General features: G+C 63.2%; 102 protein-coding genes, 3 tRNA genes and 3 pseudogenes (2 of these 108 running past the window's edge). 48 read left to right on the top strand and 60 right to left on the bottom strand.

Features of this window, described 5'->3' with window-relative positions; all coding sequences use genetic code 11:
* The 3 genes and pseudogenes from KZZ07_RS13200 to KZZ07_RS13190 form a co-directional block, all read left to right on the top strand.
* On the top strand, nucleotides 1-544 hold the 3' portion of the coding sequence (locus KZZ07_RS13200) for a DUF305 domain-containing protein (protein WP_219514709.1). The gene continues 299 nt to the left of window position 1, outside the view; only the last 544 of its 843 coding nucleotides appear in the window; its start codon lies off the left edge, out of view; its stop codon occupies nucleotides 542-544.
* Nucleotides 545-644: 100 nt separating this feature from the next.
* A pseudogene (locus KZZ07_RS13195) lies at nucleotides 645-1,823 on the top strand (IS3 family transposase).
* A gap of 78 nt (nucleotides 1,824-1,901) precedes the next feature.
* Nucleotides 1,902-2,423 (top strand): hypothetical protein, encoded by a 522-nt coding sequence (locus KZZ07_RS13190; RefSeq protein ID WP_219514708.1) that lies wholly within the window; start codon nucleotides 1,902-1,904, stop codon nucleotides 2,421-2,423.
* Nucleotides 2,424-2,446: 23 nt separating this feature from the next.
* Here KZZ07_RS13190 and KZZ07_RS13185 read toward each other — a convergent pair whose 3' ends face one another.
* The gene (locus KZZ07_RS13185) at nucleotides 2,447-2,710 is read right to left on the bottom strand and encodes a hypothetical protein (protein WP_219514706.1); all 264 of its coding nucleotides are present in this window, start codon (nucleotides 2,708-2,710) and stop codon (nucleotides 2,447-2,449) included.
* A 180-nt stretch (nucleotides 2,711-2,890) separates the two neighbouring features.
* Here KZZ07_RS13185 and KZZ07_RS13180 point away from each other — a divergent pair, with 180 nt between their 5' ends.
* The 6 genes from KZZ07_RS13180 to KZZ07_RS13155 all read left to right on the top strand — a co-directional run bounded on the left by KZZ07_RS13180 (nucleotide 2,891) and on the right by KZZ07_RS13155 (nucleotide 9,064).
* Nucleotides 2,891-3,268: a helix-turn-helix domain-containing protein gene (locus KZZ07_RS13180; RefSeq protein WP_219514704.1), complete on the top strand. Its 378-nt coding sequence runs from the start codon at nucleotides 2,891-2,893 to the stop codon at nucleotides 3,266-3,268.
* Between the two features lie 236 nt (nucleotides 3,269-3,504).
* The gene (locus tag KZZ07_RS13175; protein WP_255564325.1) at nucleotides 3,505-5,448 is read left to right on the top strand and encodes a site-specific integrase; all 1,944 of its coding nucleotides are present in this window, start codon (nucleotides 3,505-3,507) and stop codon (nucleotides 5,446-5,448) included.
* Nucleotides 5,445-6,914 carry a hypothetical protein gene (locus tag KZZ07_RS13170; RefSeq protein WP_219514703.1) on the top strand — a complete coding sequence of 490 codons (1,470 nt, stop codon included), beginning with the start codon at nucleotides 5,445-5,447 and terminating at the stop codon, nucleotides 6,912-6,914. The genes KZZ07_RS13175 and KZZ07_RS13170 overlap by 4 nt, the downstream gene beginning before the upstream one ends.
* Nucleotides 6,915-7,463: 549 nt before the next feature.
* Entirely contained in the window at nucleotides 7,464-7,874 is a 411-nt protein-coding gene (locus tag KZZ07_RS13165; protein ID WP_219514702.1) for a hypothetical protein, read from the top strand.
* A gap of 468 nt (nucleotides 7,875-8,342) precedes the next feature.
* Nucleotides 8,343-8,549, top strand: a complete 207-nt coding sequence (locus KZZ07_RS13160; protein WP_219514701.1) for a hypothetical protein — start codon at nucleotides 8,343-8,345, stop codon at nucleotides 8,547-8,549.
* A gap of 74 nt (nucleotides 8,550-8,623) precedes the next feature.
* A complete protein-coding gene (locus KZZ07_RS13155) occupies nucleotides 8,624-9,064 on the top strand; it encodes a hypothetical protein (RefSeq protein WP_219514700.1) in 441 nt (146 codons plus the stop codon).
* Between the two features lie 98 nt (nucleotides 9,065-9,162).
* Here KZZ07_RS13155 and KZZ07_RS13150 read toward each other — a convergent pair whose 3' ends face one another.
* From KZZ07_RS13150 to KZZ07_RS13140, 3 genes are all read right to left on the bottom strand, one after another.
* Nucleotides 9,163-11,256 carry a tyrosine-type recombinase/integrase gene (locus KZZ07_RS13150; RefSeq protein WP_219514699.1) on the bottom strand — a complete coding sequence of 698 codons (2,094 nt, stop codon included), beginning with the start codon at nucleotides 11,254-11,256 and terminating at the stop codon, nucleotides 9,163-9,165.
* Nucleotides 11,257-11,373: 117 nt separating this feature from the next.
* Nucleotides 11,374-11,448: transfer RNA gene (locus KZZ07_RS13145), tRNA-Asn, on the bottom strand.
* An 80-nt stretch (nucleotides 11,449-11,528) separates the two neighbouring features.
* The gene (locus tag KZZ07_RS13140) at nucleotides 11,529-12,443 is read right to left on the bottom strand and encodes an MBL fold metallo-hydrolase (RefSeq protein WP_219514698.1); all 915 of its coding nucleotides are present in this window, start codon (nucleotides 12,441-12,443) and stop codon (nucleotides 11,529-11,531) included.
* Between the two features lie 55 nt (nucleotides 12,444-12,498).
* On the opposite strand from KZZ07_RS13140, the gene KZZ07_RS13135 reads away from it, so the two are divergent.
* Both KZZ07_RS13135 and KZZ07_RS13130 read left to right on the top strand, forming a co-directional pair.
* Nucleotides 12,499-13,788, top strand: a complete 1,290-nt coding sequence (locus tag KZZ07_RS13135) for an ATP-binding protein (protein WP_219514695.1) — start codon at nucleotides 12,499-12,501, stop codon at nucleotides 13,786-13,788.
* A 128-nt stretch (nucleotides 13,789-13,916) separates the two neighbouring features.
* Entirely contained in the window at nucleotides 13,917-14,195 is a 279-nt protein-coding gene (locus KZZ07_RS13130; protein WP_219514693.1) for a hypothetical protein, read from the top strand.
* Between the two features lie 71 nt (nucleotides 14,196-14,266).
* Here KZZ07_RS13130 and KZZ07_RS13125 read toward each other — a convergent pair whose 3' ends face one another.
* Both KZZ07_RS13125 and KZZ07_RS13120 read right to left on the bottom strand, forming a co-directional pair.
* On the bottom strand, nucleotides 14,267-14,380 hold the full coding sequence (locus tag KZZ07_RS13125; protein WP_219514692.1) for an entericidin EcnA/B family protein: 114 nt from the start codon (nucleotides 14,378-14,380) through the stop codon (nucleotides 14,267-14,269).
* 45 nt (nucleotides 14,381-14,425) lie between these two features.
* A complete protein-coding gene (locus tag KZZ07_RS13120; RefSeq protein WP_219514691.1) occupies nucleotides 14,426-16,249 on the bottom strand; it encodes an extracellular solute-binding protein in 1,824 nt (607 codons plus the stop codon).
* A gap of 395 nt (nucleotides 16,250-16,644) precedes the next feature.
* On the opposite strand from KZZ07_RS13120, the gene KZZ07_RS13115 reads away from it, so the two are divergent.
* Nucleotides 16,645-17,418, top strand: a complete 774-nt coding sequence (locus KZZ07_RS13115) for a 3-hydroxybutyrate dehydrogenase (protein WP_219514690.1) — start codon at nucleotides 16,645-16,647, stop codon at nucleotides 17,416-17,418.
* Nucleotides 17,419-17,513: 95 nt separating this feature from the next.
* Nucleotides 17,514-18,554, top strand: a complete 1,041-nt coding sequence (locus tag KZZ07_RS13110; protein WP_219514689.1) for a patatin-like phospholipase family protein — start codon at nucleotides 17,514-17,516, stop codon at nucleotides 18,552-18,554.
* A gap of 12 nt (nucleotides 18,555-18,566) precedes the next feature.
* Here the strand turns inward: KZZ07_RS13110 and KZZ07_RS13105 are convergent, their stop codons facing one another.
* The 4 genes from KZZ07_RS13105 to KZZ07_RS13090 form a co-directional block, all read right to left on the bottom strand.
* Entirely contained in the window at nucleotides 18,567-19,346 is a 780-nt protein-coding gene (locus KZZ07_RS13105; protein ID WP_219514688.1) for a DUF502 domain-containing protein, read from the bottom strand.
* 77 nt (nucleotides 19,347-19,423) lie between these two features.
* On the bottom strand, nucleotides 19,424-20,338 hold the full coding sequence (locus KZZ07_RS13100; protein WP_219514686.1) for a pseudouridine-5'-phosphate glycosidase: 915 nt from the start codon (nucleotides 20,336-20,338) through the stop codon (nucleotides 19,424-19,426).
* A gap of 2 nt (nucleotides 20,339-20,340) precedes the next feature.
* The gene (locus KZZ07_RS13095) at nucleotides 20,341-21,231 is read right to left on the bottom strand and encodes a PfkB family carbohydrate kinase (protein WP_219514684.1); all 891 of its coding nucleotides are present in this window, start codon (nucleotides 21,229-21,231) and stop codon (nucleotides 20,341-20,343) included.
* Nucleotides 21,232-21,281: 50 nt separating this feature from the next.
* Nucleotides 21,282-22,172, bottom strand: coding sequence for a LysR substrate-binding domain-containing protein (locus tag KZZ07_RS13090; protein ID WP_219514682.1), 891 nt, complete (start codon nucleotides 22,170-22,172; stop codon nucleotides 21,282-21,284).
* Between the two features lie 90 nt (nucleotides 22,173-22,262).
* Between KZZ07_RS13090 and KZZ07_RS13085 the strand changes: the two genes are divergently transcribed.
* Complete coding sequence (locus tag KZZ07_RS13085) at nucleotides 22,263-23,489, top strand: acyl-CoA dehydrogenase (protein ID WP_219514680.1); 1,227 nt, start codon at nucleotides 22,263-22,265, stop codon at nucleotides 23,487-23,489.
* 417 nt (nucleotides 23,490-23,906) lie between these two features.
* Here KZZ07_RS13085 and KZZ07_RS13080 read toward each other — a convergent pair whose 3' ends face one another.
* From KZZ07_RS13080 to KZZ07_RS13050, 7 genes are all read right to left on the bottom strand, one after another.
* Nucleotides 23,907-25,136 (bottom strand): rolling circle replication-associated protein, encoded by a 1,230-nt coding sequence (locus KZZ07_RS13080; RefSeq protein ID WP_219514679.1) that lies wholly within the window; start codon nucleotides 25,134-25,136, stop codon nucleotides 23,907-23,909.
* Between the two features lie 335 nt (nucleotides 25,137-25,471).
* A complete protein-coding gene (locus KZZ07_RS13075) occupies nucleotides 25,472-26,131 on the bottom strand; it encodes a M15 family metallopeptidase (RefSeq protein WP_219514678.1) in 660 nt (219 codons plus the stop codon).
* Nucleotides 26,128-26,601, bottom strand: a complete 474-nt coding sequence (locus KZZ07_RS13070; protein WP_219514677.1) for a hypothetical protein — start codon at nucleotides 26,599-26,601, stop codon at nucleotides 26,128-26,130. Before KZZ07_RS13070 ends, KZZ07_RS13075 begins: the two co-directional genes overlap by 4 nt.
* Nucleotides 26,602-26,644: 43 nt before the next feature.
* Complete coding sequence (locus tag KZZ07_RS13065; protein ID WP_255564322.1) at nucleotides 26,645-28,201, bottom strand: hypothetical protein; 1,557 nt, start codon at nucleotides 28,199-28,201, stop codon at nucleotides 26,645-26,647.
* 60 nt (nucleotides 28,202-28,261) lie between these two features.
* Nucleotides 28,262-29,131: a hypothetical protein gene (locus KZZ07_RS13060; protein ID WP_219514676.1), complete on the bottom strand. Its 870-nt coding sequence runs from the start codon at nucleotides 29,129-29,131 to the stop codon at nucleotides 28,262-28,264.
* Nucleotides 29,131-29,313, bottom strand: a complete 183-nt coding sequence (locus KZZ07_RS13055) for a hypothetical protein (protein WP_219514675.1) — start codon at nucleotides 29,311-29,313, stop codon at nucleotides 29,131-29,133. The genes KZZ07_RS13060 and KZZ07_RS13055 overlap by 1 nt, the downstream gene beginning before the upstream one ends.
* 95 nt (nucleotides 29,314-29,408) lie before the next feature.
* Entirely contained in the window at nucleotides 29,409-30,761 is a 1,353-nt protein-coding gene (locus KZZ07_RS13050; RefSeq protein WP_219514674.1) for a hypothetical protein, read from the bottom strand.
* Nucleotides 30,762-31,009: 248 nt separating this feature from the next.
* Between KZZ07_RS13050 and aroQ the strand changes: the two genes are divergently transcribed.
* A complete protein-coding gene (aroQ, locus tag KZZ07_RS13045; protein ID WP_219514672.1) occupies nucleotides 31,010-31,450 on the top strand; it encodes a type II 3-dehydroquinate dehydratase in 441 nt (146 codons plus the stop codon).
* A complete protein-coding gene (locus KZZ07_RS13040) occupies nucleotides 31,450-32,214 on the top strand; it encodes a helix-turn-helix transcriptional regulator (RefSeq protein ID WP_219514671.1) in 765 nt (254 codons plus the stop codon). The genes aroQ and KZZ07_RS13040 overlap by 1 nt, the downstream gene beginning before the upstream one ends.
* Before the next feature lie 520 nt (nucleotides 32,215-32,734).
* Here KZZ07_RS13040 and tsf read toward each other — a convergent pair.
* The 9 genes and pseudogenes from tsf to KZZ07_RS12995 form a co-directional block, all read right to left on the bottom strand.
* The gene (gene tsf, locus KZZ07_RS13035; RefSeq protein ID WP_219514670.1) at nucleotides 32,735-33,610 is read right to left on the bottom strand and encodes a translation elongation factor Ts; all 876 of its coding nucleotides are present in this window, start codon (nucleotides 33,608-33,610) and stop codon (nucleotides 32,735-32,737) included.
* Between the two features lie 126 nt (nucleotides 33,611-33,736).
* Nucleotides 33,737-34,510 (bottom strand): 30S ribosomal protein S2, encoded by a 774-nt coding sequence (gene rpsB, locus KZZ07_RS13030; RefSeq protein WP_219514669.1) that lies wholly within the window; start codon nucleotides 34,508-34,510, stop codon nucleotides 33,737-33,739.
* A gap of 176 nt (nucleotides 34,511-34,686) precedes the next feature.
* A complete protein-coding gene (locus tag KZZ07_RS13025) occupies nucleotides 34,687-35,268 on the bottom strand; it encodes a hypothetical protein (RefSeq protein ID WP_219514668.1) in 582 nt (193 codons plus the stop codon).
* Between the two features lie 135 nt (nucleotides 35,269-35,403).
* Nucleotides 35,404-36,093, bottom strand: coding sequence for a phosphate regulon transcriptional regulator PhoB (phoB, locus tag KZZ07_RS13020; RefSeq protein ID WP_219514667.1), 690 nt, complete (start codon nucleotides 36,091-36,093; stop codon nucleotides 35,404-35,406).
* Nucleotides 36,094-36,097: 4 nt separating this feature from the next.
* A complete protein-coding gene (gene phoU, locus KZZ07_RS13015; protein ID WP_219514665.1) occupies nucleotides 36,098-36,838 on the bottom strand; it encodes a phosphate signaling complex protein PhoU in 741 nt (246 codons plus the stop codon).
* Nucleotides 36,838-37,635, bottom strand: coding sequence for a phosphate ABC transporter ATP-binding protein PstB (gene pstB / locus KZZ07_RS13010; protein ID WP_219514663.1), 798 nt, complete (start codon nucleotides 37,633-37,635; stop codon nucleotides 36,838-36,840). Before pstB ends, phoU begins: the two co-directional genes overlap by 1 nt.
* 32 nt (nucleotides 37,636-37,667) lie before the next feature.
* Nucleotides 37,668-38,999: a phosphate ABC transporter permease PstA gene (pstA, locus tag KZZ07_RS13005; protein WP_219514661.1), complete on the bottom strand. Its 1,332-nt coding sequence runs from the start codon at nucleotides 38,997-38,999 to the stop codon at nucleotides 37,668-37,670.
* Complete coding sequence (gene pstC, locus KZZ07_RS13000) at nucleotides 38,999-40,462, bottom strand: phosphate ABC transporter permease subunit PstC (RefSeq protein ID WP_219514659.1); 1,464 nt, start codon at nucleotides 40,460-40,462, stop codon at nucleotides 38,999-39,001. The genes pstA and pstC overlap by 1 nt, the downstream gene beginning before the upstream one ends.
* 105 nt (nucleotides 40,463-40,567) lie before the next feature.
* A pseudogene (locus tag KZZ07_RS12995) lies at nucleotides 40,568-41,608 on the bottom strand (substrate-binding domain-containing protein).
* A 193-nt stretch (nucleotides 41,609-41,801) separates the two neighbouring features.
* On the opposite strand from KZZ07_RS12995, the gene KZZ07_RS12990 reads away from it, so the two are divergent.
* A complete protein-coding gene (locus tag KZZ07_RS12990; RefSeq protein WP_219514656.1) occupies nucleotides 41,802-42,731 on the top strand; it encodes a DUF6065 family protein in 930 nt (309 codons plus the stop codon).
* Nucleotides 42,732-42,756: 25 nt separating this feature from the next.
* On the opposite strand, the gene KZZ07_RS12985 is transcribed toward KZZ07_RS12990, so the two are convergent.
* The gene (locus tag KZZ07_RS12985) at nucleotides 42,757-43,797 is read right to left on the bottom strand and encodes an ATP-binding protein (protein WP_219514654.1); all 1,041 of its coding nucleotides are present in this window, start codon (nucleotides 43,795-43,797) and stop codon (nucleotides 42,757-42,759) included.
* Nucleotides 43,797-44,975 (bottom strand): trans-sulfuration enzyme family protein, encoded by a 1,179-nt coding sequence (locus tag KZZ07_RS12980; protein WP_219514652.1) that lies wholly within the window; start codon nucleotides 44,973-44,975, stop codon nucleotides 43,797-43,799. Before KZZ07_RS12980 ends, KZZ07_RS12985 begins: the two co-directional genes overlap by 1 nt.
* Nucleotides 44,976-45,191: 216 nt before the next feature.
* Between KZZ07_RS12980 and KZZ07_RS12975 the strand changes: the two genes are divergently transcribed.
* Entirely contained in the window at nucleotides 45,192-45,683 is a 492-nt protein-coding gene (locus tag KZZ07_RS12975) for a hypothetical protein (RefSeq protein ID WP_219514650.1), read from the top strand.
* A 7-nt stretch (nucleotides 45,684-45,690) separates the two neighbouring features.
* Here the strand turns inward: KZZ07_RS12975 and KZZ07_RS12970 are convergent, their stop codons facing one another.
* From KZZ07_RS12970 to KZZ07_RS12960, 3 genes are read right to left on the bottom strand one after another with little or no spacing between them, the layout of a single operon-like run.
* Nucleotides 45,691-46,212 (bottom strand): gamma carbonic anhydrase family protein, encoded by a 522-nt coding sequence (locus tag KZZ07_RS12970; RefSeq protein WP_219514649.1) that lies wholly within the window; start codon nucleotides 46,210-46,212, stop codon nucleotides 45,691-45,693.
* Nucleotides 46,209-46,859, bottom strand: coding sequence for a guanylate kinase (gmk, locus tag KZZ07_RS12965; protein ID WP_370631152.1), 651 nt, complete (start codon nucleotides 46,857-46,859; stop codon nucleotides 46,209-46,211). The genes KZZ07_RS12970 and gmk overlap by 4 nt, the downstream gene beginning before the upstream one ends.
* A gap of 8 nt (nucleotides 46,860-46,867) precedes the next feature.
* Nucleotides 46,868-47,758: a YicC/YloC family endoribonuclease gene (locus KZZ07_RS12960; RefSeq protein ID WP_255564321.1), complete on the bottom strand. Its 891-nt coding sequence runs from the start codon at nucleotides 47,756-47,758 to the stop codon at nucleotides 46,868-46,870.
* A 214-nt stretch (nucleotides 47,759-47,972) separates the two neighbouring features.
* Here KZZ07_RS12960 and KZZ07_RS12955 point away from each other — a divergent pair, with 214 nt between their 5' ends.
* Entirely contained in the window at nucleotides 47,973-48,680 is a 708-nt protein-coding gene (locus KZZ07_RS12955; RefSeq protein WP_219514648.1) for a PAS domain-containing protein, read from the top strand.
* A gap of 547 nt (nucleotides 48,681-49,227) precedes the next feature.
* On the opposite strand, the gene KZZ07_RS12950 is transcribed toward KZZ07_RS12955, so the two are convergent.
* Entirely contained in the window at nucleotides 49,228-50,598 is a 1,371-nt protein-coding gene (locus tag KZZ07_RS12950) for a class II 3-deoxy-7-phosphoheptulonate synthase (RefSeq protein WP_219514647.1), read from the bottom strand.
* A gap of 178 nt (nucleotides 50,599-50,776) precedes the next feature.
* Between KZZ07_RS12950 and KZZ07_RS12945 the strand changes: the two genes are divergently transcribed.
* Nucleotides 50,777-51,787, top strand: coding sequence for a GlxA family transcriptional regulator (locus KZZ07_RS12945; RefSeq protein ID WP_219514646.1), 1,011 nt, complete (start codon nucleotides 50,777-50,779; stop codon nucleotides 51,785-51,787).
* Nucleotides 51,715-52,278 (top strand): GNAT family N-acetyltransferase, encoded by a 564-nt coding sequence (locus tag KZZ07_RS12940; RefSeq protein ID WP_255564320.1) that lies wholly within the window; start codon nucleotides 51,715-51,717, stop codon nucleotides 52,276-52,278. Before KZZ07_RS12945 ends, KZZ07_RS12940 begins: the two co-directional genes overlap by 73 nt.
* Nucleotides 52,279-52,284: 6 nt before the next feature.
* Here the strand turns inward: KZZ07_RS12940 and KZZ07_RS12935 are convergent, their stop codons facing one another.
* A complete protein-coding gene (locus tag KZZ07_RS12935; RefSeq protein ID WP_219514644.1) occupies nucleotides 52,285-53,160 on the bottom strand; it encodes a bifunctional helix-turn-helix transcriptional regulator/GNAT family N-acetyltransferase in 876 nt (291 codons plus the stop codon).
* Between the two features lie 119 nt (nucleotides 53,161-53,279).
* Nucleotides 53,280-54,392, bottom strand: coding sequence for a PQQ-dependent sugar dehydrogenase (locus KZZ07_RS12930; RefSeq protein WP_219514643.1), 1,113 nt, complete (start codon nucleotides 54,390-54,392; stop codon nucleotides 53,280-53,282).
* Nucleotides 54,393-54,571: 179 nt separating this feature from the next.
* Here KZZ07_RS12930 and KZZ07_RS12925 point away from each other — a divergent pair, with 179 nt between their 5' ends.
* The 8 genes from KZZ07_RS12925 (at nucleotide 54,572) to KZZ07_RS12890 (ending at nucleotide 61,006) form a co-directional block, all read left to right on the top strand.
* Nucleotides 54,572-55,756: an ABC transporter substrate-binding protein gene (locus tag KZZ07_RS12925; RefSeq protein WP_219514641.1), complete on the top strand. Its 1,185-nt coding sequence runs from the start codon at nucleotides 54,572-54,574 to the stop codon at nucleotides 55,754-55,756.
* A 96-nt stretch (nucleotides 55,757-55,852) separates the two neighbouring features.
* Nucleotides 55,853-56,638, top strand: a complete 786-nt coding sequence (locus tag KZZ07_RS12920; RefSeq protein ID WP_219514639.1) for an ABC transporter ATP-binding protein — start codon at nucleotides 55,853-55,855, stop codon at nucleotides 56,636-56,638.
* Nucleotides 56,635-57,462 (top strand): ABC transporter ATP-binding protein, encoded by an 828-nt coding sequence (locus KZZ07_RS12915; protein ID WP_219514636.1) that lies wholly within the window; start codon nucleotides 56,635-56,637, stop codon nucleotides 57,460-57,462. Before KZZ07_RS12920 ends, KZZ07_RS12915 begins: the two co-directional genes overlap by 4 nt.
* A gap of 4 nt (nucleotides 57,463-57,466) precedes the next feature.
* Nucleotides 57,467-57,838, top strand: a complete 372-nt coding sequence (locus tag KZZ07_RS12910; RefSeq protein ID WP_219514634.1) for a hypothetical protein — start codon at nucleotides 57,467-57,469, stop codon at nucleotides 57,836-57,838.
* Nucleotides 57,838-58,221: a hypothetical protein gene (locus KZZ07_RS12905; RefSeq protein ID WP_219514632.1), complete on the top strand. Its 384-nt coding sequence runs from the start codon at nucleotides 57,838-57,840 to the stop codon at nucleotides 58,219-58,221. Before KZZ07_RS12910 ends, KZZ07_RS12905 begins: the two co-directional genes overlap by 1 nt.
* A gap of 76 nt (nucleotides 58,222-58,297) precedes the next feature.
* The gene (locus KZZ07_RS12900) at nucleotides 58,298-59,308 is read left to right on the top strand and encodes a branched-chain amino acid ABC transporter permease (RefSeq protein ID WP_219514631.1); all 1,011 of its coding nucleotides are present in this window, start codon (nucleotides 58,298-58,300) and stop codon (nucleotides 59,306-59,308) included.
* A complete protein-coding gene (locus KZZ07_RS12895; RefSeq protein WP_219514630.1) occupies nucleotides 59,305-60,597 on the top strand; it encodes a branched-chain amino acid ABC transporter permease in 1,293 nt (430 codons plus the stop codon). The genes KZZ07_RS12900 and KZZ07_RS12895 overlap by 4 nt, the downstream gene beginning before the upstream one ends.
* A gap of 175 nt (nucleotides 60,598-60,772) precedes the next feature.
* On the top strand, nucleotides 60,773-61,006 hold the full coding sequence (locus tag KZZ07_RS12890) for a hypothetical protein (protein WP_219514628.1): 234 nt from the start codon (nucleotides 60,773-60,775) through the stop codon (nucleotides 61,004-61,006).
* Nucleotides 61,007-61,012: 6 nt separating this feature from the next.
* Here KZZ07_RS12890 and KZZ07_RS12885 read toward each other — a convergent pair whose 3' ends face one another.
* Complete coding sequence (locus KZZ07_RS12885) at nucleotides 61,013-61,633, bottom strand: helix-turn-helix domain-containing protein (RefSeq protein ID WP_219514627.1); 621 nt, start codon at nucleotides 61,631-61,633, stop codon at nucleotides 61,013-61,015.
* A gap of 82 nt (nucleotides 61,634-61,715) precedes the next feature.
* On the opposite strand from KZZ07_RS12885, the gene KZZ07_RS12880 reads away from it, so the two are divergent.
* From KZZ07_RS12880 to KZZ07_RS12855, 6 genes are all read left to right on the top strand, one after another.
* A complete protein-coding gene (locus KZZ07_RS12880) occupies nucleotides 61,716-63,239 on the top strand; it encodes a class I adenylate-forming enzyme family protein (protein ID WP_219514626.1) in 1,524 nt (507 codons plus the stop codon).
* Between the two features lie 54 nt (nucleotides 63,240-63,293).
* Nucleotides 63,294-63,938, top strand: a complete 645-nt coding sequence (locus KZZ07_RS12875) for a DsbA family oxidoreductase (RefSeq protein ID WP_219514625.1) — start codon at nucleotides 63,294-63,296, stop codon at nucleotides 63,936-63,938.
* Nucleotides 63,935-64,303: a potassium channel family protein gene (locus KZZ07_RS12870; RefSeq protein WP_219514624.1), complete on the top strand. Its 369-nt coding sequence runs from the start codon at nucleotides 63,935-63,937 to the stop codon at nucleotides 64,301-64,303. The genes KZZ07_RS12875 and KZZ07_RS12870 overlap by 4 nt, the downstream gene beginning before the upstream one ends.
* Nucleotides 64,304-64,444: 141 nt before the next feature.
* Nucleotides 64,445-65,659 carry a multidrug effflux MFS transporter gene (locus KZZ07_RS12865; RefSeq protein ID WP_219514623.1) on the top strand — a complete coding sequence of 405 codons (1,215 nt, stop codon included), beginning with the start codon at nucleotides 64,445-64,447 and terminating at the stop codon, nucleotides 65,657-65,659.
* Nucleotides 65,660-65,821: 162 nt separating this feature from the next.
* A complete protein-coding gene (locus KZZ07_RS12860) occupies nucleotides 65,822-67,036 on the top strand; it encodes an NADP-dependent isocitrate dehydrogenase (protein ID WP_219514622.1) in 1,215 nt (404 codons plus the stop codon).
* A 415-nt stretch (nucleotides 67,037-67,451) separates the two neighbouring features.
* Nucleotides 67,452-68,978 carry a peptidoglycan-binding protein gene (locus tag KZZ07_RS12855; RefSeq protein ID WP_255564319.1) on the top strand — a complete coding sequence of 509 codons (1,527 nt, stop codon included), beginning with the start codon at nucleotides 67,452-67,454 and terminating at the stop codon, nucleotides 68,976-68,978.
* Between the two features lie 90 nt (nucleotides 68,979-69,068).
* Here KZZ07_RS12855 and KZZ07_RS12850 read toward each other — a convergent pair whose 3' ends face one another.
* The 8 genes from KZZ07_RS12850 to pdxH form a co-directional block, all read right to left on the bottom strand.
* Nucleotides 69,069-69,323, bottom strand: coding sequence for an EF-hand domain-containing protein (locus tag KZZ07_RS12850; RefSeq protein ID WP_219514621.1), 255 nt, complete (start codon nucleotides 69,321-69,323; stop codon nucleotides 69,069-69,071).
* A gap of 474 nt (nucleotides 69,324-69,797) precedes the next feature.
* A complete protein-coding gene (locus tag KZZ07_RS12845) occupies nucleotides 69,798-70,088 on the bottom strand; it encodes a hypothetical protein (protein WP_219514619.1) in 291 nt (96 codons plus the stop codon).
* A gap of 11 nt (nucleotides 70,089-70,099) precedes the next feature.
* A complete protein-coding gene (locus KZZ07_RS12840; protein WP_219514617.1) occupies nucleotides 70,100-73,759 on the bottom strand; it encodes a vitamin B12-dependent ribonucleotide reductase in 3,660 nt (1,219 codons plus the stop codon).
* A gap of 587 nt (nucleotides 73,760-74,346) precedes the next feature.
* Nucleotides 74,347-76,299: a DUF4214 domain-containing protein gene (locus KZZ07_RS12835; protein ID WP_219514615.1), complete on the bottom strand. Its 1,953-nt coding sequence runs from the start codon at nucleotides 76,297-76,299 to the stop codon at nucleotides 74,347-74,349.
* Between the two features lie 172 nt (nucleotides 76,300-76,471).
* Nucleotides 76,472-76,548: transfer RNA gene (locus KZZ07_RS12830), tRNA-Pro, on the bottom strand.
* 54 nt (nucleotides 76,549-76,602) lie between these two features.
* A complete protein-coding gene (locus KZZ07_RS12825; RefSeq protein WP_219514614.1) occupies nucleotides 76,603-77,427 on the bottom strand; it encodes a DUF192 domain-containing protein in 825 nt (274 codons plus the stop codon).
* Complete coding sequence (locus tag KZZ07_RS12820) at nucleotides 77,403-77,951, bottom strand: cold-shock protein (protein ID WP_219514613.1); 549 nt, start codon at nucleotides 77,949-77,951, stop codon at nucleotides 77,403-77,405. The genes KZZ07_RS12825 and KZZ07_RS12820 overlap by 25 nt, the downstream gene beginning before the upstream one ends.
* Before the next feature lie 142 nt (nucleotides 77,952-78,093).
* Nucleotides 78,094-78,699, bottom strand: a complete 606-nt coding sequence (pdxH, locus tag KZZ07_RS12815; RefSeq protein WP_219514612.1) for a pyridoxamine 5'-phosphate oxidase — start codon at nucleotides 78,697-78,699, stop codon at nucleotides 78,094-78,096.
* A gap of 159 nt (nucleotides 78,700-78,858) precedes the next feature.
* Between pdxH and fabI the strand changes: the two genes are divergently transcribed.
* From fabI to KZZ07_RS28265, 7 genes and pseudogenes are all read left to right on the top strand, one after another.
* Entirely contained in the window at nucleotides 78,859-79,665 is an 807-nt protein-coding gene (gene fabI / locus KZZ07_RS12810) for an enoyl-ACP reductase FabI (RefSeq protein WP_219514611.1), read from the top strand.
* 128 nt (nucleotides 79,666-79,793) lie between these two features.
* Complete coding sequence (locus KZZ07_RS12805) at nucleotides 79,794-80,396, top strand: LysE family translocator (protein ID WP_219514609.1); 603 nt, start codon at nucleotides 79,794-79,796, stop codon at nucleotides 80,394-80,396.
* Nucleotides 80,397-80,464: 68 nt separating this feature from the next.
* Nucleotides 80,465-80,983, top strand: a complete 519-nt coding sequence (gene gpt / locus KZZ07_RS12800) for a xanthine phosphoribosyltransferase (RefSeq protein ID WP_219514607.1) — start codon at nucleotides 80,465-80,467, stop codon at nucleotides 80,981-80,983.
* Between the two features lie 136 nt (nucleotides 80,984-81,119).
* Complete coding sequence (locus KZZ07_RS12795) at nucleotides 81,120-82,316, top strand: aminotransferase (RefSeq protein ID WP_219514605.1); 1,197 nt, start codon at nucleotides 81,120-81,122, stop codon at nucleotides 82,314-82,316.
* A gap of 30 nt (nucleotides 82,317-82,346) precedes the next feature.
* The gene (locus KZZ07_RS12790) at nucleotides 82,347-84,191 is read left to right on the top strand and encodes a peptidyl-prolyl cis-trans isomerase (protein ID WP_219514604.1); all 1,845 of its coding nucleotides are present in this window, start codon (nucleotides 82,347-82,349) and stop codon (nucleotides 84,189-84,191) included.
* 5 nt (nucleotides 84,192-84,196) lie between these two features.
* Nucleotides 84,197-85,711 (top strand): anthranilate synthase component I, encoded by a 1,515-nt coding sequence (trpE, locus tag KZZ07_RS12785; RefSeq protein WP_219514603.1) that lies wholly within the window; start codon nucleotides 84,197-84,199, stop codon nucleotides 85,709-85,711.
* Between the two features lie 116 nt (nucleotides 85,712-85,827).
* Nucleotides 85,828-86,211: pseudogene (locus KZZ07_RS28265) on the top strand (DUF6990 domain-containing protein); the annotation flags it as partial.
* Nucleotides 86,212-86,232: 21 nt separating this feature from the next.
* Here the strand turns inward: KZZ07_RS28265 and KZZ07_RS12780 are convergent.
* Nucleotides 86,233-86,637: a SufE family protein gene (locus KZZ07_RS12780; RefSeq protein ID WP_219514602.1), complete on the bottom strand. Its 405-nt coding sequence runs from the start codon at nucleotides 86,635-86,637 to the stop codon at nucleotides 86,233-86,235.
* Between the two features lie 127 nt (nucleotides 86,638-86,764).
* Between KZZ07_RS12780 and KZZ07_RS12775 the strand changes: the two genes are divergently transcribed.
* A complete protein-coding gene (locus KZZ07_RS12775; protein ID WP_219514601.1) occupies nucleotides 86,765-87,271 on the top strand; it encodes a hypothetical protein in 507 nt (168 codons plus the stop codon).
* Between the two features lie 16 nt (nucleotides 87,272-87,287).
* On the opposite strand, the gene rnd is transcribed toward KZZ07_RS12775, so the two are convergent.
* Nucleotides 87,288-88,445, bottom strand: a complete 1,158-nt coding sequence (gene rnd / locus KZZ07_RS12770; RefSeq protein WP_219514600.1) for a ribonuclease D — start codon at nucleotides 88,443-88,445, stop codon at nucleotides 87,288-87,290.
* 252 nt (nucleotides 88,446-88,697) lie between these two features.
* Here rnd and KZZ07_RS12765 point away from each other — a divergent pair, with 252 nt between their 5' ends.
* Entirely contained in the window at nucleotides 88,698-88,895 is a 198-nt protein-coding gene (locus tag KZZ07_RS12765) for a hypothetical protein (protein WP_219514599.1), read from the top strand.
* A 7-nt stretch (nucleotides 88,896-88,902) separates the two neighbouring features.
* On the opposite strand, the gene purN is transcribed toward KZZ07_RS12765, so the two are convergent.
* Complete coding sequence (purN, locus tag KZZ07_RS12760; RefSeq protein WP_219514596.1) at nucleotides 88,903-89,493, bottom strand: phosphoribosylglycinamide formyltransferase; 591 nt, start codon at nucleotides 89,491-89,493, stop codon at nucleotides 88,903-88,905.
* Nucleotides 89,490-90,536 (bottom strand): phosphoribosylformylglycinamidine cyclo-ligase, encoded by a 1,047-nt coding sequence (gene purM / locus KZZ07_RS12755; RefSeq protein WP_219514594.1) that lies wholly within the window; start codon nucleotides 90,534-90,536, stop codon nucleotides 89,490-89,492. The genes purN and purM overlap by 4 nt, the downstream gene beginning before the upstream one ends.
* Nucleotides 90,537-90,652: 116 nt before the next feature.
* On the opposite strand from purM, the gene KZZ07_RS12750 reads away from it, so the two are divergent.
* Nucleotides 90,653-90,729, top strand: a tRNA-Ile gene (locus KZZ07_RS12750).
* 148 nt (nucleotides 90,730-90,877) lie between these two features.
* Entirely contained in the window at nucleotides 90,878-91,723 is an 846-nt protein-coding gene (locus KZZ07_RS12745) for a hypothetical protein (protein WP_219514592.1), read from the top strand.
* Between the two features lie 112 nt (nucleotides 91,724-91,835).
* Here KZZ07_RS12745 and KZZ07_RS12740 read toward each other — a convergent pair whose 3' ends face one another.
* Nucleotides 91,836-93,371 carry a helicase HerA-like domain-containing protein gene (locus tag KZZ07_RS12740; RefSeq protein ID WP_219514591.1) on the bottom strand — a complete coding sequence of 512 codons (1,536 nt, stop codon included), beginning with the start codon at nucleotides 93,369-93,371 and terminating at the stop codon, nucleotides 91,836-91,838.
* A 485-nt stretch (nucleotides 93,372-93,856) separates the two neighbouring features.
* On the opposite strand from KZZ07_RS12740, the gene KZZ07_RS12735 reads away from it, so the two are divergent.
* On the top strand, nucleotides 93,857-94,423 hold the full coding sequence (locus tag KZZ07_RS12735; protein WP_219514590.1) for an invasion associated locus B family protein: 567 nt from the start codon (nucleotides 93,857-93,859) through the stop codon (nucleotides 94,421-94,423).
* A 65-nt stretch (nucleotides 94,424-94,488) separates the two neighbouring features.
* Here KZZ07_RS12735 and KZZ07_RS12730 read toward each other — a convergent pair whose 3' ends face one another.
* The gene (locus KZZ07_RS12730; RefSeq protein WP_219514589.1) at nucleotides 94,489-95,457 is read right to left on the bottom strand and encodes a DUF808 domain-containing protein; all 969 of its coding nucleotides are present in this window, start codon (nucleotides 95,455-95,457) and stop codon (nucleotides 94,489-94,491) included.
* Nucleotides 95,458-95,497: 40 nt separating this feature from the next.
* Nucleotides 95,498-95,875, bottom strand: coding sequence for a DoxX family protein (locus KZZ07_RS12725; RefSeq protein ID WP_219514588.1), 378 nt, complete (start codon nucleotides 95,873-95,875; stop codon nucleotides 95,498-95,500).
* A 176-nt stretch (nucleotides 95,876-96,051) separates the two neighbouring features.
* Here KZZ07_RS12725 and gap point away from each other — a divergent pair, with 176 nt between their 5' ends.
* Nucleotides 96,052-97,056, top strand: coding sequence for a type I glyceraldehyde-3-phosphate dehydrogenase (gene gap / locus KZZ07_RS12720; protein ID WP_219514587.1), 1,005 nt, complete (start codon nucleotides 96,052-96,054; stop codon nucleotides 97,054-97,056).
* A 107-nt stretch (nucleotides 97,057-97,163) separates the two neighbouring features.
* Here the strand turns inward: gap and KZZ07_RS12715 are convergent, their stop codons facing one another.
* The 10 genes from KZZ07_RS12715 to KZZ07_RS12670 all read right to left on the bottom strand — a co-directional run.
* Nucleotides 97,164-98,117, bottom strand: a complete 954-nt coding sequence (locus tag KZZ07_RS12715) for a leishmanolysin-related zinc metalloendopeptidase (protein ID WP_219514586.1) — start codon at nucleotides 98,115-98,117, stop codon at nucleotides 97,164-97,166.
* 148 nt (nucleotides 98,118-98,265) lie between these two features.
* Nucleotides 98,266-98,847, bottom strand: a complete 582-nt coding sequence (locus KZZ07_RS12710) for a YdeI/OmpD-associated family protein (protein ID WP_219514585.1) — start codon at nucleotides 98,845-98,847, stop codon at nucleotides 98,266-98,268.
* An 8-nt stretch (nucleotides 98,848-98,855) separates the two neighbouring features.
* On the bottom strand, nucleotides 98,856-100,190 hold the full coding sequence (locus KZZ07_RS12705) for a sigma-54-dependent transcriptional regulator (protein WP_219514583.1): 1,335 nt from the start codon (nucleotides 100,188-100,190) through the stop codon (nucleotides 98,856-98,858).
* 7 nt (nucleotides 100,191-100,197) lie between these two features.
* On the bottom strand, nucleotides 100,198-101,958 hold the full coding sequence (locus KZZ07_RS12700; protein WP_219514582.1) for a sensor histidine kinase: 1,761 nt from the start codon (nucleotides 101,956-101,958) through the stop codon (nucleotides 100,198-100,200).
* A gap of 37 nt (nucleotides 101,959-101,995) precedes the next feature.
* Entirely contained in the window at nucleotides 101,996-102,661 is a 666-nt protein-coding gene (gene purQ, locus KZZ07_RS12695; RefSeq protein ID WP_219514581.1) for a phosphoribosylformylglycinamidine synthase subunit PurQ, read from the bottom strand.
* Nucleotides 102,662-102,689: 28 nt separating this feature from the next.
* Nucleotides 102,690-103,727, bottom strand: coding sequence for a zinc-binding dehydrogenase (locus KZZ07_RS12690; protein ID WP_219514580.1), 1,038 nt, complete (start codon nucleotides 103,725-103,727; stop codon nucleotides 102,690-102,692).
* Entirely contained in the window at nucleotides 103,727-103,957 is a 231-nt protein-coding gene (gene purS, locus KZZ07_RS12685; RefSeq protein ID WP_219514579.1) for a phosphoribosylformylglycinamidine synthase subunit PurS, read from the bottom strand. The genes KZZ07_RS12690 and purS overlap by 1 nt, the downstream gene beginning before the upstream one ends.
* A 678-nt stretch (nucleotides 103,958-104,635) precedes the next feature.
* On the bottom strand, nucleotides 104,636-107,917 hold the full coding sequence (locus KZZ07_RS12680; protein ID WP_219514578.1) for a right-handed parallel beta-helix repeat-containing protein: 3,282 nt from the start codon (nucleotides 107,915-107,917) through the stop codon (nucleotides 104,636-104,638).
* A gap of 749 nt (nucleotides 107,918-108,666) precedes the next feature.
* Nucleotides 108,667-111,249, bottom strand: a complete 2,583-nt coding sequence (locus tag KZZ07_RS12675) for a trypsin-like peptidase domain-containing protein (protein ID WP_219514577.1) — start codon at nucleotides 111,247-111,249, stop codon at nucleotides 108,667-108,669.
* A gap of 78 nt (nucleotides 111,250-111,327) precedes the next feature.
* Nucleotides 111,328-112,243, bottom strand: partial view of a trypsin-like serine peptidase gene (locus tag KZZ07_RS12670; protein ID WP_219514575.1) — the 3' end only. The gene runs 1,322 nt beyond the window's last position; only the last 916 of its 2,238 coding nucleotides appear in the window; the start codon falls outside the window, past its right edge — the gene reads right to left on this strand; its stop codon occupies nucleotides 111,328-111,330.

The raw sequence follows: 112,243 nt of genomic DNA, 5'->3' as shown, positions 1-112,243 counted from the left end.
CCCGCACCACTCGATCGCGGTGATGACCTCGGAACGCGCCGGGATCGAGGATGCCCGGGTGCGCAGGCTGGCGGACGAGATCATCGCCGCGCAGCGCAAGGAGATCGCGCAGATGCGGCACCTGATTGCCGACGTGTCGGGCGGCAATGTCGTCACCGAGATCTACGAGGATCCCGCGCCCAGTTCCGGCAGCATCGAGGATGCGCTGAACAACACGTTGATCTCGAAGCTGGACCTCGCGCCGCTTCCGGTAGGCCAGGCCCTGGAGGTCATGGACTCCGTTGACGGGTGCCGGTTCAACCGCAGCCCCGAAACCGATCCGATCCTCTGGGTCGGGGAAGACGGGCAGGCGGCGGCCAAGCTGAACGGCGTGATCCTCGGGCTGGAGCAATCCGGCGGCGGGACGGACTATGCTGCCGACGGGATCGAGGTCTCGGTGCAATCGCTGGGCGAGGAGGCCGACTGGCGCGCCAACGCCGCGCTGAGCTTCGACCTGGATGTGGGCCTTTCCGCCGGATACCGGGGCTTCTGGACATGCAGATGATGGAATAAAATCCTTGAACCGAGGTCGGTGGGCAATCCCCCCCGGTCTTAAGGGGATGCGGGAGTAGAATTTTCTCGGCAGGATGACTGAGGGGATTCCGATGAAGAGAATTCTTTTCACCAATGCCCAGATCATTGGTGTACTGCGCCAGATGAGGGCGGTGTGCCCGCCGCCGAGCTGTGCCGCGAATATGGCATGAGCAGCGCGACGCTGTACAAATGGCGGGCGAAGTACGGCGGGATGGACGCCAGCCTGATCAGTGAAATGAAAGCGATGGCCGAGGAGAACCGACGCCTGAAGCGCATGTATGCCGACTTCAGCATGCAGAACGACCTGCTCAAGGAGGCCTTGGGAAAAAATGATCCGGCCAGCTCAGCGCCGAGAGCTGGCCGTGAAAGCGGTGGCGATGAAGGGTGTCAGCATCGCGCTGGCCTGTCGGTCATTCGAGGTCAGCGAGACCTGCTATCGATACAGTCCCAAACTGGACGATGAGAACGCGCAGATCGCCGACCTGCTCCTCGGGCTGACAACGGTGAAGAAGACTTGGGGCTTTGGCCTGTGCTTCCTGTATCTGCGCAACGTCCAGGGCCATGGATGGAACCACAAGCGCATCTACCGGATATACCGCGAGCTGGAGCTGAACCTGCGCCCCTCTCGTGGCATTGCTTTGCAATGCACTGCCGGTTGATAATCAAGCCGCGCAAGCGTCTGAAGCGGGAAAGGCCGGACGAACTGGCCGGGCCGTCATCGCTACAATCGATCCCCTGGATAGATTGCTTGACGCTCAGACCCCCCAAATGAGGTCTGGTCCATGGAGCCCATGGAGTCCATGGCCGACAGGCTCGGGGACGGTCGCCAATTCCGGCTGCTGAACGTCCTGGATGACTTCAACCGTGAAGGACTGGGCATCGAGATCGACTTCTCGCTGCTCGCCGAACGGGTTGTCCCCGCGTTGAACCAGATCATCGAATGGCGCGGCGCACCTCGAACCATTCAAGTTGTTAACGGCCCGGAATACGTCAGTGGCACGCTGATGGAATGGGCCGAGTACCGGGGTATCGCCCTGACATACATCCAGCCCGTCAAGCCGCAGTAGAACGCCTATGTCGAGCGCTACAACCGGACGGTACGGAACGAGTGGCTGGATTTCCTCATTTTCAAAAGCATCGAGGAGGTTTAGCAGATTGCCACCGAATGGCTCTGGTCTTACAACAACGAGCGCCCCAACATGGGCAATGGCGGCATGACACCCGCCCAGAAACAGAGAATGGCCGCGTAAATTCTACTACCCAGCCCCCGCAAAAATTGGGGGATTACCGAAACGTCTTGGCCTTTCCGTCGGCTGCTTCAGCGGTCGGTGCCGCTGATTAGCTTCACGGTGCCATACGAGGTCATCCTCTATGCGGATGAGGCGCTGCTCTGCTTTATCAGAGTGAGCGGTGGCAGAAATATTCAGCTATCTCGCTTTGTCGACCGCCGACTGATCGAGGTCGAAAAACATTGTCGTGCTGCGCGCCGCACGCCTCCGATTTCCGACCTGATCGACTTCGGCGCCGAAGTCAGGGGACAAGCCCCCAGTGAGTGCGATGCGCCAGTTTGGCGCACCGCGGCTTCATGGGCCACGCAAGGTGACCGAAATGGAACGACCTGGCCAGGACGCTTGGGGCCCATCTCATCTCCGCTGCGCGCCGCGAAAACTCGACCGATCCGTTTGCGTGATTTTCTCTCGCTCAGAAAAGATATGGAGCGTTGTCGATACGCGCAAAACCTCCAGAGCCACTTTCTTTCCGGTAGAACAAATTTTTCTTCATCCCCATCCTCGCATTGCCACCGGCATGCTCTTTCAGGAGGATTCAAGATTCTCTTGATTCAGGGGTGAATTCACCAAGTAAAATCATTGTGTTACATGGTGCTGTGACGCAGAATCCCCGCCAATTGACGCAGAACCCCCGCCACATGACGCAATTTCCCCGACAATTGACGCAAAATCCCCGCCACATGACGCAATTTCCCCGACAATTGACGCAAAATCCCCGCCACATGACGCAATTTCCCCGCGCCGATCCTACAGACCATGGCGAGGTCCGTCGTTGCCGCAACTTTCGCCTTTTGTGCCTTGCCATCCAAGAAGTTTGAGACAAGCGCAACGCGTTGAGCGTGCGCCATCGCAGAAGTTCTCAATGCCTCTCAGAACCCGTGGGGTCGTGTCGAGGACGTGGACTTGCCAGATACACCGCAAGCCCGCCAATTATTTTGCGACGACACCACAAATTCTTTCGTTGTCGTTTTGGAGCGCGGTTTGTCGCGACTAATTGCCTCTCGCCACAATAGAAAAGGAGGCAAGCAATGTTGACAGTCAAACAGGTTGCGGATCACTGGCAACTTCGACCGGAAACCATTCGTCGATACATCAGCGACGGGGAGCTTCCCAGTATCAAACTTAGAGACCGTCATCGTGTCGAATGGCCGGATGTCTGGGCGCTCGAAGACGGAACCTTCCCGCGTGGAGCCCGGCTGGATCGCTATCGGCTGCCACTCATGAGCAAACGTCAGCTGGCGAGGCGACTGAACGTCAGCATCAAGACAGCCGAGCGCTGGATCGATGCTGGTTTGCCGACGCGGTCGGTTTTCGGAAGCGTCAGGATGAACCGCGAGGATGCTCGCGAGTGGCTCATGGCTGAACTCGACGTCGACCTGCCGGAAGATTTCTTCGATCATGTCTGACGCCGTCGCACAGTGCTGCCAGGCGTTTCCGCGACGCGATGGGAGAATCCCGTCGCGTCGCACAGCGGACCCCAAGCATAAATCGGGGTTATGCTTGGGATCCTTCGTGCGGGCCGCAGGAAATTCGCGACAAGCTGTGCGAACCGGGCCCTCAGGCCCGATCTCCTGAGCGCTGCGGCATGGGCGCCCCTCAGAACGAGGGCGCCGCCGCCGCCGCTCAATCTCAGGAGAAACATATGACCTGCCAAGCAAACCAGAATGCAGTGTTCGCCATGAAAGCGAGCGCCTCCATGTCCGACGTTCTTTCATGGGCCGAAGAGGTCGGCGAGGACCGATACGCGATCCTCGAACTGAAGAAGGTGGCCGCACGCATGGATTATGCCGACGAGGAACTCAATCAGATTTCAGCTGACCTGATCTATTTCGAAACGAACGTGGCCCCATCGCCATATGGAATGGTATCGCGAGCGGCGGATCTCGATGCTGCGCGGTCTCGAGGCAATGCCCGCCTCCGCGCCCTGATCAATCGTTTCTGGGCCGCCCGCGGGTATGCTCAGCCCGCGAGGGCGGATCGCGAAACCTATACGAAAGCGATCGACCTGATAGTGGCCCAAGAAGGCTTTGCCGATCGGGGAGATCCGCTGCCGACGTCGTTTCACAAGCCTCTTCTGACTCTGCGCGCGCGATGCCTCGTGCCATTCGATGAACTCGACCAGGCGGAATTCGATCGTGTCTGGAGCGAGGCAACGAGCGAAGTCCGGAAATCCCTGCGCAAGGTTCCGGGCCTAATCGAACGTCTCCGACAGGGGCATAATCTCTGGCCAGAAATCGTCGAGTTGCTGCCGTCTGAGGTCCTCAACATCCCCCCGTCGCCGGGAAAGGATCGGGCGCGCCGGATTCTCTGGACCGATCTGCCGGAAACGTTTCGGATCGATGCCGAGATGGTGTTTGAGCGGGCCATGGCTCTCCCGAGCAGTCTGAGAGCGTGGGCGAAGCAGCAGATCGCCGCGGGCCGCCCGGCGGTCGAGATCGACAGGGTCGTTGCCAAACGGAAGCGCGCGCGGGGCCGTTCACCTTCAAATGCGGAAACGGCGACTGCAGGATATCGGCAAGCGATCACATGGTTGCTGCGCGAACAGGTGTTGCCTTCCATGGACTTCGACGCGCTCACGACGGTCGATGCTCTCTTTACGACAGAAGCCTTGGAGGCCGCGTGTGAGGCGCAGATCGCGCGTTGCGCCGCGTCGGACATACTCAAGGACGCAGACGAGAGCTCGACCCTCTGGTCGCGTTTCACAAACCTCACGACACTTGCACGGCATGGGCTTCAGGATCCGGAAAAGGTTGCTCGCCTCAATGTCATCAAGCTCGTCTACGAGGACTACATCCTGCCGCCGGATGAGATGACGGCCGAGGCGACGGCGATCTGTGACAGGCTCCGCAAGAACCCGCACCTTGCTGCAACCTATGTGCATGCCCCGACTCGCCTCCACGCCATCGCCACGCAGGCACTTGCAGAGGCGGCGACCCGGGACGGTGAGGAACGGGCCCTGCGGCTCTTCGCGGTCGCGGCTGCTTACGCGATCCAAGTGTCGCGGCCTCTGCGGCCGGGAAACCTCTTCACTTCCCGCATATCCGCTGCGGAGAAATGTCCGCGCAATATGCATTGGATGGAGGATCGCGCGTTTGCCGAACTCCGCTTCGTCGCGGGGGAAGTCAAGAACGGTAACGCGCTCACCGTGGAGGTGGTCGGTCAGGATGCGCAGATCCTGTGGGACTGGCAGATGGTCCACAGACCTCGGCTCGTCAAACTCCGAGGCCTGGAGGGGTCACCGTATCTATTTCCCGGGAAGGCAATGCCGCGGCTGCGCAAGGCCGGCTTGTGGCTTCCTAACGGCGCGATGTCGGCCGCCGCCATCGGAGAGCTGTGGGACCTCGGGGATCGCCAACTCGGCCTCGGACTGACCCCGCACCAGTGTCGGCACGCGACCGGCACGCTGATGCTGGCCGTCGATCCCGGAAATTTCGCCAGCGTGGCCTCGGTGCTTGCCAACACCGAGTCTGTCGCCCGCGCACACTACGCGAAGGACTCGGGCGAAGCTGCGGCTGCGGCCGTGCGTGAGGCGCTCCTTGCGCATCACCCGGACATCTTCAAGCGCCTCAAGGGGAGGATCAAATGACACGGAAGACCCCGGAAGAGCACCTCAGCCCTGCGCCCCCGGCGGTCAGGCGCCTCATGCTGGAGAATAGGCACGACCTTGAGCCCGGGGCTGCCGCCGTAGTGGGTAGGTTGTTCGACTCGGTAGCGCGCCATCGGGCGTCGAACTCCATGCCACCAGCCCAGTGTTATCGCGAGGCCGCGCAATCGGAATCCACGTTTCGGACGCTGCTGCGTGCTCTTACACGCCATGCGCCGCATGTCTGCACGGCAGAAGCGGTCGACGTCAGCAACGAGTGGTATGCGCTTCGAATGTCAGCACAGAAGGGGGCCACGTCGCCCGGCCGGGAAGATGGCCAAGAGTGGCCTGACCGGTGGAGAAACCATCTGAAATCGCTCGCAAAAGCGAAGATCAAGGAATCCACCCGCCGGCGCTACATTGCGAGCGTCGATAGATGTGCAGAGCTGGTATCGGAGGGGTGGGGGACCGAGGGTTTCGGCTTTATCACTGCGATGGACCTGGAGGAGGCGTTTCTTAACCATCCCGATGCCGCCAGGCGCGTGAAGACCGTGACGGCCGCGAATTACATCGACGGGTTGATCGCGCTGGGCCGGTTCGGCGGAGAAAACCCCGACAGCCTCGAGGCGATGCGTCTGGTCTCTAAGGATCTGCGCGATCGGGCGGTTCTCGAAGGCAAGAACAAGGAAGAGCGCATTTCCAAGCTGACGGAGCGCGGCGGGTTCGCATACGTCGTGGAGCAGGCCGGCGGCGCGATCGAAAAGAACCGCCAGCTACCATCGCACAGCGCCGCTGGACGACGCAAACTGCAAGCGGCGGTCCTCTCTCTCGTTCTGATGAACAAGCCGCCGCGCAAGGGTGATATCGTTCGATGGCGCTTCGGTCATGAACTCGTGCGGGATCCGGACGGTGCGTGGCGCGCGACCTGGCAGCAGGAGAAGACCGGTCACGAGACCGAGTCTGGCCGATTGTGGCCCGAGGTCTGCGCGCTGCTCGATCTCTGGATCCTCGGCGGGAGACCGGACCGATTGATCATGCACCGCTACCGAGAGCTCACTGGTTGCAACTGGCTGTCGCTCTCCCACGCGACGCCTTACCGCAACCTGCCGTCCGAGCTCACGCACGCGCTGATCGGCGTTCCCTCGCATGACCTGCGCACGCTCGCGGCAGATTACCTGCGTCGACATGATCCGGCTCGTGCGGCCCAGATCATCACAACCCATCTCGGGCATGTCACCGACAGGGCGGGAGACGCCTACGCGACCGAGTGCATTGGCACCTCGGCACAGCGCCTCTGGCAATCGGCGAGAGAGATGATTGCCGCTACAGATGGCAATTCCAGAGAAGCAGCCAAGATCGCCAATAGGAAGAAAACGCCCGCGAGTGCGACTGCGAAGGTCCGTGGCGGGACCGGTCGCACCGGCCGGCCTGTCAGAACCCCTGGTCGAGGCCTGAGGCGGACCGGATAAGAACGGACAGAGAGTGCTGAACTCACGAGTAAATGCGTAGGGCGAGGCCGTTGGAGATCGACGCGCCCCTCACGTTGAGGGCGCGCCGATCTCATCCGGCCAGCGCAGGATGAAACAAACGGTCGGCCATTGGAATTTCTCTGGCTGCTACCGGGAACGCCGACCCGAATCCCGTCCGAGAAAGAAGGCAAGGACGCTTGATGCGGACACGACGGTCCGCGCAAGAAACCAGGAGAAAAAAATGTCCCGATCATCAGATCCTATGCGGGAGGACGGCGGTCTGAGACGAAGTGCGTCCGCGACGCTCACACCGACAACTGCCCTTCTCGAGAATGAGCTGGTCGAGGAAACCAAAGGCCACCGGCATGTCGTCGGAGGGCACATCGACACTGTAAACGGCGCGGTCGGCAACGTTGTCCGAATGTGGGTTCTGACGGAACGCTCGAAACGCATCGAGGCGTGGCAGGGCGGGCTCTATAGGCTCCGGCACATGATGCAAGTGGCAGAGGCCCGTCTGAGCGCGGGACGCGCAACTAACGGGAGGATGTCATGACCGGCAGATCTGCCCCATTCACTGGAGACAAGACCCGCCTTGCCGTTGATCTCGGCAAAGCATGGGCATGGTGCGAATATGTGCACTCCGATCTCAAGCCATTCACACTCGTTTCTGGCGTTCTGGATCTTGGCGACCAGACGTTCGGATTTGATCCCGGGATTGAAGAAGCCGAGTACTATTTCGACTGCGGACTATTGCGCGAAACCGCGTTCGATGCTCTCGCCGCCATGGGTCACCATCCGGCTCCAAACCGATGGTATGCGCACTACCCGACCGCGTTCGTGTTCGCACGGCGTCTCTCGGCGCATGAATGCCTGCAAGCGCTGGCATTCTTCCGGGCAAGGGGCCTGACCTCAACTTCGAACAATCAAGGTCGACATGGGAATGGCCCGGGCGGTTGTTGATGCAATCCGCGTGATGACTGCCCGAGACAGCGTATCACCGCGCGGGAGCGAACAACGGAAGCCTGCAAGATGCTGCCTGCAGAAACCAACGCGCCCTTCAGCTCGAGGGCGCCCTGGTCTCGACCGGCCAGCCTGTCAGGAACTTCGGCACGGCATGTCAGATACCTCTGGCTGCTATCGGGAACGCTGACGCGAAACTCGTCCGAGAAAGGAGGCAAGGACGCTTGAGAGCGGACACGATTGTCCGTGGAATCAGGAGGAAATGAAGTGACCAGTTCATCAGATACCATGCGATGCAAGGCCAACAGCCAGGCGGTCCGGAAACTCTTCGCCGACAGGTGCCAAGACCTCTTGGATGCGGCCGGATTGCTCGGTGGCGCAGCCGCGCAGCGCCGATGTCTGCGATTGTGGTCCCGATTGCGGTCGGCGTCGCGAATGGATTGCCATTGCCGGCAGGAATTGCGTTGGATGCACGCCCTGTTGTGTCTGCAAATTGTGGATCATCCGGATTCCGCAGGAGCGACGCACTTCTGTGACTTATCTCCGGACGATCCTGCGGTGCATGACCTTTGCCTGCTGGCCGAGGCGCTTGGTGACCTGCTCGCAGAGATCGACAGCGAGCAGGCACAAGCTGTTTCGGAGAAAACCCTCGACGCGGGTCTAAACGCCGCCTGACCTCTCCGCCGGCGCGCGCGCCGGCGACTTGAAGCGCGGTCGCATGGTGCGTCGCCAAACCCAATGGAGTGGTCATGTTCAAAACTTATCTTCAGATGCCGCTGGAGGATCTTTTCACAAACATCCTTCTGGAAACCCGGCAGATCAGCGACGGGATCCAGAAAGCCGACGTCTTTGCAAGTGCAATGGAACGAGCCTGCTATCTACGAGACCTGGCTATGCTCTCCGGCAATCGATGGATCGACACCGACTCGCTAAGAAATCTCGATCCGCTCATCGAACTTTTCAGAAAGGAACTCGATGTCGAGACGATTGCGGTTGTTCCGGTGTTCCATGGTCACAATGAACCGGATCTGGGCGCAGTCGGATGGGTCGAGGAGTGCCGGGAGCTGACCGACCGCGGAAAGACGATGTCATCGATGCTGCAAAGCCTCCGTCGACTGCGATGCATGATCGAAGTCGCTGATGCGCGGGTGAAGGCGGAGAATTTCGTGAACCGCCGCCTGCAGGTCTGATCCGTTCGTCGCGGCCAAGCCGATCCACCCCTCTGGCACGGGGTGGGTCGGTCGGTGTCTGTCTGTATTTCGTGGGGCGCGTCCTCTCAGCCATCAACTCATGCGGACACCCGGCGATCCGCCAGGTTGGTGACGTCAGCAAGAGGCATGTCGCCATAGGGCTTGCGGATCATCGAGATGTCGATCTCGATCATGTTGACCCATTTCTGCAAGGTCTTCTTGGCGAAACCATGCGGGTTGTAGTTGGTGATATTCACATCCCGTTCCACGTGCCCCATCAGGTACTTGCGGTGGCTGTCCTGGCACTCGAGCTCGATCAGGAGGTGGTTGAACGTGGTCCGGAAGGAATGGAAATCCCGTTGCGGATCATAGCACTCGTTGTCCTTGCGATAACGGGTAAAGCGCTTCGAGAACGTTTCGGTGAAGGTCTTCTTGTTGGCGCTGCGCTCCAGCCAGGGGAAGAGACGCGGCTCTCCGGCGCGCCGGCGCTCTTCGACGAGCCGCATCAGGCCAAGCTCGAGCAGGTTGCGGTGGATCGGCACGGTCCGACGGGCAGCCATGCTCTTCAGGCTTTGGCCGGGACCTTGCTTGAGGACGATGCAGGGAATCTCGTCGATGACCTGAATATCGCCCGTATGCAGCTGCAGGACTTCCTCGCTGCGGAAACCCATGTGAAGGGCGATCAGAGGTGCCCAGTACATTGGGTCTCCGGCATCCTCGAGCTTGTCCTGAAAGATGGGCGTGCGAAACAGCTTGCCCAGGCGCCCGCACCAGGTCTGCCGCTCCGTATCATCCTCCAGGAGCATTCGGCGTTCGACCTCCGCGGACTCCCAGATATGATCCGCCATCATGTTTTCGCGGGCTTCGTCCTGACGCACGGCGAACTTGAAGACACGCTGGAAATCCTGCATGTGCCGGTAGATCGTCGCCGCCTTGAGCCGCGGCAGCTTCTCGCGCAGGATAGTGATCTCGATCTTGCCTGGGCTCTCGCCTTTCTTGGTCATGCGGGCCCGGGTGATTTCCTCGTTCCGGCGCTCTTGTTCATCGGCCTCATCGGCGGCCACCTGTGGGCACCGCTTGTCGGTCTTGGCCTGGTAGTTTCGCGGGATGCGTTGCATGAGTGTGAAAGCAGCGGTGAGATCCTCATGCGTGATGTCGTCCAGAGACTTCGTCCCGAGAATGCGCTCCATCAACCGTGCCGTTGATCGGACATTCGCCGCCGAGTTCTTGGCCCAGCTCTCACCACCCTTCGGGTTGGGATCTTCATTGAACTTGAAGGTTCTGTAGCCCTGCGAGCGCTTCTCAATATAAACCTCGGCGGTGTCCAGGATCGTCGGGCCGGGGGAGGTGTCGTGTGTTGTGCAGATTTCCTGAACCGGCGCCACTGAGAGCTCAGGAGCGACGTCTTTCGGCATTTCTTTTTCGATCGGCCGTGCTGCAACGGCGCCCCCGGCGGGGTCGGGCGCCGACACGGGATACGATGGAACAGGCGCGACGGGCGCAGTAGGATACACCGGAGCGGGAGGTGCATCGTTCTGCGTGAGGGATGGCGCTGAATTGGGCTGAGAGATGGAGCGCGTGGCGACCTGGCTGGTCAAAGCGCGGGAGAACACGGCCGTCGGCGTCGAGTAGACCCCTTGATCCCGGCGGAAGTTTTCCTCGTTCGCATCAAGGATGATCCGCAAGGCTCGGTAGGCCAGCCTCTGCCAGTCCGGGTCTGTCTCGTCGAGCGGGATTCCGAGGCGGTCGGCCACTTGCCGGAGTGGATCCCGGGCCATGTCCCGATCCCGAAGCCGGATTGCATCACGGACGGTCGCAATCGCGGCGTCGGAACATTGCAGCTCATAGGCGGCCACCTCCGGGGTGCGAACGGGGGCGACCTCGCGCGCGGCCTCGGCCACGTCGATGAGAAACCGGCTGAGCCCGTCCAGGAGCCTCTCCACGATGTCCGGCGATATTGCCATCGTCCTCTCCGTCACGCTGGCGAAGGCGATATCGCTCAGAAGGGTAAGTTTCTGAGCCAGGGCCTTCGCGTCGGGGAGGACATGGGATCGAAGCGAGAGGAGCAGTGACATTTTTTTCGGAGAGACCTCCGGACCCCAGGCCCGTAGGGCCTGGGGCCAGCGACGACGCCAGTGGAAGCCGCTCGGGCGGTATTCGAGGTGCGGTTGCGATGCGGTCGTGAAACGCAAGTCTGCGACTCCTGTGCCAGCGTTTGTGCCACGCGGTGGGACAGGAGATGTGCCACGCCAAGAACTCTCCGAATGTAGACGGAGAAAATCCTTGGAAATCAGTCTCTCAGGATATTTTGGCTCCGGCGGTAGGGATCGAACCTACGACCAATTGATTAACAGTCAACTGCTCTACCGCTGAGCTACGCCGGAACATGGGGCGGTCTATAACAATGTGGAATCCGGGCGTCCAGAGGGTTTCGTCACAAAATTGCGGAATAATTCGCGACGCATCAGATCGCGCGAAAGACGGCCTCGGCGGAAAGCTCTCCGACTGGGGACACACGGGATTTCTGCGTCAGATCAATGAGGTGCGCCAGGACATTCCGGGTGGCAGCAGGCAGGAGGGCTGGCGGAACCTCGGTGTAGATCCGCTCTGCCAGGCTGCGCGCGGTGGCGGGGGCCTGGGCCAGCGACTCGAGGATGGCGGTTTCGCGGCCACGGCGGTGAGTCAGAAGGGTCTCAAGGCGGTCGGCGGGGGCGGTCACGGGGGCGCCGTGACCTGCATGGAACAAGGACCAAGGTCGTTCTTGAAGACGTTCCAGAGAGGCCATGAAGGCGGTCAGATCCCCATCGGGTGGTGACACCAGAGAGGTCGCCCAGCCCATCACGAGGTCCCCGGAAAACAGGACATCGCCCCAGGCAAAGCACAGGTGGTTGGCCATGTGGCCCGGCGTGTGCAGGGCCTCGACGGTCCAGCCATCCCCGGCAACAGTGTCACCATCGGCAAGGGTGACATCCGGTTCAAAGCGCGTATCGACGCCTTCGCCGCCGCCGACCAGCCCCTCGGCAGCCAGTTTCTGCATGACGGCGCTGCGCCCGGCCTCGGCCGGGCCGAATCCCAAGACCGGCGCCCCGGTCCGGCGCGCAAGGTCACGGGCGAGGGGGGAATGATCGAGGTGCGCATGGGTCACGAGGATATGCGTGATCTGCTGCCCCGGCTCCAGCGCATCCAGAATAGCCTGCAGGTGGGCGGGCTCGTCGGGGCCTGGATCGATCACCGCAATGCCCCGCGTGCCCAGCAGGTAGGTGTTGGTGCCGCGAAAGGTCATGGGCGAGGGGTTCGGCGCCAGGACACGGCGCAGCCCCGGGGCAATCTCTTCGGCAAGGCCCGGTCGGGGCTGGAAATCGGGCTGGGGGTCCTGCATCGGATGGGTCCTTTTGGCGATGGCGGGCCGGGGCGGCGCGGGCTAGGCTTAGCGCATGTTCTTCCGCTGGCTCAAACGATATATGCCCCGCAGTCTTTACGGCCGTGCCGCACTGATCCTTGTGCTGCCGGTGGTGACGCTGCAACTGGTGGTGTCCGTCGTCTTCATCCAGCGTCACTTCGAGGGCGTCACAGTCCAGATGACCAGGGAGCTGGCGCGCGAGGTCAACCTTGTGGTGGCGGATCTGCGGGACCTGTCCAATGCGCAGCGGCTCGGCATTCGTCCCAGGGAGGTGGCAGAGGACACGCTGCCCGAGGCCAACCAACGGCGCTGGTACGACTTCACCGGCCTTGTGGTGATCCGCGAGCTGGACATGCGCATCCCGGCCCTGGAGCGCATTTTGCTGCCCAGCGACCGTGAGGTGGTTCTGTTCCTGCGCCGCGACGATCAGCTGTACCGGGCCAGCATCGACCGGTCGCGGGTGTCTGCTTCGAACCCGCATCAGCTGTTTGTGAACATGGTTGTCTTCGGCGCTTTGATGACGCTCATCGCCTTTCTCTACATGCGCAACCAGCTGCGACCGATCACCCGGCTCGCGGCGGCGGCAGAGGCGTTTGGCAAGGGACGCAACCTGCGCTATTCGCCCTCCGGCGCGACAGAAGTGCGGGCCGCCGGTCATGCCTTTCTGGAAATGCGCAACCGTATCGAACGGCACATCGAACAGCGCACCATGATGCTGTCGGGGGTCAGCCATGACCTGCGCACGCCGATGACGCGGCTCAGGCTGGGGCTGTCGTTGCTGGATGACGAGGACCGTGAACCGCTGGAACGCGATGTCGAGGAGATGCAGCAGCTGATCGACGCCTTCTTGGATTTCGCGCGCGGCGATGCCGAAACCGGCGCTTCGGAGCGCGTCGATCCTTTTGCGCTCATCCAGCGGATCGTCGAGGACGCGCAGCGTGGCGGGCAACGGGTCGAGCTTGGCGAGATGCGGGGCGAGGGGACGGCCATGCTGCGCCCGCGCGCCTTGCGCCGCGCGGTCGAGAACCTGCTGGCAAACGCGCGCCGCTATGCCTCGGACTGTCGCGTGTCGGTGCAGTTGACCGATGGTTCCCTGCGTATCCGGGTCGAGGATGACGGCCCCGGCATCCCGGCGGATCAACGCGAGGATGCGCTGCGCCCTTTCGTGCGACTGGATCCGGCGCGCAACCAGGATCGCGGCTCGGGTGTCGGGCTGGGCCTGGCGATTGCGGCGGATATCGCGCGGGCGCATGGCGGCGTTCTGCGGCTGGGCGAAAGCGAGAGCCTGGGCGGCCTGCGCGCCGATATTGTCATCGCGCTGTGAACCGCGATTTGGCCGCGCGGAATTTTCAGAAAATCCGCTGCATGCGCCACGGTTTCGCCGTCTCGCGGTCACCCGGTTGAAAGACCTCTGCGTCAGCTTGCCCGCAGACCAATCACAGGAGTTCCCAGATGGCCATCATGCCGCTTGTCACCGCCGCCACCATCGGACTTGCCGCGTTCAGCAGCACCGATGCCGAAACACCCAAGTCGCATGTCTTTGCCCAGGCGCAGCCGTTTGTCACAACCCAAGGCTACGCGGTGCCGCAGGGCGATTACATGACGACGCCCGATGGCTGCACCTATCGCCGGACGCAGGCGCCGGGCCAGCCTGTGCGCTGGATCATCGTCCTGAACCCGCACCATCTGGGCAAGGGCGGATCGCCCAGCAAGTGCAAAGGCATGCTGTAACCCCCGGGCACACCAACAGGCGCGCCGACAAGATCAGCGCGCCTCTTTCCTGCCAAAGGACAGTGTCTGGATCAGAACCAGCCCTGAACCGTCCGCGACCCGGCGGAAATATCCTGTCCGATGCCATCGACGGTGCCACATCCTGCCAGCCCTGCGGCCAGCGCGATCACGAAAACCACTCTCATATCTGCCTCTTGTCCGGTCTTGTCGCCGTTAAGTAAGGGACGAAATCACTCGCCCTCCCACCACCATACATCAGGCTGAAAGCCCAGCCAATCACCATAGATCGGCAGGCTATCCTTGGGATAGGTCAGTTCCTTCGCGTGGGCGATGCGGCTGACCGCGTATTTGTCCTGCACCGGGATCACGTAGCGCCCGCTGATCAGCACACGGTCCAGCGCGCGGGCGGCGGCCAGAAAATCGTCCCGACTTTTGGCGCCCAGCAGCGCATGGATCATCGCGTCCGCCGCGGGTGATTTCATCCCCATCCAGTTCCGAGAGCCTTCCTGGTCGGCGGCCTCGGCCCCCCAGTAGAGGAATTGCTCGTTCCCGGGGCTGAGCGAGAGACCGCGCCGAAAGCTGGTCATGTCGAAATCGAACTGGTTGGTGCGTTCCTTGTATTGCGCCGGATCTATCATCGTCACCTGCGCCGTGATGCCGATCCGTTCCAGCGCCCGGATAAAGATCTCGGCCATCGCGACGTTTTCACCCTGTCCCTGCTGCAACAGGATCTCGAAGGTGAAAGGCGCACCTGCGGCGTTCTTCATCACGCCGTTCTGAACGGTCCAGCCGGCCTCTGCCATGAGGTCGATGGCCTTGGCCAGGTTTGCGCGGTTGCGGGGGCTGCCGTCAGAGACGGGCAGGCTGTAGCCCTCCAGCGCGCCGGGCAGCAGCTCGTCGGCAAAGGGGGTCAGCAGGTCTTTGACCAGCCCTTCGGCCGGGCCGTCGCGCATCCCCAGCAGGGAGTTGCCGTAATAAGAGGTGATGCGCGGCTGCGCGCCACCGGTCAGCGTGTCGTTGATGTATTCGAAGTTGAAGGCATGGATCATCGCATCCCGTACATGCCAGTCGGCAAACTTGGGGCGCCGCGTGTTCATCACGAAACCGGTGATGCCGGTGGGGCGCTGGTGCGCGATCTCGGACTTGACGATATCGCCCCGGTTGACCGCCGGAAAATCGTACTGGGTCTTCCATTTCTCGGCATTGGTCTCGCGGATCGTGTTGATGATCCCCGCCTTGAAGGCCTCAAACAGCGCGGTGTCGTCCGCGAAGAATTCCAGCCGGATGGTGTCGAGGTTGTTGGTGCCGCGCCGGAAATTCACGTCCTTGCCCCAGTAGTCCGGGTTGCGGTTCAACTCGACATAGCGACCGGCCTCGTAGTCGCCGATGACATAGGGCGCCGAGGTGATCGGAACGAGGTCAAGGCTCGAGTTCTCGAAGTCCAGACCCTCCCACTGGGCCTTCTTCAGGATCGGGCGCATGCCGATGACCAGCGCCAGTTCCGGGTTGTCCTCGTTGAAGGTGAACCGCACGGACCGTTCACCGGTCTGTTCCATGCTCTCGACCTTGCCCCAGAGACCGAGGTAGCGGGGGTGACCCTTGGTGCCCAGCGTTTCGTAGGACCACATGACATCCTCGACCGTCACCGGGCTACCATCCGAGAATTCCGCCTCTGGCCGGAGGGTGAATTCCACCCATTCCCGATTCGGCCCGACCTCTATCGATTCGGCCAGAAGACCGTACAGCGAGAAGGGTTCATCGTAGTTCCGGCCCATCAGGCTTTCGTAGACGAGGAACCGCAACTGCCAGGGCGCAGAGCCTTTCAGGATGAGCGGATTGAGACTGTCGTAGCTGCCAAGCTCTCCGGTGACGATGCGGCCACCGGTCGGCGCGTCCGGGTTGGCGTAGGGGAGCGACACAAAATCGGGTGGAAGTTGCGGGTCGCCATACATAGCTATGCCATGTTGGGGATCGGCCCACAGGCTGCCTGCGGACAGAATCGCTCCGGCCGCGACGATTTTTGCGACCCGATTTCGGAAAAAATTTACGCACATTTCTGCAACGATCCCTGTCTGCCCTTGTTTTCTTGAAGGCGAGCGTATCGCTCCTTTTACGCCTTTTCAAACTTTTAGCTTGGACTCAGAAACCGTAACGCTTATAAAGGGGGCACTGCTCGATAGGTTTCTTGCCTGTATGAAACCTGCCTCAATGACTGAACCCCGGCCTTGTGCCGGGGTTTTTTTTGGTCATCCGTTTGGTCATCCGGCAGGCATCGCTTACCTCCTGTCACGGGTCTTGGCAGCGGCTTCTGCGCGCGACATTTCGGCCTGCGCGGCTTCTCGCCGTTACGGCCACCGCTTTCGCCCGGAAGGCGTCGATTGAGCGGGTGCATACCGCCGCATCCAGGACTATGCTGCATCTGCAAACAGAACCAGCATCGGGGAGCTTCATGTCACTTCAGGGAAAGACCGCCATCATCACCGGATCGAACTCGGGCATCGGCCTTGGCATCGCGCATGAGATGGCAAGGGCAGGGGCCTCGGTGGTGATCAACTCCTTTACCGATTCCGACGAAGATCACGCCCTGGCAAAATCCATCGCCGAAGAGCATGGGACCGAGGTGCGCTATATCAAGGCCGACATGTCCAAGCCGGACGAATGCCGCGCCCTGATCGAAAAGGCCGGTGCCTGCGACATCCTGGTCAACAACGCCGGCATCCAACACGTCGCACCGATCGACGACTTCCCGACAGAAAAGTGGGACGCAATCATCGCGATCAACCTCAGCTCGGCCTTTCACACCACGGCCGCCGCGCTGCCCAAAATGCGTGCCGCCGGCTGGGGCCGGATCGTCAACATCGCCTCGGCGCACGGGCTGACCGCCTCGCCCTACAAAAGCGCCTATATCGCGGCCAAGCACGGCATCGTCGGCCTGACCAAGACCGCCGCGCTGGAAACCGCCGAGGAACCGATCACAGCCAACGCGATCTGCCCGGGCTACGTGCTGACCCCGCTGGTCGAGGCGCAGATCCCCGACACCATGAAGGAATACGACATGGACCGGGAAACGGTGATCAAGGAAGTCATGTTGAAGCGCCAGCCCTCCAAGGAATTCGCCACGGTCGAACAGCTGGGCGGGACGGCGGTTTTCCTGTGCTCGGACGCAGCGGCGCAGATCACCGGCACGACAATCAGCGTCGACGGCGGCTGGACCGCCCTGTGACGTGATGGGGAGGGGGTGCCGAACGCGCCCCCTCTGAACTGTCTGCAGATCTCCAAAGATCTTTTCGCAACCAAAGACGCACGGGAGCGCGGCGCATGGCGGAAGCGGTACGCATCAATCTGGCCCTGCAGGGCGGCGGCGCGCATGGCGCCTTTACCTGGGGCGTGCTGGATCGTCTTCTGGAAGAGCCGGAGATCGAGATTGCGGCCATCACCGGGACCTCGGCGGGGGCACTGAACGGCGCCGCTTTGAAATCAGGGATGCTGGCCGGAGGGAACGAAGGCGCTCGAGAGATGCTTGACTGGCTCTGGCAACAGATCGGCGCGCTGCGGGACGAGGCGCTGCCCGACTGGTTGCAAGGTTGGATGCCGCACCCGGAGGTGGTCAGCAAGAGCCTGGAGTATTCACTGCCCTACAGTTTTGGCGAGGCGGTGGGGCGCATGATGTCGCCTTATGCCTGGGGGCCGCTGTACCGCAACCCGCTGGAAAAGATCGTGGAGCGGTTCGATTTTGACAGGGTCTGTGCCCATGAGGGGCCGGAATTCTATGTCTGCGCCACGCAGGTGCGCGACGGCAAGATCCGGGTGTTCTCCGGCGATCAGCTCAACACGCGGGTCATCATGGCCTCGGCCTGCCTGCCGACGGTCTTCCAGGCCGTCGAACTGGAAGATCCGCAGACCGGGACGATCGAACCTTTTTGGGACGGCGGCTATACCGGCAATCCGGCGCTGTTCCCCTTGTTCGAAAAACACCTGCCTGATGACGTGGTGGTGGTGAACATCAACCCGCTGCTGCGCGACAAGACCCCCGTCAGCCCACCCGAAATCCAGAACCGGATCAACGAGATCAGCTTCAACGCCTCGCTTCTGCGCGAGTTGAGGGCAATCGACTTTGTCCAGCGGCTGCTGCAGACCGGCGCGCTGACGCCGGGAACGATGAAGGACCTGCGCATTCACATGATCGCCGACGATGCGCTGATGAATGCCCTGTCCGTGGCGACCAAGATGGTGCCTGTGCCCACGGTGATCGCCCAGTTGAAAGAGGCCGGGCGCCGCGCGGCGGGCCGTTTCCTCGAGAGCCACAAGAGCGACCTTGGACATCGACAGACGGCGGACCTGCGGGCAATGTTCAGCTGACGCCGCGCCGGTTCAGGACGCCTTGCGGAACTGCGCCTCGAGCGCCTGCTTGGCGTCCTGCCCGTTGGGATAGACAAGCCCGGCCGAAATCACCAGCTTGGCCGCGTCCTCAAGGCTCATGTCCAGCTCGATCACGTCTTCCTTGGGAAAGAACAACAGGAACCCCGAGGTCGGGTTTGGCGTGGTGGGCACAAAGACCGACATCAGTTCACCGCTGGTGACAGCGCGGCGGGCCACCTCGCCCTTGGCGGCGGTCGAGATAAAGCCGATGGCCCAGATCCCCTTGCGCGGGTATTCGATCAGGCAGGCCTTTTCAAAGCTGCGTTCGGTCTGGGCAAAGATCGTCTCGGCCAGTTGCTTGAGGCCGGAATAGATCGAGCGCACCACTGGCGTGCGTTCCACCAGGCTTTCGGCGAAACTGATCATCGACCGGCCGATCAGCCCCTTTGCGATCCAGCCCACGACGATAGTGAAGAACAGGAAGACGAAGACACCCAGCCCACGCACGTTGACCTCGATCCGACCGTCGTCATCCGCGTCCAGCAGGTCAAAGAGCCAGGGAATGCGTGGCCCATCAGGCCCGGTCATCCAGCGGTTAAGCAGCGCATTGGGTTGGTAGGCATCCGGCACGAAGGGCCAGACAAAGCCGTCGACCCAGCCCACCACCGTCCAGATCAGCCAGACGGTCAGGCCCACCGGGGCGATCACGACGATGCCGGTCAGAAAAGAGGTGCGCAGCCGCGTGAACAGCCCCGGCCGCTTGCGGGTAGTAGGCTCGAATGGTGTGGTCATCGCAGGTCCCGGGACGATTAGGACAAAAGTAGGTGCATCGCGCGGGCTCTACAATGGGCTTTGCATCCGAAAGACGCTCAGGCGGGCAGGGCGCTCAATTCCTGCGCAATCCCGGCGGCCAGCCGGGCATTGTTGAGAACCAGCGCGATATTGGCCTCCAGCGACCGTCCCCCGGACAGTTCATAGATCCGCTGCAGCAGGTAGGGCGTCAGGTCCTTGCCCGCGATCCCGTGGGTTTCCGCGTCGCGGGTTGCCTCTGCGATGATCGGGGCAAGGGTCTCACGCGGGATCTCTGCCTCTGCGGGGATCGGGTTGGCGATGAGCTGCCCGCCAGGCAGGCCCAGCCGGGCGCGCATTCGGTGCGCCGCGGCGATCTCTGCCGGGCTGTCCGCGCGCAGTGGCGCCCGCAGACCCGCCTCGCGCGACCAGAAGGCAGGCAGCTGGTCCTGCCCATAGGCCATGACGGGCACGCCAAGGGTTTCCAGCCGTTCCAGCGTCTTGGGCAGGTCCAGAATGGCCTTGGCCCCCGCCGCGACAACCGTCACGCGGGTTTCGGCCAATTCCTGCAGATCGGCGGAGATGTCAAAGGTCGTCTCGGCGCCGCGATGCACGCCGCCGATGCCGCCGGTGGCAAAGACCTCGATCCCCGCCAGTTGCGCGGCGATCATGGTGGCGGCGACGGTGGTCGCCCCGGTGCCGCCGCGCGCCATGCAGACGGCCATATCCGCGCGGGACAGCTTGGCCACCTTTTTCGACTGCGCCAATGACTCGAGCTGGACATCTTCCAGCCCGACGCAAAGTGTCCCCTTGATCACCGCAATGGTGGCCGGGACAGCGCCGTTTTCACGCACCATCGCCTCGACCCGGCGCGCGACCTCCAGGTTCTGGGGCCAGGGCATGCCGTGAGTGACGATGGTGCTTTCCAACGCGACCACGGGGCGGCGTTCGGCCAGGGCCTCGGCCACGGCATGAGAGCATTTGATCGGGCTCATCGTCAGGTTCCTCCGGAAACATGGGTCGCGGCGGCGGCAAGCGCGCGGCGCAGGGCCTCGGGCCGGTCATAGCCGTCGCGTTCGGCGGCGATATGGGCCGCCATGAAGGTGTCGCCCGCGCCGGTGACACGGGTCACTGTGACGGGCGGCGGGGTTTCTGTATGGATGCCATCGGCAGTTGCGTCGCAACAGGGCGCGCCGCCATGCGTGACCAGCGCCCGCGCCGCCCCTCGTTCGACCAGGGCGCGCGCAGCCTCGGCAGCGCTGGTCAGCGGCGCCTCGCAGAGCAGGCAGGCCTCTTCGAGATTGACGTAGAGCGTTCCACGACCGGCGCGCAGGAAGGCGGAGAGCCGCGTCGCCTTGCCGGGGCTGGCCGGGGCGATGCGCAGGTCGGCACTGGCAAAGGCCGGATGCGCCGCGATCTCGGCCAGCAGGGCCTCGGTCAGGTTGCCGTCCAGCGCGATACGGCCCTGATAGGGCGCTTGCGGTGTCCCCAGCGGCCCGTCGATCAGAGGGGACAGGATGCGGGCGCCTGCCGCTTCCAGCGAATGCGCATCGGCGATCGCGGCCAGCAGGCCGTCCGGTGTTTCGATCGCCATGTAGCGATCCGTGGGCAGATCCGGCGCGTGGGTCAGGTGGGTCGTGTCCAGACCCAGCCGCGTACATTCCGCCGCCAGCGCCGTGCCTTCGGCATCCTGCCCGATGACCGACAGCAGCGCCGGGCGCATGCCCAGGCCCGCCAGCGTCATGGCGATGTTCAAGGCTACGCCTCCGGGGATCAGCCGGATGCGGCCCGGCTTGTCATTCCCGGCCTGCATGGTTTGCTCACATCGGCCGATCATGTCCCAGAGGACGGAACCGATGCAGAGGATATCCGGGTCGCGCGTTGTCATTGCCGCGTTTGTGGCGCGAAGGGCAGGGCGGCGCAAGCCGCATCCGTGCCTTATCGCGGCAGCATGTCCTCTTCGTCGGCGCAAAGCGCCAGCCAGTCGCGAAAGGCGACAAGCGCGGGTGGCGCCGGGCGGTCGGCGGGCCAGACCAGGTAGTAGGCACCAAGGCTGACCGGCGCGGCCTCATGCGCCGGTCTCAACGTGCCCGCCGCGCGTTCCGCGACACTGAGGTAGTCGGGCAGCAAGGCCACGCCCAACCCGTGCAGAGCGGCCTGCAGGATGGCGGTGAACTGGTCGAAGGTCGGCCCGGGCAAGGGGCCGGGCGACAGGCCCTGCGTTGTGAACCAGTCCGCCCAGGCATCCGGCCGGGTCTGGATATGCAAGAGCGGCAGGCGCCGCAGGGCCTCCAGCGGCAACGGTCCATCGGGCAATAGCGATGGGGCCGCAAGCGGCTGAACCGTCTCGGTCATCAGCCGCAGGTGGTGCGTATCCGGCCAGTCCGGTGCACCGAAATGCAACGCTGCATCAAGGGGTTCGGCGGCAAAACTGAACGGGCGCAAGCGGGTTGTCAGGTTTACCGTCACCTCGGGATGGCGTCGGGTGAAGTCCGGCAGGCGCGGCACCAGCCAACGCATGCCGAAACTGGGCAGGATCGCCAGGTTCAGCGCGCCGCCCGAGGGATCAAGCCGCAGCGCCATTGCCGCCTCGGTCAGCCGATCCAGCACCTCGCGCACCGTTCCGGCAAAGCTGCGCGCCTGAGGAGTGAGCCGCAACGCTCTGTTTCCACGCAGGAAAAGCGTGACACCCAGCTGATCCTCAAGGGTCTTGAGCTGGCGCGAGACGGCGCTTTGCGTCAGGTTCAATTCCTGCGCCACGGCGGTGGCGCTGCCCAGACGATCCAGCGCTTCGAGCGCGCGCAAGGCGGGCAGGGGTGGCAGATGCATTCCTATTCCTCATGAATACCTGCGATATTGTCGTTTTTCCATACCGCTTTCGCAAGCTATACTGTGCCCAACACGGAACAGGAGCCCGCCATGAACGAAATGAGCAAACCCGCATTGAAACCCAAGGACGCGCCGAACCTGGGTGGGTTCACCTGGGACGACCCGTTCCGCCTGGCCGACCAGTTGAGCGAAGAAGAACGCATGCTGGCAGAGGGTGCGCGCGCCTTTGCGCAAGAAAAGCTGGCGCCGCGCATCGTCCAGGCCTTCGAGGAAGAGACCGTTGAACCCGCGATCTTTGCCGAGATGGGTGAGATGGGCCTTCTGGGCATCACTGTGCCCGAGGAATACGGCGGCCTGGGCAGTTCTTATGTTTCTTACGGCCTCGTCGCGCGCGAGATCGAACGGGTGGACTCGGGCTATCGCTCGATGATGTCGGTGCAATCCAGCCTCGTGATGTACCCGATCTATGCCTATGGCTCTGAAGAGCAGCGCAAGAAATACCTGCCGAAACTGGCCAGCGGCGAATGGATCGGCTGTTTCGGCCTGACGGAACCGGACGCGGGCAGCGATCCGGGCAGCATGAAAACCCGTGCCGAGAAGATCGACGGCGGCTATCGCCTGACCGGATCGAAAATGTGGATTTCCAATGCGCCAGTGGCGGATGTCTTTGTCATCTGGGCCAAATCCGACGCCCATGACGGCAAGATCCGGGGCTTTGTCCTGGACAAGGGCGCCAAGGGCCTGTCAGCGCCCAAGGTGGCCAACAAGCTGAGCCTGCGCGCCAGCGTGACGGGCGAAGTCGTGCTGGAAGGCGTCGAGGTGGGCGAAGAGGCGTTGTTGCCGCATGTTCAGGGACTTAAAGGACCTTTTGGATGTTTGAACCGGGCCCGCTACGGCATTGCCTGGGGCGCGCTTGGCGCGGCGGAGTTCTGCTGGCACGCAGCACGGCAGTACGGGCTGGACCGCAAGCAATTCGGCAAACCCATCGCGCAGACGCAGCTGTTTCAGAAGAAACTAGCCGACATGCAAACCGAAATTGCCCTTGGGCTGCAAGGATGCCTGCGCGTGGGCCGCTTGATGGACGAAGCGCAGGGCGCGCCCGAGATGATCTCGATCCTCAAGCGCAACAACTGCGGCAAGGCGTTGGAGATCGCGCGCATGGCGCGGGATATGCACGGCGGCAACGGGATTTCGGCGGAGTTCCAGGTGATCCGCCACATGCTGAACCTCGAAACGGTGAACACCTACGAGGGGACGCATGATGTCCATGCCTTGATCCTGGGCCGCGCACAGACGGGGTTGCAGGCGTTCTTCTGACCCTTGGCGCGACGAGACGTGGGAAGCCGGGCCAATGGTCCGGCTTTTCAATGGGGTGTGCTCCGGTCTTGAGCATTCTCTTTGCAGAGGGGCAACCGTCTAACCGGACAGACATTAGTCTGATAATCAGTATTAAGTCACTGATTTTACTGGCCTTTTTCTGGTTTAGACCGGGTTACGGCCCCCGGTCAAGCGAAAACTGAAACGCTATATGTAGTACTAGACACACTCGGTAGGGCGGGGCAAGCCCTTACCCTACGTCATGTTGTGATTCAACCCTAGGTTTTCTTGCACCACGGGACGAACGGGCGTGATCCGCCCTTGCCCTTTCGGGCTTGTTTTGAGTCCGGACGGTCTTTGCAAGTGCGTTGCGTGCGCGATGGGTCAGCCAACGAATGAGGCGCCGCTGCGGGCCGCTCATGCAGCGAACGCTTGTTGCCGTCCGTCTTCGTCCCCGAGGACGCAGAAGGGGTTAAGCTGGCGCTTTTCGCGATACCAGTTTTCGAATGTGATTGGTCGCGGGTCGCAAGACGTGACGTATTCTTGCGCCTGATCGGCGTACCAAGTTCTAAACGCCTTTCGAGTTTCCGCCGGTTGGCCTCTGAAGCACTGGCGGCAGACGCGCGCGCCGCCGCAGCGGCTTCGGATTGCCGCGCGTTCTGATCCGATACGGAGTTCCTCCGCCCAGTTGTCGAATTCTTCTTGTCGTCCTTCGGATTCTTCGTCCGGGCCATAGACCAACCTTTCCCAATCTTTTTCATTTTGTTCCACGGACGCGAGTAGGGACGTCCACTGGGGGCAGGGCCGCCCTGTTTCTTCGATCCGCTGTTCATTGATGAGGTACAGCCGGTCGAGGAAGTATTCGCGCAGTTTGCCTTTCGGCCACCAGTAGCCCGAGTAGCCCGGCACGCGAAGTTGCGCTTTGACCGGGACGATCCTTTCCGCCTCAAATTCGTCCAGGCGCTTCTCAAGAAAGCGGAACCCGATAGGCGGTTTCTTGGACATGCGGAAATAGGACGCGGCGTGCTGTTCACTTTGGGTAAAGCGACCAGTCCGCCGGGATTTGACCTCATTGAACTGGTCTTTAAGGGCGTACTTGAGAACGTAGGCCATGCCCGCTTGCGTCGGTTCATGCACATCAACGTGGCCGTGATCCCACATTGACCAGAAGTCGAGTGCTTTCTTTTTGCCGACGCGCGGACCAAGCAGAGCGCGCTTGAAGTAGTCAACCCACTTGCCCAGCGTCGAGATAGGCCGGTCCGCGAATATGACCATGTGCCAATGCACCCGATCTCTTTTCTCGCCTCTTTCGCCCGCGACGATATAACGAATTTCGCCCCGCGCCTGATACTGACGGGCATATTCCTCCCGTAGTCTTTTCAGGAACGTTTGAACGTGCTGATAGCGAAATGCGCGGGCGCCGTCCGGCTTGGAGCCGTCCGGGTTGTTGCGATAGGTGAGGGTGATGAGGAAGGCTTCGGTCGACGTGGCCCTTTCGGCCATCGCCCGAGCCACCCAATCGTTTTTGCGGGTTTTGATGCAGTCATCGCAAACCCGGCAGGCGAACACGTCGCCTTCTGGTGTGGATTGTGGGTCTGTGCACATGGTTTGTTTTGTGTCCGTGTCACTAAATGCATACAGGATCAAGCAGGGGGGGGTTCTGTCCGATTCGTCCCGCCCAGCTACGGGCGGGACTCATCGAGGCCCCATTAAGAAACGGGGCCAAGATATTGTCAGGACGAGCAAATACAGTCGGTGGAATGACCACCAACGGGCGCCTCCGGCGCTGCAAACGGTTGAGTCGTCAACCTTGGCTTAGATTTGCTCTAGGGCGTTCACCCGACAAATCCCGCCTTCGGCGGCCAGCCGAGCTGGTACGATTTGCCGGGACCGCGTGACACCCCCGCAAGCGGGGACCCCCGTCACGCTACGCCTGATAGGTCCGTGCGTCTTGCTGGCCTATTTGCTGAGAAAGGAAGGGATTAGCCTGGATCGTCACCCCCAGCAGCCCCCACGGGGGCGCCATGTCGGCGGGTATAGTCGCGCGCGACGGCGGGCAGCACATCATTGAACCGCGCCCACAACTGCGATGCAGAGGGGACGCGATGTATGCCGCCATTGTCCGCCTTGAGCATGGCGCGATGATCTTCCCAATCCGCCAACTCGATATGGGCGCTATCCACAAAGGCCCAATAGTGCCCATGTTCGAGGGTCACACCGAATTTGTCCGCGACGATGCGAACGCACGCCGCGAGGGTTTCCCAATATTCGGGCGTGACGTCCCAACCCCTTTCCGGGTGGATAATGTCGACCGCCTCGAAAAATTGGTGCGCGGATTGGAAGGGCAAAGCGTTCGTGACCTTGCGGCCACCTGTGACGCGCCCTTTGGCGTAGAGTTCCTGTTGTCGTTCCGGCGAGCGGTAGCATTCGGAAATCTTGGCCGGGTACCCGGCATCTTCCATCGCCTTGACGATTTTTTGTCCGAGGAAAAACATCGGCCCGTTGACGTAGGTGAAGCGGGTTTGCCGCTTATCCACCTGATACCGCTCAAGAACGTGTTGTTGACGGGCGCAGCCCATCAGGTCCGCGATGGTGCGACGGACATAGCCCGCCGCTTCCATTGTTTTCGCCCAAGCACTCATTCCGCCGACACCTCCGGTTCGGCGGTCTCCGGTTCTTCAACAACCGGCGCCGGATCGTCCTGGGGGATTTCGCGCTGAGCGGGCGCCGTGGTCGCGCGTTCGTATTGCGCGAGGCGCTTTGCGAGGCTGTCATTCCGGTCAGCCACCTGCGCGATAAGGCGGCGCATTTGCACCTCGCTTTCCGTCATGCGGGTTGGCGCGAAATCAGGATTTGCGCCGGTTTCGGCGCCGCCTTCTCCGTAGCGCACACGCGCGACGCGCGAGACACCGGGAATAAGCGTGACACCGGGTCCGGCGGCGAGTTGATCGGTCGGGCCGAGCAGGTCGAGGTAATCGCCTGTCGAGTGCTTGCCCGCAGGAATACCCACGGTCCAAAGCACTTCACCGTCAGCGGAGATACCGGAAAGGGAGCCGCCTTCGGGTCCGACCACGGCCCAGCCCCGGATTGCTTCACTGTAATTCATATTCATTTTCCTTGTGAAGGGCAGGGGCTAAGCCCCTGCCGTTGCTTGATTACGCGTCGTTGAACACATCATCGGTTTCGATTGCGGCAAGTTCCTCCACCGGGGTCGGGCCGAAGATCGTCGGGGTATTGATCGTCGCGAGACTGGAGCAGGTGTAGGTACAGACTTCTGCGGCCTGAACCGCGAAGGGATAGTGCCCGAGATCGTTCGGATAGAGGACGCTTTCCGGCGTCACGGACATTGGCACTTCCAGTTGCCAAATGGCCGTTTTGGCCTCGACTGTCGTCGGATCAAGGTGCCGGTTAAACCCGTAGTTCACGTAGGTCCGCCGAAGCCCGTTGTTGCCGACATAGAGCGCAATGGTGTTTTCGTCCGCCGGGTCGCAGTCCGCATCAAGTTCACGGATACGCACCGGCACAGGGTCGATTGCCAATTCATCGGCTGCGAAGTTCTGCGCCTTCCAGCCTTTCGACAAGATCGGATGCGGCTGCGACGCAAGTGTTTCGTCGGGTTTGACGGCGGCGAAAGTGATGAGGATACCGCCAAACTCAGAGGCGGGAATCGGCGCCGTGAAGTCATGGCGCACGACCATATTCGTTTGCGTTTGATCAAGGCTCGCGCCGTCCATTGCGCGGATGGTGGCCGCGTTGAAGGTCTTGCGCTGTTCATAGACGACAAAGGGCTGTCTTCCGGGATCGACGGAAAGCCCGTGCGCGAAACGTGCGACCAGCTCATCACCGAGTTCCGGGTGTTGATCGACCATTTCCCGCATTTGACGGGTAAGTTGATCCATCTTTTCAGCCTGATACATATCAGTGAGGCTGATGGTGCTCGCACCACCCAGGTCAACACGCAAATTCGGGCGGGCATTGTCCTGAGGGTTCGCCTCAAAGATCAATTGCGAACTGGAATTATTGTCAGAAAAACCATTGGCATAGGTTTTGTTCTGGCCGGTTTCGACAACGGTCTGAGCCGTTTCGTTTGTGGTCGCGCCCGCTTTGACGGCGAAGCCCTCGACGTTAAGTACGCCGTCAAACTGGACAGCACCATTGACCCGGTCTTCCGGGTCAAGAACGCCATTCAGGCGGTCCAACACATTTTGACTGATGATAGCGGGCGTGATTGCCGAATTGCCTTTCGGCACCTGCGCCGCATCGACATGTTTGCGGCGCCGAAGATAGTTGACGGCGGCGTTGTGCGCGTGCCGCACAGAGGCGCAGACGTACTTGACGCCCGACACCGGCGAAGGGACGACGCCGAGGCGCTTGGTGATTTCATTTTCCGGTTCCAGCGCATACAGCGCCGTTCCGGCCAGCAGTTTCTGGCGGAGCACCTCGGCATTGCCGGGGTAATCGTTTGTGTCGTCAAATTGAGCGTCGATTGCTTGCAGCGGCACGAACACAGAAATGATTTCGGCTGTAACTTCCGTGATCATGCGGCCCGCGATGGGGTCGAGTTCGTACGTGATCGACTGCGTAACAGAGCCACTTTCGGACCCGACGAAGGGTACGGCCATCACAGGGGCCAGTTTCCCGCCGCGAAAGCGACCCGCGAGCGTGCGGGCTTCACGGCGAATTGCACGCGGCTTCATATATTTATTGAGCATAGCTCATCCTTTCAGATTAGTTTTTGGGTAGGGTAGGGGGGTTAGGTCAGTAGGGCTGACCTAGGGGAGATACCAAGTATTCCCCATTTTCCGCCTCATTTCTTCGGCGTACTTTTCTTTGGCTTTGCGGATTTCCTCGGGACTTTTCCCGCTTTTCCACGCGGGCGGCAGTTCTTCCGTAACAGGAAGCTTGTTCTTTTCCCGGTAAAGCCATTCAGACATAAGACGACTGTCTTTGCGCTTTTCAGCGTCCGTTCCGTAGGTATGACCCACGGAGTCTGAAAAGACGAGCGGCGCCGTTAGCGTGCTGAGAAGCAGATTTTCCCCGATGGCGTCTTCAAAGACTTCCCCAGAGGAAAACGCCCCGGAGCCTCGAAAGTCCTTTCCGAACATCGAGAACCGGGGCGCAATATTCTTGTTGAGTTCTGACGGTCCGTCCGGCCTCAGTTCCCAATCAGGACCAGCAGGTTTAGCAGCGCCAGCAGGAGCAGCACTCCCACCAGACTGCCGACCACCCACGCCAGAACCAGCTTGACGATTTCCATTGTAAATCCCCGGTACGTTCGGGGCCAGTTTAACCTCCTCGCGCAGGGCTTCAAGCCTTTGGCGCTCGACTTCGAGTTCCGCTTTCTGCATGTCGAGTTGGGCTTTTTCCGAAAAGCCGTCCGAGATAGCGGCACCGGCGCGAGCGATAGCATCGCCCATAAGGCCGGGGCCGGTAGGAAGAGTGCCCGCAAGCCCGGTCGGGCCAGCGAACACAAGGGGGTTGAACCCAGCTTTTTCCGCGCCGTACCTGATCCAGCCTGGACGCTGTTTGTCAAGGCTCTTTTGAAGCCCGATTTGCTGGCCGACCGGGTCAGGCCCGCCGAACAGCCCACCAAGCAGGGACGACCCCGCGCTAATGAGGGAACCAGTAACAAACGGATCCATCAGCGACGCGCCGCCCAGCTAACAGCCAGATCACCCATGATAAGGCCAAGCGCGGTCGAGGCTATCACGAATTGGTTGACCAATTCGGCATCCGCCCCGTAGCCGATGAGGAAGGCGCCAATGGCAGTGCCAAGGCGCCGTGCGAGGGGGTAAGCAATCTCTTTGATCAGTGCTTTTTGCACGGCCTCTCTCTCCTTTAGGTTGAAAAAGGCCGATAATCAGTATTATGTAAATAATTGATGCAGGGCGAAACTGCCCCGCATCCGGTTTTCCAGCTTCATTCGTCCGTGTAGCCCGCGATCTTGCGCCAATCTCCGACGATCGGCCCTTCGGTCGATGTCGGGTTCTTGGGATCGAATCCTCCGATCGCCTTCTTCGCCTCTGTCCGACGTTTCTTGACGATCCCGTCCCGCTCCGCCTTGGCCCGGGTCCAGGGATCGCCATTCTTCTTGTCCCAGTAGTCGCCGCTCTTGTAACCCGTCCAGTGATCAAAGACCTCGTACTGCGGGGTCGTGGTGCCCTTGGCCGTGTGACAACCGTTTGGCGTGCAAACGTCAGATCCCTGATTGTAGATCGTGTGATCGAGAACCTCGACCGAGTTCTCGATATCGTTCAGCATGTCGTAGTACGTCTTGGTCACATGATCCGCGAAACGCTCGGCATGGCTTTTGCGGGACATGGTGTAGCTGGACTTCAGGACGTCGCCATCCTCGCCCACGTCGACCTCGGCCTGGATCGTATCGATCAGCAAAACCGTGCTCCCGGCCAGCTGGTAGACCGGCAAACCGGCCTTGCGGAACCGCTTTTCCTCGAGCGGGCCGATGACGTCCGCGGCGAACTTTTCCTGCCAGTCATCGAGAAGTCCAAGCAGAGTGTCACGGTCGCGCCCGCTGGCGCGCATGGGAATGAATTCATCCTCCAGCCAACCCCGGAAACCGTTTACATGGCCGTTGATCTGGCTGATCACCGATCCGTCGATCTCTTGTTTGAACATCTCGTGAAGCTTCTTGTAGACCTCGCTGAAATAGGACGGCACGTCCTCGGGTCCGAAGATCGACTCGTATATCTTGTCGCCGATCTTTTCGCCAATCTTCGCCGCGATCTTGGAGGCGATTGCGCTCGCCGCTTCGAGAGCAAGGTCGTCGATACCGGCGATCATGGGGCTGACGACAGCGCCGGTGTCGGGGCTGTCTGGCTGAAAATACCGCTCATCCCGCACCAGCCTGCCGTCGATAATCCGGACTTCAGGGAACAGAATGGTCAACTCGGCCTGGTTTGTTGTCCGCACCAAAGCCCCGGTGCCGGCGGCGATGTCGCCCAATGGCGCAGTCAGGTAGGTAAACCGTTCGCTCTGGATGGTTTCTCCCGGCAGTCTCGGAATTTCCGCCGAAGCCTCGAAACGCGCGCAGCGCATCGCTGTCTCAAAATCTGCGGCCTGGTCTTCGGGTATATCCGGCAGCCCATCTTCGGGCATCAGCGCCAAGTCCGGATGATCCTGATGAACAAGCGCGGCCTGCGTACTGGGCGCAAGGATGGACTGTTCATCGGCCTCTTTGTGGATTGCCGAAAGCTTGGCCGAAACATAGGTTTCCGGATCGTCTGCAAATACTTTGGTAAACAAGAAACGCATAATAACCCCTTTCCTATAAGTTGAATTTCCAGCCTAGTCTGGTGCTTGAGAGGCTGACAAGCCTTTTCCAAACGCGCATTCGGATACACCAGACCCGAGTTCCTTTTGAAATCGGCTGCAATCAGGGATTGTTTGGCCTGAGGCGGTTTCGCAACTGCGCCCCGACTTTGGTGGGTCGATCCGGTCGGGCGACTGGACAGGTCGACCGGCATGCTTTTACCACCGGGCCAAAGCCCGGAGACCAATCAATGACCTCGATCCTTGTCCTCAACGGACCAAATCTCAACCTGCTGGGCACCCGCCAGCCAGAGATCTACGGCCACACGACGCTGGCCGATGTCGAGGCGATGAGCGTCGAACACGGCAAGGCGCGCGGGGTCGATGTGGTCTGCGCCCAGTCGAACCACGAGGGCGCGCTTGTGACCCACATCCAGGACGCGCGCGGCACCCATGCCGGTATCGTCCTGAACGCGGGTGCCTACACCCACACCTCGATTGCCATGATGGACGCCATCAAAGGGGCCGAAATGCCCACTGTCGAACTGCATCTGTCGAATGTTCACGCGCGCGAGGAATTCCGGCACAGGTCCTTTATCGCGCCTGTCGCAATCGGAGTGATAGCGGGTTTCGGCGCAAACGGGTATAAACTGGCCATAGACGCCCTGCTCGGCTACCTGGAGACCCGGTGATGACACCTGAACTGCGAGACTACCTGATCGAGGTGACAAATGCCGAAGAGGTTCAGGACCTCTGGGAAAAGCACTGCGCCAAGATGGACAGCTACGGCTTTGACAGGTTGCTTTACGGGTTCACGCGTTTTCTGACGGCGACAAGTTTCGGCGACCCGAACGATTTCATCGTGCTGACCAACCATACGCCCGCCTATCGCAAAGGGTTTGTCGAGGACGGGCTGTATCGCCACGCTCCGATGGTTCGCTGGGCGCTGGAGAACGCGGGCCACTGCAGCTGGCGCGTCATGGTCGAACAGATCAACAAGGGTACGCTTGACGACAAGGCCGCCAAGGTCGTGGCCTTCAACCTGCAGCACAAGGTGCACGCAGGCTATACGATCAGCTTCCAGTCGGTCTCGCACCGGGCCAAGGGGGCGATCTCTCTGACCACGCGGGCCGAGATGAACCAGGATGAGGCAGACGCGATCTGGGCAGAGCACGGTCAGGACATCGTCCTGTTGAACAACCTCGTGCATCTCAAGATCCTGACCCTGCCCCTGCCCCTGTCCGGTCAGAACCTGACACCGCGCCAGCGCGAGGCGCTGGAATGGGTTGGCGATGGCAAGACCATGCAGGATATCGCGCAGATCATGGGGCTGACACAGGCCACCATCGAAAAACACCTGCGCCTGGCGCGTGAGACGCTGAACGTGGAAACCACGGCCCAGGCCGTCGCCAAGGCCGCGTTTCACAACCAGATGTACATTCTCGAAGCACAATAAGCGCCAACTCCGGGAAACCACGCAGATGCAAGGCGTTAGCGCGTTGCATCTGCGTGACTCTCGCGTGAATTTTTCCCTTTTACTCTTTGGTCAGGAAATCCGTACTTCCTTAACCTCGGGTAAATTGCGAATGTTCAAGCGTTCCGTGAGTGGTGGCTTTGGCCATGGAACGAAGGGGCCGCAACCCGCGTATTACCGGGCCCTGCGGAACCTCCGGTGCAAGCCGGGCGCTGGTACGACGGGGGCAATTATCGCCTTCCGTCGGCCAGCATCCTTTCGGGGTCCCTGGATCTCATCCCCAATGTCTCAACCGGGGGCCCCGAATTCCTCTTCACATTCAACTTAAGCGTGACATACGCCGCGTACAAGCAACGTGCCCGCGGATACTCCGTACCGGCGAGGCACCGCTCATCAGCGCCGCGTTTCCTGCAACAAGGACATGAAAAAGGCGCCGAACATCTGTCCGGCGCCCCTGTCGATTCGCAAGGACAGGCACGCGCCCTGCCCTTTCTGGACTGATTCAGCCCTGAACGGCTTTCGCGACCTCGGCTGCGAAATCCTCTTCTTTCTTCTCGATGCCTTCGCCGACCTGCAGACGAACAAAGCCGACGATCTCGGCCCCGGCGTCCTTGGCGGCCTGCTCGACGGTCTTGTCGGTGTCCAAGGCAAAAGCCTGGCCCAGCAGGGTCACTTCGGCCATGAATTTCTTCATGCGGCCGATGATCATCTTCTCGATCACGGCGTCGGGCTTGCCCGATTCCTTGGCGATGTCGATCTGGACCTGCTTTTCCTTCTCGACAACAGCCGGATCCAGCGAGGCTTCGTTCAGCGCGGCGGGGTTCATGGCTGCGATGTGCATGCCAACCTGCTTGCCGAACTCTTCCGAGCCGCCTTTCATGGCGACCAGAACACCGATCTGACCCATGCCGTCAGTGGCGGCGTTGTGGACGTAGGCGGCCACAACGTCACCTTCGACAGCGGCCATGCGGCGCAGCGACATGTTCTCGCCGATCTTGGCGACGGCGTCGGTGATGCGCTCGTTCACGGGCTTGCCGCCCATGTCCGCATCTTTCAGCGCCTCGACATCCGCCACGTTCAGCGCGGTTTCGGCGATGCCGGCAACCATTTGCTGGAACTCTGCGTTCTTGGCGACGAAATCGGTTTCCGAGTTGACCTCGACGGCCACGCCCTTGCCACCGTCGACCTTGACGGCCACCAGGCCCTCTGCGGCGGTACGGCCGGATTTCTTGGCCGCCTTGGCCAGGCCCTTGGTGCGCAGCCAGTCGATGGCCGCGTCGAAATCGCCGTCGGTTTCGGTCAGCGCCTTCTTGGCGTCCATCATGCCTGCGCCGGTCATTTCGCGCAGTTCTTTCACCTGTTTTGCAGTGATCGCCATGTCTTGGCTCTCCTCATCATCTTTTTGCAGGAGGTCGGGTGGCCCCGGCCCCCAGGGAATTCCCCGGGCCTTGGCCACCCCTCATGTCACGGGCCTGTATCGTTTTTGCGACACGGGTCCGCGGGATCAGCTCTCGGCGGTCCCGGCGGTTTCGGCCAGTTCTTCGGTCGGCGCTTCCTCGAGCGCGCCCAGGTCGATGCCGGCTGCTTCCATCTGGCCGGTCATGCCGTCCAGCGCGGCGCGGCTGACGAGGTCGCAGTACAGCGCGATGGCGCGGGCCGCGTCGTCGTTGCCGGGGATGATGTAGTCGATGCCATCGGGCGAGCAGTTGGTGTCGACAATGGCCACGACCGGGATGCCCAGCTTGTTGGCTTCGGCGACGGCCAGCGCTTCTTTCTTGACGTCGATGACGAACAGCATGTCCGGAACGCCGCCCATTTCACGGATCCCGCCCAGCGACGCCTGCAGCTTGGCCTGGTCACGCTCCATGTGGAGGCGCTCTTTCTTGGTGAGGCCCTCGGCGCCACCTTCCATCTGCTCATCGATCTCGCGCAGGCGGTTGATCGACTTCGACACGGTCTGCCAGTTGGTCAGCGTGCCGCCCAGCCAGCGGTGGTTCATGTAGTATTGGGCGCATTTCTCGGCGGCTTCAGCGATCGGCTGAGCGGCCTGACGCTTGGTGCCGACGAACAGCACACGGCCGTTCTTGGCCACACATTCGCGGATGGCGTTCAGAGCAGCGTCCAGCATCGGGACGGTCTGCGTCAGGTCCATGATGTGGATGCCGTTGCGCGCACCGTAGATGAACTCGCCCATGCGGGGGTTCCAGCGCTGCGTCTGGTGGCCAAAGTGAACGCCAGCTTCCAGCAGCTGACGCATGTTGAACTCGGGAAGAGCCATGCCTTCTATCCTTTCCGGTTTAAATCCTCGGCGGGGGATCAAGGCAGATGCCTCAACCGGTGGACCTTTGGGGATGTCTGTCCAATAGGCCCGCCCCCGCCTGCGGGGTTCGTGGCGGTGCCATTACAGCGCTTTCACCACGGGCGCAAGGCACAAAGGGCCACCGGGGCTGCGGGTCAGCGAAAGATCCCGTCAAGAAAGCCCCAGCCGCTGTCGTCCTCGATGGCGATAGGGTCGGAATACCCGCCCGTCAGGTAACCGGTGAACCCGTCGTCGACGTCCATCTGACGCAGGATCAGCGTGCCATATTCAGACGGCCAGCCGACACGCAAGGCCTGCGTCCCATCGGGCAAAGCGCCGGTCAGGAACAGCCGGGATTCCCTTGGAAGCGAAATGTCGGGGATCTCGTCGACCTGAACCTCTGTCACGCGCAGCGCGACGGCGGTTCCGTCCACCTGGATCGTCACCTTGTCCAGCACGTCCCCGGTGTCCGCCTCGATGCGCTTTCGGAAGGCCTCGGCCGGCAATGCGCGCAATTGGTCGACGGCGTCCGAACGATCAGTCTCGTTGGTGTCTTCGACACCTTCAAGGTCGATCCCGGCCAGCACCGGCTCCATGCTCATACGCAGGACCAGAGATACGCGACCGTCCTCTGTCGTGAGATCGGCGATTGCCGGACGCACCTCATGGGCCTGAACCGCGCCAAGCGGCGCCATGAAGGCCAATACTGTCAGAAAGCCGCGTATCACCGGATGCATCCTCACCTGCTGCACGGCATCAAGATGACGCGTTCCTGTCTCAGATCAAGCGATCATATGCGGCGGGCGAGCCAGGTCTGCTATACCCGGTGGTGTCGCGGGCGGTGAACAAAACACCGCCCTGCCCCATCATGATCAGCCCAGAGCGTAGCCGGCACCGCGCACCGTGCGCAGCGGGTCGTTGCCGCCATGCTGGCACAGCGCCTTGCGCAGGCGCCCGATATGTACGTCCACGGTGCGGGTGTCGACATAGATGTCACGCCCCCAGACCCGGTCGAGCAACTGTTCGCGTGACCAGACCCTGCCCGGCTTTTCCATGAACGTCGTCAGCAGACGGAACTCCGTCGGCCCCAGTTTCAGCGGCTTGCTGCCGCGCGTCACGCGGTGCGTCTCGCTGTCGAGAACGATATCCTCGTATTCCAGCCGCAGACCGGCGGCGGCGGGACGTGCGCGGCGCAGCTGGGCGCGCACCCGGGCCATGAGCTCGATCACCGAGTAGGGTTTGACCACGTAGTCATCCGCCCCGGTCTCCAGCCCGCGGACCCGGTCCACCTCTTCGGACCGGGCCGAAAGCATGATGATCGGCACGCTGCGCGTCTCGGGGCGCGTCTTGATTTGGCGGCAGACCTCGATCCCCGAGACATTGGGCAGCATCCAGTCCAGGACGATGATGTCCGGGCTTTCCTCGTCGATCAGCACCAGCGCCTCTTCGCCGTTCTCGGCCCGTGTGACGCGGAACCCTTCGGCTTCGAGATTGTAGGTCAGGACCTCACGCTGTGCGGCTTCATCCTCGACCACCAGGACTGTCGGCTGATCTGCGGCCATGTGCTCAATCTCCGTCCACGTCCATATCCGGCGCCAACCCGGCATCCGAGGATGTCCGGTCAGCCTTTACCCTGGGTTCATCCGGCTTGCGGCCGGAGGTCAGGAAGACCACCTGTTCCGCGATCGAGGTCACGTGATCCCCCATGCGCTCGATGTTCTTGGCGATGAAATGCAGGTGCATGCAGGCGGTGATGTTGCGCGGATCTTCCAGCATGAAGGTCAGGAATTCGCGGAACAGCGTGTTGTACATCTGGTCCACATCCAGGTCACGCTCGATCACGTCCTCGGCCAGGGCTTCGTCCCGCTGGATATAGGCGTCCAGCGCGTCCTTGAGCATCAGTTCGACCTCGCGCGCCATGCGGCGCAGAGACGTCGCGGTGCCGCCGATGGGCTGCATCTGGACCAGCACGCCGGTCCGCTTGGCGATGTTCTTGCTGAGATCCCCCATGCGTTCCAGGTTGGCGGACATGCGCATGACCGAAAGGACCACGCGCAGGTCAGAGGCGATCGGCGCGCGCAGCGCGATCACCCGGGCCGCCTCTTCGTTCAGGCTCTCTTCCAGGGCGTCGATGGCGGCATCGTCCCGGCGCACTTTTTCGGCCAGTTCCTCGTCGCGGGTTTCCAGCGACTTGGCGGCTTGCAGAATGGCGACCTCGACAAGGCCCCCCATCTTCATGATCTGCGCCTGCACCCCTTTGAGATCGCGGTCAAAGGCGCTGGCGATATGTTGCTTGAGTTCAGACATTAGCCGATCCGTCCCGTGATGTAGCTTTCCGTCCGGCTGTCCACCGGGTTGGTGAAGATCTTGCCGGTGTCGCCGAATTCCACGAGGTTGCCCAGGTGGAAGAAGGCGGTCTTTTGGCTGACGCGCGCGGCCTGTTGCATCGAGTGGGTCACGATGACGACCGAGTAATCCTGCCGCAGTTCGTCGATCAGTTCCTCGACCTGGCTGGTGGCAATCGGATCAAGCGCCGAACAGGGTTCGTCCATCAGCAGGACCTCGGGTTCGGTGGCAACGGCGCGGGCGATGCACAGACGCTGTTGCTGGCCGCCCGACAGCCCCGTGCCCGGCGCGTCCAGCCGGTCCTTGACCTCGTCCCAGATGGCGCCACGGCGCAGGCTCTTCTCGACGATCTCGTCCAGGTCGGCCTTGTTCTTGGCAAGGCCGTGGATGCGCGGACCGTAGGCGATATTGTCGTAGATCGACTTCGGAAAGGGGTTGGGCTTTTGAAAGACCATGCCGACCTTGGCGCGCAGCTGGACCGGGTCGACCCGCTTGTCGTAGATGTCCTCGCCGTCGATCGAGATGTCGCCCTCGACGCGGCAGACGTCGATGGTGTCGTTCATCCGGTTCAGGCAGCGCAGGAAGGTCGACTTGCCGCAGCCCGACGGGCCGATGAAGGCGGTGACGGTCTTGTCTTCGATGTCACAGTCCACGTCCTTGATAGCGTGGGTGGTGCCGTAATAGACCTGCACCTTGCGGGCGCTGATCTTGATGTCCTGCTGGTCCACGTCTCTCTCCGTATGCGGTGCGTCGTACATAGTTACTCTCTCCTAGATCCGCTGCCCGAACCTTACCAGCGACGCTCGAAGCGGCGGCGCAGAATGATTGCGATGATGTTCATGGTCAGCAGGAAGATCAGCAGGATGATGATACCGCCCCAGGCCTTTTCGTAAAATGCCTGATCGGCGCGCGCGGCCCAGGTGTAGATCTGGGCGGGCATGGCCGAATTCGGGTCGGTGAACCCGCCGATGAGGCCATCGGGATAGCCACGGGCGACAAAGCCGACCATGCCGATCAACAGCAGAGGTGCGGTTTCCCCCAGGGCCTGCGCCAGGCCGATGATGGTCCCGGTCAGGATGCCGGGCATGGCCAGCGGCAGGACGTGGTGGAACACGGACTGCATCTTGGAGGCGCCAACCCCCAGTGCCGCGTCCCGGATCGAGGGCGGCACCGCCTTCAGCGAGGCGCGGGTCGAGATGATGATCGTCGGCAGGGTCATCAACGTCAGGACCAGGCCACCAACCAGCGGCGCGGATTGCGGCAGGTGCATGAACTGGATGAAGACGGCCAGGCCCAGGATGCCGAAGACGATGGAAGGCACGGCGGCAAGGTTCGAGATATTCACCTCGATTATGTCCGTCCAGCGGTTCTGCGGCGCGAATTCCTCAAGATAGATCGAGGCGGCGACACCGATGGGCAGCGACAGGAACAGCACCACCAGCATCATGAAGAACGAGCCCACGACAGAGGCCCCGATCCCGGCGCCGCCGGGGTTGTCCACGCCAGAGTCTGCCCCGGTGATGAAGCCCCAGTTAAAGGTTGTGTGAACAATGCCCGCCTCGGCAAGCGCATCGACAAGGTCCAGATCGGCCAGCGTCAGAAAGCGGCTGTCCTGCAGGGTTTCGCGCTGGACGCGGCCCTTGAAGTACCCGTCGACGCGCGAAGCGGCGTTCAGCTTGAAGGCCACTTCCTCGTCCAGCTGATCGGGGTTGGCGGTGTAGTATTCACGCAGCGTGCCGCCGATCTTGCCCATGATCCGTTCGATGGCCGCCTCGTCAAAGGCCACCTGCACGTTCTCGGCCTCCAGCTTTTGCTGCAGGGCGGTGATGAAGTAGCCCGAATAGGCCTTGGTCTTGAACAGCTGACCCTCGGCCTCGTCGAACTGTGCCTGCGTCAGGGTAAAGTTGACGTCGACCACGGTAGTGGTGAAGGCCGGCAGGCCCGACCGCACGATCGAGAAGGCCAGGACAACAAGGAAGAACAGGCCGGTGGCGATGGCGGCGATCCCGTAGGCCTGGAACCGCTTTTCCGACGCATTGCGCTTTTTGGTGCGCGCATCCTCGGTCATCAACGAAGTCTTGGCCCGGCGCGGTTGGGGCGTATCCATGCTTGCGTCGGTCATTAGTCGTACTGCTCCCGGTATTTGCGCACGATGTAGAGGGCGAAGACGTTCAGCCCCAGCGTCATGATGAAGAGGGTCATGCCCAAGGCGAAGGCCACCAGCGCCTCGGGCGAGGCAAAGTCGCTGTCGCCGGTCAGCTGGCTGACGATCTTGGCGGTCACTGTGGTCATGGCCTCGAAAGGGTTGAGGCTGAGCCGCGCGGCGGCCCCTGCCCCCAGCACCACGATCATGGTTTCTCCGATGGCCCGCGAGGTCGCCAGCAGAACGGCGCCGACGATCCCCGGCAAGGCGGCGGGCAGGATAACCTGCTTGATGGTTTCGGACTTGGTGGCGCCCAGCCCGTAGGACCCGTCACGCATCGCCTGCGGCACCGCGTTGATGATGTCATCGGACAGAGAGCTGACGAAGGGGATCAACATGATGCCCATGGCCAGGCCGGCGGTGACGACGGCGCGCTGCCCGCTCATCCAGCCAGTGCCGTCGGGGCCGAAGGCGCTCAGCAGCATCGGGCCGATGGTCAGCAGCGCGAAGAGGCCGTAGACAATAGTCGGGATACCGGCCAGCACCTCCAGCATCGGCTTGGCAAAGCTGCGCACCGGCTTGGAGGCATATTCGGACAGGTAGACGGCGGCAAACAGCCCGATCGGCACCGCCACGATCAGAGCCACCAGAGAGATGTAGAAGGTGCCCCAGAGCAGCGGCAGAACGCCCAGCTCGGACCCGCCGCCAAAGGAAGGCGACCAGGTCAGCGAGCCAAAGAACTCGGAGGCCGGGTACAGGCGGAAGAACTCGATGGTGTTGAAGATCAGTGAGAGGACGATCCCGACCGTAGTCAGCACCGCGATGGAGGCCGCGGCGATCAGCAGCGCCAACACGCTTTTCTCGACGACGTTGCGGGCGCGAAAGTCCTTGTTGGTCTCACGCAGGCCCCAGAAGATGCCCAGCAGCGCGATCAGGATCACCACACCGGACATGATCATGTTGCCGGTCGCGTTCATCACACGGTATTTCTGCGCCGCGCGCAGCACGGGCTGGGTGATCTGGGTGGTCACGATCTGGCCCGCCTCCTTGAGGCGGGTGGTCACATCGGTGAAATCTGCGCGGGCGTTGCGGGCGAACTCTTCGGAAATCGCCCCCAGGGCGACCGCATTGTCCAGGCCGTCCGCCGCGCGGCGCACTTCGGCCAGTACAAGGCCCCGGCTGGATCCGTCGGCGACCGCGCTGTCCGGGATCATGCCGGAGACGACGCTGTTGACATAGAAGGGCTGGGCCACCAGCCAGACGACCATCAGCAGAATGGCCGGAACGGCGGCCTTCAGCGCCACGTTCGAGCCATAGTAGGTCGGCAGCGAGTGCAGATGCCGACGGTCGCCTCCGGCGCTTTGCATCGCGCGGGTCCGGCCGAGGATGAACCCGGCGACCGCCAGCGCAAGCACGATCACGATGAGCCAGATAACAGGCATGTGCCCCCCGAAGTCAGGAATAGTTGAAAAGGTCCTAAAAGAATGGGGGGCGGCGGAATATGCCGCCCCCGCAGGCGTCAGGTGCAATCAACCCGGAAGGGTGGATTACATGCCTTCGCCCATCACGACTTCGTCGGCGACCATCTGCTGGGTCTTGGCCAGCTCGGGGTCGGACACCAGGCCATAGTTGGCGAGCGGGCCGGAGGGGCCGGCCAGTTCGTCGGCGATGAAGAACTGGGCGTATTCCTTCAGGCCGGGGATCACGCCGATGTGGGCTTTCTTGACGTAGAAGAACAGCGGGCGCGACACCGGGTATTCACCCGAGGCGATGCTTTCGGTCGTGGGCTCGACGCCCGACATGGTGGCGACCTTCAGCTTGTCGGTGTTGTTCTCGTAGAACGCCAGGCCGAACACGCCGATGCCGTGGGCGTTGGCGTCGATCGAGGCGAGGGTCTCGGTATAGTCGCCGTCGATGTCGACCGAACGACCGTCGGTGCGGACCATCAGGCAGGCGTCTTCGGCGTCGTCTTCGGACATGCCGGCCGCGATCATCGCGTCATAGGCGCCCGTAGCTTCACAGCCTGCCGCGATCACTTTTTCCTCGAACACTTCGCGGGTGCCGTGCTTGGTGCCCGGGATAAAGGCGAGGATCTCGGCGTCCGGCAGATCGGCGTTGAACGCGTTCCACGTGGTGTAGGGGTTGTCGACCAGCTCGCCGTCGACCACAACCTTCGGCGCCAGGGCGTTGAAGATGTCGGAGGGGGTGAAGGCGTTGAAGGCCGGGCCGTCTGCCTGCGAGGCGAAGACGATGCCGTCATAGCCGATGCGGACTTCGATGATGTCGGTCACACCGTTTTCGGCGCAGGCCTTGATCTCTTTTTCGCGGATGGCGCGCGACGCGTTGGCGACGTCGATGGTGTTTTCGCCCACGCCTTCGCAGAAGCGCTTGAGGCCAGCCGAGGAGCCGCCCGATTCAACGACCGGCGTCGGGAAGTCGGTGTTGGCACCGAAAGCTTCTGCAACGATCTATGCATAGGGCAGAACGGTCGAGGAACCGGCAACCTGGATGTTGTCACGGGCAACGGCTGCGGTGGCCGAAACGGCTGCGATCGCCAGGGTCGAGGCGGTCAGTTTAGCGAATGTCATGGATAGCTCCCTGAGCTTAGGAATCAGTCATCCCCACGATGACCTTGGTCCGGACGGCTAAAGGCCCCGCGCTATAGTTTTGTGACGCCTGGGTAACAGTTTTATGACATGCCCTGAATCGCCCGCGACATCTCGCTGGTTACGCTAGGGCAACTCGGCACTCACGGGTTTCACGCTCTATCGGCACAACCATGTGGCGTATTCCTGCCCGTGCAATTTCGAACCGCAAGGTGGAGACAAAACGGAAAATGCCGAAAATGCGCCGCTGGACCGCCAGATTTTGCCGCTATCCCGGTTCGCGCGAACAGCGGCAAGCCGAATCATCGAGGGTGAGGCCGAAGCGAGTCGCGGGCCGATGAATTTGGCAGGCACAGGAGAAAAGCCAATGAGTTCAACGATCCGCATCCACAGACTGCCCGGTCATACGATCCGGGTAGAACCGGCACCGGTGGCGCGCCGGTGGATGGACAAGACCGCGAATCGATTTGCCTATCGCTGCCTGCCGCTCAACATCGCCAATTCTCATGGCTGGCAGGTGCTCTGCCCATCGGGATTCCGGGTGCGTATGATCGGGGATGACGACAGGCCGAAACTGGAGTTCGAATACGACGAGCCGGACACTCCCCCGGCGGTTTCCCATTTCGGCCACGGCATCCTGACTTTCCACATCGGCGCGGTGTTCGAAACCGATCCGGGCCATGCGCTGTATCTGACGGGACCGGTCAACTGTCCAAAGCAGGGTATCATGCCCCTCAGCGGCATCGTCGAGACCGACTGGCTCCCCTTCACCTTCACGATGAACTGGCGCCTAATGTTCAGGCAGGCCTGGATCCGTTTCGAGAAGGACGAGCCCTTCTGCATGTTCTTCCCGGTTCGACTGGCCGAGATCGAAGAAACCCGGATCGAAATCGGCGAGTTGGCCGATACGCCCGACCTCGCCTCGCGCGTCTCATCCTTTGCCGAAAGCCGGAAAACCTTCATCGAGGAGCAGAAGACCCGCCTAGATGCTGGCAGCAATTGGCAGAAACACTATTTCCGAGGCCGCGCACCGCAGGGCGCGGCACAGACACATTACACCAGCCTCAAGCTCGCAAGCCCCGTAGAGCGCAAGAAAGCCGACTGACAGGGGCAGCCGGGCCCGTACCGGATCACCCCACGGGCAGGGTGATCGTGAACCGGGTCCCCTGCTCCTTTTCGCTGTCGATCCGCAGCCGCCCGCGGTGGCGGTTCACGATGTGCTTGACGATGGCAAGACCCAATCCCGTGCCGCCCATCTCGCGCGAGCGATGGCTGTCGACACGGTAGAACCGTTCCGTCAGGCGCGGCAGGTGGATTGGATCTATGCCTGCGCCGCTGTCCTCGACCACCAGCGTCACCCCCTGCCCCTGAAGACGCGGGATGTAATCTGGGGCGGTCAGGCGCACCGTGACCGTGCTGCCCTTGCCGCTGTACTTGATGCCGTTCTCGACCAGATTGGTCAGCACCTGCCGCAACTGGTCCTCGTCCGCGGCAACCACGACGCGTTGCCCCTCCGGCAGGTCATGGGCCAGCCTCACGTCATTATTCTCGGCCATCGGGGTCAGGCTCTGGATCGTGGACAAGACCAGCTCTGCCAGATCCAGACGCGAGGTCGGGCGCACGCGCTCTTCGGCTTCGACCCGGCTCAAGGACAGAAGATCGCCGACAAGGCGGTTCATCCTGTGGGCCTCGGCTTCCATGATGTTGAGGAACCGCTGCTGTCCGGCGGGATCGTTCCGGGCCGGGCCTTTCAGGGTTTCGATGAACCCGATCAGCGCGGTCAGCGGCGTGCGCAGTTCGTGGCTGACGTTGGCGACGAAGTCGCGCCGCATCTGCACCAACTGATGCGCGTGGGTCACGTCCTCGAAGCAGACAAGGACGCCGCCGCCAGTGGGCAGGTCCACCGGCCGGACGGAGACGCGAAAGGTGGTGTCCTGACGCCCGTCGTTGCCAAGGTAGTCGGTGGCGCGCGGCGCCCGGTCGCGCAGACAGTTCTCGATCGCGTCCAGAAGTTGCGGCTGGCGCAGGGCGGTCAGGAAATGCCGCCCCCCGATGCCCGCCCCCAGAAGGGCGCGGGCCGGTTCGTTCGCTGCCGCGATCCGTTCGTCGCTGCGGATCACCAGAGCGGGCATTGGCACCGCGTCCACGAAACCGGCGACGAAGTCGGACATCAGGCAGCGCCTCGTGCGGCGGCCAGCCCGTCGCCGAAACAGGCTATCAGCGCTTCAGGATCTTCAAGCCCCACGGAAACCCGGAAGAACCCCTCGGACACGCCCATCTTGGCGCGCGCCTCGGGCGTCAGGGCCCGGTGCGAGGACGAGGCCGGATGCGACAGCGTGGTGCCGACGTCACCCAGGGTGGGCGCAAAGGCGATACCGCTCGCGGCCTCGGCAAAGGCATTGGCCGCCGCGCGCCCGCCCTCGATCTCGAAACTGACCATGTGGCCGCCCTGCCCCTTGAGCAGCGATTGCGCGCGCGCCGCATCGGGATGATCGGGACGGGTGGGATAAAGCACACGTTTCACGCCTTCGGCGCCCGAAAGGTAATCCGCCAGCCGTTGCGACGTGTCCTGCGCCCGCGCGTAGCGCAGCGCAAAAGTGGCCAGGCCACGTTCGGCCAGCCAGCAATCAAAGGGGCTGGGCGTCATGCCCGTCGTGACGGCAAAGATGCGCATCCGCTCGGCCAGCGCCGGGTCCTTGGCGGCCACCCATCCAAGGGTGGCGTCGGAATGGCCGGCCAGCAACTTGGTCACGGAATGCAGCACGATGTCCGCCCCGTGTTCAAAGGGCCGGATGCCCAGCGGCGTGGTAAAGGTGTTGTCCACCACCAGCAGTACCCCACGCTCGGCGCAGACCTCTGCCACCGCGTCCAGGTCGGCAATGCGGATCGTCGGGTTCGAGACCACCTCGATCAGCACCAGCCGGGTTTCCGGGCGGATCGCCTCTGCAACGGCCTTGGCATCCGTGGCATCCACCAGCGAGGTCGCGATTCCCAGCCGCGGCAGATCCTCGGCCATCATGCGCAGCGACCGGCCATAGAGCTGGTCGGCGCCGATCACATGATCGCCGGTCTTGCACAGCCCCAGCAGGACCGCGCTGACCGCCGCCATGCCGGACCCGACCACCAACCCGCCGCTGGCCCCTTCCAGGGCGTCGATGCGTTGTGCCAGGACATCAGCATTGGGGTGCCCCTCACGCGCGTAGGTATAGCCGGTTTCGCGGCCTTCGTACTGCGAGTCCAACTCGTCCGGCGAAGCCGAGGCATAGACCACCGAAGGGGCAATCGGAGAAACCACCGGCGTGGAAAGCGACGCGGGCCAACCGGCTGGACGTTGCAGGGTTTTTTTCATGTCTCACGGTTCCTTCTGTCTGCGCCGGCGATGCTTAGCCCATCGTCCCGGCGCCGTCGATAGCCCCGGAAAGCCATCGCAATCCATCTTCGCAAGACACGCACACACTCCAGAATTCGTTCCCCCTATCCCAATGCAGAATTGACCGCTACGTCCAAGCCTGTATCAGAACCGTCGGCCTCCGGGGTCGGGGGCTCAGTAGTCAGGAAGCAGGTCATGTGGACACCAAAGCCAGAGGTGGACGACATCGTCTCGGAAACGGATCCGCAGGCCGAGGCGATCTACCAGGCCTGCCTGGACCGCATCAACGTGCTCTTCTGGGCGCGCGACTGGGACCAATTGGCCGACTCGATCGCGATTCCCAACCGGATCAGCGCCCCTGACACGGAACGCGTCTTTGCCACGCATGACGAGTGGATTGTCAATGCAAAGGCCGCGCGCGAGACATTTGCCCAGATCGGCGCCACGGAATACCACCGGCTTTGCCGGGCGGCCCGGTTCACCGATGACGCCCGCGCTTTCATCGTCGGCCTGCACGAGACCTATATCCTGCGCGGATCGGCCTTTGCGATCCCCGCGTATCGCGCCTTCATGCACATGCGCCTGTGCGACGACGGCACCTGGCGGTCGCACGGCCTCCATTCCGAACAGCGCGAAACGACCCTGCCGACGATTCACGCCGACCAGATGAAGCCGCTTCCGCGTTGACCGGGCCTCAGACCGGTTTCAGGCCCGCGGCAAAGCGTGCCGCATTGGCCTGGTAGCCAAGGGCGGATTTCTTCAGTCCCTCGATGGCCGCCTCGTCAAGCTGGCGTACCACCTTGCCGGGCATGCCCATCACCAGGCTGCCGTCGGGGATCTCCTTGCCCTCGGTCACAAGCGCGCCCGCGCCGATCAGGCAATTCTTGCCGATCTTCGCGCCGTTGAGGATCGTCGCCCCCATGCCGATCAGCGTGTTGTCCCCGATGGTGCAACCGTGCAGCATGACCTTGTGCCCGATGGTGCAGCCTTTGCCGATCACCAGCGGATAGCCCATGTCGGTATGGCAGACCGTATTCTCCTGCAGGTTCGAGCCCTCGCCCAGGCGGATTTCCTCGTTATCGCCGCGCAGGGTGCAACCGAACCAGACCGAGGATTTCGCCTCCATCACCACCTTCCCGATCAGGTTGGCATCCGGCGCCACCCAGGCGTCTCCGGCAATCTCGGGGGCGATCCCGTCCAATGCGTAAATCGTCATGACAGTTCCTCGAATTCGGTTTGCAGGTGGCGGACGTGCTCGACCAATGCGGGTTGTTGCGACCGCCGCAGGCGGGTTGCTGTGACGATGGTCTTCAACCGGTCAAAGGTCGCGTCCAGGTCATCATTCACCAGCACGAAATCATAGCCGTCCCAATGGCTGATCTCATCCCAGCTTTTCTGCATCCGCTTGGCGATCACATCTGGCGCGTCCTGCCCCCGGGTCACCAACCGGCGATGCAGTTCCTCGATCGACGGCGGCAGAATGAAGACCGACAGCGTATGTTGGCCAAGCGCAGAATTGCGGATCTGCTGCGCGCCCTGCCAGTCGATGTCGAACAGCACGTCACAGCCCTGGCCGATGGCCTCTTCGACGGGCGCACGGGGGCTGCCGTAGAAATTTCCGAACACATGCGCGTGCTCCAGCATCCCCTGTTCGGCGACCGACCGCTTGAAGGCATCTTCGGTCATGAAGTGGTAATGCTCACCGTCCACTTCGCCCGGTCTCGGCGTGCGCGTGGTGGCCGAAACGGAAAACCGCAGGGACGGATCCCAGTCCAATAGCCTGCGCGACAGGGTGGATTTCCCGGCACCCGAAGGCGAAGACAGGATGATGAGCAAGCCGCGGCGGGTCATGTCGGGGGTCATGGTCAGGGTCACTCCACGTTCTGAACCTGCTCGCGCATCTGGTCGATCACCGTCTTCAACGCCAGGCCTGCGCGGGTCAGCCGCGTGTCGCCGGATTTCGAACAGAGCGTGTTGGCCTCGCGGTTGAACTCCTGCATCAGGAAATCGAACTTGCGGCCCACCGCGCCCTTGACCTCCAGCAGCTCACGCGCGGCAGCGATATGGGCGCGCAGCCGGTCGGTCTCTTCGGTGATGTCGGATTTCACCGCGATCAGCGCCAGTTCCTGCGCCAGCCTCGCCTCGTCCACACCATCGGCATTCTCTGTCACGCGGCGCAGCTGATCGCGCAGGCGCTCTGCCTGCTGCGGCTGACGCTCGACCACGGCGGCCTCGGCTTCGTCGACCAGGGTCGTGATTTCGTCCAGTTGCTGGGTCAGAATTCGCGCCAGCGCGGTCCCTTCGGACCGGCGCATGGCGACAAAGCTGTTCAGTGCCATGTCGAAATCCGCCAGCAGAGCGGTGCACAGCGCCCTGGGGTCGGCCTCTGGCACCTCTGCGGTCAGCACGCCGCGCAGGGCCACGATCTCGGCCGCCGTAGAAGGTGCCAGGGACAGGCCCTTGTCCATCGCGTCGCTTTCGATCCGCTGCATGGCCGCCAGAACGGCGGCCAGCTGCGCCTCGTCGATCCGCAGGCCGCCCTCGGTGTCTTCTGCCGCCAGCTTCAGCGAAACCTGGACATTCCCGCGTTTCAGCCGCTCGGCGCAGCGCGACCGAACGCCGGCTTCTAGCCCCTCGATTCCGTCCGGCATACGCAGGCGCAGGTCCAGCCCCTTGCCGTTGACCCCGCGCAATTCCCAGGTCCAGCTGCGGCCAAGTCCCTGGCCGTTCTGGCTGGCGAACCCCGTCATGGATTGCCGCATCTCGCCTCTCCCCTCGTGCTGCCAAAAGGGGTATCGGCAGACGCGCCCGGGCGCAAGCACCCTGCCCGTTCGTTAACCTTCGGTTCAGAATTGGGGCGAATTTGAAGCGAACCTCTGGTAGTAACCTCTGGTAGTAATGAATTCGTAACCTTGATTAAGCAGGCTTGGTGGCAGGGGGCCCCGCCATACTGCACCGAACGACAGGAGCATTGGCATGTTGGGCAAAGGTGGTAGCGGCGAGGACGTCGTTTCGATGACGGATCGGGAAAAGATGCGACGGCTGGCGCCGCTGCGACAGGTCGAGGCGTATTGGCACGGACTATGCGCCCGTGATGCCGTTCCCCTGCGCAGTCAGATCGACCCGCGCGGCATGGAAGACGCGCTGGAAAACGCCTTTCTGATGGAACGGATTGCGCCCACGATGGCCAAGATCCGCGTGGCTGGCACGCATCTCAATGACCTTATGGGTATGCAGATCGCCGGGATGCCGCTGTCCAGCCTCATCGCGCCCACGGACCGCGAGCGGTTCGGCCAGGCAGTGGCGGACCTCTTTGCCGGCCCCTGCATCGTCCGCATCGACCTCACCGCCGAGGGCGGGTTCGGCAAGCCCGACATGGAAGCCAACATGGTGCTTCTGCCGCTGCGCTCGGACTTCGGGGACCAGACCCGTGCGCTGGGCGCACTGGTCACCCACGGACGGATCGGCCGCACCCCGCGCCGTTTCGTATTGCGCCATGTCGAGGTCACGCCGGCCCTGACCGGACAAGATATTGTCCCGGCGGACGACCGCCCCGAGGAACCGGCCCCGGCGCTGCGCGAAGATCCGGCGCGCTTTGAACCGCGCCCGAGCGACCTGCTTGACACCCCTGGCACACCGGTCTCGGAACATGGCCACCTCAAGCTGATCGTCAGCAACGACTGAACACCAACGGAAAAGGTGACGATGGCCCCGACGCCCCCCGGGGTTGCTTTCGTTGCGTTGTCCAGTCCATTGAATTATTTCGCTTTCCTTTAATCCGCTACACCCAGGAAACAGTCTGCACGGCTGTCATTTCAGAACAACCTTGGAGTGAAAATAACTTTAGGAAAATCTCGCATAAACTGTTCATGATGCTCAGAAATCAGGGTTTTGTCCGCGATGACTTACACCAACTCGCGACAGCCTGTTGGAAAAGCGGGGGAAAAGCGCCCTTGCCGAAGACGGTGTTCCCAGCTCCCGGGTGTCCGGCTTGGTGTCGGGAGAGACCAAGACGCAATGTCTGCCCGACCTCTGCGATCACCGGTTCAATTCGGACCCGGGCAAAACCTCGACCGAACAGACCATCCACCTGAGCGCCACAAGAGCGAAACGCCGTCTCAAGATCTGTCAGCAAGACGGTTGTCTTGCCGGATCTCCACAGGCGAGGAAAATGAAAAAGCGCCCCCGCAGGACCCTGCGGGGGCGCTTTTCATTCAGGGGCAAGGCCAGGTCAGGCGCTGGCCGCTTCCTTGGCCTTTTCACGGCGCGCCACCAGTTCCTCGGCCACGAGGAAGGCCAGTTCCAGCGATTGCGAGGCGTTCAGACGCGGGTCGCAGGCGGTGTGGTAGCGATCCGACAGGTCCTCTTCGGTCACTTCGCGCACGCCGCCGGTGCATTCGGTCACGTCGAGGCCGGTCATCTCGAAATGCACGCCGCCCGGGATCGTGCCCTCGGCCTCGTGGACCGAGAAGAACTCGCGCACTTCGCGCAGGATCGAGTCGAAGGGCCGTGTCTTGTAGCCGGTGGCCGACTTGATGACATTGCCGTGCATCGGGTCGCAGACCCATGTCACGTTGGCGCCTTCTTCCTGGACGGCCTTGATGAGACGCGGCAGGTTTTCACCGACCTTGCCGGCGCCGAAACGCGCGATCAGGGTCAGCTTGCCCTCTTCGTTCTTCGGGTTCAGGCGCTGCATCAACACCTTGAGGTCCTCGGCCGTGGTCGTGGGCCCGCATTTCAGCCCGACCGGGTTCAGCACCCCGCGCGCGAATTCCACATGCGCGCCGTCCGGCTGCCGCGTGCGGTCGCCGATCCAGATCATGTGACCCGAGCCCGCCAGCCAGTTGCCGGAGGTCGAGTCCCGGCGGCAGAGCGCCTCTTCGTATTCCAGCAACAGCGCCTCGTGCGAGGTGTAGAATTCCACCGTCGACAGAGTATGCGCCTGGGCGCCGGTCACGCCGGCCGCCTTGATAAAGTCCAGCGTGTCCGAAATCCGTCCCGCCAACTCGCGGTACTTCGACGCCTTCTCACCCTCGGTAAAGCCCAGGGTCCACTGATGCACCTGGTGCACGTCGGCGTAACCGCCGGTCGAAAAGGCCCGCAGCAGGTTCAGCGTCGCCGCAGCCTGCGTGTAGGCGCGCAGCATCTTGGACGGATCGGGAATGCGCGACTCGGGTGTGAAGGCCAGTTCGTTGATGATGTCGCCACGGTAGCTGGGCAGCTCGACCCCATCCTTGACCTCGGTCGGGGCGGAACGCGGCTTGGCGAACTGACCCGCCATGCGGCCCACCTTTACCACCGGCACCTTGGCCCCGTAGGTCAGGACCATTGCCATCTGCAGCATCACCTTGAAGGTGTCCCGGATCGCATCGGCAGAAAACTGGTCAAAGCTCTCGGCGCAATCGCCGCCCTGCAACAGGAAGGCCTCTCCGCGCCCGGCGGCGGCCAGGTGGTTCTTGAGCGTGCGCGCCTCACCGGCAAAGACCAGCGGCGGATACTTGGCCAGCTGCGCCTCGACGGCATGCAGGGCCTCGGCGTCCGTATACTCGGGCATCTGAACCCGCGGTTTCGCACGCCAGTTCGATTTCTGCCACTCGGTCATCTGTTCTCTCCGGTTGATCGTTTTCGAGCGCTAACGGAAAGGCTGTATACTCTGCGCCACTTCGCGTGGCCAGCGGTGTTTTTCGCGACACATCTTGACGCTGACCACCACTTCTGCCCATGTGCTTCGACACAGCTGCGGTCCGGCTGCCGCAGCACGATCAGGAAGGTGGCACCTCATGTTTCCCCCGCCTCAGCGCCAGGTCATCGAACTGGACACGGTTCCGGCCAAGCCCCGCCGTTTCATCTTTGTCCTTCTCGACGATTTCACGCTGCTGTCCTTTGCGGCGGCGCTGGATTGCCTGCGGTTGGCGAACCGGATGTCGCAGAAAAAGCTCTATGAATGGCGCATTGTCGGCGAAGGCGGCGGGACCGCGCGCTGTTCCACCGACACGGTCTTTCAGCTGGACGGCGACCTGGAAGAATTGCACCGCGAAGACGCGATCATGATTTGCGGCGGATCCGACGTGCAAAAGGCGACCTCGAAACGCTTGGTCAGTTGGCTGCGCCGCGAGGCGCGCAAGGGGTTGATGATCGGCGGTCTCTGCACCGCCGCCTACAGCCTGGCCAAGGCCGGGCTGCTGGATGGAAAGCGGGCGACGATCCACTGGGAAAACCAGGACAGTTTCTCGGAGGAGTTCGACGAGGTGGAACTGACCAAGTCGGTCTTTACCATCGACGGCAACCGGCTGACCACGGCCGGCGGCACTTCGTCCATCGACCTCTTCCTGCAGATCATCGCCAATGACCACGGCGAGGAGCTGGCCACGGCGGTGGCCGACCAGCAGATCTATTCCTCGATCCGTACCGACCAGGACACCCAGCGCCTGAGCGTGCCGACCCGTATCGGCGTGCGTCACCCCAAGCTGAGCCAGGTCATCCAGATGATGGAAAGCAACATCGAGGAGCCGATCAGCCCGGCGGTACTGGCCAAGGAGGTCGGCATGTCGACACGCCAACTGGAACGGCTGTTCCGGCGCTACCTCAACCGGTCGCCCAAGCGCTATTACATGGAACTGCGCCTGCAAAAGGCCCGCAACCTGCTGATGCAGACGGAAATGAGCGTGATCAACGTGGCGCTGGCCTGTGGCTTTGCTTCGCCTTCGCATTTTTCCAAATGCTACCGGGCGCATTACAAGACGACACCCTACCGCGAACGCGGGGCCCAGTCCTCGCGCCTGTCAGTGTGATCCGAACCCAGAGACTTCTGCTCCGGCCCGCGCGCCTGACCGATCTGGAGCCATTGCACACGGTGTTTTCGGACCCGCGTGCCATGCGCTACTGGTCGCGCCCTGCACATGAAGACATCACTCAAACCCGGGAAATGCTGCATTTCCTGATGGAGGACAGGCCCGGCCAGGTGGAATTCGCCATCGAATGCGGCGGGCGGTGCATCGGGCGGGCCGGTATTTGGCGGGATGCGGAAATCGGCTATATCCTGCATCCCGGCTACTGGGGGCAAGGGCTGACCTTCGAGGCACTTTCGGCACTGATCCCCGAAATCGCCCGCCGCCGCCCGGACCTCGACCGCCTCACGGCGGAGGTGGACCCGCGCAATACCGGCTCGGTACGGCTGCTGGAGAAACTGGGCTTCACCCTCGTCAGGACAGAAGAAAAGAACTTTCTCTACGGCGGGTGGGAATGGTGCGACAGCGCCTACTACGAACGCACCCTGCCCTGACCCTTTTCACAGGTGTTTCTCAAAGAAAACATCCGGATACGGGTCATCGTTGAAGCGCGGGATCTCCGTCCAGCCGGACCTACGGTAAAAGCCCACCGCCTCTGGCAAGGCACTGTTGGTATCCAACCTCAGCGTCGCGATCCCCAGTGCGCGCGCCTCGTCCTCGATGGCCCGCATCAGAAAGCCCGCCAGCCCCATGCGCCGGGCCGAAGGCGCGACCCAGACCCGTTTGACCTCAGCATACCCTTTGTCGGTGCCTTTCAACCCGGCACAGCCGATGGCCATGCCGTCCAGCACCGCCAGCAGAAAGGCGCCGCGCGGTGGTTCCATGTCGCGTGCTTCGGGATCGGCGGAAAGGCTCACGTCGAACCCAGCGGGAAAGCGGCGGGCCAGTTCGCCGTAATAGGTCGCAAGACAGGCCTGCGCGCGCGGGTCCGACACCGGCACAGGCTGAATCGCGGTGCGGTCGAACCCCAGCGCGGTGGCGACCAGATCCATCGCCTGCAACAGCGCCTCGGGGTGCGGGTGGCGGGACAGGATGGCGCTGGCCTGCTGGTCCGAGAGGGCCTCGTATTCCGCGAATTCCGCCTTGCCAGCCGGGGTCAGGCAGGCGCTTCTGCGGCGCGCATCGCTCTCCGAGGCCGTGACAGTGACCAACCCCTCATCCTCCAGCCCTCGCAAAAGGCGACTCATCAGCCCCGAATCCAGTTTGAGATGCGCCCGGATCTCGGCCACGTCCGACAACCCGTTGCCGATCGCATGCAGGACCCGAGCCGGCCCAAGCGGGCGCCCTCGGCCCAGAAAGGATGAGTCGAGCGCACCAACCTCGGAGGTAACGGCGCGGTGAAAACGGCGGGTGCGGGCAATGGCATTGGTGGTCATGGTGGCCTCGGTCAGAGATATTGCCTGACTTTTGTCAGGCACCCTGCTCGCCGTCCAGACAAAAGACGACGGCCCCGACGTTTGTCCAGGGCCGCCACATCACGAGTCCAGGCAAAACCTCAGCCGCCAGAGGCCGGGACAATCCGGTAAAGCGCACCGTTCCCCACACTCAGGAACCACAGCGCCCCGTCCGGCCCCTGGTCAAGGTCACGCACGCGCAGGGTTTCATCGCTCTCGATCCGCTCGACCTCGGCCAGGGGATCACCCGACAGCCGCGATATATAGTCGAACTTCAACGACCCGATGAAGGCGTTGCCGGACCAGTCGGACACGCTGCCGTCATAAAAGGTCATGCCCGACGGCGCGATGGAGGGATCCCAGAAATAGACAGGTTGGGCCATGCCGTCTTTCTGCGTACCTTCGCCGATCTTGCTGCCATTGTAGTTGACCCCGTAGGAAATCACCGGCCAGCCATAGTTCGTGCCCGCCGTGACCCGGTTCACCTCGTCTCCGCCACGGGCCCCATGTTCCACGGCCCAGAGCTGTCCCGTTCCGTCCAGCGCCGCGCCCTGCGGGTTGCGATGGCCATAGGACCAGATTTCGGGCCGGGCGCCCTCTGTATCTACAAAGGGGTTGCCCGGCGCGGGGGCGCCATCCCGGGTGATGCGCAGAACAGAGCCATTGTGCATCGACAGGTCCTGCGCCTTGGGCCCGTCGCCCCGGTCACCAATGGTGACAAAGAGGTGCCCGTCCTCGGCCTCGACCAGGCGCGACCCGAAATGCCGCCCGCCGCGCGTACCCTCGGCGATTTCAAAGATGGTTTCGCCATCCTCCAACCGGGTGCCATCCTCGGACAGGCGGGCCTTGAACACGGCGGTTCCGGCGCCCCGCCCCTGTTTGCGGGCATAGGTAAAGAACACTTCGCGGCTGGTGTCGAAATCACGCGGCACCATGACGTCCAGCAAGCCACCCTGCCCGCTGTCCACGACCTCCGGTGTGCCTTCGACGACCTGCGACCCGCCATCGCGGATCAGCAGCAGCCGCCCGGCGCGTTCCGTCACAAGAATCCCGCCGTCCGGCAGAAAGTCGAAGGCCCAGGGAATGTCCAACCCCTCGACCACGGGCAGGATCTCCATCGGTCCGGCCTCTGTCTGGATCGGCGAGGCCTGCACGGCGCCGCACAGGCCGATGACACCGCCCGCCAGAACAGCCACCAGTGAATTCCGTTTCATCGCGCTCCTCCTTTTGCCCGGGATCTGACCCCCCGAATGACCATTTGGTTCCACCATGCCGGAAAGCCAGACTGACTTGGCGTCCGGGCCCCCGAGTTCAACGCGAGGGGCCTTTTCTTTTCGGAAAACGATGCTTAGGCTCGCCTCAGGACATCAAGATCCAACATGGGAGTTATCAAATGAAGAAATTGCTGATGGCCACGACGGCTGCCGCTCTGACCGCTTCGGCCGCCTATGCCGAAAGCCACGCGAGCGAAGCCAAGATCGGTATCATCCTCGGTTTCACTGGTCCGATCGAATCCATCACCCCGGCAATGGCGGATGCCGCCGAACTGGCGATTTCCGAGGTCAACGACTCGGGCAAGTTCCTGGACGGCGTGACGCTGGCCCCGTCGCGCGCGGACTCGACCTGCATCGACGCAGCCGCCGCCACCGCCGCAGCGGAACGCCTGGTCTCCGAAGGTGTCGCTGGCATCATGGGCGCTGACTGTTCCGGCGTGACCGGCGCGATCCTGTCGAACGTGGCCGTGCCGAACGGTATCCCGATGGTGTCGCCCTCGGCGACCTCGCCCGCCCTGTCGACCGCCGAAGACAACGGCCTGTTCTTCCGCACTGCGCCTTCGGACGCACGCCAGGGCGCCGTCATCGCGGAAATCCTCGCGGAGAAGGGCATCACCGAGGTTGCGGTGACCTACACCAACAACGACTACGGCAAGGGCCTTGCGGATGCCTTCGCCTCGGCCTTCGACGGCACCGTGACGCTGTCGGCGCCGCATGACGACGGCAAGGCCGACTACTCGGCAGAGATCGGCGCGCTGGCCTCGGCCGGTGGCCAGGCACTCATGGTCTTCGGCTACACCGACCAGGGCGGCAAGGGCATCATCCAGGCCTCCTACGACACCGGTGCATTCGACACCTACGTGATGGCGGACGGCATGTTCGGCTCGAACCTGTTCTCGGAACTCTCCGACGCGCTCGAAGGCTCCTACGGCACCGTGCCCTGGGCGACCGGCGCAGGCGCAGAGGCCTTTGAAACGATCACCGCTGCCGCTGGCGTCGATCCGACCAGCTCGTTCACCCGCGAATCCTATGACGGTGCTGCGCTGATGGCGCTGGCGATGATGAAGGGCGGCGCCGCCACCTCCGAGGCGATCGCTGCCAACCTGCTGGACGTGGCAAACGCCCCGGGCGAGCCGATCCTGCCGGGTGAACTGGCGAAGGCGCTGGAAATCCTCGCCGATGGCGGTGAAATCGACTATGTCGGCGCCTCGGGTGTCGAACTGATCGGCCCGGGTGAAGCCGCCGGGACCTACCGCCACTACACCATCACCGATGGTGCGGCGGAAACCGTCGAGTTCAAGTAACCGACACCATGCAAGAGAGCAGCTGGGCCAGGCCCCGCTGCTCTTCCTGCTTTACGGCGGTGCCGTGCGCGGCGCCGCCTTTCGGGGGCTATCCAATTGATAAAGGTGGACAACCTGCACCGGCATTTCGGTGCCTTCCGGGCCGTCGACGGCGCCTCACTTGAAATTGCCACGGGATCTATCACCGGGCTGGTGGGGCCGAACGGCGCGGGCAAGACGACGCTCTTCAACGTGATCGCAGGCGCCCTGCCGCCGACCAGCGGCACCGTCACCATGGATGGAGAGGACATCACCGGCCTGCCGCCGCACGAGCTGTTCCACAAGGGTCTGCTGCGCACCTTCCAGATCGCGCATGAATTCCACTCGATGACCTGCCGCGAGAACCTGATGATGGTGCCGGGCGAACAATCGGGCGAAACGCTCTGGAACACCTGGTTCGGCCGCAAGCGCATCGCAGACGAGGAACGCGCCCTGCGCGCCAAGGCCGACGAAGTCCTTGATTTCCTGACCATCTCTCATCTGGCCGACCATCCAGCGGGCGCGGTGTCCGGCGGGCAGAAAAAGCTGCTGGAACTGGGCCGGACCATGATGGTCGATGCCAAGATCGTCTTCCTGGACGAGGTCGGAGCGGGTGTGAACCGGACGCTTCTCAACACCATCGCGGACACGATCGTAAGGCTCAACAAGGAGCGCGACTATACCTTCTGCGTGATCGAACACGACATGGATTTCATCGGCCGCATCTGTGACCCGGTCATCGTCATGGCCGAGGGCAAGAAGCTGGCCGAGGGCACACTGGACGAGATCAAGGCCAACGAGCATGTGATCGAGGCCTACCTGGGCACCGGGCTCAAGAACAAAGACCAGGTGGCAACGGTATGAGCGACAATCCCTATCAGAACGACCGCGGCAACCACGACGCCTCGATCACCAAGCAGGGCCCGCGGAGCGAGATCGACCCGACCCGCCGCTCGGGCCCGATGTCGGATGCGCCCGGCGGGCCTTTCCTGATCGGCGACACGATGACCGGCGGTTACGGCAAGGGGCCGGACATCCTGCACGACTGCACCATCGCCGTCGACAAGGGCGAGATCGCCGTCATCGTCGGCCCCAATGGCGCCGGCAAGTCGACCGCGATGAAGGCGGTGTTCGGGATGCTGGACGTCCGCTCGGGCGCGGTGCGGCTGGACGGGCACGACATCACCCAGCTGACCCCGCAGGACCGGGTGGCACAGGGCATGGGGTTCGTCCCCCAGACCTCGAATATCTTCACCTCGATGACCGTCGAGGAAAACTTGGAGATGGGCGCCTTTATCCGGCTGGACGATTTCCGCAGCACGATGGAACAGGTCTATGAGCTGTTCCCGATCCTCAAGGAAAAGCGCCGCCAGCCGGCGGGGGAACTGTCGGGCGGTCAGCGGCAACAGGTGGCCGTGGGCCGCGCGTTGATGACCCAGCCCAAGGTTCTGATGCTGGATGAACCCACCGCCGGCGTCAGCCCCATCGTGATGGACGAACTTTTTGACCGCATCATCGAGGTGGCCCGCACCGGCATTTCCATCCTCATGGTGGAACAGAATGCGCGCCAGGCGCTGGAGATCGCCGACAAGGGCTATGTCCTTGTACAGGGAAGCAACGCCTATACCGGGACGGGCAAGGAACTGTTGGCCGATCCCGAAGTGCGCAAGAGCTTTCTGGGGGGCTGAGGCGATGCGGCCCGTCACCCAGGCGGCCCTGTGGTCACTGGCCTTCCCGGCGGTCCACGGACCGGCTCATGCGGCAGTGGAGACCTACGACTGCGCGCTCAGCCGGGACGGAACGCGCATGGACCTGCGGTTTGACCTCGACCCGGCGAGCTTTGCACCGCCGGTCGATGCTGCCGAACCTCCGCGCCGTCGCGTCAGCCGGGTCCGCATGGAGGGCACCGAGATCGAGGCCGAGGCGATCATGGGTCAGGACGGCGCGCGCGGGTTCTGGGCCTCGGCGCAGGGCCTTTTGATGACGGTGTCGCCGGATGGCACGGCCCGCATGAGCGATCACGGGGAACGCCCTTGGCAGGGCCAATGCAAGGAGATCGGGTGATGCAGAAGCTGGGACTGGCCCTTGGGTTGGCAGGATGCGGGGGCGCGGCCCTGGCCGATATCATCGAGACCCCCGGCGCGTCGCTGATGTCCTGCAGTTACACCGTGGAATGCCTTGACGAAGAGGCCTGCACCTTTGCGCAGTTCGGACATGACGTCGACCTGCCCAAGCAGATGCCCGGCGAGGCCGAACTGGTGCTGGGCACCGGCCCGGCCAAAGGCACCGCCCGGGTGGTGAACGGCGTGCTGGTGATTTTTGCGCATGACGGAAACGGCAGCTACCTGCTCAGCCAGACCCCCGATGGGCTGGCCAAGCTGAGCGTGCAGTTCGCCGATCCGCTGACCGTCGTGACCTATCACGGCGAATGCGTGGTGACCGGGTGACCCCGCAGGGCGCCACAAAGAACATGACAAGAGCCGCCGGGCCAACCGCGCGGCCGACCAACGAGGGCAACGACTGATGGATTTTCTCAACGCCATCGTGGCGCTATCCAATTTCGTGCTCATCCCCGCGATGGCCTATGGCAGCCAACTGGCTCTGGGCGCGCTGGGGGTGACGCTGATCTATGGCATCCTACGGTTTTCGAATTTCGCACATGGCGACACGATGGCCTTTGGCACAATGGTGGTGATCCTGTTCACCTGGCTGTTCCAGTCCTGGGGGATCAACCTCGGGCCACTGCCAACCGCGCTTCTGGCCATACCCTTCGGCATCGCGGGCACCGCGGCGCTGGTTCTGATCACCGACCGGGGCATCTACCGCTTTTACAGGGGGCAAAAGGCCAAACCCGTGGTCTTTGTGATTGTCTCGATCGGGGTGATGTTCATCTACAACGGGCTGACCCGCTTTATCCTGGGCGCCGATGACCAGCGCTTTGCCGATGGCGAGCGGTTCATCATCAACGCGCGTGAGTTCAAGGAGATGACCGGTCTGGACGAAGGGCTGGGCATCAAGACCACGCAGGGGCTGACCGTGGTGACGGCTGTGATCGTCGTGGCGCTGCTGTTCTGGTTCCTGAACCGCACCCGCACCGGCAAGTCCATGCGTGCCTATTCCGACAACGAGGACCTGGCCCTGCTCTCGGGGATCAACCCGGAACGGGTCGTCATGGTGACATGGCTGATCGTGGCCGCGCTGATCACGGTGGCGGGCACGCTTTACGGTCTCGACAAGAGCTACAAACCCTTCACCTATTTCCAGCTTCTGCTGCCGATCTTCGCCTCGGCCATCGTGGGCGGTTTGGGCAGCCCGCTGGGCGCCATCGCGGGCGGTTTCGTCATCGCCTTTTCCGAGGTGGCGATCACCTATGCCTGGAAAAAGGTGCTGGTCTATCTGATGCCCGAGGCGCTTGAGCCTTCCGGCCTCGTTCAACTCATGGCCACGGAATACAAGTTCGCGGTCAGCTTCATGATCCTCGTGGTGGTGCTGCTGTTTAAGCCCACGGGCCTGTTCAAGGGGAAATCGGTATGAGCCCGTCGATCCGTACACTCACGCTTTTTGCGCTTGTCGCGCTGCTGATCATCGGCACCGGGGTCATTCAGGGCTGGGACCTTGCGCTTGTGATCCTGAACATGGGACTGGTCAGCGCGATCATGTCCCTTGGGGTGAACCTGCAATGGGGCATTGCCGGTCTGTTCAACGTCGGTGTCATGGGCTTTGTCGCACTGGGCGGCATGGCGGTGGTCCTGGCCTCCGTCGATCCGGTGGGAGAGGCCTGGGCGGCGGGCGGCGCCCGTGCGATCCTGGCGCTTGTCCTGGGGGCCGCGACCATTGTCGCCACCGTCCTGGCCTGGAAGAAGACCCGGAACCGCTGGCTGACCGCTGCCATCTTGATCGCCGGTTTCGTGATCTACCGCATGGTGCGGGATCCGGGCGTCGACGCCATCGAGGCGGTCAACCCGGCGGGCACCGGCTTTCTCGGCGGGCTTGGCCTGCCGGTGGTGATCGGCTGGATGGTCGGTGGCCTGCTGGCCGCCGGTGCGGCCTGGATCATCGGCAAGACAGCCCTTGGCTTGCGCTCGGACTATCTGGCGATTGCGACACTGGGCATCTCCGAGATCATAATCGCGATCATGAAGAACGAGGAATGGCTGACCCGCGGCGTCAAGAACGTCACCGGCCTGCCCCGCCCGATGCCCGACGCCATTGACCTGCAAAACGATCCGGGATTTGTCGAGCGCGCCGCAAACCTGGGGTTCGATCCCACAGCCGCCTCGACGCTCTATATCAAGATCGGCTACGGGCTGATGTTCGCCGCCGTTCTGATCATCCTGCTTGTGCTGGCGCAGCTGGCGCTGAACTCTCCCTGGGGCCGCATGATGCGCGCCATCCGCGACAATGAGACCTCGGCCCGCGCGATGGGCAAGGACGTCACCTTCCGCCACCTGCAGGTCTTTATCCTCGGCTCGGCCATCTGCGGCATCGCAGGTGCCATGATGACGACGCTGGACGGCCAGTTGATTCCGACGTCCTACCAGCCGCTGCGCTATACCTTCCTGATCTGGGTGATGGTGATCGTCGGCGGATCCGGCAACAACCTGGGCGCGGTGCTGGGCGGCTTCCTGATCTGGTTCCTCTGGGTCCAGGTCGAGGTTCTGGGTCCCGGCTTCATGACCTGGGTCACCGGGGCGTTGCCGGACGACTCGGGCCTCAAGGAGCACCTGCTGGACAGCGTGCAGCACATGCGCCTGCTGACGATGGGGGTAATCCTGCTGCTGGTCCTGCGCTTCTCGCCGCGCGGATTGCTGCCGGAACGCTGAAGCGCCTTATCCGTCGGAAAAAGGGCCCGTGCCAGCCTGGCGCGGGCCTTTCCTTTTGCCGCAACGTCACACGGCCCCAATGCTAAAGTCGTAGGACCTGCGGCAGCCTGCCCCCTTCCACACCGTCACGAAAAAGATACATTTTTAATGCGGTGGACACGAAGGAGTGACCAATATGGACTGGCACGAGCTTTCAGCCAACTGGGACAGCATGTTCGGCCGTCTCAAACGCCGTTTCCCCGGGATCGACCGCGCCCGCCTCTCCGAGGCGCCCCGGGATCGCCGGGTTCTGACCCATCATATCGCGGACATGCATGAATTGACCCTGCACGAGGCGCGGGATGCCTTGGAGGAATTCATGGATCGCGAGGATCTGGCGCGACGGGCCAGCGAACTCGAAAGCCGCTGAGGCGGGTCAGGCCAGCGACGTCACCCAAAGGATCGTGGCATCCTCGGGCGAGACCGAGATCACGTTGTGCCCCATCGTGGCGTCGTAATAGGCGCTGTCGCCACGTTTCATCTCGATGGGTTCGTAGAACTCGGTATAGAGCGTGATGACCCCGGTCAGGACAAAGAGGAACTCCTCGCCGTCGTGACGCACCCAGCCGTCGAACTCTTCCATCCGGCGCGCGCGGACGCGGGCACGGTACGGCAGCATCTTTTTCCGGGTCAGCGTCTCGGCCAGCAGGTCGTGTTCATAGGTGGCTGTCGCATGGCTTTGCCCCTCACCCGATCGGGTCACGACCATGCGGCCATTGACCTTGTCCTGCTGCGGCGGCGTAAACAGCTGCGGCACGGTGATTTCCAGCCCCACGGCCAGTTTCTTGAGCGCGTCGTAGGTGGGCGACATCTGCCCGTTCTCGATCTTCGACAAGGTGGACCGTGCCAGACCGGCCTGCCGCGCCGCCTGCTCCAGCGTCCAGTTGCGCTCTTTGCGCAGGTCGCGCACGCGCCGTCCCAGGTCGAGCGGCTCGGCCTGGGGTGTTTCGCCACTATCACGGGCGATGCTGATGAGGGACTTCGGATCTCGCGACATGGGGTTCTGCTATAGGCTGCGGCCCCTTCTTGTGCAAGCGCCCCTCTTGCAGGTCCCAGCGCTGCGGTCTAGGCGATGACACATGACCCTGGATGCCTCGCTTTTCGACGAGGGGCGCTTTGCCCCCTGCCCCGCCCCCTTCAACCTGGCCGCGCATGTGCTGGCGGCGGGGAACGCCACGCCGGACAAGATCGCCCTCTCGGTGGTCAAGCCTTCGGGCGCACAGCGCTGGTCCTATGGACGGTTGATCGCGGCGGTGCGCGGGACCGCGACCGGCCTCTTGCAGGCCGGAATGGAACCGGGGGACATCCTGCTGATGCGGCTGGGAAACACGGTGGACTTCCCGATTGCCTACCTCGGCGCGATCGCGGCGGGCATCGTCCCGGTGCCCACATCTTCGCAGCTGACTGCGCCGGAAGTGACCAAGATCATTGCCCATCTTGCACCAAAGGCCGTTCTTCGTGCCGAAACCGTCCCCTGTCCTGAAACTGATCTGCCGGTCTTCGGCCCGGAGACCTACGAGAGCTGGCACGATCTGCCCCCCGCGGACTACCAGATGGGCGACCCGGACCGGCTGGCCTATATCATTTACACCTCGGGCACATCCGGCACGCCGCGCGCGGTAGGCCATGCCCATCGCGCGATCTGGGCGCGGCAGATGATGATGGACGGCTGGTACGCTCTGCGCCCCGAGGACAGGCTGCTGCACGCGGGTGCCTTCAACTGGACCTACACGCTGGGCACCGGGCTGATGGACCCCTGGACCAGGGGCGCCACGGCGCTGATCCCGGCGGCGGGCACTGATCCGGCGCAACTGGCGCTGTTGATGAAACGCTTTGAGGCGACGATCTTTGCCGCCGCGCCGGGTGTCTTTCGTCAGGTGCTGAAATTCCCGGTGCCCGAGATGCCGGCCCTGCGCCACACCCTCGCCGCCGGAGAAAAACTCTCCGAGGCGCTGCGCGACCGCTGGCGCGAGGCCACGGGTACCGAGATTTACGAGGCCTACGGCATGTCGGAATGTTCGACCTTCATTTCCTCGGCGCCTGGACGACCGGCCCTGCCCGACACGCTGGGCCGGCCCCAGCCGGGCCGCCGCGTGGCGATCCTGGACGAGGACGGCGCGCCCACGGCGTTGAATACCGAAGGCACCATCGCCATCGACCGTCACGATCCCGGCCTGATGCTGCGCTATGTCGGCGCGCCCGAGGCCACGGAGGCCAAGTTTCAAGGGGACTGGTACTTGACCGGCGACCGGGGGGCGATGGATGCCGAAGGCCACATCACCTACCTGGGCCGCGACGATGACATGATGAACGCCGGCGGCTACCGCGTCTCACCGCTGGAGGTCGAGGCGGCGCTTGCCGGTCTGCCCGGTGTGATCGAACTGGCGGTCACGGATATCGCGGTCAAGGAAGACGTGCGCATCGTCGCCGCCTTCTACACCGCCGAGGCGGAGCTGGACGAAGAGGCGCTGAAGGCCGCAGCCGCCGAACGGCTGGCCCGCTACAAGTGCCCGCGCACCTTCATCCGCATCGACGGGTTGCCGCGCAACCCGAACGGAAAATTGCAACGCAAGGCGCTCAAGGATCACGTCCTGAACGGCTAAGGGCAATCGCCCCGGCCGGACAACCCGTGTATGCAAGAGCCCAGGGAGGCTATCATGATCCAGCTCGACATCTTCTCCGACCCGATCTGCCCCTGGTGCTACATCGGCAAGGCCTACCTTGACCGTGCACTGGAGGCGAACCCGGACCACCCGTTCCAGATCCGCTGGCTGCCTTTCATGCTGAACCCGGACATGCCCGCCGCGGGCATGGACCGTCGCGCCTACCTTGAGGGCAAGTTTGGCGGACAGGACGGCGCGGTGCAGGCCTATCTTCCGGTCGAGGACAATGCCGCCAAGGCCGGTCTGACCCTGCATCTGGACCGGATCGAAAAGACGCCGAACACCATCGACGCGCACCGGCTGATCCACTGGGCCGGGATCGAGGGGTGTCAGACGCCCATCGTCTCGGCGCTGTTCCGCGCCTATTTCGTCGAGGGACGCGACATCGGCGATGCCGAGGTGCTGGCCGACGTGGCTGACAGTTACGGCATGGACGCCAGTCTGGTGCTGCGCCTGCTGGCCTCGGACGAGGACCGGCGCGAGATCGTCGAACGCGACGCGGCGGCGCGCGGCATGGGCGTCAACTCGGTGCCGACCTTCATCGTCGCGGGCCAGCACGCGGTCCCCGGGGCACAGCCGCCAGAACTGTGGAACCGGGTCATCGAAGAACTGCGCACGGGCGCCGATCCAAAAGAATGACCCGGCTACGCTTTCTGACACTGGTGTTGACGCTGGTGGCGATCATCGCCTCCGGTACGGTCTTTTTCCGGCTGGTCGAAGGCTGGTCCTGGCTCGACTCCTATTTCTTTTCGGTCGTCACACTATCAACGGTGGGATATGGCGAGCTGGTGCCTCAGACGCCTGCGGGCAAGATCGGCACGACGGTCTTTATCCTGGTGGGGCTGGGCATTTTTGCCGTGGCGATCCAGCAATTCGGTGTCTTTGCCATGCGCAAGCGCGAGGAGCACACCGAATGGTTGATCGCACGGCTGGGCAGCGAAGCGGGCCCGGCCAACCGCGATGACTCTCCCGATGGCACTGAAAAGGCGCCAAAAGACCGGTAAACTCCCGCTCCGGGTGCATGAACGGCCTCACGGATGTGCGCCAGATCACAGAACTTGCGCTTTAAAACGGGGTCTGTTCGGATATAGATGCGTGTTCGAGAAAGGGTTTTCCGTCCCTTTTTCCCGTGTCCCGAGGTTTCCATGTCAAGTCTTCCAAGTAGAGGCGAATTCATCGCCATCGTTGCGATGCTCTTTGCCAGTATCGCCTTTTCCATCGACGCCATGCTGCCCGCCTTTCCGGAATTGACGGCAGAATTCTCGCCCGACGATCCGAACCGGGTGCCACTGATCGTGACCGTTTTCGTGTTGGGCATGGGCCTGGGCACCTTCTTTACCGGGCCGCTGTCGGATGCTTTCGGGCGCAAGACCGTGGTCCTTGGGACGGCTGCGCTTTACATTCTTTCCGCCCTCGGGGCCCTGTTGGCGCATAGCCTGGAAATGCTGCTGGTCGCGCGCTTTATGCAGGGGGTTGGCGCCGCCGGACCCCGGGTCGTGGCGCTGGCCATCGTGCGTGATCTCTATGCCGGACGGGCGATGGCACGGATCATGTCCTTTGTCATGGTCATCTTCACCATCGTTCCCGCGCTGGCGCCGACTCTGGGCGCCGGCCTCATCTGGATCGGTGGTTGGCACGCGGTGTTCTGGGCTTTTGCGATCTTCGCCACGCTGTCCAGCGGCTGGCTGGCCTTGCGCCTGCCGGAAACGCTTGCCCCAGAGGATCGGCGCCCCTTCCGCTTTACGGCGCTGAGCGACGCACTGCGCGAAATGGTATCTCACCAGGTCGTCCGGCAAGCCATGATCGCCCAGATGCTGTGCTTTGGGGTGCTGGTTGTGATGATCTCGAACATCCAGCCAATCTATGACGTCTTCTTTGACCGGGCGGGGAGTTTTCCCCTGTGGTTCGGCGGAATCGCCATCATCTCTGCCTCGGCCAGCCTGTTGAACGCGGCCCTCGTGATGAAGTTGGGCATGCGCAAGATGGTGACAATCGTCCTGGTGGTCGAGGTCATTCTCAGCGCGGCGATGACGCTGGTCCTGCTTGGCGGCGTCGAGGGCACCGCGCTCTTTGCCTGCTTTGTGCTCTGGCAGACCTCGATCTTTTTCATGGTCGGGCTGACGATGGGCAATCTCAACGCCCTTGGGATGGAGCCGATGGGCCATATCGCCGGGCTGGCCGCCTCGGTCATGGGCTCGCTCGGTACGATCGGAGCCGTCATCCTTGCGGTGCCGGTCGGACTGGCCTTTGACGGAACGCCCTTGCCGGTGGTCGCCGGGACTCTGGTCTTTCTTGTCGGGGCGCTCTGGATCATGTGCCGCATGGCCAGCCGCGAAGAGATGCAACAACCGGCCGAATAGGTCGCCACACGATCTGATCGCCGTCCGATTGGGCGGCGATCCCGCGCCGTCCCGGGCTCTCACGACGATTTCCCCTTTCCCTTCCCACCGGGCATTGGTTCCCTTGCCGTTGATCGGCTAGAGAGGCAGGGAACTGCCGCCAGCCAGCATGGGAATCGTAGGATGACGAAGATCAAGGTCGACAACCCGATCGTCGAGATGGACGGGGACGAGATGACCCGCATCATGTGGGACTTCATCAAGCAAAAGCTGATCCTGCCCTATCTCGACCTCGACCTGCTGTACTACGACCTCGGCATCGAGGAACGCGACCGGACCGATGACCAGATCACCATCGACGCCGCGGAAAAGACCAAGGAAGTCGGCGTGGCCGTCAAATGCGCCACGATCACCCCGGACGAACAGCGCGTCGAGGAATTCGGGCTGAAAAAGATGTGGAAATCGCCCAATGGGACGATCCGCAACATCCTGGGCGGCGTGGTGTTCCGCCAGCCGATCATCTGCCGCAACGTACCGCGCCTTGTGCCCGGCTGGACGTCTCCTATCGTGGTCGGGCGCCATGCCTTCGGCGACCAGTACAAGGCGACCGATTTCCATTTCCCCGGCGCCGGCAAGCTGACCATGAAGTGGGAAGGCGCCGATGGCGAGGTGATCGAACGCGAGGTCTATGACGCGCCGGACGCGGGCGTTTACATGGGCATGTACAACCAGGATGCCTCGATCCGCGACTTTGCCCGCGCCTCGCTGAACTACGGTCTGAACCTTGGCTGGCCGGTCTACCTCTCGACCAAGAACACGATCCTCAAGGCCTATGACGGCCGGTTCAAGGATCTCTTCCAAGAAATCTACGAGGCCGAGTTCGAGGAGAAGTTCAAGGAAAAGGGCATCTGGTACGAACACCGGCTGATCGACGACATGGTGGCCTGTGCCCTGAAATGGAACGGAAAATTCGTCTGGGCCTGCAAGAACTACGACGGAGACGTGCAGTCGGACACCGTCGCGCAAGGCTTTGGCAGCCTCGGCATGATGACCAGTCAGCTGATGACGCCCGATGGCAAGATCGTCGAGGCCGAGGCGGCGCATGGCACCGTCACCCGCCATTACCGCCAGCATCAGGCCGGGCAGTCGACCTCGACCAACTCGATCGCCTCGATCTACGCCTGGACCGGAGGGCTGAAGCATCGCGCCAAGCTGGACCAGAACGTCGCCTTGCGCGCATTTGCCGAAACGCTGGAACGCGTCATCGTCGAGACGGTCGAGGCCGGGCACATGACCAAGGACCTGGCGCTGCTGGTCGGTCCCGATCAGGGCTGGCTGACCACGATGGGCTTCCTTGAAAAGATCGACGAGAACCTGAACAAGGCATTGGCCGGGTGATACCCGATTGATGGCCAAGTCGCGCGGGCGCAGGAGGTTCTGCGCCCGTCGCGTTTGCCACGGGTGGGGCTTGCGGGCTTTGGGCAGTCGTGACCCATCTGCCCCCGCCGACCGTCCGGTCTGTTCGTGGGCACCTGCAGGATGGTCCCGATCAAACACCGACGCGACCGCGACATCGCCTGATCCTGACTTTCAGCAAGACCAAACCCATCAAACTGTTGCGATTTCAATCGGTTAATCGAACACCCTCACTCATTGATCTAACCTAATCCCCTATCCAAAGGCCCATCCAGGTGGCAAAAGGGTTGCACCGCTGCTGCACCCGTCTCCGTCAAACCCATCGTCGGCTTGGAAAAAACCGCCCCAAGGGGCTATGTCTTGGAGTGCTGCCACGCGACAGGTTCCGGAGACCCTTATGAAATCTGCTCTTCTTTCCCGTTCCCTCCTGCCCGCGCTTCTTGCCTGCGCTGCTGTTGTGCCCGACGCCGGGCAAGCGGGTGAGATCACCTCACAGCCTGGCGCCCATTTCAATTGCGCGGCGACCCTCTCGGGAGAGATCCTGCCCGGCGACCTCGCTAAGATCCGGGCGCTGGATCCGCGCAGCTTTGGCAACGGAGAGCGCCCGCTCTGCCTGGACAGTTCCGGCGGATCGTTTGGGGAAAGCCTGAAGATCGCGGATTTCCTGCATGAGCGTGGCATTCCCACCGCCGTCGATGACGGGGCGGAATGCCTGAACGCCTGCGCGCTGGTCCTGCTGGGCGGCAGCCGGCTGACACGCGATGACGGCCCGGTGCCCAACAAGCGGATGCACCTGAACGCGACGCTGGCCTTTGGCAGCCCGGCACAATCGCTGGCGGAACAGGACTACGCCGCCCAGGATGTCTCTGCGGTCTATGGCTCGGCCCTGCAGGCCGCCAGCCAACTGACGGCGCGGCTGGACCGGCTGAACATGCCCGCCGATTTCGCGGCACAGGTTCTGGCGCTGACGGACAGCGACATGCTGGTGGTGGACCGGGTCGATCAGGCGCGGGCCCTGGGCCTGCAACTCGAAGGGTTCGAGGCCCCGAGCAGTCTCAGCGACACGATGGTGACACGGTCCTGCATCCGCACGAACCGGGATTTCGATCCCGATGTGACCAGCCCCGGACGGTCTGTCTATGACCATCGCGTGTTGCGCGAACAGGGCGCGACGGCGCATCGCAAGGCGACCTACGTGGTCGAGGCCATCATCGACGGGGTTCCGTCCTGGCTGGGTTGCCAGGTCGAGCTGAACACCGCCCCGCCCGCCGACGGCACAACCGCCGCCGCCCTGCGCCTGCGCACCAGTGCCGACTGGACCGCCGGCGGCAACCCGACGCTCTTTCAGGTGCAAAAGGCGCTGTTGCCGCGGGACTGGACCGGCGTCCCCTTCCGCGATTTCTGGAAGTTGATCCCGGAAAACCAGACCCTGGCCGAGGCGCGCAAGATGACGGCGCCCGACGCCAGTTCCTCGATTATCGTGGCGCCCGTGCGCAACCTGCCGGCAACCACCCTGGGCACCGAAAACGTCCTTGGCCTGCTCTTCGACGACCGGACGGAAGTCCAGAACCGACTGACGCTGCTGGGGTTCGATACGCGCGGCGCGGACGGAATCTTTGGCCCCGGCACCCGGGACGCGTTGCGCGAGTGGCAGCGGAGCAACGGGCTGCAACCGACAGGTTTCCTGGATGGTGCGCAACTGGACATGCTGAACCGCCAGAGCGACTCGCTCTATGCCGTCTTTGCCGAGGAACAGCGGCGCGAGGAAGAAGAACAGGATCGGCTGCGCAACGCCCCTGCCCCGGTCTTCAACCCGCCGGCCTCGGCCACGGCGCCCGCCCCCGAACCACAGGGCCAGCGCGTGCGCGTCTGCCAGCGCACGGTCTTTGGCGAGCTGGTGAACTGCCGGATCGAATTCCGCTGACCTAATGACCCAAAACGAGAAACGCGCGGCGACCAGAGGTCGCCGCGCGCCGTTGACATGCCCCGGGGACAGGGACATGTCTCACGCCGATCAGGCGTCGTCGGCCGGGATCAGCCCGCCAGCGCGAGCCGTTTCCAGCTCTTCCGCGCTCAGCAGACCATCGCCATCGGCGTCTGCCTGGGTATAGTCGTCCTGCGAGACATCCGGGTACATGACCTGCACCTCTTCCAGCGACACCAGGCCGTCACCGTCTGTGTCGAGCGCCATGTCGCCCTCCATGTCCTGGGCAAAAGCCGGAAGGGTGAACAGGGCCAGAGCGGCGCCGGTCAGGATCTGCGTTTTCATTGTCTTTCCTCCATGAGTGGTTGATTGGAAGTGAGCCGAACATGGGGCGGTTTTTTCCGCGCTGCGAGAGCTTGCGGTCCGGCCCCGAAAACACGCGGCGATCTGCCAGAAAAGGTGCTTCGCACAGGCGGACCTCGGCCAGTGCGAGAGCACGCGCGGGACCCCGCAAACGGCGCATACCCATTCTGGCGTGACACCGCCGAAGAGGCTGGCCCGGGGCCATTGGCGGGAACCTGCCCGCGCCGGAATCATGGAAAAGAAAGGGGGCGTCCCTTTGGGGAAGGGACGCCCCGAGTTTCGCGTACAAGGCTCATCTGATTCACCGCCCGTGTCTTTTCTGCCTGCGGCCTTGTCAGCGTCTGGGACCAGCGCACCGGCCCCGGAACGGATGGTGGGACGGGACTCCCTGACCACCCTAACCACGCGGGATCACTGGCAACGTGGCCCCGCATCACCCCCCCCAGGGGTGTCTCGTCAGGCGCTCCGCCGATCCTCGACCGGCAGGGCGCCAAGCGTCCGGAAATAGGCAATGCCCGTGGTCATGTCGAAGCGGTGGACCGTCAGGTCAAAGCTGCTGCCGTCATGGGCGATGGCCCTCACGGGCGCCTCGCTGCGCATTGCCGTCCCGATGAACCGCGTTGGCATCGCAAAGGACCCGGCGCCGCGGTGATCCGGACCGTCCGGGATCACGTTGACCGTGAGGGTCATGGGATCGCTGAGAATGCCATCCCATTCGAGCACGCAGTCCATCTTGAAGGACGCCATCGTTCTCCTCCTCAGCTGCAACCGCTCGTCGCGCCGCAGGTGTTGCACTTCATGCAGGTGCCGTTGCGCACCAGCGTGTAGTTGCCGCATTCGCCGCAGGCTTCGCCTTCGTAGCCCTGCATCTTGGCCTTGGTGACTGCCGTCATGGCCATCGCCGAGGAGGCCGAGCCGCCGGACTTCGGCCCTGCCGCCGTGGCGGGCACAAGGCTGCGCAGCACCTGGTCGGGGTCGGTGCCCGCTTCCAGCGCCACGGTCGCCTGACCGCCTTGCAGGACAATCAGTTCCTGCGGCAGACGCTTGCGCAGGTAGCCGGTCGAGCTGATCTGCTTCAGCACTTCCAGGCTGCGGCTGGCGGCGGTTTCCGACAGTTCCTTGACGTTGGACACACCCTCTTCCTCGCCCCGGCCAAGGTCGTCAAAGCTGGCGCCCTCGGGTTTGACATGGGCCAGGTCTGTGCGGTCCAGGTAGGACACGGCCAGTTCGCGGAAGATGTAGTCGAGGATCGAAGTCGCGTTCTTGATCGAGTCGTTGCCCTGCACCATGCCCGCCGGTTCGAACTTGGTGAAGGTAAAGGCGTCGACGAATTCCTCCAGCGGCACGCCGTATTGCAGGCCGACGGACACGGCGATGGCGAAGTTGTTCATCATCGCACGGAAGCCGGCGCCTTCCTTGTGCATGTCGATGAAGATCTCGCCCAGGTTGCCGTCCTCGTATTCGCCGGTCCGCAGATAGACCTTGTGACCGCCGACAATCGCCTTTTGCGTATAGCCTTTACGGCGTTCGGGCATCTTGGAGCGGCCCGCGCGGGCCACTTCCTTGATCACGACCTTTTCGACGATCTTCTCGGCCAGGACCTGCGCCTTTTCGTGCTGCGATCCGCTTTCCAGGATCTCGGCAGCCTCGTCGTCGTCCTCGACCAGCGCGGCCGCCAGCGGCTGCGACAGTTTCGAGCCGTCGCGGTAGAGCGCGTTGGCCTTCACACCCAGCGACCAGCTGAGCTCATAGGCCTTCTGGCAGTCCTCGATGGTCGCATCGTTGGGCATGTTGATCGTCTTCGAGATCGCGCCCGAGATGAAGCTTTGCGCCGCGGCCATCATGGTGATGTGGCTGTCGACCGAGAGGAAGCGCTTGCCCTTCTTGCCGCAGGGGTTGGCGCAGTCGAAGACCTTGAGGTGTTCCTCTTTCAGGTGCGGCGCCCCTTCCAGGGTCATGGTGCCGCAGACATGGTCGTTCGCGGCGTCGATGTCGGCCTTGGAAAAGCCCAGGTGCCGCAGCAGGTCAAAGCTGGGGTCGATCAATTTTTCCGCCGGGATGCCCAGAACATCGCGGCAGAATTCTTCGCCCAGCGTCCACTGGTTAAAGACAAAGCGGATGTCGAATGCCGAGGCCAGCGCACCTTCGACCTTCTCGATCTGCGCCGGGCCAAAGCCGTGGCCGATCAGGGCGGTGTGGTTGATGCCCGGCGCGTTGCCCAGCGTCTGGTGGCCGACGGCGTAGGAAATGATCTCTTCGATCTGGCTGGACGTGTAGCCCATGTTTTCCAGCGCACCGGGAACCGAGCGGTTGATGATCTTGAAGTAACCACCGCCGGCAAGCTTCTTGAACTTCACCAGCGCGAAGTCGGGCTCGATGCCGGTGGTGTCGCAATCCATGACCAGGCCGATGGTGCCGGTCGGCGCGATGACAGACACCTGCGCGTTGCGGTAGCCGTTCTTTTCGCCAAGGCTATAGGCCTCGTCCCAGGCCGACATGGCCAGGTGCACCAGTGCCTCGTCGGGGCAGTTGACCAGGTCCAGCGGCACCGGCTTGACCGCCAGCTTGTCATAGCCTTCCGATGCGCCGTAGGCGGCGTTGCGGTGGTTCTTGATGACACGCAGCATGTGGTCGCGGTTGCGGGCATAGCCCGGGAAGGCGCCCAGTTCACCGGCGATTTCCGCCGAGGTGGCGTAGGAGGTCCCGGTCATGATCGCGGTCAGCGCACCACAGAGCGCGCGGCCCTCATCCGAGTCGTAGCCATAGCCCATGTTCATCAGCAACCCGCCGATGTTGGCATAGCCCAGGCCCAGCGTGCGGAAGTCATAGCTGAGCTGCGCGATTTCTTTGGACGGGAACTGCGCCATCAAGACGGAGATTTCCAGCGTCAGCGTCCAGAGGCGCGTGGCGTGGATATAGCCTTCGGCGTCGAAACGACCGTCCTTGAGGAAGGTCAGCAGGTTCATCGAGGCCAGGTTGCAGGCCGTATCGTCGAGGAACATGTACTCGGAACAGGGGTTCGAGCCACGGATCGCCCCGTCCTCGGGGCAGGTGTGCCATGCGTTCACGGTGTCATGGAACTGGATGCCCGGATCGGCGCAGGCCCAGGCCGCGTGGCCAACCTGTTCCCAGAGGTCGCGCGCCTTGATGGTCTTGGCGGTCTTGCCGTCGGTGCGGCGGATCAGCTCCCAATCAGCATCGTCCTTGACCGCCTTCAGGAAAGCATCTGTCACGCGGATCGAGTTGTTGGAGTTCTGGCCCGAGACCGAGGCGTAGGCTTCGGAGTCCCAATCCGTGTCATAGGTCGGGAACTCGATCGAGGCATAGCCCTGGCGTGCATAGTCAAGCACGCGCTTGATGTAGGTCTCGGGGATCATGGTGCCCTTGGCCGCACGGATGGCCGCCTTCAGGGTCTCGTTCTTCTTGGGATCATATGCGTCTTCTTCTGCCCCGTCCCAGGCCGCGATGGCCGCGAAGATCCCGTTCAGCATCTTTTCGTGCATCTTCGAGCCGGCGACGATGGATGCCACCTTCTGCTCTTCGCGCACTTTCCAGTTGATGAACTCTTCGATGTCGGGGTGATCGGCGTCGCAAATCACCATCTTCGCTGCTCGACGGGTCGTTCCGCCGGACTTGATAGACCCCGCGGCACGGTCGCCGATCTTGAGGAACCCCATCAGGCCGGAGGACTTGCCTCCGCCTGACAGCGCCTCGCCCTCGGCACGCAGGGAGGAGAAGTTCGTGCCGGTGCCAGAACCGTATTTGAACAGGCGCGCCTCGCGCACCCACAGATCCATGATACCACCTTCGTTCACCAGGTCATCCTGAACCGACTGGATAAAGCAGGCGTGCGGCTGCGGGTGCTCATAAGCCGACTTCGACTTCACCAGCTTGCCGGTTTTGTAATCGACGTAGAAATGGCCCTGGCTGGGGCCGTCGATGCCATAGGCCCAGTGCAGGCCGGTGTTGAACCACTGCGGGCTGTTCGGCGCGGCCATCTGGGTGGCCAGCATGAAACGCATTTCGTCGAAATAGGCCTGGGCGTCTTCCTCGGTCGAGAAATAGCCGCCCTTCCAGCCCCAGTAGGTCCAGGCGCCGGCCAGACGGTCAAAGACCTGGCGCGCGCTGGTCTCACCGGTGCGCGGCGTGTCCTTGGACGCCGGGACCGAGCGCCACAGGAATTCGGGCACGCCCTTTTCTGCGACGCGCTTCAGCTCGGTCGGCACGCCGGCCTTGCGGAAGTATTTCTGAGCGATGACGTCGCTGGCGACCTGGCTCCAGCCTGCGGGCACTTCCAGCTGGTCGAGCGCAAAGACGGTGGTGCCGTCAGGGTTCCGAATTTCCGACTTGGTGGTGACAAAGTCGATGTCGGCATAAGCGTCCTGTCCGGCCTTGGTGAATTTGCGTTCGATTTTCATCGCAGCTGCCCCTAAAGAGTGTCCCGTTTTTTTCGTGCCGGTCGGTAAGGCAAAGGACAAAAGCACCCTCCCGCGGTTGCCACGCGGGCCGAGGCCGATGCCCCATGTGAGTGAATGCTGTGCTTGTCTGTCCCTTGCCGCCGCCCACTACATTTAGTGGCTGTCCCGACCGGCCTACACAAAATGGCCCTGATACGCCGGAGTCGTCAACGCGTTTTTTTACGATATCTACATATATTTTGTGTTGACCCGACGACACCACACTAGGGGCGGTATGAGGCCTCCGATTCATCCCGGATCTGTTAATAATTTCAGCTTTCGCGCAAACCGTGGAAATACAAAGAGAGACGGCAGTTTATGCACAAATGCTTGTGGATAACTTCAGGTCTCGCGCCCGAACTGGTTAATATTTGTTAAGATCCCCGATGCCCCTCGTTGTTGCAAGCTGAACACGCTCAACCCTCCAATTCGGGCATTTGCACCCCTCCCCCACCACATCTAGTGGGGTGACCGATTCTTTGGCAGAGCTCGCGAATAGGCGCCCGGGCCGTTGACCCGGACGCCTGTGATCGCCTGTTGAGCCGCGGTCAGACCAGGATCATCTCGCCCGAGACCTGCGCCAGTTGCGTGTCTTCCAGCGTGACCGTGACGTCCTGATCCATAAAGACGACATCGTCGCCCTGCTGCATCATCTGGCCAATCGCGGCATCCGCATCGGCATAGCCGAAGGCCGTGAAATCCAGCATGTCCCAGGACTCCAGGTCGGTCACGATATGGCTGCTGCCGGTGTCGGTGCCAAAGACGAAGGTGTCCGACAGGTAGCCGCCCGACAGGGTGTTGGTGCCCCCATTGCCGGCCAGCACGTCATTGGTGCCCTGGGCATCGACCCAATCCTCCATGTCCGAGGCGCTGCGCATCTTCATCTCGGGGCTTTCCGAGAAGCCAAGCAGGACCTCGGCCCGCGATGCTCCCGCGTCCAGCTTGCCGACCCAATGCGCCAGCCCGCCGGGATCGGCGCCACGGTCCAGCGTGTTCTGGTACATCGCGCGCACGAAATCCTCGTTTGTGCCGCCGCCAAAGACCGAATTGAACTCTGGCGAGTTGGCGAAACCGACCGCCACACGGTTCAGGTCAAAGGTGCCCCCAGCCAGACCCGTGACCCAGGATTCGAAACCGGGCGCATCCGGGTCGCGGTCGAAGCTGGTGACATACAGCCGATAAAGCTGACCGGTGATGATGTTGACGTCGCCGGAAAAATCGCCGTCGCCAAAGATCATGTCATCGCCCCCACCGCCGCCGATGTTGTCGCTGCCCATGTTGCCAAAGAGCATGTCGTCGCCCCCGGCCCCGCGCAGGATATCGTCGCCGCCGTCACCATAGGCCACGTCGGCCATGATCCCGGTCTGGGCGTTGGGCAGACCCTGGTCGCTGTCCGACCAGGACCCGGTGTGGATCTCGTCGTTGCCCGCACCGCCGTGGATCGTGTCCATGCCATCGGCCATCGCGTCAAAGGTCGAGCCGGTGGCCGCCGCCGTGCGGCTGTCGTCATCGCCGGTCAGGATCTCGTCGCCTGCGCCGCCCATGATCATGTCGTTCCCGGCGCCACCCGCGATGCCGCCGTCATACTCGGCCAGGGTCAACCCGCCCGAGGCCCCCGAATCGGCGGCGTTTGGACCGTTGACGTCCATCTGGCCCGACTCAAGAATGTCGTTGCCACCGTTGCCCTCAAGGATGTCGGCCCCCATGCCCCCCAGCAGCGTGTCATTGTCCGCGCCCCCGGTGATCGTGTCGTTGCCCGCAAGCCCGTCCACCATGTCATCGCCGGGTCCGGCGTCGAAGATGTCGGGATTCGGGGTCAGCACGACCGTGTCGCTGGCCGTCTCGCGGTGCTCCGCCAGGACGGCAAGCGCCTCTTCCTTCGTGGCCACCTCGATGTCACCGGCGGCAGCGGGCAGGATGCCGATAAAGCCGTTGGCGCCACCGGACACCTCACCGCCGGTGCCCATGCCGATACCATCGGGGATTTCGACCCCGTGCAGAACGATCTCGCGCAGTTCCAGCGGCATCAGGTCGGATGCAAAGTAGTCGGTCATCGTGACCGGGCTGAAAAAGTTGCTGTTGTCGCCCAGGTCGTAGCTCTGGACAAAAGAGATGCGCCCCGAGGCATCCGCCATCGGCATCATCCCGTCCATCGACAGCGGCAAGATCACGTCGCCGTATTGGCTCACCCCTTCCAGCACCTCGACCATCCCGTCGCGGTCCAGGTCATCGGCGATAGTCGGCGCCACGGAATCGATCGGATTGCCACTCTCATCAAAAAGGCCGTGAATATGTTGGGCATGAGTCTGCGAGGGCGTCAGACCGGTCGCCGAAATCGCGACGTTCAGATAGGTCGAGCCGTCGTCGTCGGTGACCATCGCCAGCACTGCCGTACCTTCGACGCCCGAGCTGTTGAGCGCGCCCAGATCAACGGTCCAGTAGGCATCTGCCTGATCCAGAAACGTTTCGAATGAATCGTAGTTAGAGGCCAGATGAGCCATAAAAACTTCCTCCTGTCGCTTGTCGCGTGTCCAAAGCCACGTGTCAGGAATCGGAAAGTTTCAAAGCACCCCGTAAATTTTACGGGTCATAGCCGCCGCGGGCGATGGCCGCAGGCAATCACCTTGCGCAATGCCATCTGGAAAGCGTTTAAATACAGGATCTTGGAGGAAGTGGTCGGGGCGGCGAGATTCGAACTCACGACCTTCTGTACCCAAAACAGACGCGCTACCAGGCTGCGCTACGCCCCGACGGTCCGTGCGGTCTAGCCGCACGGGACGGGCTTGAAAAGCCCCTTTGAACGATCAGCAGGGCCAGGCTGCGCGGCGGATCGCCGGATGACGCATCTGGGCCCCCTCTTCGATCCCCATCATCCTGGCGTAACCGCCGTTGATCTCCAGCACGAACTGGATCTGCTCGCCTCCGGGAATGCTGGTTTCGTCATGCGGCTTGGCATTGTGATGGATATGAACCACGACGCCCCGGCGGTCGGCGAAAATGATGTCCAGCGGGATGAACGTGTTCTTCATCCAGAACGCGACGGGTTGCGGTGCCGGGTAGATGAACAGCATCCCCTTGCTCAGCGGCATGGATTTCACGTTCATCAACCCCTGCGCCCGGCTGTCGGGCGTGTCGGCCACGTCAACCGTGAAGCGCACCGGCGCATGACCGCCGCGCACATATAGCGTGTCCGCGCGGCACTCTCCGACGCGGTTGTCCGGGTCGTTCACATGTTTCGGATCGGGTCCGGCCTCGGCCAGCGGTTCATCGCCGATCGGCAGGATCGGGTCGATCAGCGGTGGTTTTTCGTCAGAGGGTTCCTGCGCCGGTTCAGGGTCGGGCGCCTCGTCGGCGGGGGCCGACGGATCGGGTGTCACCCGCGCCACGGGCTCGCCTTCGTCCGGGGCATCCGGACCGGGATCCGGCACCGGCGCCTCGGCGACCGGCTCTGCCGGGGCCGGGCCGTCCTTGACCGGGGCCGCGTCCGGCGTCTCGTCCACCAGCGGCTGGGCCGCGGGCGGCGGTGGCGCCGTTTCCTGTTCCAGAATGACAGAGCCTTCGTCCTGGCTCCAGACCGGCCACGCAACCAGCGTGGCAACAAAACTCAACGCGACAAGGCGCTTTCCCATGCGTTCACTTCCATCGCCATGCGTCCACGCTTGCCCTCGACCACGCGAATTGCCAGGGCCTCGCCCGGTTGCAGATCCGCGAGGCCCGACCGGCGCAGGACCTCGATATGAATGAACACATCTTCCGGTTTTCCGAAGACATTTGCAAACCCGAAACCCTTGGCCTTGTCGAACCACTTGACGCGGGCCGGTTCCAGCGGTGCCTGGGCCATGACCTCGGGGTCAAGATGTTCGAAATCCGCAAGCGGCGCGCTTTCGGGGGCTTCCGGCGGTTCCACCTTCAGCACCTGGGTCGCCTGTACGCCCCTGTCGGTGCGTTGCACGGTGATGTCTATGCGCGCGCCATCGGCGACGGAACTTTGTCCGAAGTTCCGCAGGACATTCGCGTGCAGCAGAATATCCGGACCACCCGTGTCCGAAATGACAAATCCGAAGCCTTTGACGGGGTCAAACCATTTCACCCGTCCAGAGACTGCCTCGCTTTCCGTATCCTCTCGTGTCAACGTCGTTCCCGATTGTTCCATCTTATCCCCACCCGACCTCTTGAAACAAAGCCCTCGGACAGCGCAAGCCCGTGGAATTGACCTTTTTTGTGTCAGATAGGTTAACGGTGCCCCATGAAAACCGAATGTGCCGGCCTGTTTTTCTGCCTGATTTCAGTATGCTTCACGGGTTGAGACGGTCAACAGTCCAAGCAGCGGACATATCCTTTCGCGCCCAGCGAAACCGGTCGTGAAGGCGAAATGCGCCGTCGGCCCAGAATTCAATCTCGACCGGGCGGATCCGATAACCGCCCCAGAACGGCGGGCGCGGCGGGTTGGTCCCGTGCCGGGCCGTGACGCGCGCAACCTCGGCCATGAGCGAGGCGCGGCTGTCCAGCGGGCGGCTCTGACGGCTGGCCCAGGCACCAAGGCGGCTCTTGATAGACCGCGAGGCATAGTAGTCATCCGCCTGTGGGCCGTCTTCCTTTTCGACCAGCCCCCGCACGCGGAGCTGCCGGCGCAGGGATTTCCAGTGCATGACGAAAGCCGCCTTGCCGGCCTGGTCGATCTCACCGGCCTTGGCGCTTTCGTAGTTGGTATAAAAGACAAAGGCATCCGCCTCGATGTCCTTGAGCAGGACCATGCGTGCGTTGGGCAGACCATCGGCATCCACCGTCGACAGCGCGATGGCGTTGGGATCGTTGATCTCCTTGGCCTCGGCCTCTGCCAGCCAGTTGCGGGCGATCTGAAAGGGGTCGTCGCCTGCGAAAATCCCGCTGCGGTCGCTCATCGTCATGGTCTCCTTCTGTCCGTTTCCTGCCGGACGCGCCGGGACTGTGACCTGTGTCGCGCCGGATGCAAGCCCTGTTTTGCACGCACGGCAGGCTTGATGGTCCCGGACCGATCGCCTAAAAGTCGCTCCATCGACGATCTGGCGGAAAGGGCGCTCATGTCAAACCAGTTGATGGCGGGAAAACGCGGTCTGATCATGGGCCTGGCCAATGACAAATCCATTGCCTGGGGCATTGCCAAGGCCTGCGCCGACGCCGGCGCCGAGCTGGCCTTTTCCTACCAAGGAGAGGCGCTGAAGAAACGTGTCGATCCGCTGGCCGGGCAACTGGGTTCGGACATCGTCCTGCCCTGCGACGTGGGCGACGAGGCCTCGATCGACGGGCTTTTCGGCGCGTTGAAAGACCGTTGGGACAGCCTCGATTTCATCGTTCACGCCATCGGCTTTTCGGACAAATCCGAACTGCGCGGGCGCTACGTGGACACGTCGAAAAACAATTTCGCCATGACCATGGACATCTCGGTCTACAGCTTCACCAGCGTGATGCAGCGGGCCGAAAAAATGATGACCAAGGGCGGCAGCGCGGTGACGCTGACCTACTACGGCGCCGAGCGGATCATGCCGCATTACAATGTCATGGGCGTGGCCAAGGCCGCGCTGGAGGCATCGGTGCGCTACCTGGCCGAGGACCTGGGCAAGGACGGCATCCGTGTGAACGCGATCAGCGCCGGGCCGATCAAGACCCTGGCCGCCAGCGGCATCGGAGATTTCCGCTACATCATGAAGTGGAACGAGTACAACTCGCCCCTGCGCCGCAACGTGACGATTCAGGACGTGGGCAATTCCGCGCTCTACCTTCTGTCCGACCTGGGTTCAGGCGTGACCGGAGAGACGCATCACGTCGACGCCGGCTATCACGTCGTCGGCATGAAGGCGGTCGACGCGCCGGACATCACCAAGGGCTGAGCGCCCTGCCCGCCTGACAGACAGGACAAGCGCAAGACACAGCCCCGGCCCCCGCGCCGGGGCCTCTTCGTTTGACAGGGGCACAGTGTTCTGGCGTTCTGGTCCCAAGCGCCGAAGGAGCCGCCACCATGACCTGGACACATCTGCTTGCCTTCAACCTGACTCTTCTGGCCGCGATGGCGGCTCCGGGGCCTGCCCTGTTGTATGCGCTGCGCCAGTCCATCGCGGGCGGGTTTCGTACCGGGCTTGCCACCGGCGCGGGACTTGGCCTGATCGCGGCCTGCTGGACCGGGGCCGCTCTGCTGGGGCTCGAGGTGATCTTTGCGCTCTTTCCCTTCGCCTATGGCGCCATGAAACTGGCGGGTGCGCTTTACCTGATGTGGATTGCCTGGGGCCTGTGGCGGGATGCACGCAAGCCGGTGTCTGACAGTGCGCGGCCCGGTGCCAATGCCTTTCTGGGTGGTCTTCTGGTGAACCTGCTGAACCCGAAATCGGTGCTTTTTGCCGCCTCGGTTCTTGTGGTGATCTTTCCCGCCGACATGGGCCTTGGGGCCAAGGCGCTGATCGTCGGGAACCATTTCGTCGTCGAAGTGACGGTCTACGGTCTTTTCGCGGCGCTCTTGTCCACCGCGCCCGCCCGCGCCGGCTACCTGCGCGCCAAACCGGTGATCGACCGGGTGGCGGCGGCGCTGCTGGGGGCGCTGGGGCTACGGCTGTTGCTGTCGCGTTGAGGAGGCTTGCCCCGCGCCTTGCCGCTGGCGTATAGGCCTTGTCCACAGCGCTTGCCGAGGAGATTGCAATGACCGACCGCCTGCCCCACGAGAAAGGCTTTCACGTCAGCTGGGACCAGCTGCACCGGGATGCGCGGGCGCTGGCCTGGCGGCTACAGGGACAGGGGCCGGACAACGGCTACTGGAAAGCGGTGGTGGCCATCACCCGTGGCGGCATGGCGCCCGCGATGATCGTCGCGCGCGAGTTGGACATCCGCACCGTCGATACGGTCAGCGTCAAGAGCTATCATTCCGGCGGCGGCAAGGCCGATCAGCGGCGCGAGGCGCAGGTGCTGAAATCCCCGGACGCGGATCTGGTGGGCGACGGGACCGGGGTCCTGATCATCGACGACCTCGTCGACAGCGGCAAGACGCTGGAACTGGTGCGCAGCCTGTATCCCAAGGCACATGTGGCAACGGTCTATGCCAAGCCGCAGGGACGCCCGCAGGTCGACACCTTCATCACCGAGGTCAGCCAGGACACCTGGATCTTCTTCCCTTGGGACATGGCGCTGCAATACGTCAAACCCTACCGCGGCGACGACTGAGCCCGTGATCCATCGGGGCGCCTGACGGCGCGCTCTCACTCTTGGGGGCAAGGCCCCCAAACCCCCGGCGAGGGCGCTGCCCTCGCGCTCCCGAGAGTATTTTTGGCCCAAAGAAACAGCAGGACGGAGCAAGCGGATGGCGACACGCACCGAGGCAACCTTTTTTCCGCCCATCCCGGAAGCACAGCGCTGGCTGAAAGGGGTCGATTTTCCGGCCGACCGCCCGCTGATCAACCTCAGCCAGGCGGCGCCGGCCGATCCGCCGCCCGCGCCCATGCGCGCGGCGATGGCCGAGATGTTGGAGGACCCTGCAAGTCACCTATACGGGCCGGTGCTGGGCCTGCCCGCGCTGCGTAAGGCCTTGGCCGCGGACTGGGCGCGGCAATACGGCGGCACGGTCGAGGCCGCGCAGGTCGGCATTACGGCGGGCTGCAACCAGGCCTTCGCGGCGACCATCGCGGCCACCTGTGGCGAGGATGACGAGGTGATCCTGCCCGTGCCCTGGTATTTCAACCACAAGATGTGGCTCGACATGAGCGGCCTGCGCGCGGTGCCCCTGACCTGCGCTCCCGGCCTCGTCCCCGACCCGGAGGCCGCGCGCGCGCTGATCACGCCGCGCACGCGGGCCATCGTGCTTGTCACCCCCAACAATCCCTGCGGCGTGGAATACCCGGCAGACGTGCTGGACGGGTTCTTTGACCTGTGTGCCGAAACCGGCATCCCCCTGATCGTGGACGAGACCTATCGCGATTTCGACTCGCGCAGCAGAGCACCGCATAGCTTGTTGATGCGGGACGGCTGGGACCAGGTGCTGGTACAGCTCTACAGTTTTTCCAAGGCCTACCGGCTGACCGGCCATCGGGTCGGCGCAGTGATCGGCCAGCCCGAGTTGCTGCACCAGATCGAGAAGTTCCAGGACACGGTGGCGATTTGCGCGCCTTCGCTGGGCCAACGCGCCGCGCTCTGGGGGTTGGAAAACCTAGGTCAGTGGAAGGCCGAGCAGCGCGAGGAAATCTTGGATCGCCGCGCCGCCATCGAAGAACATTTTGCGCCACTGGCCGAAAAAGGCTGGCGTCTTCTGGGCTGCGGCGCCTATTTCGCCTACATCGAACATCCCTTTGCCGAGGGCTCTGCCACGCTTGCGCCCCGGCTGGTGCGCGAGGCAGGCGTGCTGATCCTGCCGGCGACGATGTTCACCCCCGACGGCGACCCCAGCGGCGACCGGCAGTTCCGTGTCGCCTTTGCCAATACCGACCGCGCCGGGATCGCCGAGTTCACGCGCAGGCTGGCGCAGGTCGACGGGCCTCTTGCAGCCCCCGGGGGAGCCGCATAGACAGGGGCAAACCGACAGCGGGAGGTCGAGATGGCGGACAAGAAGAGCGGCGTGGGAAAGTACCTGGTCTGGGGTCTGCTGGGGCTTTTGCTGCTGGGTCTGGGCGGTTTCGGCGCCACCAATTTCTCGGGCACGGTACGGTCGATCGGTAAGGTCGGCGAGGCCGAGATCTCGACCAATGACTATTTCCGGGCGCTGCAGAACGAGATCCGCAACATCCAGCAGCAGAGCGGACAGGCGCTGTCGTTCCAGCAGGCGCAAAGCCTGGGCTTGACGCAACAGGTGCTGAGCCAGCTGGTCGTCACCGCCGCGCTGGAGAACGAGGCCGACACGCTGGGCCTGTCGATCGGCGACACGCGGCTGGCCGAGGACCTGCGCCAGATCCGGGCCTTTCAGGCGGTGGATGGCAGTTTCAACCGCGAGGCTTACAAGCTGACGCTGGAAAACGCCGGCCTCAAGGAACGCGAGTTCGAGGAAAAGCTGCGCAACGAAAGCGCCAGCTCGCTGTTGCAGAGCGCGGTGCTGGCCGGCATCCGTCTGCCTGACGCCTATGTCGACACGCTGATCGGCTACACCGGCGAACGCCGCAGCATCACCTGGGCCGTGGTCGGCGAAGACCAGTTGGACGGAAGCGTGACCGCCCCGACCGAGGACGTCCTGCGGGCCCATTATGATGACAACATCGCCAAATTCACCCGTCCCGAGACCAAGCGCCTCACCTACGCCTGGGTGACGCCCGAAATGCTGGTCGACAGTGTCGAAGTGGACGAGGAAAGCCTGCGTGCGGCCTATGACGACCGCAAGGACCAGTTCGACCTGCCCGAGCGGCGCCTTGTCGAACGGCTGGTTTTCAACGACACCGCCGCTGCAGAGGCCGCGCTGGCGCGCATAACCTCGGGCGACATCAGCTTTGGCGACCTCGTGGATGAGCGGGGACTGAGTCTGGAAGACACCGACATGGGCGACGTCACCCGCGACGACCTGCGCGATGCGGCAGATGTGGTCTTTGACGGCGCTGTGGGCCAGGTGGTCGGCCCGGCTCCGACGCCGCTGGGTCCGGCGCTGTTCCGGATCAACGCCGTCCTGCCCGCACAGCTGACCTCTTTCGAGGACGCGGTGCCCGGTCTGCGTGGCGAGCTGGCGCTGGACCGCGCGCGCCGCGTGATCGACGCCCAGGCACAGGGCTATGACGATGAACTGGCGGCGGGCCTCACGCTCGAGGAACTGGCGAAGACGACCGACCTTGACCTGGGGACAATCGGCTGGACAGGCGATAATGACGAGGGCATCGCGGGCTACCCTGCCTTCCGCGACGCCGCAGAGGCGGTGAAGGACGGGGATTACCCGGCCGTTACGGCACTGGGCGACGGCGGCATCTTTGCCCTGCGGCTGGATGCGATCGAGCCTCCCGCCCCCTACCCCTTCGACGAGGTGCGCGTGCGGGTCGAGGCCGACTGGCGCGAGGCGCAAAAGGCGGATGCGCTGCTGAAACAAGCCGAGACGCTGGCCGGGCAACTGGGCGAAGGTGTCACCTTCGAAGGCCTGGGCCTGACCGCCCAGACCGAGGAAGCCCTGACGAGGACCTCTTCCGGCGCGGTGCCGCGGGCGGTGCTTGACGCGGTCTTTGACATGGAGCCCAACCAGGTCCGGGCGGTCAGTACCGGAGACACGGCGGTCGTGGTCCGTCTGGATGACATCCTGGCCGTCGATCCGGATGACGAACAGGCCAAGCAGCTTGCAACGCTGTTCCGCGATCAGGCCGCCCAGTCGGTCGCGCAGGACCTGTTCCGCGCCCTGGCCTCGGACATCCAGGATCGTGCGGGCGTGGATCTGGATCAGCCGGCGATCAACGCCGTTCACGCGAATTTCCAGTAGAGACGATGGTACAGCTTATCCCTTCCTTCGACGGCTTCGCCGCTGCCTACGAGGCGGGCCGCAACCAGGTGGTTTATGCCCGCCTGGCCGCCGACCTCGACACGCCGGTTTCGCTGATGCTGAAACTGACCGGCGCGGCGCGCGATGCCTTCATGCTCGAATCCGTGACCGGCGGTGAGGTGCGCGGGCGTTATTCGATCATCGGGATGAAGCCGGATCTGATCTGGCAGTGCCACGGAGATCAAAGCCGGCTGAACCGCATGGCACGCTTTGATCCCGACGCCTTTGAACCGCAAGAGGACGACCCTCTGACAGCCCTGCGCGCCCTTCTGGCCGAAAGCCGGATCGACCTGCCCGATGACCTGCCACAAGCGGCGGCGGGTCTGTTTGGTTACCTGGGCTATGACATGATCCGGCTGGTCGAACACCTGCCCAACGTGAACCCCGATCCGCTGGGCCTGCCCGACGCGCTGCTGATGCGGCCCTCGGTCGTGGCGGTTCTGGACGGGGTCAAGGGCGAGGTGACGGTGGTCTCTCCAGCCTGGGTGCAGGATGGGCTTTCGGCGCGCGCGGCCTATGCGCAGGCCGCCGAACGGGTGATGGACGCGGTCCGCGACCTGGAACGCGCGCTGCCGCAGGCCAGCCGCGATCTGGGCGATGCGGCGGAACTGGGTGAACCGGTCTCAAACTTTGCCCATGACGCCTATCTCTCGGCGGTCGAAAAGGCCAAGGACTACATCCGCGCCGGCGATATCTTTCAGGTGGTGCCCTCGCAACGCTGGACGCAGGATTTCCCCCTGCCGCCCTTCGCGCTTTACCGGTCGCTGCGTCGGACGAACCCGTCGCCCTTCATGTTCTATTTCAACTTTGGCGGTTTCCAGGTGATCGGCGCCTCTCCCGAGATCCTCGTGAGGGTTTTCGGGAACGAGGTCACGATCCGTCCCATCGCGGGCACACGCCCCCGTGGCGCAACCCCGGCCGAGGACAAGGCGCTGGAAGAGGACCTGCTGGCCGACCAGAAGGAACTGGCGGAACACCTGATGCTGCTGGACCTGGGTCGGAACGACACTGGCAAGGTTTCGAAGATCGGCACCGTCCGCCCGACAGAGAAATTCATCATCGAACGCTACAGCCACGTCATGCACATCGTGTCGAACGTGGTCGGCGAACTGTCCGCGGATCAGGACGCGCTGTCGGCCCTGTTGGCCGGATTGCCAGCAGGCACCGTCAGCGGGGCCCCCAAGGTCCGGGCGATGGAAATCATCGACGAGCTGGAACCGGAAAAACGCGGCGTCTACGGCGGCGGCGTGGGTTACTTCAGTGCCGGGGGTGACATGGACATGTGCATCGCCCTGCGTACCGCGCTGGTGAAGGACCGCAAGCTTTATATCCAGGCCGGCGGCGGCGTGGTCTATGACAGCGATCCCGAGGCCGAGTACCAGGAAACGGTGCACAAATCGAACGCCATCCGGCGGGCGGCGGCAGATGCGGCGCGCTTTACGGGCGACGGGAACGGGTGAAGTGGTCCTTTCGGCGGCGGCAGAGCAATGAGCCTCCTCCGACGCTGACCACCCGTGACGAAATCGTCGCGGCCCTGCAAGCCCACGGCTGACAAAAACGCGGACGGGGTGTCCGGTTGACACTCTACAGGGACCTGCCCGACAGATTTGTCACGCTCATCCCCTCGATGATCCAATTGCCGGACGGTCCGTTGTTCAAAGGCGTGCCCAGCGTCGCGACGCGCCTTTTCGACCGGACCAAAGCGCGGATCATGGCTGCCGGCGACTCCCGCGACCCCAAGCTTGCCGACCCCCGGAAACTGCCGCTGATCCCTTTGATCACCGGTTGCCAACCGGCGCGGTCGGACAGCCCCAAGGCAAATGATCCTCGCCTGGCAGCGCTGTCGCGGGAACTGGTGACTTGGGGAGGAGCGGTGGATATCGCGGGTCTCTACGCAGACTTTCGCGACTGGCCAACCGACAGTCCGGGCTCTCGACCGGTCTTTCACCTTGCGGCGCTGGCGATTGGCGGGGCCGCCCGCCTAGGCCGCCGCCTCCAGCCGAATCCGTTCGATCATGGCCCGCAGCCCGTTCGACCGCTGCGCGGACAGGTGGTCATGCAGCCCCAGCCGCCCCAGTTCCGCGCGTGCATCCACGCCCGGCACCTCGGAAACCGGAAGACCATCATAGAGCCTGTGCAGAAGCGCGATGAGCCCCTTGACGATCAGCGCGTCGCTGTCGCCCTGAAAACGGAACACCCCGTCTTCGGGCGTCATGTGCAGCCAGACCTGGCTGGCGCAGCCTTCGACCTTGGTGGCGGGCACTTTCAGGGCCTCGGGCATCGGGTCCATGTCCTTGCCCATCTCGATCACCATGCGGTAGCGGTCTTCCCAGTCTTCCAGGAATTCGAAATCCTCGACCACGTCTTCGAATGCTGCCTGTGCCATTCTGCCCTCCATTTGCCGCAGACCTAGGCAGAGCTGCGGCAAAGGTCCAGCCCCCAACCGGCGCGAGGTTCTTTTCAACGGCGCCGTTCTGCGCTAACCCTCCGTGAAATCTGCTTGGGGGCGTAAAATGTTCAAACCGGTATCCAGCCTCGTGCTTGCCGCGATCCTGCTGACCAGCTGCGGCGCGGTGCGCGACAGCCGCCTGAACCCGGTGAACTGGTTCGGGCGCAGCGAGTCGCGGCCCGTGGCCGCCGTCAACGGCGAGGTGAACACACTGATCCCGCGCGGTCGCGAGTCCATCTTCCGCCAGGAAAAGGACACCAGCTATCGCGGGACCGAGATGGGCGAGATCACCGAACTGGTGATCGAACGCCGCCCCGGCGGCGCCATCGTCCGGGCCACCACGGTCGCCGACTACCAGGGCGCCTTCGACGTCAAGCTGGTCAAGATCGAGGAAGAGAGCGGCCAGGGCACGCTGACCTACGCCTTTCGCGGGCTGCAGCCGCGGGGCGCCAAGGGACCGGCCCAGTCGCGCACCCATACGGCGGCCATCTGGCTGACCGACAACCAGCTGCTGGATGTGCGCCTGATCCAGGTCAAGGGCCGCCACAACGTGCGCAGCGTGCGCCGCTGAGGGGCACCGGAGGCGGTCAGAGGTCGATGACCGTGACCGCCTTGCCCTTGGCGCCCAGGGCAATCTGCCCCTCGCACAGCCGCAGCGCATCCTCACCGAAGACTTCGTGCCGCCAGCCGGTCAGCGCGGCCACGTCGCGCTGACCGGCCGCGATTGCATCAAGGTCGGACGCCGGTGCGATCAGCTTGGACGCAACGCCGTAGCTTTCGGTCTTGGCCTTCAGGAGCACGCGCAGCAGGTCGGACAGCGCCGGGTTCACCTGCAGTTTCTCGCGGTCGTTTTCGACCGTGGGCAGAGTCTCCTTTGGGCAGTTCAGCCCGGCGGCCACCGCCGCAAGGATGCCCTCGGCAATGGCGCCCTTGCGCGCCTCGCGCAGCAACAGGCGGGAGCGGCTGAGGTCGTTCATGTTCTGCGGCTTGGTCGACGCAAGTTCGACCAGCGCATCGTCCTTGTACACCCGATTGCGCGGGATGTTGCGCTCCTGTGCATAGGATTCGCGGAAGGCGGCCAGTTCACGCACGATGGCCAGGAAACGCGGAGAGTTCGAGCGTGTCTTGACCCGTTTCCAGGCATCCTCGGGATGAGTGACATAGGTCTGCGGATCGGTCAGCACCGCCAGTTCCTCGGCCACCCAGCGGGCGCGGCCGGTCTCTTCCAGCTTGGCGTTCAGGAATTCGTAGATCTGGCGCAGGTGCGTCACATCTGCCAGCGCATAGGTTTTCTGCGCATCGGTCAGCGGGCGGCGCGACCAGTCGGTAAAGCGTGAACTCTTGTCGAGTTGCTGCTTGGCGATGCGCTTGACCAGCGTTTCATAGCCAACCTGTTCACCGAAACCGCAGACCATCGCCGCGACCTGCGTATCGAACAGCGGTTCCGGAATCACGCCGTGATCGACGTGAAAGATCTCCAGATCCTGGCGCGCCGCGTGGAAGACCTTGACGACATCCTTGTTCCGAAACAGCGTCATCAGCGGTTCCAGAGACAGATCTCCTTCAAGTGGGTCGACCAGGACGGCGTCCGCATCGTCGCGACCGGGCAAGGCCAGCTGGATGAGGCAGAGTTTCGAATAATAGGTCCGCTCCCGCAGGAATTCCGTATCCACGGTCACGTAGGGAACAGAGGCGGCGGCCTCGCAGAAGGCCGCCAGCTCTTCCGTCGTCGTCAAGGTTTTCATGCGGGCTCCGGCTGGATGCACGGGCCAGGAAAGGCCCGCTCCGTGAAAGGTCAGGCAAGGTCGTGGCGCCGTTGGCCCCCTTGCGTCCAGCCACCATAGAACAATCCCCGGGGACATTCAAAGCCCCTCTGGAGGCCGGGATACCCGACGGCAAGCCATAAGGATACGTGATCCCACCCGCTCCAAACATTCATTTCAAGAATGAATGGCGAGCACCTATCTGCAAGTCATCGCAAACAGGAGCCCGCCGACATGACAACCTTCGACCAGCACATCCACCAGACCGCCCCCCGGTCGGACAATGCCGAAACTTCGCGCCTGATCGCCATGATCGTCACCCTCGCCGCGCTGGCCTTCATGGGGCTGGCGGCGTTGACCGCCCCTGCCTCGGCCCCGGATCCGCAGGGCTGGCACGGCAATTCCGCCTCGATGCAGCGCCTCGACGGCTGAGCCACCCTCAGGGCAGTTGTACGGGCGTCCGGTCCCCGGCGGCAAAGCGGCGCAAGACCGCCGGGTACAACTGATGTTCCATCGTCAACACCCGCGCCGCCAGCGCCTCGGCGCTGTCGTCCGGAAGGATCGGCACCCGCGCCTGCCCAAGGATCGGACCGTCGTCCAGTTCCGGCGTCACTTCATGCACGGTGCAGCCTGCCTCGCTATCGCCCGCCGCGATGGCGCGGGCATGGGTGTTCAAACCCCGGTACTTTGGCAAGAGCGAAGGGTGGATGTTCAGCATCCGCCCTTCCCAAGGCGTGACGAATCCGGCTGTCAGGACTCGCATGAACCCCGCAAGGCACAGGATGTCCGGCTCATGCGGGGCCAGCGCCTCTTGCAGCGCCTCCTCGAACGCTGTCCGGTCGCCGCCAAAGGGGCGGTGGTCGACGACAGCCGTCGGCACGCCCCGATCCGCCGCTTTCCGCAGCCCGCCTGCATCGGCATTGTTCGACAGCACGAGAACCGGGCGCGCCGGATGGTCGCCGGTCATGCTGTCGACCAGCGTGACCATGTTGGACCCGCCGCCGGAAACGAAGATGGCGACCCGTTTCACCCCAGCGACCCGCTGTAGGACACGCCTGCCCCGGCGGTGACCTGGCCCAGCCGGTGCACCCGCTCGCCGTGTTCGCTCAGCAGCGCGTCGATGGCATGTTCGCTTTCGGGATCGACGACCAGGATCATGCCGATGCCGCAGTTGAAGGTCTTGAGCATTTCGCCCTCTTCGATACCGCCGACACCGCGCATCCACTTGAAGAGGTCGGGAAGGTCCCAGGCGTCCAGACCTATATCGGCGCCCATCCCCTCGGGCAGGACACGCGGCAGGTTCTCGGTCAAGCCGCCGCCGGTGATATGGGCCAGCGCGTGCACACCGCCGACCCCGATGGCCGCCAAGGCCGGCTTGACGTAGAGCCGCGTCGGCGCCAGCAGTGCCTCGCCCAGCGTCACGTCCCCCCAGGGACAGGCATCATCCCAGCCCAGCCCCGACATCTCGACCAGCTTGCGCACCAGGCTGTAGCCGTTCGAATGCACCCCGTCCGAGGCCAGGCCCAAGAGGACATCGCCTTCCTTGACCCCCTCGGGCAGCGCCGCGCCCCGCTCCATCGCACCGACAGCAAAGCCCGCGAGGTCGAAATCGCCTGCCGGATACATACCCGGCATCTCGGCCGTCTCGCCCCCGATCAGCGCGCAGCCGGAGCGCACGCAACCCTCCGCGATGCCTTCGACCACCCGCGCCGCTGTTTCCGTCTCCAGCTTGCCGGTGGCAAAATAGTCTAGGAACAGGAGCGGCTCTGCCCCCTGACAGACAAGGTCGTTGACGCACATGGCAACGAGGTCGATCCCGACGCCGTCCACATGGCCGGTGTCGATGGCAATGCGCAGCTTGGTGCCCACGCCATCGGTGGCCGCCACCAGAACCGGGTCGTCATAGCCCGCCGCCTTGAGGTCGAAAAGCGCGCCGAAACCACCCAGCCCGCTCATCACGCCTGGGCGGGTTGTCCGCTTCGCGGCCGGCTTGATCCGCTCGACCAGGGCGTTGCCCGCGTCGATATCCACACCCGCCTGGGCATAGGTCAGCCCGTTCTTGCCGTCGCTCATTGGGATCTCCTTCGGGCCCGCGCCCCCGTTCGCGCCCGCGATTAGCGCATCCCGCGCGTCCCTGCAACGTGTGCGCTTGACGCGGAAAGCGAAGCTGGTACCAAGAGCGCCACGGTGGGCCTGTAGCTCAATTGGTTAGAGCAGGGCGCTCATAACGCCTTGGTTGCGGGTTCAAGTCCTGCCGGGCCTACCAGAAAACGCTTGATAGACGCGCCGGAAGCGGCGACCCTTGCCTTGACCGGCCTGCCCCTCGGGGACGGCCGGGCCCGGGAAGCCTGAGGGGAGGCGCGGTGGCAATGGCTATATCTGGCGGAAGACGACCTGAAGCTCCGAGCAATATCGTGGTGGTGAAACCGACCAAGCCGGAAGACTTGGCGAGGCAGCTTCACTCTTTCGAGGTCACCCATGAAAGCGTCGTCGCGACGGCCATCATGCGCGTTGACGAAAGCCACGACATTTTGCGGATCTGGTGGGGGGACGAGGCCCAGGGCGAACCGCCGGAGACCATCGACCTTCGCAAGGAACGCCTTTACGCGGGAAATGAAGCTGCGGCGGACGTCCTGCGGCTGCAACACGCCTATGATGCCACCACCAAGCGGCGCATCATCATTGTCCAATCCCAGGATCGGCAAGGCAATGTCTCGTTCGATTCAAAGGTGATCGACCTGGAGCCTGCGTATACATTCACGCTTTATCCAGTCCGGCTGGAATTCAACGAACATCTCGACACGGCGGTCGAACGGGACTCGGAACTCGATGTTTGGATGAAGGTACATCACATTGATCGCTACCTGTTGAGCAAGCGCTGGCCCAATGAAATCGTGCGAACCAACGTGGAAATCGGCCCGTTCTTTCCGATCTTCCATACGCTGGACGGCAGCGCGATCTCCTTTGAGATGAAGCACAGCGATCCCCCGGTGGGCATTCGCTTCTGGCTTCACGAAAAAGACAATTTGGTCAAGGACGTGTTGCAGTCAATCTGGGAGCTGGTCACGGTCGAGTTCGACACGTCGACGCCCGCCATCGAATCCGAAAGCCCGTTCCATCCCAGGAATTACGTCGGGCCGAAAGAGTTCCGCTTGTTGAGATCTCTGCAGGACACCATCGTCACGATCCTCGTATCGACCGACATTTCCCTGATCGTCCCATTGGATCCGCCGCAGAAATTCCTGCTGTCAACGGAATAGCCTTCGGATCCGACACCCGGCGACCGGATGGTTTCTGACAGGGCGTGAACCTGATCCTGCTGGCAGTCCGCCCGCCGTTGGTCTGCGCAGCCAACACCGCATGGGCCAAGGCTCACCGTCCCTTGAACAATCCGCCAAGGACGCCGCGCACGATGCGGCGGCCCGTGGTCCCGGTCAGTTCCTTCATCACCATGTCGCCCATCGCCTGGCCAAAGCTCTTGCTGCGCCGGACCGGGCGCGAGGTCGACCGGCTGACGCGCGCGCCCGAGTATCGCCGGGCGGCACGGTATTCGCGCGCCTCGGCCTCTTCCTCCTCGCGCTCTGCCGTCTCGGCGGCCCTGGCCGCTGTTTCGGCCCGGGCGCGCAGGATCTCATGGGCCGACTCTCGATCGACCGCGCTGTCGTATTTCCCGGCCATCTCCGACGCAGCCAAAAGCGCGCGACGCTCGGTCTTGGTGATCGGGCCCAATTGCGAGGACGGCGGGCGGATCAGCGTGCGCTGCGCAATTCCCGGAGCCCCCTTCGTCTCCAGAAAAGAGGTCACGGCCTCGCCCACGCCTACGGTGCGGATCGCCTCCTCGATGTCGAAATCAGGGTTCTCCCGGTAGGTCTCCGCCGCCAGCCGCAGCGCCCGCTTGTCCCGCGCGGTAAAGGCCCGCAGCGCGTGCTGGACCCGGTTGCCAAGCTGGCCCAGCACATCCTCGGGGATATCATCCGGCGACTGGGTGACAAAGTAGACGCCCACCCCCTTGGACCGGATCAGCCGCGCCACCTGTTCGACCTTGTCCACCAGCGCCTTGGGCGCATCGTCGAACAGCAGGTGCGCCTCGTCGAAGAAAAAGACCAGGCGCGGCTTCTCGGGGTCGCCCACCTCGGGCAGTTCCTCGAACAGTTCTGACAAGAGCCACAGCAGGAAGGTCGCGTAGAGACGTGGCCGCGCCATCAGCTGGTCGGCGGCCAGCACGTTGACCGTGCCGCGCCCGTCAGGGGCCGTCTGCATCAGGTCGGACAGCTCCAGCGCAGGCTCACCGAAGAACCCGGCGCCCCCCTCGTTTTCCAGCACCAGAAGCCGCCGCTGGATCGCCCCGATGGAAGCGATCGAGATATTGCCATAGCGCAGCGACAGGTCCTTGCGGTTCTCCCCCAGCCAGACCAGCATCGACCGCAGGTCATCGAGATCCAGCAGCGCCAACCCTTCCTCGTCGCTGAGGCGGAAGGCTATGTTCAGGATGCCTTCCTGCGCCTCGCTGAGATCCAGCAGGCGCGACAGCATCAGCGGCCCCATCTCTGTCACGGTTGTGCGCACCGGGTGGCCCTGCGCGCCGAAGAGATCCCAGAACCGCACCGGGAAGGCGTCATAGGCGAAATCATCGAAACCGATGGTCGCGCAACGTTCCATGAAAGCGCCGTGCAGCTTGTGCGTCTCGCTGCCCGCAACCGCCAGGCCCGACAGGTCGCCCTTCACGTCCGCAAGGAAGACCGGCACACCGGCGGCGGAAAACCCCTCGGCCAGGATCTGCAGGGTGACGGTCTTGCCCGTGCCCGTGGCCCCCGCAACCAGCCCGTGCCGATTGGCATAGCCCAGGTCCAGGAACTGCTGGACGCCATAGCCTTCGCCCGCGCCCCCCACGAAAACCGCCTTGTTCATACTTTCTCCCCCAGCTCGCACGGCATGAACATACATCCTTAACCAATTGATGCCAGTGTGTTTCTGGTCCGGGACGACATGTCCTCTCCTGTCCCGGACAGACTTCCTCCCTGTCAGACTGGCCGCGCCCTAGGGCGCGGCTTTTTTGTTCCCGGCAAAATGCATCTACTGGCGCGAAAAGAAGGTGGAAATCCCTGTTGACCAAGCGCAAGTCTTCTCGTAGCGTCACGACCAATGACAAAGTCGGCCGGTCCGACAGGGAGTGAAATGGAAAGGGGCCCTCGGGCCCCTTTCCTTTTGATCGCAGCTACGCGGCCTGGGGCATTGCGAAACGGGACTCCTCTGCCCTTTAATCGCGGCATTTCGCGCATTGCCGCGGCGGCACGGAGGATTTCTTCCCTGACAGTCCGCCCGACGCGTGCTAATCGACAAGTCAGGCAAATGACCGGATTTTAGAGGACATCATGAAGAAACCGCTTATCCTATTGTCGTTGATCGCCTCGCTGGGCGCAGGCGCGGGTTATGCCCAATCCGCCGACGGCGGCGATCCGGCGGCCGAGCCGGCCGATCCGGGAATCGAACTCGGGAAGCCCGTTCGCAACGAACCCTACATCAAAGAGGTCTACGACGACTGGACGCTTGAGTGCATCAAGGACCAGTCAGACAACGAAGCCTGCGTGATGGTTCAGATGCTGGAAGATCCGCAGAACAACCAGGACATCGCACAGGTCGAAGTCAAAAGAGTCGAGAACGCCGGGCAGATTGCGGCGCTCGTGACCGTCATCGTTCCCCTCGAAAGCTCGCTGAAACACGGCCTCAGGGTTTCGATCGACGGGCGCGAAGGCAAACAATACCCCTTTGACGTCTGTTCGCGCATCGGCTGTATGTCGCGATATGGTCTCGTCGCGGATGACGTGGAACGCTACAAGGCCGGAAAAATCGCAACGATCACCCTTGTGCCGTTTCTTGCCATGAACCAGCCCATCCCTCTTTCCTTGTCGCTCAAGGGCTTTACGGCAGCCTTGGCAGAGGTCAGCGTCGTCAGTCCCTGACCTGAGGCAAGAGCCGAGGTCATGCGGCGCTCCGGGAACCGGGGCGCCGTTTTCTTTTGGGACGCTCAATGCGCTTTGGCCTCACCTTCGCCAAAGAAACGCGCCCAGATCGGCGCGACCAGCTTGGTCCCGATGGGGATCAGGACGAGACCGGCCAGGAACCCGATCACGAAGTCGATCCCCGCCGTCACCCCCCACTCCAGCAGCGCATCGCCCTGCCCGATGGAATGCGCGATGTCATGCACCGCCTGGTAAGGTACGCCCCATCCCATTTCCTTCAGTGAGTTGGTAAGGATGTGGCCCCCGACCCAGAGCATCGCCGCCGTCCCGATGATCGCCAGCGCCTTCAGCAGCCAGGGCATGAACTTGACGATGCCACGGCCAAAGCCGCGCGTCGCCCCCAGGCGGCCTCGCTGGCTCAGCCAAAGGCCGATGTCGTCCATCTTCACGATGATGGCCACGGCCCCGTAGACGGCAAAGGTGATCAGCACCGCCACCACGGCCAGGGTTGCGGCCTGCATGGCGAAAGTCGGTGCCTCGATGGCCGAGAGCGAGATCACCATGATTTCTGCGGAGAGGATGAAATCGGTCTTGATCGCGCCTTTGACCTTGGCCTCTTCCAGGTGGGTCGGGTCGCCGATGTCATGGCTGCCGTCCGGTCCGCCGGAATGATCGTCATGCGGCATCAGCACATGCACGATCTTTTCAGCCCCCTCGAAACAGAGGTAACAGCCGCCCAGTATCAGCAAGGGCCAGACCAGCCAGGGCGCAAAGGCCGCCATCAACAACGCCGCTGGCATCAGAAAGACCAGCTTGTTGACCAGCGATCCCCGCGCGATGCGCCAGATGATCGGCAATTCGCGGGCCGGTTCGAACCCCTGGACGTATTTCGGCGTCACCGCCGCATCGTCGATGAGGACACCGGCGGTCTTGGACCCGGCTTTCATCGCCGCCGCGCCGATATCGTCGACCGAGGCCGCCGCAACCTTGGCGATCGCCGCCACGTCATCGAGAAGTGCCAGAAGTCCGCTCATACCGCGCCCCCACTCAACCTGTTCATCGCGAACCTAGCCTCTAGGGCGCAAACCGCAAGCGCCAGGCCCCGCCGCCCTGCCCGGCCAACACCAAGCAGCCACCGGCAATGGCCCAGTTCTTGACGAAAATGCTCATCTGCCAAGGATCGTCCGGGATCAGGTGAAAGAAGGAGGTCACCATGCAATACAGCGCCAATGACAGCGCCACAGGGCGCAGTGCGATCCCCAGAATCAGCGCCACAGACGCTGCTAGATTGTAGACCATCGCGCCCCAGACCAGCCAGAACGGCAGCCCCCATCCCACCAGCATCTCGCCCGCCGGGGCCGAATCGGTGGCCTTCTGCACCGCTCCGGCAAGGAAAAGAGCCGCAATCAGCACCCGCCCGACAAGGCTGGCAAGGTTGTTCCATCTCTGCACGGCTGATATCCCCTCTGGCCCCTCCACGTTAACGCAAACGAGATCGGAGGGTTAGCGCCACCACGCGAATCCTTGCCACGTTTATCGCTAACAGATTGTTCCACAACAGTTAATGGACTTTGCAGATGCAGAAGGCCTCCGTATACGGAAGCCAACAGGAATTTTAGGAGGCGAGCATGACCGTCACGATCGGGATCAACGGATTTGGCCGTATTGGCCGCTGCACTCTGGCGCATATCGCGGAATCCGCACGCAACGACGTCCAGGTCGTCAAGATCAACGCCCCCGGGCCGATCGAGACCCATGCCCACCTGCTGCGCTACGACAGCATCCACGGCCGCTTTCCCGGTGACGTGACCGTCAAGGATCAGGCGCTGGACCTGGGCCGCGGCCCGATCGATGTGATGTCCTCCTACGAGATGGGTGACCTCGACTGGAGCGGCTGCGACGTCGTTCTGGAATGCACCGGCAAGTTCAACGACGGCACCAAGGCCAACGCGCACATGGACCGTGGCGCGAAATCGGTCCTGATTTCCGCCCCCGCCAAGAACGTGCAGCGGACGGTTGTCTACGGCGTGAACCACCGCGACCTGGAAAAGGGCGAGACCATGATCTCGAACGGGTCCTGCACCACCAACTGCCTGGCACCGCTGGCCAAGGTGCTGGACGAGGGCATCGGGATCGAAAGCGGCATCATGACCACGATCCACAGCTACACCGGCGACCAGCCGACGCTGGACCGCCGCCACAAGGACCTGTACCGCGCCCGCGCCGCCGCGATGGCGATGATCCCGACCTCGACCGGCGCCGCCAAGGCCCTGGGCGAGGTGCTGCCCAACCTCAAGGGCAAGCTCGACGGGTCTGCCGTGCGCGTGCCGACGCCGAATGTCTCGGCCGTCGACCTGACCTTCTACGCCTCCCGCGACGTGACCGTCGAGGACGTCAACGAGGTGGTGGCAGAGGCCGCGGCGGGCCGCATGGGCGCCGTGCTTTCCTACGATCCCGAGCAGAAAGTCTCGATCGACTTCAACCACACGACGCATTCCTCGGTCTTTGCCCCCGACCAGACCAAGGTGGTGGGCAAGCGCATGGTGCGTGTGCTGGCCTGGTACGACAACGAATGGGGCTTCTCCGCGCGCATGGCCGACGTCGCCGCCGCGATGGGCCGCCTGCTGCACTGAGACCGGGCACCGCTCTCGGCCTGAAAAAAGCCCCCGGAAAGCATCGGCTTTCCGGGGGCTTTTCACGTGCAGGTCATGCAGTTCATCGGCACAGGACCGACAGCCGTTCAGGCAAACAATCCGTCGGTGAATATGGTCGTGTCGATCAGGTCGGTGGCTCCGGTCGGATCGCTGGCGTCCCAGATCGTCTCGTATCCCATATCCTCCAGAGCGGCGATTGACGTATTCGACAGGACATTTCCCGCGTCGATAAAGCCGGTCATGATCTCGTTTTCGAAGGCAAAACCGTCATCGCCGTCTTCGTTCCAATGCCCGCCCGCGGTGCCGGGTCCACCCTCGGTCTCGATAGCCAGCAGGACGGAACTGCTGAACTCGACGTCGAATGTCAGGTTCGCATTGGGTCCGTTGAACGTCTGTGTGCCATCCTCGTTGAAATCGACCAGCCCCATCATCTCCCACATGGTGCCGAAACCGATCACATGCATCATCTCGTGAAAGACGATATCGTTGAACAGACCCTGCATGTCGTAGTTTTCGGCATCAGCGATATCGAATTCCATGATCCCCATCGCGGGCAGATAAGTGGCGCTGCGGATCACGGTCGGTCCCGCCTGGCCCAGAATACCGCCTGCTCCGTCGATATCCGTCAGCGTTGCCTCGATCACGATATCGTCGATGCTGTTGCCTCGGTATCGAACGTCGGTGATGTCGCCCGTGATGAAGTCCGAGATCAGTTCAGCGGCATCGATAAAGGCCTGCTGCAACGCCTCCGTCCATGTTCCGTTGAAATTGATGGTGACGTTGAAACCCGTACCGTCCTGAGACCCGGAGGTATAGCTGCCAAGGAGCGTGCCCCCGGTCCCGCCGTCTCCGCCATCCCCACCGTCTCCGGGCTTGTCCGGCTTTCCGCCGCCACCTCCGCCTCCATTGCCGCCCTTGGCGGCACCAAGGGCGTCAAGGAAGGTCAGGCCATTCATGCCGATCACCGTGTCGGACCGGCCGAAGTCAAAGGTGTCTGAGTCGAGAAAACGCGCCAGAGACGCGGATTGATTGAAGGACATGCGATGTTCCCGTTTGCCAATTCAGTTCCGGGCTCACCGGCGCCCCAACGCACCATACTCGTAAAAGTAGAGTAACCACGGTTTCAACAGGCAGCGAGTCCAAATGTGGAAACCGATTGTTCACGGACCTCCAGGCCACCGCCCGCAATCACCTGTCGTGCAGACCCTTGCCCGCAAGGATACGCTCGCGGTGCTTTTCGATCCGCGCCGTGCGGGTCCTGGATTGTTTCGCATCCGAGAAATGCAGGATATATCCCCGCCGCCGTCCCGGTGTCAGCGCGTCGAAGGCCTCGCGCAGGTCATTGTCCTCTGCCAACAACTCTGACAATTCGTCGGGATAGGCCAGGTCGTCCTTGGCAAAATGCACCTTTGCCCCGCGCTTCTCGACCGCGATGGCGCGCGCGACATAGTCGCGGACCTGGTCGGCCCGCGCGGCAACCTCTTCGGTGGTCTGGAATTGCAGGTACTTGGACGCACGAGAGCGCGGGCCGGCCGGGATCAACGCCCCTTCCGGGTCCTCGATCAGGGCGCCCTTGAAAAAGGCAAGCCGGCAGCCGTCGGAATAGCCGCCAAGGATCGCCACGTTGGACCCGTCATAGACGTAGCAAGCCGCGCCCCATTTCAACGTCTCGCCCAGCTCGGTTCCGGCAAGGACGGCACGGAGCGCGGACAGCACCGCGCCCCAGGTCTCATCGGCGAAAAAGCTGTCGAGATCAGGGGCGCGGTCCATCAAAAGCCTCAGAGGTAGTCGGCGCGGGCCAGTCCGTATTTGGCCATCTTCTCGTTCAACGTCCTGCGCGGCAGGCACAGTTCGTCCATCACCGCCGAGATCGAGCCCTTATGCCGCCGCATGGTGTTGTCGATCAGCATCCGCTCGAACGCCTCGACGTATTCCTTGAGCGGCTTGCCCTCGGTCGTCATGACCGGCTGCATGTCGTCATGGTCGCTCATCAGCAGAGAGGCGATGGTCCCCTGCCCGCGCCGCGACTGCAGCACCGCGCGTTCGGCAAGGTTGATGAGCTGGCGCACGTTGCCCGGCCAGGGCGCCTGCAAGAGCTGCGCGGCCTCCTGCGCCGACACCTTGGGCGCATCGCAGCCGTATTCCTCGGCGTAGCTTTCGCTGAGACGGGTGAACAGCGTCAGGATATCCTCTCCGCGCGACCGCAGCGGCGGTACGGTGATCTTGAGCGCCGCCAGCCGGTAATAGAGATCCGGGCGCAGCGCCTGCTCGCAGGTGCGGCCCTCTTCCTGCAGGTTGGAAATGGCGACAATGCGCGTTTCGGGCGGCGTCCCCTCGTCGTTGATCGCGTTCAGCAGGCGCGCCTGCGCCGAGTCCGACAGGACCTCGATGTCTTCAAGCACCAGAGTGCCGCCGCGCGCTTCTTCCATCGCCGGCAGGCGCGTGTCCTCTGGCAGCATCGGGCCGAACAGGCGTCGGGTCAGGGCGTCCTCGTCCATCGCGGCACAGCGTACCAGCGTGAATTTCTTGCCCGCGCGGGCGCCCACGGCATGCAGTGCATGGGCCACCAGCGTCTTGCCGGTGCCGGTCTCGCCCTCGATCAGGACGTGGCCGTCCGCCTGCCCCAGGTCCAGGATGTCCTCGCGCAGGCGTTCCATCGCGGGGCTGGCGCCGATCAGCTTTGACATGATCTGGCTGCCGTCCGCCAGTTCGCGCCGCAGTGCACGCGTGTCCAGCGTCAGGCGCCGCGCGTTGGTGGCCTTTTTCGCCAGTTCCGACATGCGGTCCGGGTTGAACGGCTTTTCCAGGAAATCAAAGGCGCCGATGCGCATCGCCTCGACCGCCATCGGCACGTCGCCGTGGCCGGTGATCATGATCACCGGCAGCGCGCTGTCCGTGCCCATGAGCTTCTTGAGAAACTGGATCCCGTCCATGCCCGGCATCTTGATGTCGGAAATCACGATGCCCGGGAAATCCGCGTTCAGCCGCCCCAGCGCCTCTTCGGCGCTGGAAAAGGTTTCCGTGTCGTAACCGGACAGGGCCAGCCATTGGCTGATCGACTGGCGCATGTCCTGTTCGTCATCCACGATGGCGATTTTCATTGCATTGGCCATTGGCAGTTTACTCCGCTGCTTCTGTGGATTCGTTCAAGACGGGCAGTTGCATCTCGAAGACGGCGCCGCCGTCCTCTCCGTTGCGGGCGGTCAGGCGACCGCCCAGTTCGGACACGATACCCGAGGAAATCGCCAGACCGAGGCCCACGCCATCGCCCGGCTGTTTGGTAGTGTAGAAGGGTTCGAAGAGCGCATCTAGGTCCTCGATCCCGGTTCCGTTGTCGCGCACGGTCAGTGTCGCGGTTTCGCCCGCAGCGAGGATGATGTCCACCTGAGGGTCATCAACGGACTTGGTGGCGTCAAGCGCATTGCGCAAGAGGTTGACCAGAACCTGCTCGATCCGCATCCGGTCGCCCATGACCCGCACGGGCGCCTCCGGCAGGATCTTGGTGATCTTCACGCGGCGCGATTTCAGCTGCGGTTCCATCATCGCCAGCGACGAGGCCAGCGCTTCTCCCATGTCGACGGGGCTGAGCTGTTCCTGCCCCTTGCGGGCAAAGCTTTTCAGCTGGCGGGTGATGGCGCCCATGCGCTCGATCAGGTCGTCGATGCGGTGAAAGGCGCTCAGCGCCTCGTCGGGGCGGTTGCGCCTGAGCAGGAGGCGCGCGCCGGCCAGATAGGTCTTCATCGCGGCAAGAGGCTGGTTCAATTCGTGGCTGACGGCCGCGGACATTTCGCCCAGGGCGGCCAGCTTCGAGGATTGCGCCAGCGATTGTTCCGCCACGGCCAGGTTCTTTTGAACCCGTTCACGCTCGGCGATTTCACGGCTGAGGCGGGCGTTCAGCGCGCGCAGTTCCGTGGCATCGCGCTGGAACAGCGCCATCCGGATCGCCGTCTTGCGCGAGAGCGCGTAAAAGACCAGCGCCGCCAACAGGGCAAAACCCATGATCTCGAGGGCCAGCACAGCGTTCACACGCTCTCGTACGCTGGCATAGGTGGTGAAGGTGACCAGCGTCCAGCCGCGGAACGGAATACGCCCGTCGATCCGCATCACCGCCTCGCCGCGCAGGTAGGCATCGGCCTGCTGCGCGGTCCAGTCGGCGGTGGCGCGGATGGCGCGTTCGATCGCACCGTCGGCGGGCTGGCGTTGCAAGGCATCCGTGGGCGTCAGCCCGCGCCAGCGCGGTTCAGTCGCCAGGATGATGAGCCCCTCGGAGTTCGTCACCATGACCGCGTCCGTGATTCCGGCCCAGGCGCGTTCGAACTTGGCCAGGTCGACCTCGACCATGATCACGCCGACCGTCTCACCGCCGCTTTCCATGCGGCGGGCATAGGTAAAGCTGAAGTTTCCCGTCTCTTGCGGCAGCGCGGTAAAGACCGTGGTGTTCGAACGCAGCGCATCCACGAAATAGGCCTCTTCGCGGTGCGACTCGGCCAGGCGGTTGCGGTCTGTCGCGGCCACGGTACGCCCGTCCCGGTCCAGCAGCATCAGCGAGGCGGCGCCGATTTCGTCCACGAAGGAAATCAACCGCTGCGAGCTTTGCCGGTAGTCCTGCGCGTTCAGCGCGGCGATCAGCGCCGGGTCACGCGCCAGGAGTTGCGGCACGATGGCATTTCGGCGCAGTTCGGAAATCAGGTTGCCGGAATAGAGCGCAAGGCGCAGTTCGGCCCGGTTACGCACGGAGTCGGTAAAGCGGTCGGTCAACAGCCAGTTCGTGACCCAGACCGTACCAACAGCCGCCAGCAACAGCAGGACAAGCGCTATGCGCGCACGGCCCGAGAACGGGCCGGCACGACGCAGTCCGGTTCTGGTGCCATCCGATGCCATGCCGCCCAGAATAGGCTGCGCGGGCCGCACCCTCAAGTCAGGCGGCTGTCAGGGCCTCTGCCAGATGGGCGAAAAGGCGCGCACCATCCTCGTTGCCATGCGCCGCTTCGCTTGCGCGCTCGGGGTGCGGCATCATGCCCAGCACCCGCCGGTTGGCCGACAGGACACCCGCGATGTCACGGGCCGACCCGTTCGGGTTGTCGGTATAGCGGAAGGCCACGCGGTCCTCCTGCTCCAGCATGTCCAGCGTCGCCTCGTCGGCGAAATAATTGCCGTCATGGTGCGCGATGGGCAGGGCGAACTCGGTGTCGCGGCCATAGCCCTGAGTATAGACACTGGCGCCTTCGGCGCGCAGCCCGATGGTGCGGCAGATGTATTTCAAACCCGCGTTGCGCAAGAGCGCGCCGGGCAGCAACCCGGTCTCGGTCAGCACCTGAAAGCCGTTGCAGATCCCCAGGACATAGCCGCCGCGGTCCGCATGCGCCTTGACCGCACCCACGATGGGCGCATTGGCGGCGATGGCCCCACAGCGCAGGTAATCACCAAAGGAGAACCCGCCGGGAATGCCGACCAGGTCAATGCCCGCGGGCAAATCCGTGTCCTTGTGCCAGACCATCTGCACCTGCAGACCCGCCTTTTCGAAGGCAACGGCAAGATCACGGTCGCAGTTGGACCCGGGGAAGACGATGACGGCAGCTTTCATCAGCACGCTCCTTGTCAGGCGGTGAGTGTCAGGCGGTGAAATCGGTGACGACGGCCACGCCCGGCGGCGTCGGCCCGTTGAAGGCGGCGAGTTCGTCCGAGACCTGGCCAAGGCCGATCTCTCGTCCGATCATCGGCGCCATGTCGACGGCCCCGGACTGGATCAGGCTGAACAGCTGTTCGTAGCGCCAGGGCGGCATCCCGCGCGAGCCGTAGACGGCGAGGTTCTTCATGAAGATGCCGTTCATGTCGATCTCCATCGTCGCGGTATGGCCGATGGGCATTCCGACCTGAACGTGGCGGCCCAGCGGGCGCAGGCACTTGATGGAGGCATTGGCCGTGGCCGCGATGCCCACCGCCTCGATCGAGACATGAGCGCCGCCGCCGGTCAGGTCCTTGATGGCACGATGCGCCTTGCCGTCCGAGGCATCGACCACCGCGTCAGCACCATGTGCCAGCGCATGGTCCAGTTTTTCGCGCACCACGTCCACGGCGATCACCCGCGCGCCCATCGCCTTGCCGATCAAGAGAGCGGCAAGGCCGATCCCGCCGGTGCCATGTACCGCCAGCCATTCGCCCGGCTGCAGCGCGGCCCGGTCGGTCAGCGCATGCCAGGAAGTCATCACCCGGCAACCCAGCCCCGCGGCGGTGCGCGGCGTCATGAAATCGGGCAGGCGCGACAGGTTGAAATCGCGCGGCACGGCGACGTATTCCGCAAAGGCCCCGTCCGAACCGATGCCCGGATAGACCATGTCGTTGCAGGTGTGTTGTGCCCCGGCGCGGCAGTCGTTGCAGGTGCCGCAGCCCAGAAGGAAGGGCGCGACCAGAACGTCCCCGACAGAGAATTGCGCGCGCGCGCCAGCCTCGACAACCTCGCCGCAGAATTCATGACCGCCGATAGCGCCCGGTTTCACCCTGGGGTGTTCCCCCATCCAGCCGTGCCAGTCAGAGCGGCAGACCCCGCAGGCCTGCACCTTGAGCACCACACCGTCATCGGGACAGGCGGGATCGGGGCGGGTCTCGATGCTCAGCGGCGCCTGGTACTCGCTCAGGACAGCCGCGCGCATCACAGGACCTCGATGCGGTAGCTTTCGATCACCGTGTTCGCGAGCAGCTTTTCGCACATCTCGGCCACGGTGGACTCGGGCGTTCCATCGGCCAGGTCCATCTCGATCACCTTGCCCTGGCGCACCGATCCGACCCCGTCAAAGCCCAAGGCGCCAAGCGCATGGCGCACCGCCTCGCCCTGCGGATCCAGAACCCCGTCCTTGAGCATCACATGCACGCGCACTTTCATGATCATCCCCTTGCTTGTCTTGCTGGGCAGGAACCGCATCACGCGCGGGAATGCAAGGGTAAAGGCGTCTCAGGCCCGGATGCGCCGCACCGGCAGGCACCGCCCCAGTTGGGTTTGGCCGGCGGTGCGCCGTCCTGATACCCCCGGCAGCCATCGAAGGCGCAAAGTCCGAAGTAGAATTCGACAAAGCCCCGATTGTCGCTATTTGCGCGCCCAAGTCCCGGAAACGACCCAGGCCCGGAGTTCATCCGGGAAAATGACCGGCCTTGGGCTGATGGTCCTGACCTCGGTGTGATAGCGCCCTGCTGCCCAGTCGATCACGCCCTAGGTCGGGTCGTGCTTGCCGCTCAGACCTGGGGCGTCTCGCCAGAGCCCGTAGGAATCACGGGCCGATCAAAGCGCGTCTGCCGCAAGTCAACAGGCGAACCTGCAGACGCTCTCGCTGCGGCGGGCGTCAGCGCAGGCCTCGACCGAGGCCGGCGAAACTTCGCTCTCGAAATTCTGCGCCAATGCCGGACTCGCAAGAAGAGCCACAAACGGCAGGGCAAGGGATCGGCAAAGCGAGGTCATGGGACTGCCCCTTGCAACAGAGCCAGCCCCCCAAAAAAAGAAAAAACCGCGCGGAGATGTCTCTCCGCGCGGTCTGGCTTTGTCAGGCGCTGAACCTGGGTCCGGCGCTTATTCCTTGTTGCCGCGGCGGATGACGTTGCCGGCGTCCGCCTCGATCCGGAAGGCACCGGCGGTGTTCCCGGTCAGATCGTTGTTCTCGTAGGTGCCGCCACCGCCTTCGCGGACACGGATCGCCTCGTAGACGTTGCCGAAGATCTTGTTGCCACGCACCAGCGGGGTCGACTTGCCCTTGACGGACACACCGTAGAAGCTGTTGCGGAAGATCTCGTTGTTCTCGATCACGCCACGGCCACCGTCATGGATGTAGATCGCGGACTGCTGACCATCGCGCAGGATGTTGTCATAGACCGAGGGGTTGGCGTTGGTCTTGATCTCGATCCCGGCATAGGCGTTGCCGTAGATCTCGTTGCCGGTGATCCGGGCGATGGCCCCTTCGGACGCCATGATGCCGCCCTGTTGACCGTCGCGGATGGTGTTGCCCGAGATCAGCGGATCGTCCGCGGCCTTCACCTCGATCCCCGACAGCGAGTTGTTGAAGATCGTGTTGCCTTCGAACCGGCCCTTGCCACCTTCGTTGATGAAGATGCCCGAACCGCCGCCATCGCGGAAGGTGTTGCCCTTGACGATCGGGTCGGCGCCCTCTTTCAGCTCCAGGCCTGCCAGCGAGTTGCCGAAGATCGTGTTGCCCTCGATCGTCGCCTTGCCTGCCTCGAACATGAAGATACCGCCCTGGGCACCGTCGTGGATGGTGTTGCGACGGACGGTGGCATCCTTGTTGTCACGGATCGCCAGAACCGCCAGGCCCTTCGAGGTCATGTCGTTGTCCTCGATGATGACCGAACCCGCCGCGACGTGGAAGTTGAAGAACTTGCCGCCGTTCTGGTGGATCGAGATGCGCGCCACGCGGCCCGACTCTGCGGTCCAGCGGATCGCATTGTCATCGGCCACCCGCAGGACGATGTCCTTGACCGGGCCGACCCCGACGATTTCCAGCGGCTTCGACACGTCGATGCCCTGGGTGTAGACGCCGGGATAGACCTCGATACGGGCATTCGGCTCTGCCGCGCGGACAGCATCCGCCAGGCTGGTGTAGTCACCGCCACCCGAGGCCTTGACCGTCACGACGTTGGTGCTGACCGGGTCCGGAGTCCGGGTCACCTTGCCCGGGCCTTCGATGTTGCCGATCCGGATGACCTTGCCGGCATCGGGTTCGATGCGGAAGGTGCCGGCGGTGTTGCCCGACAGGTCGTTGCGCTCATAGGTGCCGCCGCCGCCTTCGCGGATGCGGATCGCCTCGTAGATGTTGCCATAGATCTTGTTGTCACGGACCGTCGGGTTCGAGTCGCCCTTGACCGAGACACCGTAGAAGCCGTTGCGGAAGATCTCGTTGTTCTCGATCACGCCGCGGCCGCCATCGTGGACATAGATACCCGACTGCTGACCGTCGCGCACCTTGTTGTTGTAGACCTGCGGGTTGGCATCGGTCTTGATCTCGATCCCGGCATAGGCGTTGCCGTAGATCTCGTTGCCGGTGATGCGCGCCACGGCGCCGTCAGAGGCCATGATGCCGCCCTGTTGACCGTCGCGGATGGTGTTGCCCGAGATCATCGGGTTGTCCGCGGCCTTCACCTCGATCCCCGACAGCGAGTTGTTGAAGATCGTGTTGCCTTCGAACCGGCCCTTGCCACCTTCGTTGATGAAGATGCCCGAACCGCCGCCATCGCGGAAGGTGTTGCCCTTGACGACCGGGTCGGCGCCCTCTTTCAGTTCCAGGCCTGCCAGCGAGTTGCCGAAGATCGTGTTGCCTTCCAGCGTCGCGCGGCCCGCCTCGAACATGAAGATACCGCCCTGGGCACCGTCGCGGATGGTGTTGTTGCGGATAGTGGCGCCATCATTGGCACGGATCGCAAGAACGGCCAGACCCTTGGAGGTCATGTCGTTGTTCTCGATGATGACCGAACCGGCCGCCACGTGGAAGTTGAAGAACTTGCCGCCGTCCTGGTGGATCGAGATGTTCGAGACCAGGCCGGATTCCGCGGTCCAGCGGATCGCGTTGTCGTCGGCCACCTTCAGGACGATATCACGCTTGTTGCCGACACCGACGATTTCCAGCGGCTTCGACACGTCGATGCCACGGGTATAGGTGCCCGGGTAGACCTCGATGCGCGTGCCCGGCTCTGCCGCCGCAACGGCTGCGGCCAGGTCGGAATAGTTGCCGCCCGAGGGTTTCACCGTCAGGACCGGCCCACCGTGCTCAACCGGCTTCTTGGTGGTGTCCACCGTCCGGTCGGGGATCGAGCATTCACGCTCGATGATGCGCTGCGCCATCGGGGCAAAGGTGTGGTCGCCGCATTCCGAGGCATAGACCTCGTAGCCGGCACAACCCAGGATCTTGGCCTCGGCCCACATGGCCGAGCAGGCCTGCGCATGCGCACGGTTCGGATCGACGACGACCTTCTTGTCTTTGTCCGGATCGGGGTCGATAGTCCGGTCCGCCGTCGCCTTGAGCACGCGGCTTTGCGGCAGGATGCGGGTCATCGGGATCGCCATGTTGAAGCCGGTGCGGCTGTCGCCCGCGTGGTGCAGGCCGATCACGGCATGGTCGCTGAGACGAATGACAGGCGAGCCGGAGTTGCCACCCAGCGTGTCACAGCTGTGCATCAACTTGCCTTCAGCCGAGATTGCGGGAATCGCGGCGGCACAGCCTTCGCGGCTGATATGCTGGGCCTGGCCCTGCGGGTGACCGATGATCCAGAGGAATTCGCTGTCCTGCGGATCTTCATTGGCAAGCTTCAGCATGCCATATTTGGTCGAGGGGTTCCCGAAAACGCGCAGCACCGTGTAGTCCAGCTCGCGGCTGGTTTCGATGATCTGCGGGCTGACGGTATAGCGGTCGACGCCTTCCGAGCTGCCGGGCTTGATAAAGCCCGCCACGAACTGCGCGGCCTGAACGCCACTGTCCTTGCCGGTCGGATCGCCGTCCATGCCGGGAATGCAGTGGTGGTTGGTTAGGATGTGCTGATCGTCGACGATGAAGGCGGTACAAAAACCCGTCTTGCCGTTCTTGAACAGCATGTCCAGGCGCCCGATCGGGCGGCCCAGCTTGATGATCGGGCTGTTCTCACCGTATTTGATGATCGGCTCGTTCTGGTAGTCGCCGAAGGCCTGTTCGAAGACCAGACCGTCACCGCCCGCCGATTGGCGTGGCTGGATGACGATCTTGCCAAAGTCGGAGGGATCGAATTCGGCAGGAGCCTGTTGCGCACTGGCCGGGCCGAATGCGACCGCCGCCCCTGCACAAAGTGCGAGTGCTGACATGAGTTGACGCATGATAATGTCCCCGTTGGAAAGAATACTGTTTGAAACTACTTTGCCTGCTGCCCTGCCGCCAAGTAAAGAATTCCTTGCCTCCAAGCACCCTAATTTGATTGCGCCCTTGCGGCATCGCGCGACGCACGCCAGCGTATGGTGATCAGGCGGACCTGCCACAAGGTCTTGTCCGGCTTCTTTGCCTCCTGCGCGTTGCCGGAAATGCGCCGTATGTTGGCTTCCCACGCCCGGCGCGCGCCGCGAGTGCGTCGTCACCGCGACGATGCGAACCGCCATTTCCTCGATCTTTAGGATATCGTCGAGGTATTCGCTGGCCATTCTCGCGGCCACATTGGCACTCCGCAAAAGCTCCGGCACCCGGGCCAGTAGCTCTTGCCGGTCGGCCCCGATCGCCAAGACCGGGCCGCCCGAGCGTCCGGCAAACCAATGGTGCTTGGTCAGCAGATGATGCTGATCCACGACCAAGGCGTTGCGACAGCCGGTCAGGCTATCCTTGAACGGAACATCGGGACGGCCCAGGCGCCGCCGTGGCTGCTGACCGTGTCTTCTTGTGGTCGCCGACGGCCTGTTTGCGCAAGCCACCCGTGCCGGTGGACTGGCGCCGGGTGGCTACGATCCGTCCGATCCGCTCGGGGTCAAACTGAACCGGTTGCGCCCTCGCGGGCATGCAGAACATCGGCACAGGGTTGGTGCGGATGGATTGACGGCAATGGGCCGGACCGCTGATGCGGTCCAGCCTCAATAGGCGGTCAGCGCGCTGCCGCCTGCAAAAGCCGTTCCAGCGCGCCGCGCGTGGTGGGGCCAAAAGCGCCGTCGACCTGACCGGCGCCCAGGTATCCACGCCGCACAAGGTCGCGCTGGATTTCACGCGTGGTGGCATTGGGCAGCTTGTGCAACTGGCTGATCGGGTGCCCATAGCCATCGGCGATGGACTCGACCAGGTATTCCGCCGCCTTGGCGGGATCGGTGCGCACCGCGCGGCCCAGGCTGTAGTAGACCCCAAGTGAGAACTTGCCCTGCGGCAGGCCCGCTGCCGCCGTCTCGCGGTAGATCGCCAGCGCCCGGTCATAGTCCTTCCGCACGCCAAGGCCGCTGTTGTAGGCCACACCCAGAGAGTAGCGCGCGGGCGTAAACCCGGACATGCGGCGGTTCTGCAGGATCGGAATTGCCTCGCCATAGCGTTTCTTGGTGATCATTGCCCGGGCATAGCCATAGTGCACCGCAGGGTCGTCGCTGACCTTGCGCGCGGCGCTGCAGGCCAGCTCGGCCGCATTGGCGTCGAAATCGTCCCGTGACACGCCAGCAATCCCTTCGACCGCGAACATCGGCATCGAAACCTCAAGGCAACGGACCACGATCGGCGGGCGAGCTGCGGCGCTTTCGGCTTTCGCACGAAGCGCGGCGACGCGCGTCGCGATCTCGGATTGCTGTGTTCGGCCATAGGAAATCCGGTCAGAGATCAGGTCCACCCAGGACAGGGCCCCCTCGACGCTGGCCTCGATCTCCAGCACGGCGATGTTCACTTCGCTCTGGGTGCCCGCGCGGCGCAGGTCCGCGAGGCTGGCGTCAATCCGTTCCTGGAAATCTGCTATTCCGTTGGCACGAGCCTTGACGCGCAGGGCATCGCCTCTGAGACCGCGCGCCAGCGCGTCCCAAAGCCGTGTGGCCTCGGCTGCGGCTTCTCCGCTTTCAGAGCGGGTTGCATCGGCCAGCCGACGGATCTCCAGCAACAGCTCTTCGTGGGCCTCGCGCAGGGCCTGCGCCTCTTCAGCGGCGCTGATGACCTTGGCCCGCGCTTCCACGCCGGTTCGGGTCGCCCGGTCGATAGCGCGCCGCAGGCTCGCGGATCGCTGATCATTGACCGCATCCTTCAGCATCGCCACGGCGCGCAACTCACCGTCCTTGAACAGGGTTTCGGCCTCGCTCTTGCGGGACGAGACAAAGGCCAGCCGCTCGCGGCTGGACTCTGCCAGCGTGGACATGCGTTTCAGGGCGGATTCGATCTCGGCCTCGGTGGTGGCGCCTCTCAATACCTCCAGCTCCCGGTCGATCGCGCTGAGCAGCGTCGGCATCGCGCGGGCGCGCTCTTGCGCCTCGGTGAGCGGGGTCCGCAACCGCTGCGTGATCCGATCCCAAAGCGCCGAAACCTCGGTGCTGCCCGGATCGAAAGAGGATTCGGCATCTCCGGCCCGGGCGCGGGCCCGGTTGACCGTGCCTTCAAGGCTGAGCACTGCACGCTCGGCGGCGCTGACCTCGCGCGAGATCTCGGCCCGCTGCAGTTCGGCGGTGCGCAAGGCTTCGTCGATGCGGGCCGTCAACTCCTCGGCCTTGGGTGTGTCGACCGGGTCAGGGTCCGTGCCATTGGCCACCTTGCAGGACCGGTCCGCCAATCCCTCCGCCAGAGGCGCAAGCGGGTGTTCCGCGCATTGGGCCAGGAAGGTCTTGTAGCCGAGGCAGCCATGCTGTTCCGCCGCGGTCCAGAGCACCTCACAGGCGCCCTGCCCCTTGGGCGGCTCCGGCGGACGTGCCGGAGCGGCCGCCTTGAGGATCGTGCTTTCCTTGAGAATGCGGGTCATCGGGATGCCGAAGTTGAACCCGGTGCGATTGTCGCCCGCATGGTGCAGCGCCACCACCTGGCGGTCGGAGATCCGGAACACCGGTGAACCAGAGTTGCCCCCCAGCGTGTCGCAGGTATGCACCACCTTGCCCTCGGTCGAGACCGGCGGATCGCCTGCGGCACAGCCTTCACGGCTGATATGCTGGGCCTGCCCCTGTGGGTGACCGATGATCCAGAGGAATTCCGACGGCTCGGGATTGGCATCGGCCAGTTCGACCTTGCCATAGCGCGCCGACGGGTCGCCGAAGACGCGCAGAACCGAATAGTCCAGCGCCTCGCTGGTCTCCAGCGGCTCCAGCGCCACCTGGAATTTCTCGGCCTTGTCAGGATGGGCCGCATCGACATACCCCGCCACGAACTGCGCCGCCTGAACACCCACGTCGCCAATGCCCGGGATGCAGTGGTTGTTGGTGACAAGGTGCTGGGTGTCCACGATGAAGGCGGTACAATAGCCGGTCTTGCCGTTCTTGTAGAGCACGTCGAGCCGCCCCACCGGACGGCCCAGCCGGCGCGCGATGCTCTTTTCGCCATAAGAGATGACGGGTTCGTTCTGGTAATCGCCAAAGGCCTGCTCCAGCACGAAACCCGTGCCCGCGGACTGGCGTTTTGCTACGACGATCTTGCCGAAATCGGATGGGTCGAACTCCACCGGCTGCGCCGCAAGGGGGGCGGCCAGAAGAACGGACAGAAATAGGCTCGGGACGGAAGGACGCATTGCGGGGCCTCGTCGAAAAAGGAATGCGCTCAGGTTACGCCCCGTCACCCCATTCCGCCAAGTCCGGAATCTCTGGCCCTAGTCCGGGCGGGCGAGGATCTCTCTCAAGGTCTTGCGGATCACCCTGGTGCGTTCGCCCTTGCTTGTGCCTTTCTGGACCTGTTTGCCTTTGGAACGAATGACCCAGCCCAGGCTGGGATCAAACCATTCGGTGTAGCTTGTGTCCAAGTTGTCTGTTTCAAAGGTGTATTCGATCTCCCAGACCAACCGCCGCCCCGAGTCCGATGTGGCATAGATTTCGCAGCATCGCTGCAAGAGGGTCATGTGATAGATGGCCTCCGGTTCGGGATCCGTGTCCCAGTCCCAGTTTTCGGTCCATGTCATCCGCTTGCCGTTGCGCATCGGGTAGAACGGACCGCCCGTCTCTTCCGTGATTTCCACTTTCGAGGCGGCGGGGTCATTCAGGATTTCTGCGGCGGTCAAGCCCTTGCCCGGCACCAGGACACTCGAAGAATAGTCCGCACCGACGTATTTGAACCCGTCGCGTTGCACAAAGCCCTGGCATTTGCTGTTTCCCTCTTCGCACCACAAGTAGGCCACATGCCCCTCTGGTGCGGGCAGAAAGTGATAGGTGATATCATGGGCGTTCACATCATCCACATCATCCTCGATTAAATTCGTGATGCGCTCGCGGAATAGAAGCTGCAGCGCTGCCAGCGGGCCGGGATCGGGTTCTGTCAGGGTGTCGGACAAGGCTTTCATCGCCGCTTCGCGCTGCTTTTTCGCGTCTGTCGCCAGAGGTTCCAGCCGGTCTTTCTCTGTCTTGTAAAGCTGGAACTTCGCAAGCAACTCCGCCGCCGACTCGCGTGCGGCAGCCTCTGTGCCTTCGCGAATGATGGCAAGGTCACCGCGGACCCGCGCCAGGATCCTCTTGTCCTCAAGGTCACGCGCCGCGTAGATCGCCTCGACCTTGGCATGGATATCCAGGATCTTC

This window comes from Mameliella sp. CS4, assembly GCF_019392335.1.
Classification (GTDB): domain Bacteria; phylum Pseudomonadota; class Alphaproteobacteria; order Rhodobacterales; family Rhodobacteraceae; genus Antarctobacter.
The sequence above is the reverse complement of the archived record's forward strand: the minus strand, read 5'-3'. Positions and strand labels throughout refer to the sequence as shown.

What these genes read in the sequence shown, in the direction of transcription:
- KZZ07_RS13185 (WP_219514706.1), bottom strand. Translation starts at nt 2,710, where the DNA reads ATGGCGCACGCTCAACGCGTTGCGCTTGTCTCAAACTTCTTGGATGGC.
- KZZ07_RS13180 (WP_219514704.1), top strand. Translation starts at nt 2,891, where the DNA reads ATGTTGACAGTCAAACAGGTTGCGGATCACTGGCAACTTCGACCGGAA.
- KZZ07_RS13175 (WP_255564325.1), top strand. Translation starts at nt 3,505, where the DNA reads ATGACCTGCCAAGCAAACCAGAATGCAGTGTTCGCCATGAAAGCGAGC.
- KZZ07_RS13170 (WP_219514703.1), top strand. Translation starts at nt 5,445, where the DNA reads ATGACACGGAAGACCCCGGAAGAGCACCTCAGCCCTGCGCCCCCGGCG.
- KZZ07_RS13165 (WP_219514702.1), top strand. Translation starts at nt 7,464, where the DNA reads ATGACCGGCAGATCTGCCCCATTCACTGGAGACAAGACCCGCCTTGCC.
- KZZ07_RS13160 (WP_219514701.1), top strand. Translation starts at nt 8,343, where the DNA reads ATGCACGCCCTGTTGTGTCTGCAAATTGTGGATCATCCGGATTCCGCA.
- KZZ07_RS13155 (WP_219514700.1), top strand. Translation starts at nt 8,624, where the DNA reads ATGTTCAAAACTTATCTTCAGATGCCGCTGGAGGATCTTTTCACAAAC.
- KZZ07_RS13140 (WP_219514698.1), bottom strand. Translation starts at nt 12,443, where the DNA reads ATGCAGGACCCCCAGCCCGATTTCCAGCCCCGACCGGGCCTTGCCGAA.
- KZZ07_RS13135 (WP_219514695.1), top strand. Translation starts at nt 12,499, where the DNA reads ATGTTCTTCCGCTGGCTCAAACGATATATGCCCCGCAGTCTTTACGGC.
- KZZ07_RS13130 (WP_219514693.1), top strand. Translation starts at nt 13,917, where the DNA reads ATGGCCATCATGCCGCTTGTCACCGCCGCCACCATCGGACTTGCCGCG.
- KZZ07_RS13125 (WP_219514692.1), bottom strand. Translation starts at nt 14,380, where the DNA reads ATGAGAGTGGTTTTCGTGATCGCGCTGGCCGCAGGGCTGGCAGGATGT.
- KZZ07_RS13120 (WP_219514691.1), bottom strand. Translation starts at nt 16,249, where the DNA reads ATGTGCGTAAATTTTTTCCGAAATCGGGTCGCAAAAATCGTCGCGGCC.
- KZZ07_RS13115 (WP_219514690.1), top strand. Translation starts at nt 16,645, where the DNA reads ATGTCACTTCAGGGAAAGACCGCCATCATCACCGGATCGAACTCGGGC.
- KZZ07_RS13110 (WP_219514689.1), top strand. Translation starts at nt 17,514, where the DNA reads ATGGCGGAAGCGGTACGCATCAATCTGGCCCTGCAGGGCGGCGGCGCG.
- KZZ07_RS13105 (WP_219514688.1), bottom strand. Translation starts at nt 19,346, where the DNA reads ATGACCACACCATTCGAGCCTACTACCCGCAAGCGGCCGGGGCTGTTC.
- KZZ07_RS13100 (WP_219514686.1), bottom strand. Translation starts at nt 20,338, where the DNA reads ATGAGCCCGATCAAATGCTCTCATGCCGTGGCCGAGGCCCTGGCCGAA.
- KZZ07_RS13095 (WP_219514684.1), bottom strand. Translation starts at nt 21,231, where the DNA reads ATGACAACGCGCGACCCGGATATCCTCTGCATCGGTTCCGTCCTCTGG.
- KZZ07_RS13090 (WP_219514682.1), bottom strand. Translation starts at nt 22,172, where the DNA reads ATGCATCTGCCACCCCTGCCCGCCTTGCGCGCGCTCGAAGCGCTGGAT.
- KZZ07_RS13085 (WP_219514680.1), top strand. Translation starts at nt 22,263, where the DNA reads ATGAACGAAATGAGCAAACCCGCATTGAAACCCAAGGACGCGCCGAAC.
- KZZ07_RS13075 (WP_219514678.1), bottom strand. Translation starts at nt 26,131, where the DNA reads ATGAGTGCTTGGGCGAAAACAATGGAAGCGGCGGGCTATGTCCGTCGC.
- KZZ07_RS13070 (WP_219514677.1), bottom strand. Translation starts at nt 26,601, where the DNA reads ATGAATATGAATTACAGTGAAGCAATCCGGGGCTGGGCCGTGGTCGGA.
- KZZ07_RS13065 (WP_255564322.1), bottom strand. Translation starts at nt 28,201, where the DNA reads ATGCTCAATAAATATATGAAGCCGCGTGCAATTCGCCGTGAAGCCCGC.
- KZZ07_RS13060 (WP_219514676.1), bottom strand. Translation starts at nt 29,131, where the DNA reads ATGGATCCGTTTGTTACTGGTTCCCTCATTAGCGCGGGGTCGTCCCTG.
- KZZ07_RS13050 (WP_219514674.1), bottom strand. Translation starts at nt 30,761, where the DNA reads ATGCGTTTCTTGTTTACCAAAGTATTTGCAGACGATCCGGAAACCTAT.
- aroQ (WP_219514672.1), top strand. Translation starts at nt 31,010, where the DNA reads ATGACCTCGATCCTTGTCCTCAACGGACCAAATCTCAACCTGCTGGGC.
- KZZ07_RS13040 (WP_219514671.1), top strand. Translation starts at nt 31,450, where the DNA reads ATGACACCTGAACTGCGAGACTACCTGATCGAGGTGACAAATGCCGAA.
- tsf (WP_219514670.1), bottom strand. Translation starts at nt 33,610, where the DNA reads ATGGCGATCACTGCAAAACAGGTGAAAGAACTGCGCGAAATGACCGGC.
- rpsB (WP_219514669.1), bottom strand. Translation starts at nt 34,510, where the DNA reads ATGGCTCTTCCCGAGTTCAACATGCGTCAGCTGCTGGAAGCTGGCGTT.
- KZZ07_RS13025 (WP_219514668.1), bottom strand. Translation starts at nt 35,268, where the DNA reads ATGCATCCGGTGATACGCGGCTTTCTGACAGTATTGGCCTTCATGGCG.
- phoB (WP_219514667.1), bottom strand. Translation starts at nt 36,093, where the DNA reads ATGGCCGCAGATCAGCCGACAGTCCTGGTGGTCGAGGATGAAGCCGCA.
- phoU (WP_219514665.1), bottom strand. Translation starts at nt 36,838, where the DNA reads ATGTCTGAACTCAAGCAACATATCGCCAGCGCCTTTGACCGCGATCTC.
- pstB (WP_219514663.1), bottom strand. Translation starts at nt 37,635, where the DNA reads ATGTACGACGCACCGCATACGGAGAGAGACGTGGACCAGCAGGACATC.
- pstA (WP_219514661.1), bottom strand. Translation starts at nt 38,999, where the DNA reads ATGACCGACGCAAGCATGGATACGCCCCAACCGCGCCGGGCCAAGACT.
- pstC (WP_219514659.1), bottom strand. Translation starts at nt 40,462, where the DNA reads ATGCCTGTTATCTGGCTCATCGTGATCGTGCTTGCGCTGGCGGTCGCC.
- KZZ07_RS12985 (WP_219514654.1), bottom strand. Translation starts at nt 43,797, where the DNA reads ATGTCCGACTTCGTCGCCGGTTTCGTGGACGCGGTGCCAATGCCCGCT.
- KZZ07_RS12980 (WP_219514652.1), bottom strand. Translation starts at nt 44,975, where the DNA reads ATGAAAAAAACCCTGCAACGTCCAGCCGGTTGGCCCGCGTCGCTTTCC.
- KZZ07_RS12975 (WP_219514650.1), top strand. Translation starts at nt 45,192, where the DNA reads ATGTGGACACCAAAGCCAGAGGTGGACGACATCGTCTCGGAAACGGAT.
- KZZ07_RS12970 (WP_219514649.1), bottom strand. Translation starts at nt 46,212, where the DNA reads ATGACGATTTACGCATTGGACGGGATCGCCCCCGAGATTGCCGGAGAC.
- gmk (WP_370631152.1), bottom strand. Translation starts at nt 46,859, where the DNA reads ATGACCCCCGACATGACCCGCCGCGGCTTGCTCATCATCCTGTCTTCG.
- KZZ07_RS12960 (WP_255564321.1), bottom strand. Translation starts at nt 47,758, where the DNA reads ATGCGGCAATCCATGACGGGGTTCGCCAGCCAGAACGGCCAGGGACTT.
- KZZ07_RS12955 (WP_219514648.1), top strand. Translation starts at nt 47,973, where the DNA reads ATGTTGGGCAAAGGTGGTAGCGGCGAGGACGTCGTTTCGATGACGGAT.
- KZZ07_RS12950 (WP_219514647.1), bottom strand. Translation starts at nt 50,598, where the DNA reads ATGACCGAGTGGCAGAAATCGAACTGGCGTGCGAAACCGCGGGTTCAG.
- KZZ07_RS12945 (WP_219514646.1), top strand. Translation starts at nt 50,777, where the DNA reads ATGTTTCCCCCGCCTCAGCGCCAGGTCATCGAACTGGACACGGTTCCG.
- KZZ07_RS12940 (WP_255564320.1), top strand. Translation starts at nt 51,715, where the DNA reads ATGCTACCGGGCGCATTACAAGACGACACCCTACCGCGAACGCGGGGC.
- KZZ07_RS12935 (WP_219514644.1), bottom strand. Translation starts at nt 53,160, where the DNA reads ATGACCACCAATGCCATTGCCCGCACCCGCCGTTTTCACCGCGCCGTT.
- KZZ07_RS12930 (WP_219514643.1), bottom strand. Translation starts at nt 54,392, where the DNA reads ATGAAACGGAATTCACTGGTGGCTGTTCTGGCGGGCGGTGTCATCGGC.
- KZZ07_RS12925 (WP_219514641.1), top strand. Translation starts at nt 54,572, where the DNA reads ATGAAGAAATTGCTGATGGCCACGACGGCTGCCGCTCTGACCGCTTCG.
- KZZ07_RS12915 (WP_219514636.1), top strand. Translation starts at nt 56,635, where the DNA reads ATGAGCGACAATCCCTATCAGAACGACCGCGGCAACCACGACGCCTCG.
- KZZ07_RS12910 (WP_219514634.1), top strand. Translation starts at nt 57,467, where the DNA reads ATGCGGCCCGTCACCCAGGCGGCCCTGTGGTCACTGGCCTTCCCGGCG.
- KZZ07_RS12905 (WP_219514632.1), top strand. Translation starts at nt 57,838, where the DNA reads ATGCAGAAGCTGGGACTGGCCCTTGGGTTGGCAGGATGCGGGGGCGCG.
- KZZ07_RS12900 (WP_219514631.1), top strand. Translation starts at nt 58,298, where the DNA reads ATGGATTTTCTCAACGCCATCGTGGCGCTATCCAATTTCGTGCTCATC.
- KZZ07_RS12895 (WP_219514630.1), top strand. Translation starts at nt 59,305, where the DNA reads ATGAGCCCGTCGATCCGTACACTCACGCTTTTTGCGCTTGTCGCGCTG.
- KZZ07_RS12890 (WP_219514628.1), top strand. Translation starts at nt 60,773, where the DNA reads ATGGACTGGCACGAGCTTTCAGCCAACTGGGACAGCATGTTCGGCCGT.
- KZZ07_RS12885 (WP_219514627.1), bottom strand. Translation starts at nt 61,633, where the DNA reads ATGTCGCGAGATCCGAAGTCCCTCATCAGCATCGCCCGTGATAGTGGC.
- KZZ07_RS12880 (WP_219514626.1), top strand. Translation starts at nt 61,716, where the DNA reads ATGACCCTGGATGCCTCGCTTTTCGACGAGGGGCGCTTTGCCCCCTGC.
- KZZ07_RS12875 (WP_219514625.1), top strand. Translation starts at nt 63,294, where the DNA reads ATGATCCAGCTCGACATCTTCTCCGACCCGATCTGCCCCTGGTGCTAC.
- KZZ07_RS12870 (WP_219514624.1), top strand. Translation starts at nt 63,935, where the DNA reads ATGACCCGGCTACGCTTTCTGACACTGGTGTTGACGCTGGTGGCGATC.
- KZZ07_RS12865 (WP_219514623.1), top strand. Translation starts at nt 64,445, where the DNA reads ATGTCAAGTCTTCCAAGTAGAGGCGAATTCATCGCCATCGTTGCGATG.
- KZZ07_RS12860 (WP_219514622.1), top strand. Translation starts at nt 65,822, where the DNA reads ATGACGAAGATCAAGGTCGACAACCCGATCGTCGAGATGGACGGGGAC.
- KZZ07_RS12855 (WP_255564319.1), top strand. Translation starts at nt 67,452, where the DNA reads ATGAAATCTGCTCTTCTTTCCCGTTCCCTCCTGCCCGCGCTTCTTGCC.
- KZZ07_RS12850 (WP_219514621.1), bottom strand. Translation starts at nt 69,323, where the DNA reads ATGAAAACGCAGATCCTGACCGGCGCCGCTCTGGCCCTGTTCACCCTT.
- KZZ07_RS12845 (WP_219514619.1), bottom strand. Translation starts at nt 70,088, where the DNA reads ATGGCGTCCTTCAAGATGGACTGCGTGCTCGAATGGGATGGCATTCTC.
- KZZ07_RS12840 (WP_219514617.1), bottom strand. Translation starts at nt 73,759, where the DNA reads ATGAAAATCGAACGCAAATTCACCAAGGCCGGACAGGACGCTTATGCC.
- KZZ07_RS12835 (WP_219514615.1), bottom strand. Translation starts at nt 76,299, where the DNA reads ATGGCTCATCTGGCCTCTAACTACGATTCATTCGAAACGTTTCTGGAT.
- KZZ07_RS12825 (WP_219514614.1), bottom strand. Translation starts at nt 77,427, where the DNA reads ATGGGAAAGCGCCTTGTCGCGTTGAGTTTTGTTGCCACGCTGGTTGCG.
- KZZ07_RS12820 (WP_219514613.1), bottom strand. Translation starts at nt 77,951, where the DNA reads ATGGAACAATCGGGAACGACGTTGACACGAGAGGATACGGAAAGCGAG.
- pdxH (WP_219514612.1), bottom strand. Translation starts at nt 78,699, where the DNA reads ATGAGCGACCGCAGCGGGATTTTCGCAGGCGACGACCCCTTTCAGATC.
- fabI (WP_219514611.1), top strand. Translation starts at nt 78,859, where the DNA reads ATGTCAAACCAGTTGATGGCGGGAAAACGCGGTCTGATCATGGGCCTG.
- KZZ07_RS12805 (WP_219514609.1), top strand. Translation starts at nt 79,794, where the DNA reads ATGACCTGGACACATCTGCTTGCCTTCAACCTGACTCTTCTGGCCGCG.
- gpt (WP_219514607.1), top strand. Translation starts at nt 80,465, where the DNA reads ATGACCGACCGCCTGCCCCACGAGAAAGGCTTTCACGTCAGCTGGGAC.
- KZZ07_RS12795 (WP_219514605.1), top strand. Translation starts at nt 81,120, where the DNA reads ATGGCGACACGCACCGAGGCAACCTTTTTTCCGCCCATCCCGGAAGCA.
- KZZ07_RS12790 (WP_219514604.1), top strand. Translation starts at nt 82,347, where the DNA reads ATGGCGGACAAGAAGAGCGGCGTGGGAAAGTACCTGGTCTGGGGTCTG.
- trpE (WP_219514603.1), top strand. Translation starts at nt 84,197, where the DNA reads ATGGTACAGCTTATCCCTTCCTTCGACGGCTTCGCCGCTGCCTACGAG.
- KZZ07_RS12780 (WP_219514602.1), bottom strand. Translation starts at nt 86,637, where the DNA reads ATGGCACAGGCAGCATTCGAAGACGTGGTCGAGGATTTCGAATTCCTG.
- KZZ07_RS12775 (WP_219514601.1), top strand. Translation starts at nt 86,765, where the DNA reads ATGTTCAAACCGGTATCCAGCCTCGTGCTTGCCGCGATCCTGCTGACC.
- rnd (WP_219514600.1), bottom strand. Translation starts at nt 88,445, where the DNA reads ATGAAAACCTTGACGACGACGGAAGAGCTGGCGGCCTTCTGCGAGGCC.
- KZZ07_RS12765 (WP_219514599.1), top strand. Translation starts at nt 88,698, where the DNA reads ATGACAACCTTCGACCAGCACATCCACCAGACCGCCCCCCGGTCGGAC.
- purM (WP_219514594.1), bottom strand. Translation starts at nt 90,536, where the DNA reads ATGAGCGACGGCAAGAACGGGCTGACCTATGCCCAGGCGGGTGTGGAT.
- KZZ07_RS12740 (WP_219514591.1), bottom strand. Translation starts at nt 93,371, where the DNA reads ATGAACAAGGCGGTTTTCGTGGGGGGCGCGGGCGAAGGCTATGGCGTC.
- KZZ07_RS12730 (WP_219514589.1), bottom strand. Translation starts at nt 95,457, where the DNA reads ATGAGCGGACTTCTGGCACTTCTCGATGACGTGGCGGCGATCGCCAAG.
- gap (WP_219514587.1), top strand. Translation starts at nt 96,052, where the DNA reads ATGACCGTCACGATCGGGATCAACGGATTTGGCCGTATTGGCCGCTGC.
- KZZ07_RS12715 (WP_219514586.1), bottom strand. Translation starts at nt 98,117, where the DNA reads ATGTCCTTCAATCAATCCGCGTCTCTGGCGCGTTTTCTCGACTCAGAC.
- KZZ07_RS12710 (WP_219514585.1), bottom strand. Translation starts at nt 98,847, where the DNA reads ATGGACCGCGCCCCTGATCTCGACAGCTTTTTCGCCGATGAGACCTGG.
- KZZ07_RS12705 (WP_219514583.1), bottom strand. Translation starts at nt 100,190, where the DNA reads ATGGCCAATGCAATGAAAATCGCCATCGTGGATGACGAACAGGACATG.
- KZZ07_RS12700 (WP_219514582.1), bottom strand. Translation starts at nt 101,958, where the DNA reads ATGGCATCGGATGGCACCAGAACCGGACTGCGTCGTGCCGGCCCGTTC.
- purQ (WP_219514581.1), bottom strand. Translation starts at nt 102,661, where the DNA reads ATGAAAGCTGCCGTCATCGTCTTCCCCGGGTCCAACTGCGACCGTGAT.
- KZZ07_RS12690 (WP_219514580.1), bottom strand. Translation starts at nt 103,727, where the DNA reads ATGCGCGCGGCTGTCCTGAGCGAGTACCAGGCGCCGCTGAGCATCGAG.
- purS (WP_219514579.1), bottom strand. Translation starts at nt 103,957, where the DNA reads ATGAAAGTGCGCGTGCATGTGATGCTCAAGGACGGGGTTCTGGATCCG.
- KZZ07_RS12680 (WP_219514578.1), bottom strand. Translation starts at nt 107,917, where the DNA reads ATGCGTCAACTCATGTCAGCACTCGCACTTTGTGCAGGGGCGGCGGTC.
- KZZ07_RS12675 (WP_219514577.1), bottom strand. Translation starts at nt 111,249, where the DNA reads ATGCGTCCTTCCGTCCCGAGCCTATTTCTGTCCGTTCTTCTGGCCGCC.